Origin of the sequence: Desulforhopalus sp. IMCC35007 (assembly GCF_005116575.1) — a bacterium.
Taxonomy (GTDB): domain Bacteria; phylum Desulfobacterota; class Desulfobulbia; order Desulfobulbales; family Desulfocapsaceae; genus Desulforhopalus_A.
Map to the genome: position 1 here is coordinate 1 of NZ_SWCN01000020.1, position 105,411 is coordinate 105,411.

At 46.3% G+C, this 105,411-nt stretch carries 98 protein-coding genes; 51 read left to right on the forward strand and 47 right to left on the reverse strand.

Features of this window, described 5'->3' with window-relative positions:
* Nucleotides 1-154 precede the first annotated feature (154 nt).
* Both FCL48_RS18420 and FCL48_RS18425 read right to left on the reverse strand, forming a co-directional pair.
* The gene (locus FCL48_RS18420) at nt 155-625 is read right to left on the reverse strand and encodes a universal stress protein (RefSeq protein ID WP_136874360.1); all 471 of its coding nucleotides are present in this window, start codon (nt 623-625) and stop codon (nt 155-157) included.
* 15 nt (nt 626-640) lie between these two features.
* Nucleotides 641-1,138, reverse strand: a complete 498-nt coding sequence (locus FCL48_RS18425) for a universal stress protein (RefSeq protein WP_136874361.1) — start codon at nt 1,136-1,138, stop codon at nt 641-643.
* Nucleotides 1,139-1,953: 815 nt separating this feature from the next.
* On the opposite strand from FCL48_RS18425, the gene FCL48_RS18430 reads away from it, so the two are divergent.
* The 4 genes from FCL48_RS18430 (at nt 1,954) to FCL48_RS18445 (ending at nt 5,524) form a co-directional block, all read left to right on the forward strand.
* The gene (locus FCL48_RS18430) at nt 1,954-2,946 is read left to right on the forward strand and encodes a response regulator (protein WP_136874363.1); all 993 of its coding nucleotides are present in this window, start codon (nt 1,954-1,956) and stop codon (nt 2,944-2,946) included.
* A gap of 220 nt (nt 2,947-3,166) precedes the next feature.
* The gene (locus FCL48_RS18435; protein WP_136874365.1) at nt 3,167-3,688 is read left to right on the forward strand and encodes a hypothetical protein; all 522 of its coding nucleotides are present in this window, start codon (nt 3,167-3,169) and stop codon (nt 3,686-3,688) included.
* A 205-nt stretch (nt 3,689-3,893) separates the two neighbouring features.
* Nucleotides 3,894-5,099, forward strand: coding sequence for a cyclopropane-fatty-acyl-phospholipid synthase family protein (locus tag FCL48_RS18440; RefSeq protein ID WP_136874367.1), 1,206 nt, complete (start codon nt 3,894-3,896; stop codon nt 5,097-5,099).
* Nucleotides 5,100-5,251: 152 nt separating this feature from the next.
* On the forward strand, nt 5,252-5,524 hold the full coding sequence (locus tag FCL48_RS18445) for a GGDEF domain-containing protein (protein WP_169309278.1): 273 nt from the start codon (nt 5,252-5,254) through the stop codon (nt 5,522-5,524).
* Between the two features lie 98 nt (nt 5,525-5,622).
* On the opposite strand, the gene FCL48_RS18450 is transcribed toward FCL48_RS18445, so the two are convergent.
* From FCL48_RS18450 to FCL48_RS18495, 10 genes are all read right to left on the reverse strand, one after another.
* A complete protein-coding gene (locus FCL48_RS18450; protein ID WP_136874372.1) occupies nt 5,623-6,348 on the reverse strand; it encodes an amino acid ABC transporter ATP-binding protein in 726 nt (241 codons plus the stop codon).
* 2 nt (nt 6,349-6,350) lie between these two features.
* Nucleotides 6,351-7,019: an amino acid ABC transporter permease gene (locus FCL48_RS18455; RefSeq protein ID WP_136874374.1), complete on the reverse strand. Its 669-nt coding sequence runs from the start codon at nt 7,017-7,019 to the stop codon at nt 6,351-6,353.
* An 80-nt stretch (nt 7,020-7,099) separates the two neighbouring features.
* Nucleotides 7,100-7,837, reverse strand: a complete 738-nt coding sequence (gene glnH, locus FCL48_RS18460) for a glutamine ABC transporter substrate-binding protein GlnH (RefSeq protein ID WP_136874376.1) — start codon at nt 7,835-7,837, stop codon at nt 7,100-7,102.
* Between the two features lie 262 nt (nt 7,838-8,099).
* The gene (locus FCL48_RS18465; protein ID WP_136874378.1) at nt 8,100-9,368 is read right to left on the reverse strand and encodes a cation diffusion facilitator family transporter; all 1,269 of its coding nucleotides are present in this window, start codon (nt 9,366-9,368) and stop codon (nt 8,100-8,102) included.
* A gap of 138 nt (nt 9,369-9,506) precedes the next feature.
* A complete protein-coding gene (locus FCL48_RS18470; protein ID WP_136874380.1) occupies nt 9,507-10,415 on the reverse strand; it encodes a hypothetical protein in 909 nt (302 codons plus the stop codon).
* Between the two features lie 145 nt (nt 10,416-10,560).
* The gene (locus FCL48_RS18475; protein WP_136874381.1) at nt 10,561-11,019 is read right to left on the reverse strand and encodes a NifB/NifX family molybdenum-iron cluster-binding protein; all 459 of its coding nucleotides are present in this window, start codon (nt 11,017-11,019) and stop codon (nt 10,561-10,563) included.
* A gap of 78 nt (nt 11,020-11,097) precedes the next feature.
* Nucleotides 11,098-11,541, reverse strand: coding sequence for an Hsp20/alpha crystallin family protein (locus FCL48_RS18480; RefSeq protein WP_136874382.1), 444 nt, complete (start codon nt 11,539-11,541; stop codon nt 11,098-11,100).
* A 494-nt stretch (nt 11,542-12,035) separates the two neighbouring features.
* Entirely contained in the window at nt 12,036-15,212 is a 3,177-nt protein-coding gene (locus FCL48_RS18485; RefSeq protein ID WP_136874383.1) for a transglycosylase domain-containing protein, read from the reverse strand.
* 402 nt (nt 15,213-15,614) lie between these two features.
* The gene (locus FCL48_RS18490; RefSeq protein WP_136874385.1) at nt 15,615-17,009 is read right to left on the reverse strand and encodes a sigma-54 dependent transcriptional regulator; all 1,395 of its coding nucleotides are present in this window, start codon (nt 17,007-17,009) and stop codon (nt 15,615-15,617) included.
* Nucleotides 17,006-19,513, reverse strand: a complete 2,508-nt coding sequence (locus tag FCL48_RS18495; RefSeq protein WP_136874387.1) for a PAS domain-containing sensor histidine kinase — start codon at nt 19,511-19,513, stop codon at nt 17,006-17,008. Before FCL48_RS18495 ends, FCL48_RS18490 begins: the two co-directional genes overlap by 4 nt.
* Nucleotides 19,514-19,831: 318 nt before the next feature.
* On the opposite strand from FCL48_RS18495, the gene FCL48_RS18500 reads away from it, so the two are divergent.
* From FCL48_RS18500 to FCL48_RS18560, 13 genes are all read left to right on the forward strand, one after another.
* A complete protein-coding gene (locus tag FCL48_RS18500) occupies nt 19,832-20,239 on the forward strand; it encodes a response regulator (RefSeq protein ID WP_169309279.1) in 408 nt (135 codons plus the stop codon).
* Between the two features lie 37 nt (nt 20,240-20,276).
* Nucleotides 20,277-20,699 carry an HPP family protein gene (locus tag FCL48_RS18505; protein ID WP_136874391.1) on the forward strand — a complete coding sequence of 141 codons (423 nt, stop codon included), beginning with the start codon at nt 20,277-20,279 and terminating at the stop codon, nt 20,697-20,699.
* Between the two features lie 476 nt (nt 20,700-21,175).
* Nucleotides 21,176-21,664, forward strand: a complete 489-nt coding sequence (locus FCL48_RS18510) for a ferritin family protein (protein WP_136874393.1) — start codon at nt 21,176-21,178, stop codon at nt 21,662-21,664.
* Between the two features lie 532 nt (nt 21,665-22,196).
* Nucleotides 22,197-23,690: a F0F1 ATP synthase subunit beta gene (gene atpD / locus FCL48_RS18515; RefSeq protein WP_136874395.1), complete on the forward strand. Its 1,494-nt coding sequence runs from the start codon at nt 22,197-22,199 to the stop codon at nt 23,688-23,690.
* The gene (locus tag FCL48_RS18520) at nt 23,662-24,069 is read left to right on the forward strand and encodes a F0F1 ATP synthase subunit epsilon (RefSeq protein WP_205747758.1); all 408 of its coding nucleotides are present in this window, start codon (nt 23,662-23,664) and stop codon (nt 24,067-24,069) included. Before atpD ends, FCL48_RS18520 begins: the two co-directional genes overlap by 29 nt.
* Complete coding sequence (locus tag FCL48_RS18525; protein WP_136874397.1) at nt 24,062-24,454, forward strand: AtpZ/AtpI family protein; 393 nt, start codon at nt 24,062-24,064, stop codon at nt 24,452-24,454. Before FCL48_RS18520 ends, FCL48_RS18525 begins: the two co-directional genes overlap by 8 nt.
* Nucleotides 24,444-24,767: an ATP synthase subunit I gene (locus FCL48_RS18530; RefSeq protein WP_205747759.1), complete on the forward strand. Its 324-nt coding sequence runs from the start codon at nt 24,444-24,446 to the stop codon at nt 24,765-24,767. The genes FCL48_RS18525 and FCL48_RS18530 overlap by 11 nt, the downstream gene beginning before the upstream one ends.
* Nucleotides 24,751-25,455 carry a F0F1 ATP synthase subunit A gene (locus FCL48_RS18535; protein ID WP_136874398.1) on the forward strand — a complete coding sequence of 235 codons (705 nt, stop codon included), beginning with the start codon at nt 24,751-24,753 and terminating at the stop codon, nt 25,453-25,455. Before FCL48_RS18530 ends, FCL48_RS18535 begins: the two co-directional genes overlap by 17 nt.
* A gap of 14 nt (nt 25,456-25,469) precedes the next feature.
* Nucleotides 25,470-25,754, forward strand: coding sequence for a F0F1 ATP synthase subunit C (locus tag FCL48_RS18540; protein ID WP_136874400.1), 285 nt, complete (start codon nt 25,470-25,472; stop codon nt 25,752-25,754).
* Between the two features lie 4 nt (nt 25,755-25,758).
* Nucleotides 25,759-26,625 carry a F0F1 ATP synthase subunit delta gene (locus FCL48_RS18545; RefSeq protein WP_136874402.1) on the forward strand — a complete coding sequence of 289 codons (867 nt, stop codon included), beginning with the start codon at nt 25,759-25,761 and terminating at the stop codon, nt 26,623-26,625.
* A gap of 11 nt (nt 26,626-26,636) precedes the next feature.
* Entirely contained in the window at nt 26,637-28,262 is a 1,626-nt protein-coding gene (locus tag FCL48_RS18550; RefSeq protein WP_136874404.1) for an alternate F1F0 ATPase, F1 subunit alpha, read from the forward strand.
* Entirely contained in the window at nt 28,259-29,182 is a 924-nt protein-coding gene (locus FCL48_RS18555; protein ID WP_136874406.1) for a F0F1 ATP synthase subunit gamma, read from the forward strand. The genes FCL48_RS18550 and FCL48_RS18555 overlap by 4 nt, the downstream gene beginning before the upstream one ends.
* A gap of 88 nt (nt 29,183-29,270) precedes the next feature.
* Nucleotides 29,271-29,912, forward strand: coding sequence for a class I SAM-dependent methyltransferase (locus FCL48_RS18560; protein WP_136874408.1), 642 nt, complete (start codon nt 29,271-29,273; stop codon nt 29,910-29,912).
* Between the two features lie 29 nt (nt 29,913-29,941).
* On the opposite strand, the gene FCL48_RS18565 is transcribed toward FCL48_RS18560, so the two are convergent.
* Nucleotides 29,942-30,835 carry a GGDEF domain-containing protein gene (locus FCL48_RS18565; RefSeq protein ID WP_136874410.1) on the reverse strand — a complete coding sequence of 298 codons (894 nt, stop codon included), beginning with the start codon at nt 30,833-30,835 and terminating at the stop codon, nt 29,942-29,944.
* Nucleotides 30,836-31,024: 189 nt separating this feature from the next.
* Nucleotides 31,025-31,453 (reverse strand): universal stress protein, encoded by a 429-nt coding sequence (locus FCL48_RS18570; protein ID WP_136874412.1) that lies wholly within the window; start codon nt 31,451-31,453, stop codon nt 31,025-31,027.
* Between the two features lie 501 nt (nt 31,454-31,954).
* On the opposite strand from FCL48_RS18570, the gene FCL48_RS18575 reads away from it, so the two are divergent.
* The 4 genes from FCL48_RS18575 to orn all read left to right on the forward strand — a co-directional run bounded on the left by FCL48_RS18575 (nt 31,955) and on the right by orn (nt 40,426).
* Nucleotides 31,955-34,681: an HAD-IC family P-type ATPase gene (locus tag FCL48_RS18575; protein ID WP_136874414.1), complete on the forward strand. Its 2,727-nt coding sequence runs from the start codon at nt 31,955-31,957 to the stop codon at nt 34,679-34,681.
* A gap of 83 nt (nt 34,682-34,764) precedes the next feature.
* Nucleotides 34,765-37,182, forward strand: a complete 2,418-nt coding sequence (ppsA, locus tag FCL48_RS18580) for a phosphoenolpyruvate synthase (RefSeq protein WP_136874417.1) — start codon at nt 34,765-34,767, stop codon at nt 37,180-37,182.
* Nucleotides 37,175-39,700: an alpha-glucan family phosphorylase gene (gene glgP / locus FCL48_RS18585; protein ID WP_136874419.1), complete on the forward strand. Its 2,526-nt coding sequence runs from the start codon at nt 37,175-37,177 to the stop codon at nt 39,698-39,700. The genes ppsA and glgP overlap by 8 nt, the downstream gene beginning before the upstream one ends.
* Nucleotides 39,701-39,868: 168 nt before the next feature.
* Nucleotides 39,869-40,426, forward strand: a complete 558-nt coding sequence (orn, locus tag FCL48_RS18590) for an oligoribonuclease (RefSeq protein WP_136874421.1) — start codon at nt 39,869-39,871, stop codon at nt 40,424-40,426.
* 28 nt (nt 40,427-40,454) lie between these two features.
* On the opposite strand, the gene FCL48_RS18595 is transcribed toward orn, so the two are convergent.
* Nucleotides 40,455-42,191 (reverse strand): cache domain-containing protein, encoded by a 1,737-nt coding sequence (locus FCL48_RS18595; RefSeq protein WP_136874423.1) that lies wholly within the window; start codon nt 42,189-42,191, stop codon nt 40,455-40,457.
* A 435-nt stretch (nt 42,192-42,626) separates the two neighbouring features.
* On the opposite strand from FCL48_RS18595, the gene FCL48_RS18600 reads away from it, so the two are divergent.
* Both FCL48_RS18600 and hisC read left to right on the forward strand, forming a co-directional pair.
* Complete coding sequence (locus FCL48_RS18600; RefSeq protein WP_136874424.1) at nt 42,627-42,989, forward strand: translation initiation factor Sui1; 363 nt, start codon at nt 42,627-42,629, stop codon at nt 42,987-42,989.
* Nucleotides 42,990-43,047: 58 nt separating this feature from the next.
* Nucleotides 43,048-44,139 carry a histidinol-phosphate transaminase gene (gene hisC / locus FCL48_RS18605; RefSeq protein WP_136874425.1) on the forward strand — a complete coding sequence of 364 codons (1,092 nt, stop codon included), beginning with the start codon at nt 43,048-43,050 and terminating at the stop codon, nt 44,137-44,139.
* Nucleotides 44,140-44,439: 300 nt separating this feature from the next.
* Here the strand turns inward: hisC and FCL48_RS18610 are convergent, their stop codons facing one another.
* On the reverse strand, nt 44,440-46,539 hold the full coding sequence (locus tag FCL48_RS18610; protein ID WP_169309280.1) for a carboxy terminal-processing peptidase: 2,100 nt from the start codon (nt 46,537-46,539) through the stop codon (nt 44,440-44,442).
* A 531-nt stretch (nt 46,540-47,070) separates the two neighbouring features.
* Between FCL48_RS18610 and FCL48_RS18615 the strand changes: the two genes are divergently transcribed.
* The gene (locus tag FCL48_RS18615) at nt 47,071-48,333 is read left to right on the forward strand and encodes a mechanosensitive ion channel family protein (RefSeq protein ID WP_136874429.1); all 1,263 of its coding nucleotides are present in this window, start codon (nt 47,071-47,073) and stop codon (nt 48,331-48,333) included.
* Nucleotides 48,334-48,415: 82 nt separating this feature from the next.
* Here FCL48_RS18615 and FCL48_RS18620 read toward each other — a convergent pair whose 3' ends face one another.
* The 5 genes from FCL48_RS18620 to FCL48_RS18640 all read right to left on the reverse strand — a co-directional run bounded on the left by FCL48_RS18620 (nt 48,416) and on the right by FCL48_RS18640 (nt 53,269).
* Entirely contained in the window at nt 48,416-49,486 is a 1,071-nt protein-coding gene (locus FCL48_RS18620) for an alcohol dehydrogenase family protein (RefSeq protein WP_371418685.1), read from the reverse strand.
* Between the two features lie 169 nt (nt 49,487-49,655).
* On the reverse strand, nt 49,656-50,567 hold the full coding sequence (locus tag FCL48_RS18625; protein ID WP_136874433.1) for a glycine betaine ABC transporter substrate-binding protein: 912 nt from the start codon (nt 50,565-50,567) through the stop codon (nt 49,656-49,658).
* Between the two features lie 148 nt (nt 50,568-50,715).
* Entirely contained in the window at nt 50,716-51,450 is a 735-nt protein-coding gene (locus FCL48_RS18630; protein ID WP_136874435.1) for an ABC transporter permease, read from the reverse strand.
* Nucleotides 51,447-52,115, reverse strand: coding sequence for an ABC transporter permease (locus FCL48_RS18635; RefSeq protein WP_136874437.1), 669 nt, complete (start codon nt 52,113-52,115; stop codon nt 51,447-51,449). The genes FCL48_RS18630 and FCL48_RS18635 overlap by 4 nt, the downstream gene beginning before the upstream one ends.
* Nucleotides 52,112-53,269: an ABC transporter ATP-binding protein gene (locus tag FCL48_RS18640; protein WP_136874439.1), complete on the reverse strand. Its 1,158-nt coding sequence runs from the start codon at nt 53,267-53,269 to the stop codon at nt 52,112-52,114. Before FCL48_RS18640 ends, FCL48_RS18635 begins: the two co-directional genes overlap by 4 nt.
* A gap of 882 nt (nt 53,270-54,151) precedes the next feature.
* On the opposite strand from FCL48_RS18640, the gene FCL48_RS18645 reads away from it, so the two are divergent.
* Entirely contained in the window at nt 54,152-54,517 is a 366-nt protein-coding gene (locus FCL48_RS18645) for a hypothetical protein (RefSeq protein ID WP_136874441.1), read from the forward strand.
* A gap of 83 nt (nt 54,518-54,600) precedes the next feature.
* Here FCL48_RS18645 and FCL48_RS18650 read toward each other — a convergent pair whose 3' ends face one another.
* A complete protein-coding gene (locus FCL48_RS18650; RefSeq protein ID WP_205747760.1) occupies nt 54,601-54,951 on the reverse strand; it encodes a type II toxin-antitoxin system RelE/ParE family toxin in 351 nt (116 codons plus the stop codon).
* 311 nt (nt 54,952-55,262) lie between these two features.
* Here FCL48_RS18650 and FCL48_RS18655 point away from each other — a divergent pair, with 311 nt between their 5' ends.
* The 8 genes from FCL48_RS18655 to FCL48_RS18690 all read left to right on the forward strand — a co-directional run bounded on the left by FCL48_RS18655 (nt 55,263) and on the right by FCL48_RS18690 (nt 64,383).
* Nucleotides 55,263-55,757, forward strand: coding sequence for a DUF3592 domain-containing protein (locus FCL48_RS18655; protein ID WP_136874443.1), 495 nt, complete (start codon nt 55,263-55,265; stop codon nt 55,755-55,757).
* A 94-nt stretch (nt 55,758-55,851) separates the two neighbouring features.
* Nucleotides 55,852-56,514 (forward strand): carbonate dehydratase, encoded by a 663-nt coding sequence (gene can / locus FCL48_RS18660; RefSeq protein ID WP_136874445.1) that lies wholly within the window; start codon nt 55,852-55,854, stop codon nt 56,512-56,514.
* Between the two features lie 79 nt (nt 56,515-56,593).
* Nucleotides 56,594-59,140, forward strand: a complete 2,547-nt coding sequence (locus tag FCL48_RS18665; RefSeq protein ID WP_136874447.1) for a phosphoenolpyruvate carboxylase — start codon at nt 56,594-56,596, stop codon at nt 59,138-59,140.
* A gap of 334 nt (nt 59,141-59,474) precedes the next feature.
* Nucleotides 59,475-60,395 carry a phosphate/phosphite/phosphonate ABC transporter substrate-binding protein gene (locus tag FCL48_RS18670; protein WP_136874449.1) on the forward strand — a complete coding sequence of 307 codons (921 nt, stop codon included), beginning with the start codon at nt 59,475-59,477 and terminating at the stop codon, nt 60,393-60,395.
* A complete protein-coding gene (locus FCL48_RS18675) occupies nt 60,388-62,466 on the forward strand; it encodes a nitrogen regulation protein NR(II) (protein ID WP_205747761.1) in 2,079 nt (692 codons plus the stop codon). The genes FCL48_RS18670 and FCL48_RS18675 overlap by 8 nt, the downstream gene beginning before the upstream one ends.
* Before the next feature lie 256 nt (nt 62,467-62,722).
* Entirely contained in the window at nt 62,723-63,001 is a 279-nt protein-coding gene (locus tag FCL48_RS18680) for a hypothetical protein (RefSeq protein ID WP_136874451.1), read from the forward strand.
* A 32-nt stretch (nt 63,002-63,033) separates the two neighbouring features.
* Entirely contained in the window at nt 63,034-63,402 is a 369-nt protein-coding gene (locus FCL48_RS18685; RefSeq protein ID WP_136874453.1) for a hypothetical protein, read from the forward strand.
* Between the two features lie 276 nt (nt 63,403-63,678).
* Nucleotides 63,679-64,383: a hypothetical protein gene (locus FCL48_RS18690; protein ID WP_136874454.1), complete on the forward strand. Its 705-nt coding sequence runs from the start codon at nt 63,679-63,681 to the stop codon at nt 64,381-64,383.
* A gap of 12 nt (nt 64,384-64,395) precedes the next feature.
* Here the strand turns inward: FCL48_RS18690 and FCL48_RS25530 are convergent, their stop codons facing one another.
* Nucleotides 64,396-64,815 carry a hypothetical protein gene (locus FCL48_RS25530; protein WP_240744891.1) on the reverse strand — a complete coding sequence of 140 codons (420 nt, stop codon included), beginning with the start codon at nt 64,813-64,815 and terminating at the stop codon, nt 64,396-64,398.
* Here FCL48_RS25530 and FCL48_RS18695 point away from each other — a divergent pair.
* Entirely contained in the window at nt 64,759-65,388 is a 630-nt protein-coding gene (locus FCL48_RS18695) for an ABC transporter substrate-binding protein (protein WP_240744890.1), read from the forward strand. The genes FCL48_RS25530 and FCL48_RS18695 overlap by 57 nt on opposite strands.
* Nucleotides 65,389-65,583: 195 nt before the next feature.
* Here the strand turns inward: FCL48_RS18695 and FCL48_RS18700 are convergent, their stop codons facing one another.
* The gene (locus FCL48_RS18700; protein WP_136874458.1) at nt 65,584-67,242 is read right to left on the reverse strand and encodes a bifunctional diguanylate cyclase/phosphodiesterase; all 1,659 of its coding nucleotides are present in this window, start codon (nt 67,240-67,242) and stop codon (nt 65,584-65,586) included.
* Nucleotides 67,243-67,867: 625 nt separating this feature from the next.
* Here FCL48_RS18700 and FCL48_RS18705 point away from each other — a divergent pair.
* From FCL48_RS18705 to FCL48_RS18720, 4 genes are all read left to right on the forward strand, one after another.
* Entirely contained in the window at nt 67,868-68,260 is a 393-nt protein-coding gene (locus FCL48_RS18705) for a PaaI family thioesterase (RefSeq protein ID WP_136874460.1), read from the forward strand.
* 354 nt (nt 68,261-68,614) lie between these two features.
* Nucleotides 68,615-69,322 carry a hypothetical protein gene (locus tag FCL48_RS18710; RefSeq protein WP_136874462.1) on the forward strand — a complete coding sequence of 236 codons (708 nt, stop codon included), beginning with the start codon at nt 68,615-68,617 and terminating at the stop codon, nt 69,320-69,322.
* Nucleotides 69,323-69,375: 53 nt separating this feature from the next.
* A complete protein-coding gene (locus FCL48_RS18715; protein ID WP_136874464.1) occupies nt 69,376-70,011 on the forward strand; it encodes an RluA family pseudouridine synthase in 636 nt (211 codons plus the stop codon).
* 27 nt (nt 70,012-70,038) lie between these two features.
* Nucleotides 70,039-70,902, forward strand: coding sequence for a hypothetical protein (locus FCL48_RS18720; RefSeq protein ID WP_136874466.1), 864 nt, complete (start codon nt 70,039-70,041; stop codon nt 70,900-70,902).
* A 167-nt stretch (nt 70,903-71,069) separates the two neighbouring features.
* Here the strand turns inward: FCL48_RS18720 and FCL48_RS18725 are convergent, their stop codons facing one another.
* A complete protein-coding gene (locus FCL48_RS18725; RefSeq protein WP_136874468.1) occupies nt 71,070-71,540 on the reverse strand; it encodes a cyclic nucleotide-binding domain-containing protein in 471 nt (156 codons plus the stop codon).
* Between the two features lie 351 nt (nt 71,541-71,891).
* Here FCL48_RS18725 and FCL48_RS25950 point away from each other — a divergent pair, with 351 nt between their 5' ends.
* From FCL48_RS25950 to FCL48_RS18745, 5 genes are all read left to right on the forward strand, one after another.
* Complete coding sequence (locus tag FCL48_RS25950; protein ID WP_205747762.1) at nt 71,892-72,035, forward strand: DUF1330 domain-containing protein; 144 nt, start codon at nt 71,892-71,894, stop codon at nt 72,033-72,035.
* A complete protein-coding gene (locus FCL48_RS25250) occupies nt 72,016-72,183 on the forward strand; it encodes a DUF1330 domain-containing protein (protein WP_205747763.1) in 168 nt (55 codons plus the stop codon). Before FCL48_RS25950 ends, FCL48_RS25250 begins: the two co-directional genes overlap by 20 nt.
* A 139-nt stretch (nt 72,184-72,322) precedes the next feature.
* On the forward strand, nt 72,323-72,853 hold the full coding sequence (locus tag FCL48_RS18735; protein WP_136874470.1) for a (Fe-S)-binding protein: 531 nt from the start codon (nt 72,323-72,325) through the stop codon (nt 72,851-72,853).
* A gap of 129 nt (nt 72,854-72,982) precedes the next feature.
* Entirely contained in the window at nt 72,983-73,591 is a 609-nt protein-coding gene (locus FCL48_RS18740) for a DUF2238 domain-containing protein (protein ID WP_136874472.1), read from the forward strand.
* Nucleotides 73,592-73,659: 68 nt separating this feature from the next.
* Entirely contained in the window at nt 73,660-74,112 is a 453-nt protein-coding gene (locus tag FCL48_RS18745) for a DUF302 domain-containing protein (protein WP_136874474.1), read from the forward strand.
* Between the two features lie 118 nt (nt 74,113-74,230).
* On the opposite strand, the gene FCL48_RS25700 is transcribed toward FCL48_RS18745, so the two are convergent.
* Together FCL48_RS25700 and FCL48_RS18755 are read right to left on the reverse strand one after the other, a co-directional pair.
* Nucleotides 74,231-74,665 (reverse strand): RNA-binding protein, encoded by a 435-nt coding sequence (locus FCL48_RS25700; protein ID WP_136874476.1) that lies wholly within the window; start codon nt 74,663-74,665, stop codon nt 74,231-74,233.
* Nucleotides 74,666-74,976: 311 nt separating this feature from the next.
* A complete protein-coding gene (locus FCL48_RS18755; protein ID WP_136874478.1) occupies nt 74,977-75,408 on the reverse strand; it encodes a PaaI family thioesterase in 432 nt (143 codons plus the stop codon).
* A 372-nt stretch (nt 75,409-75,780) separates the two neighbouring features.
* Here FCL48_RS18755 and FCL48_RS18760 point away from each other — a divergent pair, with 372 nt between their 5' ends.
* Nucleotides 75,781-75,957: a MarR family transcriptional regulator gene (locus FCL48_RS18760; protein ID WP_136874480.1), complete on the forward strand. Its 177-nt coding sequence runs from the start codon at nt 75,781-75,783 to the stop codon at nt 75,955-75,957.
* Nucleotides 75,958-76,159: 202 nt separating this feature from the next.
* On the opposite strand, the gene FCL48_RS18765 is transcribed toward FCL48_RS18760, so the two are convergent.
* Genes FCL48_RS18765 through FCL48_RS18775 form a run of 3 tightly spaced genes read right to left on the reverse strand, consistent with a single transcriptional unit; the run spans nt 76,160 to nt 80,239 of the window.
* A complete protein-coding gene (locus FCL48_RS18765; RefSeq protein WP_136874482.1) occupies nt 76,160-78,874 on the reverse strand; it encodes a cyclic nucleotide-binding domain-containing protein in 2,715 nt (904 codons plus the stop codon).
* A 50-nt stretch (nt 78,875-78,924) separates the two neighbouring features.
* Complete coding sequence (locus FCL48_RS18770; RefSeq protein WP_136874484.1) at nt 78,925-79,431, reverse strand: universal stress protein; 507 nt, start codon at nt 79,429-79,431, stop codon at nt 78,925-78,927.
* A 28-nt stretch (nt 79,432-79,459) separates the two neighbouring features.
* Complete coding sequence (locus tag FCL48_RS18775; RefSeq protein WP_240744887.1) at nt 79,460-80,239, reverse strand: CBS and ACT domain-containing protein; 780 nt, start codon at nt 80,237-80,239, stop codon at nt 79,460-79,462.
* A 213-nt stretch (nt 80,240-80,452) separates the two neighbouring features.
* On the opposite strand from FCL48_RS18775, the gene FCL48_RS18780 reads away from it, so the two are divergent.
* The 4 genes from FCL48_RS18780 (at nt 80,453) to FCL48_RS18795 (ending at nt 82,867) form a co-directional block, all read left to right on the forward strand.
* Nucleotides 80,453-80,917: a response regulator transcription factor gene (locus FCL48_RS18780; protein WP_136874485.1), complete on the forward strand. Its 465-nt coding sequence runs from the start codon at nt 80,453-80,455 to the stop codon at nt 80,915-80,917.
* Nucleotides 80,918-81,025: 108 nt separating this feature from the next.
* Nucleotides 81,026-81,427 carry a response regulator gene (locus tag FCL48_RS18785; RefSeq protein ID WP_136874487.1) on the forward strand — a complete coding sequence of 134 codons (402 nt, stop codon included), beginning with the start codon at nt 81,026-81,028 and terminating at the stop codon, nt 81,425-81,427.
* Nucleotides 81,428-81,528: 101 nt separating this feature from the next.
* Nucleotides 81,529-81,786: a hypothetical protein gene (locus FCL48_RS18790; RefSeq protein ID WP_136874489.1), complete on the forward strand. Its 258-nt coding sequence runs from the start codon at nt 81,529-81,531 to the stop codon at nt 81,784-81,786.
* A 154-nt stretch (nt 81,787-81,940) separates the two neighbouring features.
* Entirely contained in the window at nt 81,941-82,867 is a 927-nt protein-coding gene (locus FCL48_RS18795; protein WP_136874491.1) for a glutaminase, read from the forward strand.
* 100 nt (nt 82,868-82,967) lie between these two features.
* Here FCL48_RS18795 and FCL48_RS18800 read toward each other — a convergent pair whose 3' ends face one another.
* From FCL48_RS18800 to FCL48_RS18840, 9 genes are all read right to left on the reverse strand, one after another.
* The gene (locus FCL48_RS18800) at nt 82,968-83,315 is read right to left on the reverse strand and encodes a DUF3024 domain-containing protein (RefSeq protein WP_136874493.1); all 348 of its coding nucleotides are present in this window, start codon (nt 83,313-83,315) and stop codon (nt 82,968-82,970) included.
* Between the two features lie 108 nt (nt 83,316-83,423).
* The gene (locus FCL48_RS18805; protein WP_136874495.1) at nt 83,424-84,845 is read right to left on the reverse strand and encodes a sigma-54 dependent transcriptional regulator; all 1,422 of its coding nucleotides are present in this window, start codon (nt 84,843-84,845) and stop codon (nt 83,424-83,426) included.
* On the reverse strand, nt 84,842-86,314 hold the full coding sequence (locus tag FCL48_RS18810) for an ATP-binding protein (protein WP_136874497.1): 1,473 nt from the start codon (nt 86,312-86,314) through the stop codon (nt 84,842-84,844). The genes FCL48_RS18805 and FCL48_RS18810 overlap by 4 nt, the downstream gene beginning before the upstream one ends.
* Before the next feature lie 187 nt (nt 86,315-86,501).
* On the reverse strand, nt 86,502-87,146 hold the full coding sequence (locus FCL48_RS18815) for a hypothetical protein (protein WP_136874499.1): 645 nt from the start codon (nt 87,144-87,146) through the stop codon (nt 86,502-86,504).
* Between the two features lie 125 nt (nt 87,147-87,271).
* A complete protein-coding gene (locus tag FCL48_RS18820; RefSeq protein WP_136874501.1) occupies nt 87,272-87,676 on the reverse strand; it encodes a response regulator in 405 nt (134 codons plus the stop codon).
* Complete coding sequence (locus tag FCL48_RS18825; RefSeq protein WP_136874503.1) at nt 87,663-89,384, reverse strand: PAS domain-containing sensor histidine kinase; 1,722 nt, start codon at nt 89,382-89,384, stop codon at nt 87,663-87,665. The genes FCL48_RS18820 and FCL48_RS18825 overlap by 14 nt, the downstream gene beginning before the upstream one ends.
* Before the next feature lie 154 nt (nt 89,385-89,538).
* Nucleotides 89,539-91,086, reverse strand: coding sequence for an SLC13 family permease (locus FCL48_RS18830; protein WP_240744888.1), 1,548 nt, complete (start codon nt 91,084-91,086; stop codon nt 89,539-89,541).
* 135 nt (nt 91,087-91,221) lie between these two features.
* Nucleotides 91,222-91,662 carry a response regulator gene (locus FCL48_RS18835; RefSeq protein WP_136874505.1) on the reverse strand — a complete coding sequence of 147 codons (441 nt, stop codon included), beginning with the start codon at nt 91,660-91,662 and terminating at the stop codon, nt 91,222-91,224.
* 30 nt (nt 91,663-91,692) lie between these two features.
* Complete coding sequence (locus tag FCL48_RS18840) at nt 91,693-92,910, reverse strand: response regulator (RefSeq protein WP_169309281.1); 1,218 nt, start codon at nt 92,908-92,910, stop codon at nt 91,693-91,695.
* Nucleotides 92,911-93,488: 578 nt separating this feature from the next.
* Here FCL48_RS18840 and FCL48_RS18845 point away from each other — a divergent pair.
* Complete coding sequence (locus tag FCL48_RS18845) at nt 93,489-93,992, forward strand: universal stress protein (RefSeq protein WP_169309282.1); 504 nt, start codon at nt 93,489-93,491, stop codon at nt 93,990-93,992.
* A 2-nt stretch (nt 93,993-93,994) separates the two neighbouring features.
* Nucleotides 93,995-94,459, forward strand: a complete 465-nt coding sequence (locus FCL48_RS18850; protein ID WP_136874511.1) for a universal stress protein — start codon at nt 93,995-93,997, stop codon at nt 94,457-94,459.
* Nucleotides 94,460-94,723: 264 nt separating this feature from the next.
* On the opposite strand, the gene FCL48_RS18855 is transcribed toward FCL48_RS18850, so the two are convergent.
* From FCL48_RS18855 to FCL48_RS18870, 4 genes are all read right to left on the reverse strand, one after another.
* Nucleotides 94,724-96,001 carry a TRAP transporter large permease gene (locus tag FCL48_RS18855; protein WP_136874512.1) on the reverse strand — a complete coding sequence of 426 codons (1,278 nt, stop codon included), beginning with the start codon at nt 95,999-96,001 and terminating at the stop codon, nt 94,724-94,726.
* Nucleotides 95,998-96,513 carry a TRAP transporter small permease gene (locus tag FCL48_RS18860; protein ID WP_205747764.1) on the reverse strand — a complete coding sequence of 172 codons (516 nt, stop codon included), beginning with the start codon at nt 96,511-96,513 and terminating at the stop codon, nt 95,998-96,000. Before FCL48_RS18860 ends, FCL48_RS18855 begins: the two co-directional genes overlap by 4 nt.
* A gap of 134 nt (nt 96,514-96,647) precedes the next feature.
* Nucleotides 96,648-97,616, reverse strand: a complete 969-nt coding sequence (locus FCL48_RS18865) for a TRAP transporter substrate-binding protein (protein WP_371418686.1) — start codon at nt 97,614-97,616, stop codon at nt 96,648-96,650.
* A 54-nt stretch (nt 97,617-97,670) separates the two neighbouring features.
* Nucleotides 97,671-98,399 (reverse strand): GntR family transcriptional regulator, encoded by a 729-nt coding sequence (locus tag FCL48_RS18870; protein WP_205747765.1) that lies wholly within the window; start codon nt 98,397-98,399, stop codon nt 97,671-97,673.
* 147 nt (nt 98,400-98,546) lie between these two features.
* Between FCL48_RS18870 and uxuA the strand changes: the two genes are divergently transcribed.
* A complete protein-coding gene (uxuA, locus tag FCL48_RS18875; RefSeq protein ID WP_136874518.1) occupies nt 98,547-99,764 on the forward strand; it encodes a mannonate dehydratase in 1,218 nt (405 codons plus the stop codon).
* Between the two features lie 64 nt (nt 99,765-99,828).
* On the opposite strand, the gene lpdA is transcribed toward uxuA, so the two are convergent.
* The 4 genes from lpdA to pdhA form a co-directional block, all read right to left on the reverse strand.
* On the reverse strand, nt 99,829-101,238 hold the full coding sequence (gene lpdA, locus FCL48_RS18880; protein WP_240744889.1) for a dihydrolipoyl dehydrogenase: 1,410 nt from the start codon (nt 101,236-101,238) through the stop codon (nt 99,829-99,831).
* A 113-nt stretch (nt 101,239-101,351) separates the two neighbouring features.
* On the reverse strand, nt 101,352-102,641 hold the full coding sequence (locus FCL48_RS18885; protein ID WP_136874522.1) for a dihydrolipoamide acetyltransferase family protein: 1,290 nt from the start codon (nt 102,639-102,641) through the stop codon (nt 101,352-101,354).
* A gap of 95 nt (nt 102,642-102,736) precedes the next feature.
* Nucleotides 102,737-103,705 (reverse strand): alpha-ketoacid dehydrogenase subunit beta, encoded by a 969-nt coding sequence (locus FCL48_RS18890; RefSeq protein WP_305791029.1) that lies wholly within the window; start codon nt 103,703-103,705, stop codon nt 102,737-102,739.
* Nucleotides 103,706-103,717: 12 nt separating this feature from the next.
* Nucleotides 103,718-104,812 carry a pyruvate dehydrogenase (acetyl-transferring) E1 component subunit alpha gene (pdhA, locus tag FCL48_RS18895; RefSeq protein WP_136874523.1) on the reverse strand — a complete coding sequence of 365 codons (1,095 nt, stop codon included), beginning with the start codon at nt 104,810-104,812 and terminating at the stop codon, nt 103,718-103,720.
* Nucleotides 104,813-105,411: the final 599 nt, after the last annotated feature.

Here is a 105,411-nt window from a genome sequence, read left to right on the forward strand (position 1 = left end):
ACAATCCTGTTGGCAGGTCATTGTTTTCTCCTTTCGGTTTGTTGTTGATAATTGGCCCCGAAAGGATAAGCTTGGCCTGCCTTTTGCCAAGCTTTATATGAATTTACAGAAGGAATGGTACACTAACCTTCAATGAGCAACAATGATGCAGCTCCTATTGGTTTATAGTCAGATTGAGACTTAAGAGAGATACCGGGCAATGCCTGAATATTTTTTCTGCAGTGGTACCAAACATATAGTCTCTGAAAGTTGATCGTCCCTTCGAATTTATCACAAGAAGATCCACCTTCTCATCCTTGACAACCATGAGGATTTCTTCAAAGGGGATACCATTACGGATAATTATATGGCTGGAAACTGATTGAGGTATCCACTGTTTAACCATTTCAGCCAGTTCAGCCTCTCGTTGTTTTCTCTCATCTCCGATATATTTTTCTGGCGAGAAGCTATCTGAACTCTCATTATCCATTGCCGCGTCTAAATACTCGACTTGACGTCTGTTAATGACATTTATAGCGAAAATCTCCGCCGGATGCAGTTGGGCAATCTCTCCTGCGTATTTTAGAACTTCCTGAGAATAGGCAGAAAAATCAATACCTACAGCAATTTTCTTAATGGTTTTCATGGCTATTCCTCCCAATTATCGATTTCTGTCAGCTGTTTCGGGCCGCGCAGTTGCCCCTCTTCTGACACAGAGGACTGGCACAGGTGAATGCCGGAAGACATTCTCCGCGGTGGAACCATGGAGTGTACCTATAAGATTACTCCTGCCTTTACTGGCAATAACAACCAGATCAACGTTCTCTTCTTCTACGGTTTCCAATATTTTTTTATAGGGGTTCCCTACTCGGAAAATGATTTTAATTTTGTCTCTGTTTGCTGGAAAATACTCTTCAAGCATCTGTTCAATTTTCAGAAGCCGCGCCACCCTGGTTGTTGTTATGTATTTTTCGACGTTATCTTCTTTTGGGACCTCGGACTTTTCAAGAGGTGTGGCCTCGATATCCTGGACATTGATTACATTTAAAATCAGAAATTCCCTCTCTACCCCTTTAGTCAAGGTAAGGGCCGATTCAATTGTCTCTTTTGAGTAGTCAGATAAATCAACTCCTATCAATACTCTTTTGATATTTTTCATATTACCCCTCCCTGTCAGCAATGTGATCGTATGAAGAGTAAAAAATGCATTCCTTACAAAGAAGCTGGCCTGTTTACCTGTACCAATGGTTAACCTGCCTAATTAAGTCATTCATTGCAATTATTACGCCATCACAGGATGATGCGAAAAGATTGAATGACTGCCCACAATGTATTTTTCCTCTCCCATGAAACCTACGAGCATAGTGCTACGAGATCCTGCAAAGAATTGATGGATAAGTTTGACGACCTTTACAACAGGAAGGACTTTACCTGAAAAGGTATGCTTGAAAAATATGGAGCAACAGCTAATATCTGAGTAATACTACATTCTGTGACAGGAAGGACGAGAATATCCGACGGTGCCATTCAAGGCAGCTAATACTCGGTTTGGCAAACAGGATTCGCCCCGAACCTTTTATCAGCCCCTTAAAGTCTATGGCAGACTGTCTGAGACTGAGGGTTCAGAGTAGAATCCTAGTTGGATACACAACCAATGGGGCAGCCGATCATGTTCAAAACATCAACACACCCCTTTACACCTGTCGCAGGTAACACGAAAACCAGAGAGCAGAGGGACCTGATCGGTATCCTGGCAAAGCGCTCCATATTTTCTGGCATTTCTGCATTAGGAAAACTGAAGGATATCTAGGAAAATAAAAATTTTTTAAAATTCGAGTTGTTTGAAGAATTTTTTGAACAGGGAGAATAATTGATATTCCGAGGATAAAACTCTGAAAACACCGATGAAGTTAGGCAAATTGCCAATTTTCAAAGTGGCCTTAAGAGATTATTAAAATCACAGAGGGTAACATCATGACGCCGAAATCTATACTGCTGGTCGATGATGAGGAAACCGTCCTGGCTTCAACAGGCTCCCTGCTTGCAAAAAACAATTTTGCAGTAACTACGGCGACAAGTGGCCAGGAAGCTATAAACCTTCTGCGTGTGCGCCCTTACGATCTGGTCATTACAGATCTGAAGATGGCCGGAGTTGATGGTATTTCAGTGCTGATACAGGCAAAGATCCTCTTTCCCCATATCAGTGTTATCATCCTGAGCGGAGACGCTAAGGTCAGCTCTGCTATAAAAGCCTTCAAACTCGGAGCAGATGATTTCCTGGAGAAGCCATTTTCCAGTGATGAGCTACTGGACAAGGCGAACGGGAGTTTTGCGAAACAGGAACTTCAAAATGAGTTGCAGGAGCAGAATGAACAGCTCAAAGCTGAGATAGCAACAAGAAAAATTGTAGAAGGTCAACTCCAAGATACACGGATACATTTAAAACAGCAGATAGAAAAACAGACAATTGAACTGAGTCATACCATGGAGGAGCTGAACCTGACTTTAGCTACATTGAGAGCTGCAAAAAAAGAACTTGATCACAAAAACCTGGACCTCAACAATATCAATACTGCACTGACGGTCATGCTGCAAAGGCGCGAACAGGAGCATGAACAGATCCACAAAGAGCTTGCCGAAAAAATAGACAAAAAAGTTATACCGCTCTTAAAAAAAGCACATAACGCATTGACCGACCAATCAAAAGATTTAATAGCCACAGCAATTGAAAATCTTATGGATATCCTCATATCCCATCCCCAGAGTAATCAACTCATGTATGCAAACCTAACCCCTCGGGAACTGCAGATTGTCTACTATATTAGAAAAGACAAAACCTCTAAACAAATGGCTGCTCTTTTAGGTCTTAAAGTGAGTACCGTTGAATTTTACAGAGAAAATATAAGAAAAAAACTGCGGATAAAAAATAAACCTAAAAAAATTCGTTACTACTCTACGATAATATAGTGTTTTAATACTGCACTTTTACATAAACTGCAGTATTGCCTACATCGACTTCCTCGCACATAATTCTAGTATCTATTTACAGTGTTTATTCCCTCAGTTTAAGACTTCGTCGAGTTCCTGCATCCTGAGGGAGACAAAAATATCGACGTGTATTTCTGATAGCCAGAGGCTGGGCAAGGGTTCATTGCCATGAGATTCTCACATTAAAATGAGGAATATTATGAGCAAGATAAAGAAACAGGCAACTGTCAGGCAGAGTGTACCTTTAACAACAAGAAGTCATAAACAGACCTGTTCCCACTGCCTGCAGCTTCCTCCCTTTCCCTTTGATGACACCATTGGACATCATAGTGGCGGTAATCAATCCCTAAAAACCCAACGAACTTCAAACCGATTCAAAACCCGCGGCATAGTTGTCTTTTCTGTCGCCGGAAAACCCGCTGTCGCCAACATCAATGACATAGCTGCCGGTGGCGTATCTTTTCTCTATTCTGATGAGATTGATATCAACAGCAGTATCCTCACTATGGACATCCTCATCTTTGACAGTCAAACCAAATTTGAATACCTTATTCCCCAGATCAATGGCCAGATGACCTCCAGAACAAGTGCCCTAGCACCGAAGTGTAATGCTCAATGCTGGAGATACGGTGTTGAATTTATCGAATTTGACAGGTCAAAGAAAACCTTATCAGCTGAAATCATTCCGCCAGAAATAAAGCCACATCCTTCAATTTTCTAAAGATGAGAAAATCGACAAGATCAGATGTACTGCACTATAAAATAGATTTTTGTATGGATGCTCTAGAAGAGGGCTTGTCAGAGAAAACTATGAAGATCAGGTTCTGTCGTATTGTTCACAAAACAACAGATTCAGCATATTTAATTATAGAGGTCATAACCCCATAACGATACGTTCAGCGTTTGCATAGAAAACGAGGTTCAACATGACTTTTTCTGGAAAGAATCGTCTTCAAAACATCCTCTGTAACGCCCTGGCACAAATTGATATCGGTAATTTCAGCGTCTCCTTTTGGGATGGAAGCGTTCGTACTTTTGGCCAGGGATCCGATTTCACCATTCATTTCCAAAATAAAGAGAGTCTCAGACGATTGCTTCTTGATCTTCCGCTCGGCTTTGGTGAGGGCTATATGAACGGAGACATTACAGTGCAGGGTGATCTCAGGCAGGTGATCAACTCCGGCCTAAAGGCAGAGCAATTACATAAAACTACTTTCAAGTCACTACTCAACAGCATCAGGCTGCAAATATCACAGAAAAACAACAAGAAAGGTGACAAGTATCATATTGCACATCATTATGATCTCGGCAACGATTTCTACAAGTTATGGCTTGACCCACAGATGGTCTACTCCTGTGCGTATTTTGAAAACGACAAGGATACACTTGAACAGGCTCAACTCCAGAAATTTGCTCTCTGTTGTCGGAAACTTCAGCTCCAACCAAACGAGCACTTACTCGATATCGGTTGCGGCTGGGGCAGCCTGCTTATTTATGCTGCCAAAAACTTTGGCGTGCAGGGCGTTGGCATAACCCTCTCACAGGAGCAACTGGACTACGGCAAAGAGCAGATACAAAAGGAAGGCGTTGAGGATAAAATCAGTTTGCTTTGCCTCGACTATCGTGATCTCCCTCAACTGCAACAAAAATTTCACAAAATTGTGTCAATTGGTATGTTCGAGCATGTCGGAAAGGCAAATATGGGAATCTTTCTCAAAAATGCACGAAGTGTCTTAAGAGAAAACGGTCTCCTGCTCCTCCACACAATAGGAAAAACGATGGAGGAACCGACCAACAACTGGATAAGAAAATTTATCTTCCCTGGGGGATATCTTCCTGATCTCGGCAGAATTTTAAAGAATGCTACTCAACTTGGTTTCAGCTTCATTGATTGTGAAAATTTGCGTGTCCATTACGCCAAAACCCTTGATAAATGGAGCCGCCGTTTTGCTGAAAATGAACAACATATTCTAACGATGTTTGATGAGCGTTTTCTCCGAATGTGGCAATTTTACCTGACTGGCTGTGCGGCTGAGTTCACCTTGGGAAATATTCACCTGTTCCAATTGTTATTCTCGTCAGGAATCAGAAATGATCTCCCTCTCACCCGAAGATGGATGCTTGAGAAGTAATCAGATGACAGCGCTCTTCAGTGTGCAGCAAAAAGCCTCTGAGAATTGAAGGTGGAAGTTTGTGAAAAAAAAACCTGAATATCGACAGCAGGTCTGTCGGGTGGTGGTGCCGCACTGGTGCCGAGCAGGCTGCTGACTATAGGGTTACTCTCTTGTTTTCTTCTGCCGGGTATGGTGGTGAAGAATTTGTTGTCATCCTGTCTGAGTGTGATATTGAACAGGCGACAGAACTTGCAGAAACAATCCGGAAATCTGTCGAAAACCATACTTTTCAAAACGGAAATCCAACAATCTCTTTTACCATCAGTGCTGGAGTGACAAGCCAGATTCCCTCGCCTGATTTCAAAGTTGAGCAACTCATAGAGCTGGCCGATAGTGCACTGTACAGGGCGAAGAGAGATGGCAGGAAAACGGTCTATCGGTAATTGAGGGGCAACAAAGACGACTCTCATTATTTCCCTATCAGAAATTAGCTAGAATCGTCTTTTCATTCCAAAAAGCTGCGGTATCAGTACATCATTTTTTACGAGACGACCCTGACAAGAAAATCTTTAAGCCGCGGATGGTCTGGATTGGTGAAAAACTCCTTAGGCGGTTTATCCACCTGAATTACACCTTCATCGATAAAGACGACTCGATCCGCAACCTCTTTGGCAAAACCCATCTCGTGGGTCACCACCACCATGGTCATCCCTTCAAGAGCAAGTTGTTTCATTACTTCAAGTACTTCACCAACAAGTTCCGGATCCAATGCCGATGTGGGTTCGTCGAACAGAATTGCCTTAGGCTGCAAGGCAAGGGCACGCGCTATGGCAACACGCTGTTTCTGCCCCCCGGAGAGCTGGTCTGGAAAGTTTGCATCTTTATCACTCAAGCCCACTTTGGCAAGAAGTGCTTGTCCTAATTCATTGGCCTTGGCTCGAGTCATGCCCCTTACTTTTATTGGCCCAAGAGTAATATTCTCAAGCACCGTCATATGAGGGAAAAGGTTAAAATGTTGAAACACCATGGTAGCCTCTGTGCGAACCATATTGATATCGGTATGCTTGTCCATAATATCAAAATCGTCTACCAGAATGGTACCGCTTGTTGGTTTTTCAAGTTTATTAATACAACGTAAAACCGTTGACTTACCAGAGCCGGAAGGGCCGATAATAACCACAACCTCGCCTTGCGATACCTGAAGGTTAATACCGCGCAACACCTCAATTTTCCCGAATGATTTATAGAGATTTTGGATTTTTATCATATTTATCTTCCCTCTATTTTCATACGTTTTTCAAGTATCTGCAGCACCTTCGCAATACTCATAGTCATGGTCAGATAAATAAGGCCGACGGCAAGGTATACCTCAAAAGCCCTGAAGTTAACCGCGACAATCTCATCACCCGTTCGCAATAACTCCCCCACACCGATGATCATCAGCAATGAGGTATCTTTGAGGCTGATAATAAATTGATTTCCCAAGGGTGGTAACATACGCCTGAATGCCTGGGGCCAGATGATATAACGCATGGTTTGTATGGCATTTAAACCAATGGAACGACCGGCTTCCATCTGCCCAGAGTCAATTGACTGCACTGCGCCACGCACAATTTCAGCGATATAGGCACCAGAATTGACGGCAATAACAATAACACCAGCCCCCATGGCCGGCAGTCTAAAACCAAATGCCATTGGCAGACCAAAATAAAGAAACATCGCCTGCACCAGCATCGGGGTACCTCGTATCGTCTCTATATAAAATCCGGCGATTTTGCGAAGGACCCATGACGGAGACAATTTCATCAGACCAAAAATAGCGCCAAGAATAAAACCAAAAAAGAGACCTCCCACGGTGAGATAGATAGTGAGCTCAGCACCTTTTAAAAGCTGAGGGATTGAGTCAACAATAACTGCCGGTTCAAAGTTAAATGCCATAATGGATATCTATATGAAAAGAAAAAGGGGCAAGAATGCCACAACACGCTTGCCCCTTAAGGAGAAGGAAATGTGTTTACTTAGCGAGGAGCAACGCCAAACCATTTCTCGTAAATCTTAGCATACTCACCACTGGCTTTTAATGTAGCTAGGGCTGCGTTGACCTTCTCAACTATCGGAGAACCTTTAGGAAATCCAATACCGTATGGTTGACCTGAATAAAGGTCACCCACGATTTCAACTTTGCCAGCACCACTCTTGCTGACGAAAGATTCAACTACAGGCTTGTCAAACATAACGGCATCAACACCACCTGTCATAAGCTCCATGAACATTGCATTATCATTTGGGAAAAGATTCAGCGTGGTGTCAGGAGATTTTTCTTTCAGAAAATCAACACTGGTGGTTCCTGTTTTGGTTGCCACGGTTTTACCAGCAAGATCTGCTAATCCTTTAATCGGACTGTCTTTTGGTACAAGGAGAAGAAGACCTGAATCATAATATCCATCGGAGAAATCAATAACCATTTTACGTTCATCGGTGATTGACATACCTGCAATACCCACATCTAACTGAGAAGATTGAAGACCTGGTACAATTCCTTTGAACGCCATTGGTTGCAACTCATAATCAAGACCCGCCTCTTTTGCAATTGCGGCCCAAAGCTCCACATCAAATCCAACGTGCTGGCCCGTTGCAGGGTCTTTAAATTCAAAAGGAGGGAAGTTAGTGTCCGTGGCAACGACAAGTTTTGCAGCCGAAGCTGAACTTACAAAAACAGTAAAAACAAGTAATGCAGCTAAAAATAAATTCCTCATAAAAAGCTCCTCTTGGTATCTGGTTTTACATACGGTTTTTCAATAGGAAAATCTGGCTATTAACAAAAAATTTTTTCCTATTGTGATTGGCCATAATCCTATCGTATGGCAAGGGAATCGTCAATTTCTTTCGCATCTTCTGACAACCATAATCACCTAGCAAATTAGTGGTCAAGTCTTTGCTTAACTCATCCCAATACATGTAAGACTCTTTTTCAACTTCGGATGCAGAACCGTCCGCAGGGGGTCTTTTGCTTTTTCGTCAATCATCATCTTTCTCCTTTAATTCCAGCAAGGATGTTTTCTTAGAGCGGTTCGTTGTAGAAATGCTTTGCTCCATCTGCTGTTGACACCCTCTTTCTCCAAGAAGTTCTAAAGCTTTTTCAGCATTCGTTTTTTTGGTCAGGAGAATTTCAACACCAGCATTACCTAAAACAAAACCCGGCCCCTTACCCGCATGATCCTGACGTGAAATCAGGATATCCAGCCCATTCTCCAGCAACCAGTTGGCAACTTTTATCCCTTTGGCCTTGTCTTCAAGCAGATATGGATTTTCCAGTATTTGTTCACGGATAATCTTATTCTCTCCGGCCACAACGCTTACAAGCAGAAAGAGTGGAGCCTCACCAAAGTGCTCGGAAAGGGTTGTTTTATCCCCAGCAAGAGCCAGACCATAGGTACATATATGCCGTTGCACCGGCTGAGAATGGATAAGCACCCGATCGACCCCCGAGATCTCCATTTTTACCCTGTTTTCAAGTTCATCAGAGACCTGATGGCTTTTTTCCAAATCATTGACCCGAAGTGTCACATCCATTTCGACAAACTTATAACGCCCGGCATTTCGAGCCCAGATTGTGTTGATTTCTGCAACACGTGGATCTGCCAGGACAATTTCACGTATCTTGCTGAGACTATCGTAATCAAGAGAGGCATCGAGTAAAACCCGGACGGAGTCAATCAATAGAACAAGAGCGGAGCGGGCAATAAAAACCACGACTATCACTGCAGCGTACCTGTCTATTGCCAAACCGACAGAACTCCCGAGAAACGCCAGTAAAATGACCAGCGAGGAAAGCATATCCGTCCAGATGTGTTTTGCATCAGCAATTAAACTCGGTGATCCGGTTGCCCTCCCCTGTTTCAGTTCATATCTGGAAAAAATAAAGGTAATGACGATTGTCAGGACTATGCCAAAAACGGACAATGGAATTTGCCGAGGTAAGGCCCTTGGTGTCTCAAAAAATACAACCTTGATGATTTCATAACCGGCAAAGAGAATCAGCAGTGAGGTCACCATAGCCACAAGGTTTTCCACCTTGTACAAACCATAGGGGAACCCACGGGCACGACGCGCTGAGATTTTTATTCCAATGAGAATAATGGTCGAGGATACAACGTCAGATAAAGAATGAATAACATCAGCAGCCACCGCAAGACTGCCTGAAATTAATGCTACAGTCGTTTTGATCCCTACCAGGAGCAGGTTGGTTACAATGGACAACCAAGCCGTTTTTTCTGAGGATTCCATGTACTCATCTCTTTTGGTTGGAACAAAAACGAATCACCGTAAAGTTGAACCGTTAAGCTGCAATGGACCATGAACCATGCACTGGCTACTTGCAATTGTTCCAGCGTTGTATTTCCAAGACATTCTACGGAGCACGTTTCAACAGTGGGCAGCTCTTGTTTCGTAGTCCTCATGCCAGCCCTGCGGTACAGGGTTTGTCTTATAAAGGCGGGCTCTCTGTGCTTCAAACAAAAGACGCTCTGTTTGCATAAAATCAGCTGCACAATAGATCTTTTTACCAACCTCGACAGACAGAGCAGTCAACCATTCCGGCCCCTGCAGGTCACGCATCAGATGATGATCGAGAATAACCGTCTCCACTTTTTCAGCCAGACGAAGACCGTTTTTCCATGCTTCCCTACGCTGATCGTTGGACAAGGCACTCAAATAGAGCGGTGGCCCAGCGGCCAGTACAATATCAGGCCTCCAGTCGATAATATGCTCAATGGTTTCTGCATCCAGCAGCTGTATGTCTGAAGCATGGACAAATACTCTATCACCCAGATCAATCCTGCACATCATAACCTGTGATACCGGACCATTCTCGCTGCCACCGTGGGGTACTCCTTTTGAGAAGACCAGTGGGCCATCCGTGCACCCTTCCGCAGCATGAAAATTCGCACCCAGAAACTCTATGATGTCAGCGGCACGTTGTTTTATATGCTTTGGCTGTGAATCTTGCGACTTACCCCAGCAGCGGGTGTTTTTACAGTGCTGGGGAAGATCACCGATTGCCAGTTGGTATGGATTAGCTTCCCGAAGAGGAATATGATCCCCATGAAAATGACTGATTACAATATCGGTGGCCTCTTTTAAGACCTCAACAATCCGTTGTCGCACCCGCACACCTGTTGCTACCTGTAGTGGATGGGGAAGCAAACCATGACGCAGATAACCAAGTGCGACTCCGGGATCGATGACGACACATCGCGTGTCTGTTGTGATAACACAGCTTAAGCCTCGAACTCCAAGAGATTCTGTACCAATGATTTCAATGACTCCAGCCATGTACTCCCCGTACCCCCTACCAACCAGTATCGCTCCAAAAGTCTGAAAAAATTAATCCTGTGGAGGCCTGGAACTCTGACTTAAAGGTTGAAGCTCTCAGGCTTTTCTCCCAGAATTTTATATAACGAGAAAATTTGACTTTTTTTCAGAAACGACCTCCACCACCCATACCACGACCTCCACCCATGCCTCGTCCACATCCTCTTCCCATACCCGCTCCCGGAGCCATACCTCCTCCCTGACGCTGCGAAGCAACTTCGGTGGAAGGCGAAGTTCCAGCAAACCCGCCTGCCTTAAACCTTTCCACAACACCTTGCACAGTATCCTCAGGTGACAGCCCCTCAAAGAACCTGAGTCCAGACACCTGCAATACATTCAAGGCATTTGGCCCCAAACGGCCGGTGAATAAGGCGTCTACACCCTTATCTATGACGAGCTGAGCGGCACCTGTTCCCGCCCCCTGCACCTGTTTTGCAGCACTGTTTTCAACAACCTCGGTGGCACCAGAATCCGTGTCAACAATCATAAAATAAGGGGTCCTGCCAAACCTGGGATCTATTTTTGCTTCAATTTCTTTTCCACTTGCCGTAATGCAAAGTTTCATTTCATCCTCCTGCCATAATCATTATAAATTCTGGACGATTTCATACAACAATGTCTCAAACCTGGGGAAGAGATGACGCTATTTAACCTTGATTTCAATTTGCTTTTTCTTGCTTTCCTCTGTTTTTGCAAGGTCTATATGCAAAACTCCTTTTTCAAAAGTCGCCTCAACCTTGTCGGTTTTCACATTAACCGGGAGCTTGACCGAGCGTTTAAAAAAGCCAGAGTAACTTTCTGAGCAATAGTAATTTTTCTCTTTTTTCTCTTCTTCTTTTTTCTTTTCACCTTGTATTGTCAGAATATCATCTGAGATAGTGACACTGACATCTTTGGCATCCATACCAGGCAATTCGGCCTTCACCAGAAGCGAGTTTTCGGTCTCTTCCATATCAATGGAAGGCCATAAGGTTCCCGCAGGCATTGCAGGTAAAGTTGCATCACCCAGGAATTGCCGCCACAAATTATCCATTTCTTTACGCAGTGAAGTAAGTTCACCGCTTGGTTTCCATCGCATGAGTTCCATAATCCATCTCCTTTGATTGAAGTTTCTCCCCAGGTTTTTTAAAAAAAAATTACCAACGCAGTAACTCTTTACCTTACAGACGCCCTGCGTTCCTTGCTCCCACTTGCAGCAGTGCCAAGATCTTCAGGATGAGCGCTGTATCACGGTAAAGCTGACGTCCCTGTCAAGGAATCTTAGTGCAGAGTTTATGCCAATTGGCAGGACTCCTCATAAAGAGCTTTTGCTGGATTTACTGCGACAGTACAAAAAAATGGAGCGGGCAAAAGTTAACATCTACAAAAATTTGCAAATGATATTTGCAAATTTTGACAACATTGCACGCTGACGGACAGGAAAATGTTACAGAGAGGAGGACGGCTATCGACAAGATATCTCTACTACCACAAGAAGCTCAACCGGCTGACAGATTTCAAATGATACCTCAATGTTGCAGGTGTCATGTGATGAGCTATGCGAGGCACAAAACAGAGAATGCAATTTTTAGGTGATAGCTTTTACTGGTTTGTACCAATACTTTGATTGATGTACGGCTGCAGAATGGGGGCCATTCCCTTGAGGACCTGGAGTGGCAGTGCTGAAGTGAAACTAAAAGCATTGGCGGATCTGCCACTGACAAAGGTTGTGAGTGTACCGAAATAATTATCACCAAGGAAGAAGACAAAGGTCGCCGTTCTGTTCAAGGCTCTCGATGAGGAGCGGTAGCCCGAAGACGTCGAGGTAACGATGCGGTTGTCGCCGGTGCCGGTCTTTCCACCCATCACAAGTGGTGTACCATCTGATTGCTGGAACACGTTCACCAGCCGTTTGGCAGTGCCCTCATTGACCACTTTACTCATGGTGGTTTTCAAAATGTCGGCAACTTCAGGTAACAAGACCTGGGTAACCTTCGGCGGTGGTTGCTCAAGTAAGGTTTCATACGGGGTGTTCTGGCCAAAAAGAACACTGGAAAAACGATAGGTGGAAAACCGTTTCCCGTCATTGAGGATAATACCGACCAACTCCGCCAGCGCCGCCGGCCGGTCCCCCGAACTCCCCAGTGCAGTAGCCAGTGATGGTACCAACTGATCAAAGGGATAACCCATGTTTTTCCAGCGCCTATGAATATCAGAAAAGGCATCAATTTCAAGGACGGTCCTGATCCGTGAATCTCTGGCATTCTTTGCCTTGGTTCGTAGCAACCAGCCATAGACATCCCGCCTCGTCTGCTCGCTTTTGGTAATGGCGTCCTTGAGCGTCGTCTCACCCGGTTGCTGCAGGTAGCCAATAAGCCACAGTTCAAGGGGGTGAAGGGATGCGAGGTAGCCAAAATCCTGAAGGCTGTAGGCGCCGGGTTTGTATTTTTCATACATATTGGCGAGCTGTTTATTACTGAGGGTGGTCGCTGGCAATTGGGCCCGGATGAAATCGATATAACTCTTTTCATCCGCCTGCGGAAAGAGATGGCGGTGAATAATGGTAAGTTTCAAGGCCGTTGGCTTAATACTGGCGAGTGCAGCCGTCAGTCGCTGTTCCGTTGTTTTTCCGGCATATTTTGTCCAGTAGCGTCTTAAAAAAACGCGACTCTCACGATCGATAAATGTGTCGAGCACCTCTTTTCGACGGGGATCATGATCGTCGAGCATCAGTTGCCGGTTATTTTCCCACTGTTTGGCCACAGTATACCTGACAATATCCTGCATAATCCGAACAAAAGGAAGATTCAGAGAATTCTGCAGTGATTCCGTCACCGTTGCATATCTGTTATTGTCTTCTTTTCTAAAATTACCAAAGACATGAATACCGCCACCGGTAAAAAAACGCTCGGTGGGGTTTGCAGAATAGGTCCGCTGCATTGATGCCTCAAGCAGCGGTTTGAGTGCAATTCCCGGCTGCCCAATCAACTGGTTGCAGACCCATAAGGTCAGGACATCCGGATTGTTGTTGATGAGTTTTACCAGTTCCCGCGGTAGCCTGTTGCTGAGCTCGCCATACAGTTCTGCGATAATTTCCAGATAGGTCGCCAGGGTGCGGAGTTTGGCTGTTGAACCGAGCTCAAGCTTACTGCCTTCATTGATATCGAAAGGCAGCGTGGTGGTGTCGGTTTGAACGCGTACCATGTTGCCCGCAGGAGTTCGTTCAAACAGTGTGAAACTGTAACTGAGTTCATCCGTCTGGTCTGGTGAAAGCAGGTACCTGCCAATCAGCCCTTTCTGCTCGGCAAAACCGGACTCCTGGATGTTTTTCAAATATTGGCTGACTTGCTCCTGCAGTTCACGGTCCAGAGTGCTTACAACGGATACATCCATTCGATCAAGGGCATACAGCGATGTTTTAAATAACGCGGCAATTCGATTGCGCACCACATTAACCCCTTTATTTTGAGGGAAATGCGGGGCGGCGGTCTGACTTTTGAAATCGCGGAAAAAGATGGGCTGGGTCTGAGCAGCCTCGCCAAGAGCACTTGCGATGATTCCTTCCTGGGTAAGAAGACGTACATAGCTGTTTGCCAACACGGCCAAATCCTTCCGCCCTTTAACCAGATAATACGACGGCCGCCTGTGGGCAATCATCAGACTGATAACCTGCTTGAGGACCCTGGCCTGCATCTCCAGATCCTGGCCCGTTGGATCACTCAAATTAAGCAGCCTGTTCATTTCGTCAAAAGTTGTGCCATACCAGACATACATCCCGTCACCGAGGCCGTTGACCTCCCCGTAATCGGGGGCGCCGGAAAGCGGTACAGAGTTAAGGTAATCAAGAATCAGCTGTTTACGATATTCCGTTGTATCCTCACCGTAGCTGTAAGCCCGCACACTGGCCGAGGCCATCTGGATCAATTTGTCGCTTGCAGAAGACGTGATACCTCCTTCTGTGTGGCGAAATTTTTCGGTCTGGGTCGCGAGGGTACTTCCACCAATGGCAGGCATATCGATATGCATCATCTCGCCAGTCCTGTAAACGACAGCCTTGGCAAACCGTCCCCATTCTACGGCCGGATTAGCCTTGGGATTGGACGTAGAGAGCAACCCTCTGTTTTCAATAAAAAGTAACGATTGAATCACAGCATTGGGAATGTCGTGAAAATCCTTGTAGACTCGGGCAGGGTTCACTATTTTATAGATCGTTTTCTGCTTTGCATCTACAATACTAAGACCCGCCTGGCTCTTTTCTTTGTATGGTATGTACAGCCCCTTCTGTGCATAGTTATAAAGATCCGGACTAAAGCGGCTCTGGTGGCTTATGGCTAAACCTTTTTGCTGTATTCTTTCAAGGATGGCTGGCATGAAAACATAACCCAGCCGCTTATCGTAGGGACCGGATGTAGGGAAAACAATGGAGTCGCTTGGCCCAGGTTCAACCTGATAGGTCAGTTTCGTGGCAAACCTGCTGATATAACGGGCCTGGAAGGTTGAAGTCAGTACTTCGAAATATATGGCAGCACCACAAGCACCGAGAACTACTGTGAAAAAGAACAGCCACAACCAGGGAATGTGTCTTTTACGGGGCGATCTTTGTTCAGGACGTGACTGCTTTTCTTTTCCCGGTTTTTTAGCCGATTGACGGGTACGTTTTGCGGCTCGCGGCTGATGAGAATGTGGCGGTTCAATAGCTATACCTGAATAGCGCTCAGATGATGGTTTGTTGGTACGATTGTTACTCCCGCTGGAATCAGGGGAAACGTTGTGAATCATATTTTCTGAACTATCGCTTTTGCGATACGGTGAAGTCACCACTCACTGATAGGAATTTATAGGTTTGTAAAACTCTTTGCGGTGAACAGTTTACACTCATTTATACTATCTTTACAAGATTATAAAGGTAATAATTCTGAACAATGATGAGATATCTGCACAGCTTAACCATGACAAGCAAAAATATCCTGAATCTGCTTAAAGATAAAAAGATATCATTGAGGCTACGAATTCCACGAGACTTTCACCGTTTACTCTGTCATTGATTTCTCATGTGAGGCCAGACGGTTGCCACAATAATAGAATTATCTTGTGAAAAAGCGTAACGGCAAATTGTATTACAACCGGCCTTAAGTTTTTTACATACCTATGAACATCCCACTTTTACTCTAGAGATTTCCTTCATGGAATACCCAGTATTCTCCGCCGGTAACGGAGTGTAGAATACTTTAACTGAAGAAGTTCTGCGGCCTTGGTTTCGTTGTCTTTTGTGAGTTTCAATGCCTCCTCGATATATTGTCTTTCTACGGATTCCATAACTGAGGGTAAGTCTATTCCCTCCTGGGACAATGCAGGAAGAGTGGAGTGTGGGAGTTGACTGTTTCTGAGTATGCTGAGGTTGTTGCCATAATCCACACCGATATCTTCTACAGTCAGTTCCGGCCCCTTTGCAACGAGCGTTGCTCTTTCAATAATATTTTTTAAATGGCGGACATTTCCACGATACTGGGTCTGTTGTAAGGCTTGCTCCGCCTCCTGGGTTATCCCGGTCAAAGATTTGCCGAACTTCCGGCCAAATTCCACCAGAAAATGTCTGGCTATGGGGAGAATATCCTCAGGCCTATTATTCAGTGATGGCACTTCAAGCCTTACGACCCCAATCCTGAAATACAGATCTTCACGAAATGAGCCGTCTTCTATCATTTTCATGAGGTCTTTGTTGGTGGCTGATACTATCCTGGTCTGCACGTGACTTTTTGTTGTTCCACCAACTTTATAGTACTCACCTGAATCGAGAAACCTCAAAAGTTTCGCCTGGGCATCTAGACTGAGATCTCCTATTTCATCGAGAAAAAGGGTGCCATCTGCAGCCTGCTCGATAAGACCTTTTTTCCCTGTCGATTTTGCCCCACTAAAAGCCCCTCTTTCGTAACCAAACAACTCACTTTCCAGAAGGTCCTTAGGGATAGCTGCACAGTTGACGGTGATAAGCGGCCCTTTAAAATTTGGGCTTCTGTAATGGATGGCGCTTGCAATAAGCTCCTTGCCTGTCCCCGATTCACCTAAGATAAGGATCGGCGTATCTGCACTTTGGGAAACATTTTCAATGTATTCCATGACATTCTGAATGACCTTGCTGTCACCAATAAAAAAAGGCAGGTTTTCCTTAAGATATTGTTCCTGCAATGCTTTCACTTCTTTTCTTAAGCGAATGCTCTCCAGGGCATTTTTTATTGTCACCTCCAGAGTATCCATCTGGATTGGTTTCACAATATAATCGTAGGCACCGAGTTTCATCGCAGAAATAACGGTCTTCAAATCCTCAAAGGCGGTTATCATAATGACCACAACATCGGGATAATCTGATTTTATAACGCGTAAAGCATCAACACCATTCATTCCCGGGAGGCCGATATCAAGCAGGACCAGATCCGGGGTTTCTTTTACCATCGATTCAAGAGCTGTTTCAGCGGTTGTAAAAGATCTGGCCTGATAATCTTTTGCGAGACCAATGGCTATCCCCTTGGCCAGAGACTGCTCATCATCAACGATGTAAATGGTATATGTTACCGTCAACTTGCCACCTCTTTCTTAACAGGAAATGCTGCCGTAAACAGTGCACCTCCCCATTTGCTGGTTGAAACATGTAAGGTTCCCTGGTGATCGCTGATAATTCTGTGGCATATACTCAGGCCGATCCCTGAACCATAATGTTTGGTGGTAAAGAAAGGATCAAATATCTTGCCACGAAGTTCTGAAGCAACACCTGATCCGGAGTCGGCAACCGTTATAACTATAGATTGCACCCCAGCTGCTGTGGTTCTTTCTCCTGTTTTTATCAGGAGTTTTTTCTCTTTTTCAGGCTCTGTCATCTCTTCGATAGCATTGGTTATCAGATTCAACATCATCTGTTCAATTAACTGACTGTCCATGTAACATTCAGGCAACTTCTCATTTAAGCTCAGCTCCAGTAACACACCACTTTTTCTCAGTGTGACTGCGGATAGATCAACCGCTCCTTTCACACACTGGTTCACGTTCATAATTTGCATTTTATGCTGACTTGGCTTGGAAAAATCCATGACCCGCTTCACAACAGTTTCTATTTTGTGGGAAGCTCTATCCATTTCCTCAATAGATTCATTAATGCTGCTCAGATGATTCATATCAAAATACTCCGCGGCACAGAGCCGCTTCAAGGTACTCAGATAGACATTAATGGTGGACAGGGGATTTCTGATTTCGTGTGCGATACCGGCAGCCACACGACCAAGAGAACCCATCTTGTCCTGAATGGTAACAAGACGTTCCAGCTCCCTGCGTTCTGTGATATCCCGGGCAAAAACGCAGTTGTACTCCCTGCCGCTAAAGGTGATATGATTGACATGAGTTTCCACAGGAATAGCTTCTCCGTTTTTACAATAGTGACAGGTTTCTACCCTCCAGTTTCCAAGATGTTTCAGTCTTTTCCAGTCTGCAAAAAATGCTTCCAGGGTGAGGCTCTGGTCGATATCCATTACCGTCATGGATAAAAGTTCATTCCTTGTGCGGCCGAGTTTTTTGCAGGTTGTTTCGTTCACATCGACAATTTTACCATTTGCATCCACCCAGTAGACCATGTCATTTGCATGATCGATGGAAAAACGAGTAACGAGCAATGCCTCCGTGGCTTTACGTTTTTCCGTTACATCCTGAGCGGTTAAGATCATCAAATCCTGATCAACCAAGGGGATTCCTTTGATAGTAACAAACCGTTGTTCACCGCTTTGGGTCGTGGAGCGAAGGTTTCTCCATACCATTTTAGGCAGATTCCTGGTTACGATGCCTTTAAGCACCTTTTTCTTTACCGCTTTTCTATATTTCGGATCCGGGTACACATTCCAAAAGAAGGAATCGAAACTGTGGATCTCTTCCTTAGGCCAGCCATGTATCCTGCTGAATTCATCATTCATGTAATACACAGCTCCACCACGAATCGCGCCGACGGCAAGGCCTATGGGCAGATTATCCAGGATTGTTTCAATAAATTCTTTCCGCTTTCTCAGTTGATCTTTATTTTCCTGAAGTACCATGTACGCCCTTTTACGGTCGTTCACCTCCCCAAGTAGACTATCATAGGCGGAGGAAAGTTGTTCCGTTCGTTCCTGCACACGCATTTCCAGCTTCTTCTGTTCTTCTAGCAAATTTGCTTCCAACCGCTTCCGTTTTGTGATATCACGATTACTTGCCCGACGGCCGAGATAATTCCCCCCCTCATCGGTTACGGTCTGACAGATATGAGATATCCAGACTTCCCGTCCCTCGCGGTTTATGATACGAAAATCTATCTGGCAGGTATCTTCCATCGTCATTTCCTGCTCATAATGACGCTGAAATTCTTCCATGTCATCTGGATGTATCATGGTTTTCAGGAGCCCAGAATTGCTCTGAAAATCTTCAATTCCATAGCCGGTAATCCGTTCGCATGAAGGCGATATATAGATGAATTTTCCTTCAGGATTTATCCAGTATTCCCAGTCGTAGATCGACTCCGCCACAATACGGAGTGTTTTTTCCCGTTGTCGCAGCTCATGAAGTGCCCGTTGACACTCGGCCAGCTCCAGCCCCTTCTGATGACCAATAATTTCAGGGTGGCCCTCGGCATAATTGTTCTCTTTCAGGCTTCCGACATCTCTCAGAGGCTTGTGACAGGTGATATCCTGCAGGGTTGTGAGCGCCCCAGTGATTGTACCATGAGCGTCTTTAAGGGGAGATGCCGTGAGGTAATACCAGCGACCTTCATGAGAAATATCAGGGAAAAATATTTCTGCCTCATATGCTCCAGTCACAAATTTTGACTGTCGTACGCCTTGAGCAAAATGACTGACGAACACCCCTAGCGGCGCCCTCTCAACAATAAGGTCTGCCAGAACCTGCTTTTCCTCTTTGTAGAAGGCCTGCCACTGTCTCTTTGTGCCGATCATTTCAGCTGCCTGAAGGCCCGTCAACTGTTCACAGGCAATGTTCCAGTGGGTGATCAAATGGTTATGATCTATTGCAAAAGTCGGGATCAAACTTACGTCAAGAAGTTGTGCAATCATCGTTTCACCTTAGACAGGTTATGCCACACAGTCACTGTACAATCTGACAATATAAACAACTGCGGAATACTGATTCTTTTTACGCTTTTTCACGTTACACCTCCACCGGCTAATCTGCAAAAAATTGTAACCATAATATGAAAGATTTTGCACTTACATGACCAGGAGCCGCAGCCAGGGTAACACCCGCCCCTGAACATGTTGATACAAGCTCGTAACAATGGGCCTTCGGCCCTGGCATAATTTCTGCAAATCTTCATGCTGAAAGATCTATTCCAAAGATTACGACAACCTCCTGGCAAGAGAGGAAGAGTATTCATGTTAACCAAAGAGAAAATCCTCCTGATCGATGGCGATGAAGGGGTCAGAAAATCGTTATCATTGTTTTTCGGGGCTCGCAACTACCACCTCCACACCGTTGAAAATGCCATGCAGGCACTCATCTCAATACAGAAACAAGCCTATGATATTATCCTGTGTGATGAGGTATTACCGGATATGGATGGTCTGGATTTTTTCAAAATCATAAACAACAGATGTCAGGAAACCATTAAAATTCTTATTTCGTTTTATGGGAATAACACAACCTTAGAAGAGGTACGCAAAAGAGGTGTCGACTGGCTGCTCACCAAACCTTTCTCCGGTGATGAGGTAGAGGCAGCCCTGCTTGTATTGATCAAATCCAAGCAGGGTAAGAACAGCCGGTCCCCAAAGGAAAAGTGCTGATGTAAGGAAGTTTTACCACCAAAACAAGGAGAGCCACATGGAAACGACGACAGCAAAATTGGATGAAATACTTGTCAGAGACATCATGACCAGAGGAGTCGTAACAGCACAATACAGCCTCAATTTACACGAGATTGCCGAGATGATGAGTGAAGATTCTCTCTCTTGTGTTGTTGTTGTGGACCAGAGCGATGAAGCGGCAGGAATTATTTCCTGCCTTGATCTCGTCAAAGCCTTTAGTGAAAAATCAACCACAGATATTGAACGTATCACCGCTGAAGAGCTCATGACGCCTCACATTGTTGAGGCCTATCCTGACATGAACCTCAAAGAAGTCGCCAACATCATGGTCAGCAAAAATGTCCACAGAGTGATCGTTCTCTCCCCCGTTGGCAGAAAGCCTGTTGGTGTTCTTTCGGACAGTGATATTGTAAAACAGATGCAACGTGTCCATTTCTAAACCGATAAAGGGAAAACTCTTGTAACAGTACCTCAAAATTGCGTTCTTTGTTTTGCCCTTTGACAAGATATTTGCAGGTAAAGAAGACTCCGGCAGAAAACTACGGCTGCATGTCTGATGCCTTGCATATCTGCCCTCTAGGCACTTGCAATATTTAGGTAGTGCCACGGTTTCTTGGTCTGGTTGGAGTCGGTTCAGTTACAGGAACAGAAAGGATGAACATATTACCTGCGTTATCAAGGGGTTGCGGTTATTATCACAGCAACCCCCATAGTACCTCATCTCCACAATCATGATACATATACAAAATTGAGGCAGGACCGAGAAATATAACACATGAAGAGAGTTATATAATGTGATATATACGGGATATCGAAGGGTAGTATGACACGAGCTTTGATTGAAATAATTTGATGAGCCAGCAGAATAATGGGCTGATCTATACATCCACACCAGAAAACTGAAGGAGAGTTATCATGAATGTGTTTGAATTTGCAATGAAAATGGAAAAAGATGGAGAGGCATTTTATCGGGAAATTGCCAAGAAAACCAATAATGCTGGCTTGCAGAAGATTTTCAACACCCTGGCGGATGAAGAAGTTGTTCACTACAATACATTTAAAAAGATTTATGAGAAATCACCTGCAAAAGCGGTCGAAAGCAATGTTCTTGATAAGGCCAAAAATATATTTATAGAAATAAAAGACGCCGGTGGTTTAGATCTTTCCTCTGAGACCCTGCAGACCGAGGCTTACGAAAAAGCGATGGAAGCTGAGAAAGAGGCCTATACCTTTTATGAGCAGAAAGCCAATGAGAGCGAGAGTCAGGAAGAAAAAGATATCCTGATGACCTTTGCCCGCGAAGAACGTCGACACTATCAGCTTCTGAAAAACGTCCTCGAGTTTGTCGGCAGACCGGATCAATGGCTGGAAGATGCTGAATATACGACGATGGAAGAGTATTAAAGATAGTATTGCCCGTCTGCAGGATAGCAATTGAACTCCCGAATCTTGATGAATCCGTCAAGATTCGGCTTCAAATTACCGACCTTTTACCCCTCACAGACCACCAAAATTCCTCCCTGCCCTATCTGCCTCCGCACTGCGACGACTTTGTTCATCCGTAAGACCGATGTAACCGTTTTAAGAGACAGAGACCATAGCCCCAAACGCAATACAGAACTCGCACACACCTTTCCCATCCATCGGTCCGGCTATTGTTCCCACTGTTTTGCCACAGCCAATCTGCAAAATCTTGTATTGCAAAGGTGCGTGTTTTTGTAAATGCAACTCCCTTATAACAAAAAATCACCCCCCATACTGCACTATCCTGCCTAAAACAAGAGCAAATCTGAACACACAATAACATCACACCACTGGCATAGTTTCTGCTCTAGTTACTGATATACAAATATCATTGATACCGTAAAAGTTGAGAAGCTCTTAAAAATTCATCTTGTCCGTACAGATGGGCTCTGACAAAAGGATAATATAGCGAATGAACCCCGTTGACAACAAGGTCAGTCATTTAAACATCGGTACCGTCGTTTCGGTACGGGGCAGTGTCGTTGACATACGTTTTGATGTCCACTTGCCGCCCATTTATTCGTTGCTTCAGGCCGGAAATGGCAAAATCCTCATTGAGGTGTTATCGCAACTCAACAGGCGCCGGGTACGTGGTATCGCCCTGACAGCAACGGAAGGCCTCGGACGTGGCATGAGAGTTGAGGATACCGGCGGATCACTGAAGGCCCCGGTGGGTAAGGGATGCCTGTCTCGCATGTTTGACGTCTTCGGTAATGTCCTTGACCGGCAGGCGCCCCTTACTGACGTGGAATGGAGAAGTGTTCATCGCTCCCCGCCACCACTTATTCGTCGATCTACCACCTCTGAAGTTTTCAGGACCGGTATTAAAATTATTGATGTCCTGGCACCACTTGAACGTGGAGGTAAGGCCGGCCTCTTTGGTGGAGCCGGTGTTGGCAAAACTGTGCTGCTCACTGAAATGATCCATAACATGATCGGACACCACGAGGGAGTCAGCCTGTTTTGCGGGATTGGCGAACGATGTCGCGAGGGTGAAGAACTCTACCGTGAGATGAAGGACGCTGGTGTTCTGAAAAATATGGTGATGATTTTTGGCCAGATGAATGAACCTCCCGGGAGTCGTTTCCGCGTCGGTCATGTGGCGCTAACCATGGCCGAATATTTCCGTGACGACCTGCACCGCGATGTCCTGCTGCTCATCGACAATATTTTTCGTTTCATCCAGGCCGGTTCAGAAGTCTCAGGACTGATGGGACAAATGCCTTCCCGCCTCGGATATCAGCCCACAATGGGAACGGAGTTGTCGCAGTTAGAAGAGCGTATCGCCAATACCGACGCGGGTGCAATCACCTCTATTCAGGCCGTATATGTTCCAGCCGATGATTTTACCGACCCAGCGGCCGTCCATACCTTTTCCCACCTTTCCGCCTCGCTGGTACTTTCCCGTAAACAGGCAAGCGAAGGATTGTACCCTGCCATTGACCCCCTGCAGTCGAGCTCAAAAATGGCCACACCTGGTATTGTTGGAGAATACCATTATGCGCTGTCCCAGGAAATCAGACGGACCCTTGCACAATACGCGCAATTGAAAGATATCATCGCCATGCTTGGACTTGAACAGCTTTCGCAGGAAGACCGCAAGATCGTTGCCCGCGCCAGACGGTTGGAGCGCTTCCTGACTCAATCTTTCTTCACCACAGAACAGTTTACCGGGCAGAAAGGCAGACTCGTTACCGTTGAAGACGCCCTTGATGGATGTGAACGTATTCTCGCCGATGAATTCAATGACTACCCCGAGAGTGCATTCTACATGATCGGTACCATTGATGAGGTAACACGCGATCGTAAATCCCAGGCTCAATCCAGTGTCAAAGGGCTGCAAAAGAGGGCAAATAAAACTCACACGGAGGGCGAAAATGTTACAGCCCAAACCTATGCATCTTAAAATTCTCCTGCCCTTTGGGATCTTTACCGAAAAGTCTGGCGTTTTGCGAATCGTTGCAGAAACCAGTATAGGCTCTGTTGGGTTCCTGCCCCAGCGGCTCGACTGCGTTGCCTCCCTTATCCCCGGGATTCTGATCTTTGAAACCCAGGAGGGTGGTGAGGAGTTTGTGGCTGTCAACGAAGGAATAATGATTAAAACCGGCACAGATGTGTTGATCTCGGTGCGCAACGCCATATCCGGAAAAGACCTTGGCGGATTACGCCAGGCGGTTGACCAGGAATTCTTGAGGGTAAATGAACAGGAACAGAATGTTCATTCAGTGCTCGCAAAACTTGAAAGCAGCTTTATTCACCGTCTTGCAAGGTTTGGTCATGACTGAAAAAAATGAGATTCAACAAAGGTCAGATAACTCAACACCATCCAGGAAATCAGAAGAACCAAGACATTCTACCAAACCGGTACATCCTCATTTTGTCCGGGAAGTAGGTGAAAGAGCTGTCCGTAAGCTCCGTGCCCGGCGGCACGAGAGCAGGACAATCTGGTTCGGTCTTGGCATGATGGGACTGATCGGTTGGTCAGTGGTTATTCCGACCTTATTTGGCACCATGCTTGGTCTCTGGCTTGACAAACATTATCCAGAAGGCAGGTCCTGGACCCTGGCTTTGCTGGTTGGAGGCCTTTGTATCGGCTGTTTTAATGCCTGGCATTGGGTTGCTAAAGAACACCAGGCCATACGGGAGGAACAGGAAGAAAATGATGAATAGCATGCTCATACCTGCTCTGGCAGCCATCGCCGGTGCAGTGCTCGGAGGAATATTCTTTGGAGGCCTGTGGTGGACGGTTCAAAAAGGAGTCTCTTCCCGACAGCCTGCACTGTTATTTATTAGCAGCTGGCTTCTGCGGACAATCATCGTCACGGCTGGATTTTATTGTATCACAAGAGGACACCTGGACCGGCTCCCGGCCTCTCTTATCGGCTTTACCCTCGCCCGTTTTGTTGTAATGCGGGGAACAGACAAACAACCGATATCTCAACACTTACCTGTACACGGGGCCAATCATGAAGCTGAGTCCTGATGAGATCATTTTCTGGCAATACGGGTTCATTAAACTCAATGCCACAATCGTATTTACCTGGGCTTTGATGTTACTTCTGACTGTCAGTGCCATAGTTATTACCCGTAACCTGGCAACGGATCACAAACGATCGCGCTGGCAAAACCTTCTGGAAATCGTTGTCACCGCTATTGAGAAGCAGATCGAAGAGGTCGGTCTCAGTCAGCCACGGAAATATCTCGGCTTTCTCGGCACCCTCTTTCTCTACGTTGGTGTCGCCAGTCTCTGCACTGTCATCCCCGGCTACAAACCACCGACCGGTTCTCTCTCGACGACTGCAGCTCTCGCTCTGTGCGTCTTTGTCGCCGTTCCTTCTTTTGGCATCAAAGAGCAAGGACCAGGTGGCTATCTCAAGTCCTATATGGAACCGACATGTATCATGCTGCCGTTCAACATCATCAGCGAACTTACCCGCACCCTCGCTCTCGCCGTCCGCCTCTTTGGCAACATCATGAGTGGCGAAATGATAATGGGAATCCTGCTCTCCATAACCCCTTATATTTTTCCCATCGTCATGACCCTTCTCGGTCTGCTTACCGGTATGGTGCAGGCATATATATTCAGCATCCTGGCGGCAGTCTATATCGCTGCGGCCACACGGGTCAAGACAACAAAACCGAAGACCCAGCTACCCGCGAACCCCCTCTGAAAAAAGGAGCCGCCATGTACGACAACCTGACAATTATTGCAATAACCTCAATTATCATCGCCGGTATCACCACCTTTATCGGCATGATTGGCCCTGCCATCGCTGAAGGAAAGGCCGTTGCTACGGCGTTAAGCTCTCTGGCCCAGCAGCCTGACGCCTCGGCAACCATCACCAGAACCCTTTTCGTCGGTCTGGCAATGATTGAATCCATGGCCATTTACTGCTTCGTGGTCTCAATGATTCTCATCTTCGCCAATCCGTTCTGGAACCACTTCATCGCCCAGACAACAGGCAGGTAAGACCATGTTAATAGACTGGTTTACCGTCATTGCACAGCTCATCAACTTTCTGGTACTCGTCGGCTTGATGAAACGCTTTCTCTTTAAACCGATTTTAAAAGCCATCGACGCAAGAGAAAAGCGGATCGCTCTGGCCCTCGCCGATGCCGATCTGAAAAAAACAGAAGCACTGCAGGAAAAAATTATCTTCGAGAACAAGAACAGCCAGTTCAACCAGCAACGGCAGCAGCTTCTTGAAACAGCGACCAGAGATGCAAACATTGAACGTCAACGGCTATTTACCGATGCCCAGCAGGCAGCAGAGGATTTCAGAGCCAGACGACAGGTGGCCTGGCTGCAGGAGCAGCAGAGTATAAAAGAAGAAATCCTCTCCCGGACACGGGAAGAAGTTTTTGCAATATCGAGAAAAGCCCTTTCCGAGCTTGCAGATACAGGTCTTGAACAACGTATGATTGATGTTTTCTCAGACCATTTGCATAGCCTCGGCAAGAAACAAAAAACAGCTCTGACCGGGTCCTTACAAAACTCGCCCGGCCAGATGCATGTGCGAAGCGCCTTTGAACTTTCTCCAGAGCAACAGAGTGCCATACAACAGACACTCACCGAAATGCTGCCATCCGGACTGAATGAAAGTAACTTGAATACGGTGAATATGGTGAGTTTCGTCGTTGATCCACAATTAATCTGCGGCATCGAGCTTACTATAGGCGGACAAAAGCTAGCCTGGAGCATTCACGATTATCTGAGCTCACTGGAAGAACGTGTCAGTGATGTCCTCCTGCAGCAGACAGCCAAAAAAAGTGACGCAGCCATGGAAAACCTCCAACCCGCATCGCCTACTGCAGAGCCGGATACAGCAGTTACTTTTTGAAGAGAACAGCAATGAACATATCCCCGGATTCACTGACAGCTATTTACAACCAGGCCTTTGCAGGGTTCAAAGAGGCGCGTGAAGGCTATCTGCCGCGACTTCTGCCACAGGAAATCGGTACAGTCATCAGTGTTTCCAATGGGATTGCCAGGGTCTCAGGCCTCCCAAATGTTGGTTCTGACGAACTGGTCATCTTTGCAGGTAAGGTCTTCGGGATAGCTTTCAACCTGGATGAGGATGAAATCGGCGTCGTTCTGCTTGGGGAATACTGGAATCTTCATGCAGGTGATGAAGTACGGCGAACCGGCAGGGTTATGGATGTCCCTGTCGGGGAAGGGTTACTGGGCCGGGTCATAAGCCCCCTCGGCCAGCCCCTTGATGGCCAGGGCCCTCTGCTGGCCAGCGGACGGTTGCCCATCGAACGACCGGCTGCCGCCATTACGAATCGTGCTCCCGTCACCGTACCGCTCGAGACCGGGCTGAAGGTGATAGATGCACTTATTCCGATTGGCCGCGGTCAGCGCGAACTGATTCTCGGAGACCGACAGACGGGGAAAACATCCATCGCCATAGACACCATTCTGAATCAACGGGGCAAGGATGTAATCTGTGTTTACTGCTCCATCGGCCAAAGGGGAGCATCAAACGCCAAGGCGGTCAACACCTTCAGGGAAAAGATGGCAATGCAATACACCGTCATCATAATCACCGAAGGCAACGAGCCGCCGGGCCTTGCCTATATTGCCCCTTACGCCGCCACCAGTGTGGCCGAATATTTCATGGAACAGGGCAAGGACGTACTGATTGTCTACGACGACCTCACCCACCATGCCCGTGCCTACCGCGAACTTTCTCTGCTTTTACGCAGGCCACCCGGTCGTGAAGCATTTCCCGGTGATATTTTTTATATTCATTCAAGGTTGCTGGAACGGGCAACCCACCTGCATTCCAGTAAAGGTGGCGGGTCACTTACAGCCCTGCCCATCATTGAGACGGAGGCACAGAATATTTCAGCCTACATTCCAACAAATCTGATATCTATCACCGATGGGCAAATATATCTCTCACCGGCCCTGTTTGAACTCGGCATCATGCCGGCCGTCGATGTCGGCAAATCCGTCTCCCGGGTTGGTGGAAAGGCGCAGCGTCCTGCATTCCACATGGTTGCCGGGGACCTCAAACTTGCCTATGCACAATTTGAAGAGCTTGAAAGCTTTGCCCGGTTCGGCGCACGACTCGATGAAGAGAGCAGGAAGGTTATAGAGCATGGCCTTCGGATTCGGGCCTGTCTCAAACAGTCAGAATTTTCGCCATGGCCAATGGTTGACCAGATCATCATATTACTTGCGCTTACGACAGGATATTTTGACCTAATCCCCCTTGAGCGGATGAAAGAGGCCCAACATGCTCTTCGCATTTCTACGCCTCGAATACCTGCAGAGATCATTGAGCGGCTTGAACAGGCTGAAACTCTCAGTGATGAGGATCGGCAGGCTATTGTCAATATTACCCACGAGATACTCACAGAGTTCGCCACCTCTTCCAATAGCAAGCTCGACGGGGTCACTGGACCTGCCGGGAGAAAACAAGACAATGCAGATGGCCTTTCCCACAAACGATTCAGAGAGCCGTCATGATTGAAAATACTTCCAGTCTACAGCACAAGATCGAAAGTGCCTCCGAGCTCCAGGCGGTCGTACGCACTATGAAGGCTATGGCTGCGGCCAACATCAGCCAGTTCGAACAATCGGTACGATCTCTCAGTGATTATTACTCTACGGTGGAACTCGGCCTGGGCGTTTGTCTGCGGGCTATACATTCAGAACTTCTGGTACACAGGGATCAACAGCCGACAGAACCGGATGTGATCCACGCCGTCGTGTTCGGCTCAGACCTTGGACTGGTTGGCAGGTTCAACGAAACCATTGCAGACTATGCGATACAAACTCTGGCGACTTTTCCAGCCCCACCTGAGATTTCAACGGTAGGGAGCCGGGTTCATACCCGCCTGGCAGATGAGGGTTTACCCCTTGGCAGTCTTTTTACGGTACCAAACTCAGTCAAAGCCATCACGCCCCTGGTTGGACAGATTCTCCTGCAGAATGCAGTGCATCAAAACGAAGGAGAGAATATCGAATTGCATCTCTTCTACAATCGGCCGATACCGGGTGCCCTGTATATTCCTGTCAGTCAGCGACTGCTGCCACTGGATATCGAATGGCAGGTCAGCCTGACCAAACATTCCTGGCCGACCAAATACCTGCCGGAAGTTGTGGAAAACAGGAACACCGGTTCTTCCTGCAGAGACAACGGTGACAGCAACGATAGCACTACCCTGCGGTCGCTGATCGGCGAATATCTTTTTGTCTCTCTTTTTCGAGCCTGCACCGAATCACTGGCAAGTGAAAACGCAAGCCGTCTTGCTGCAATGCAACGTGCAGAAAAAAATATAGACGACCTCATCGAAGAATTGAACGTACGCTACAATGGAGTGCGCCAGAGCAGTATCGACGAAGAACTGTTTGACGTGATTGCAGGCTTTGAAGCAATGAAGTGAAACAGCAGATGCTGGCAGATAGACTGAAACAACACCCCGGTACATCTATACGATTTTTCCCCGGTTCATGATCATGGAGGGCAGAAGGATGCAAGCATTACGAACTGGCCGAAGGCTGTTTTACAATATTTTTTCCCATTTTTATGATTTCTTCATAAAAACCCATTCCGGACCCCACAGGGATGAGACCCGTAGATTCCTTGTTGACTCATCACAGATACACAATACCCAGCAGGCCAGGGTTTTAGATGTCTGCTGTGGTACCGGTTCGGTTATCCTTGCCTTTGCTGAAAAGTTTGCAGGTATCCAGGCGATTGGCTACGATTTTTCCCCCGGTATGTTGCGAAAAGCAAGAGAAAAGGATGTGAATCATAGTGTGGTTCTTGTCAATGGTGACGCTGCCTCTCTTTCTTTTGCAGATGACTGCTTTGATGTTGTCTGCTGTTCCCATGCCCTCTACGAATTAAAAGGCCAGGCAAGGCGTCAGGCACTACAGGAAATGAGGCGAGTGGTAAAACCAGAAGGTCAGGTTTTGATAATGGAACACGAAGTTCCGCAAAAATTTTTGGTGAAATTGATGTTTTACATGCGGATGTTGATGATGGGTCCCACCGACTCCCGTGAGTTTATCCAACAAGGACTCTCCCCATTTGAAAAAATTTTCCTTAAGGTCAGCCTCACCCACACTCCATCGGGTAAAAGTAAACTCATCATCTGCAAGAAGACATGAACTAAAAGACATTCTCTAATACTCGTCTCCTACACCGTACCCTTACCATTTCTGCTATCTCTGTCCGACACATCTGCCGCCCCCGTCTCCCTGTGCAGGGCCTCCCAGGAAATCACCTTGTTTTTCCCTGTCTGCTTGGCATGGTACAAGGCCTGATCAGCCCTATCACAGAGTTGTTCAAGGGTGTCTTTATCCGTATATTGAGTCAGTCCGATTGAAACAGTAAAAGAAAAATGTATGACCGGACTGATACCGGATTCGATCCCCTGACGGATTCGCTCGGCGTACATAATTGCGGCATCCTCACCTGCTGCCCGCAGCAGAACAAGAAACTCCTCTCCGCCCCAACGAACAGGGATATCATAGGGACGGCATTTTTCCCTGAGGAATCTGCCCAATTCTTTCAAGACAATATCTCCTACCAGATGTCCATGGGTATCATTTATTGTCTTGAAATTATCGATATCAAGAAAAAGAAGATAGAGTGCTTCTCCCCGCCGGGTACTTCTGGCACACTCCTGATGATAGTTGTCCACAAAATAATGTCGGTTTTTCAGACCGGTAAGCAGGTCATGGGTGGAGAGATTCTCAAGGTTGCTTATGGCCTCGTTGAACCGGCTGTCTGTATCATAACGAATAGTTCCAAGGATACCGAAGATCACCCCAAACAGAAAAGGATGGGCCAGAAAAAACCACTGGGCAGGAGTGCACAATGCATCTAAAAATGACTGGTCGACTCCCCCTTTTGCCATAAAATGGATCTGTATCATTAGTGTTGCCAGGGGAACCGGCAGCCCCCATATCAGTCCAAACCAGATGTAGAAATTTTTCCGAAGATTATAACTGAAAGGCCTGCGGGCAGCCTGAAAAAACTCTGCTATCAATTGTGGAATGTATGTGGGCTTGTTCTCTGTCAGATTCATTCAGTGTCCATTCTTAAAGGGTATCTTGAGTCGTTGTATGCTCAAGTTTCTCTTTGAAGAGCTCTCACCTTCACCGTGGGTAGTACACCCTCCAGCCTGCTCCATCCCCGACCTATCCACTCCTGAGACCCATTTAAGATATTGTGGTGGTAGATGGAGGAGGCAGCCAAACGAACCCCGCAACTACATTTAGCGGACAACCAGTACCGGCAGAGTACAGTGAGCCAGTACCTTGTGGGTCACACTGCCCAACATGGCACCTTCCCAATCCCCCCTTCCCCGTGACCCCATAATAATAAGATCACATTGTTCTTCCTTTGCGACCTGGCAGATCGTGTCCCAGATTTTCAGACCTGAAACATAGAGAGCAGAGAGGTTCACCTCATTTTCCTCAAGAAATTCATAACACGGCGCAAGCACCTGATCGGCCTCTTCTTTTTGAGCTTTCTCCGCTTCAATCAAGGCCTGCCCCTTGATAAACGGAGGTATAACACCGGTAACATAGAGAAGAACAATCTCAGAATCCATAATTTCCGCAAGATTCAAGCCATTGACCATGGCACGGATAGAATTCTTCGAACCATCAACGGGAAGTAAAATCTTTTTGAAGCCAACCATGGCACGCCCTCCTTTATGGGTTTCTCTCAATCTTATCCTGAACTGCGATGCCTCTCTGTTTTACGCTCGTTTTCATCCGGTCAACGCTCGGATTCTCAGACTCCTTACAGTCTGCTGTCAGAGTGAGATTTGCACTTATTATACCAGTCGAAATATAAATGATTTTTCCCAATAGATATGGGCACCATGTAATTGAGGAAGATCTCCAGAAACTGCCCTGACATCAGGCTCCAGGTCTAATCTGCAAATTCTTGCAGTTTTCATATGAAAAATTTTGAAGTTACCGGGCCCCGGGACTGGATATGTAAGCCGCTCACCCTATAAAAACGGGATTACAACGATAGTTCGGAAGAATATTTGCTGGCGTAATTTATGCAATGAACATCGCTACAGGAGATCTTTCTAAACGGGTGAAAGAGAACATCCCCTCAAAGGGTGGCTTCCACGGCAGGAGGAGGATTTTTCTCAGCAAACCGACCATACTATGGAGCATTGTTCTCTATGAGTCAGCCAGCACAACAAACAGTCAACAGCGAAGGCGCAAGCGCATGGCACCATCGCAAGGCACAGGAAGCTGTCGCCAGTTTTCAAAGCCACCAGAGTGAGGGGTTGACCACCCCGGAGGCTGAACGCCGCCTGCAGGAGTATGGTCCCAACGCTCTGATGATGGCGGATAAAGCCTCCTGGTATATGGTCCTTGCCCGCCAGTTTGCTGATGTACTGATCGGTATTCTGCTGGTTGCAGCGGTCATTTCACTCATCCTCGGGGAGGTTGGCGATGCCCTTACCATAGTGGTGATTGTCATCCTCAACGGACTTCTGGGTTTTGTTCAGGAATGGAAGGCAGAGCGTGCCATTGAGGCACTGCAACAAATGCTGGCGCCTCATTGTAAGGTAATACGGGAGAGCCGCTACCAGACCATTGATGCCCGAGATCTGGTGTCAGGTGACATTGTTGTACTTGAAACAGGAGATCGGATCCCCGGCGATCTTCGCCTTATCAAAACGGTTAACCTGAGAGTCGATGAATCCTCCCTGACCGGTGAATCTGAATCTGTCAGTAAAGACACCTCTCCGGTTGATCCCAAAGCGGTACTTGCCGAACGTAGCTGTATGGCCTGGATGGGAACCTCTGTAACCAACGGACATGGCCACGGCCTGGTAACAGCAACCGGCATGAATACAGAATTTGGCCGAATTGCCCGTATAACCCAGGGGGTTGCAAGAGAAAACACACCTCTCCAGCAGGAACTGGCACTCCTTGGCAGACAACTGGGCATTATTGCAATCGCCGTCTCCATGATTGTGGCCCTCACCGGCTGGCTTCTTGGAAAACCACTCATCGAAATGTTTATGACCGGCATCTCGCTTGCGGTCGCCGTAGTACCGGAAGGACTGCCCGCCGTGGTAACGATTACTCTGGCTCTGGGAGTCAGTGCCATGGTACAGCGCCGTGCCCTGCTTCGGCGCCTCCAGGCAGGAGAGACCCTAGGGGCTGTAACTGTCCTCTGTACAGATAAGACAGGAACCTTGACCCAGAATCAAATGACAGTCCAACGGCTCTGGCTCTTTTCTGGGGAGATCCAGATCAGCGGCATCGGCTACTGCCCGGATGGAAGTTTTGAAAAAGCTGGAAAAAAGATTACCCCCCTTGAAAACCTTGATCTTCAACTGCTTCTGGAAACAGGAATGGTATGCAATCATGCAGAGGTAAGGCAGAATAGTCAAGGCTGGCAGGCGATCGGCGAGCCGACCGAGGCTGCTTTAATCGTTGCAGCCGGCAAAGCTGGCCTGCGACCTGAAAAATCAGGAAACATCGTCCATGAAATTTCTTTTAATTCCTCGCGCAAACGTATGACTGTCATCGAGCGGCGTGAGGATTCGTACATTGCCCATGTCAAAGGTGCTCCTGAGGTTATCCTGGAGCGCTGCAACCTTGTTTTTGAGGAAGGTGCAGTTCGTGAAATGACCGATTCCGACCGGGAAGCGGCAGATCGAGCCTATCAGGGTTTCGCCGGACAGGGCCTGCGCACCCTTGCCCTTGCCCGTCGTACCCTGCCCGGTGATACACCCACCACCGATTTTGATGATGACCTGCTGGAACGTGAACTTACCCTGCTGGGCATTGCTGGTATAATCGACCCACCCCACCTGGAAGTTCCAGAGGCCATTGCACTCAGTCACAGCGCAGGAATTCGTGGAATTATGATCACCGGTGACGCTTCAGCTACAGCCCTTGCCATCGCCAGGGCCATCGGCTGGCAGACCCAAACAGCAATTCAAGGCCATGAACTTGCAGCTATGGATGATGATACACTTCGCCTCACCCTGCAAGAGCCGGTATTGTTTGCCCGGACCACCCCGGAGGACAAACTGCGTATTGTAAAAATCCTCCAGGATCAGGGCGAGGTTGTGGGAATGACAGGTGACGGGGTCAACGACGCCCCCGCGCTGAAACAAGCGGATATTGGTATTGCCATGGGTGTGCGTGGTACAGATGTGGCCAAGGCTGCAGCTGATATGATCCTCACCGATGATAATTACGCCACAATTATCAGCGCCGTAGAAGAAGGACGTCGCCAGTATGATAACATCCAGAAATTTGTCCGTTACCTGCTCTCTTCCAACATGGGCGAAGTGCTCGCTATCTTTATCAATATTCTGCTGGCAGGGCCGCTGATCCTGTTGCCCGTCCAGATTCTCTGGGTAAATCTTGTGACAGATGGGGTCACAGCCGTTGCCCTTGGACTGGAACCTGCCGAAAAGAGGATCATGCAGCGACCTCCCCGGTCGACCAAAGAACCTCTTTTGAACCGTGAAGCCATTCTCATTATCCTGCTTATGGGTGGTTATATTGGCCTTGTGACCCTCTGGCTCTTCCACCACTACCTTATTAAAGGGGGAGAAGGGAGCACCCAGCTTGCCCAGACCATAGCCTTTGCCGGGATCATCCTGCTTGAGATGATGAACGTTTTTAACTTTCGTACCCTGCGCGCACCGCTTTCAGCAAAGGAATTCTTCTCCAACCCTTGGATTCTCAATGCCTGGATTTTGAATATCGCCCTGCTCGTATGCGCGATCTATGTCCCCTTCCTGCAGAAAGCCCTGCATACGATGCCCCTGTCTTTCACGGACTGGGGGCTCATTATTCTGGTCTCACTGCCGGTTTTTCTTTTGGCTGAGGGGTATAAAAGATTTCGCTGGAAGAGTCAAGCCACACACATGTAACGGCTGGGCTGTGAAAGCCCATCTACACTACAGTTACTCACAACATTGAGGTCATTGTATCTTGCAACCAGGAGGAAAAAAGTATGAATAACAGTCCCGTATATATTCGTTGGTTTAACGAAATTATTCTCGCTGATGTACCTGTTGTGGGCGGTAAAAATGCCTCACTCGGTGAAATGTACCGTGAGTTGACCCCGCAAGGGGTTACGGTACCAAATGGTTTTGCTACAACAGCCTCCGCCTATTGGCATCTTCTGAGGTCCAGCGGTATAGAAGACAAACTCAAGCAGGTCATGTCCGGACTTGACAAGACAAATGTAGAGGACTTGGCGGTGCGGGGCAAAAAAGCCCGCGAACTCATTGCCAATGCGGCACTTCCCGAAGATTTGTGGACAGAGATAAAAAAGGCCTACGACAAACTCTGCGAGGAATATGGACCGGGCACCCATGTTGCCGTTCGAAGTTCCGCCACGGCGGAAGACCTGCCAACGGCTTCCTTTGCCGGCCAGCAGGAGACCTACCTTAACGTCAGTGGCTATGAATCTCTGAAAACTGCCTGCAGCAACTGCTACGCCTCTCTTTTTACCGACCGGGCCATCTCCTATCGCATCGACCATGGTTTCGATCATTTCAAAGTAGCCCTTTCCATAGGTATTATGAAAATGGTCCGCTCAGATCTTGCCACCAGCGGGGTGATGTTCACTCTTGATACCGAGACAGGGTTTCGAGATGTGGTCTTTATCACCGCCTGCTACGGCCTTGGAGAAAACATTGTCCAGGGAGCGGTGAACCCGGATGAGTATTACGTGTTTAAACCGACCCTTAAAAAAGGCCACCGGGCGATCATCAGAAGAAATCTTGGCGAGAAGAAAATTAAGATGATCTATGCCAGGTCCGGGTCAGGGGCCCTTACCAAAAACATAGAGGTTTCCGAGCAGGCAAGACGAAAGTTCTGTCTCAGTGACGACGACGTCCTCAGCCTCGCGCGGCAGGCAATTGTCATTGAAGACCATTATTCAATGAAAGCCGGTAAAAATCGTCCCATGGATATTGAATGGGCAAAAAGCGGCATAAGCGGAGAGCTATTTATCATCCAGGCCAGACCTGAAACCGTCGAATCGCAAAAGACCATGGATACCTTTGAGGTATATCAACTGGATAAAAAAGGTCTGGTCCTCACGCAAGGCAAGAGCGTTGGAGAAAAGATTGCAAGCGGCAAGGCCCGCAGGATTGAAAATGTGAGCCAGCTCTCCTTGTTTCAACCGGGAGAGGTCCTTATCAGCGAGACCACCATGCCAGACTGGGAACCTGTGATGAAAAGTGCAGCCGCCATTGTAACCAACAAGGGTGGCAGAACCTGTCATGCCGCAATCGTCAGCCGCGAGCTTGGTATACCCGCTGTGGTCGGCGCCATAGATGCCACAGAGAAAATCCAGACAGGGCAGGAGATTACAGTCAGTTGCGCAGGCGGTGATGATGGAACCGTGTATGAGGGTTTACTCCCCTTCCACGTTGAGACCATAAATCTTCAGGAATCCACGCGACCGAAGACAAAAATCATGATCAATCTGGCCAACCCTGAAATGGCCTTTTCCCTCTCGAAAATCCCCAATGACGGGGTTGGCCTGGCGCGCATGGAATTTATCATCAACAGCTTTATCAAAATCCATCCCATGGCCCTCGTCCATCCTGAACAGATAACGAGTGACACAGAAAAACAGCAGATTGAGACCCTGACATTTGGTTACACCACAAAACAGGACTACTTTGTCGACAAACTTGCCGAAGGTGTCGGGACTATTGCAGCCGCCTTTTATCCCAAACCGGTGGTTGTACGAATGAGTGATTTTAAAACCAATGAATATGCGAGCCTCTTAGGAGGAAGTTATTTCGAACCAAAAGAAGAAAACCCCATGATTGGCTTTCGTGGGGCGGCCCGTTACTACGATGATAAATACCGGGAGGGTTTTGCCCTTGAGTGCCAGGCCATGCAGAGGGTTCGCGATACAATGGGATTGACAAACCTTATCATTATGATCCCTTTTTGCAGGCGGGTTGATGAAGCAGAAAAAGTACTGGCCGAGATGGCCAAACATGGCCTGATCCGAGGCAGAAATGGCCTTGAGGTTTATGTCATGTGTGAAATCCCCAATAACGTCCTGTTAATCGACGAGTTCAGCGCCCTTTTTGATGGATTTTCCATAGGCTCCAACGATCTGACTCAACTGACTCTGGGAGTTGATCGTGATTCAACCCTGGTAGCCCACGATTTTGATGAACGGGACGCAGGGGTCATGAAAATAATTGCCATGGCCATCCAGGGTGCAAAACGTAACCACCGCCACAGTGGTATTTGTGGCCAGGCTCCCAGTGACTATCCTGAGTTCGCCGAATTCCTGGTACGCCAGGGAATCGATTCCATCTCACTGATTCCCGACTCGGTCATGAAGATCACGGGTAGAATCGCCATGCTGGAAAAGGAGATCAGCCGTCATGAATAATCACAGTTATATGGTTCGACAACTGCCGAATGGTCTTGAGCTTCTGGCAGACCTGGCAACCGATCTACGCTGGACCTGGAGTCATGCAGGCGATGCCCTGTGGCAGAAATTAAGTCCGGAAACCTGGGAACAGACGGCAAACCCGTATGTCATTTTGCAAAACCTGCCTGAAAGACGGCTGGAAGAACTTGCAAATGACAGGCAATTCAAGGCGATGGTGGAACAGTTATGGGCGGATCGTGACGGTTATTACAACCAGAATGGATGGTATAAGACAGCCTACCCCGAGGCCTCCTTACATAAAATTGCCTATTTCAGCATGGAGTATGGCCTTGGCGAATCACTGCCACTGTATGCAGGTGGCCTTGGGATCCTTGCAGGCGACTACCTGAAGGCAGCGAGCGATCTCGGAGTACCGGTCGTTGGAGTTGGACTCCTGTACCAGGAAGGATATTTCCGGCAGATGCTTGATGCGAATGGCTGGCAGGAGAATGTCTATCCCTACAATGATCCTGCGACACTGCCCGTGCAACCGATGATTTCACACTCAGGATCATGGTTGCATGTAACTCTGCAGTTTCCAGGGCGTCCCGTCCGTTTTCGTGTATGGAGGGCAATCGTTGGCCGGGTGGACCTTTATCTCCTGGATAGCAACGACCCATTGAACAGCCCCAGTGATCGAGGTATCACCAGTAAACTGTACGGAGGGTCGCAGGAAATTCGCCTGTGCCAGGAGATAGCCTTAGGGCTTGGAGGGTGGCGACTTCTTGAGGCCCTGGGCATTGAGATCGATGTCTGCCATTTAAATGAAGGACACGCTGCATTTGTTACTCTGGAACGTGCCCGTCAATTCATGGAGCGACATAAGATTGACTTCTGGCAGGCGTTGTGGGCGACACGCGGTGGTAACATTTTTACTACTCATACCCCCGTTGCAGCAGGCTTTGACACCTTTCCCCTGACCTTACTTCAGAAATACTGCAGCCACTATACCCAGCAACTGGGCATTACCCCCGATACCCTGGGTGCTCTTGGAAAACTAAACCCTGCAGATCAATCCGAACCTTTTAACATGGCCTATCTGGCCAAGCGAACCTGCCAGATGACCAATGGCGTCAGCAAGCTTCATGGTGAGGTGAGTCGCCGAATATTTTCCAGTCTCTATCCACGCTGGCCCGAATGTGAGGTTCCGGTAATGCATATCACCAACGGGGTCCATGTACCGACCTGGGATTCTTCCTGGGCCGATGCTGCATGGACAAGGAGTGCCGGGAAAGAGCGCTGGCGGGATGACCCAGAGGTTCTGGCAAAGGCCATTCTCGAAAACCTGAGTGACGAATCACTGTGGACCTTCGTCGGACAGGAACGTGCAGACCTTGTCAACTACGCCCGCAAACGTATGGCCCGTCAGCTTGGTCAACGGGGCGAGGATGAGCCAACCATAGCCCAGGCGGGTAATATCCTTGATCCCAACATCCTCATTTTAGGCTTTGCCCGCCGCTTTGCCGAATACAAGCGGCCCAACCTGCTGCTCCACGACCAGGAACGACTGGTGCGCATCCTCACCAACAGTCAGTATCCTGTCCAGCTGATTGTCGCCGGCAAGGCCCATCCACAGGATGAAACCGGTAAAAATTTTATACAGCAATGGTCACAATTTGTAAGAAGACCGGAAGTCCGGCACCGGGTGGTCTTCCTCGAAGACTATGATATTACCCTGGCACAGGAAATGGTGCAGGGGGTAGATGTATGGATCAACACCCCAAGAAGACCCTGGGAGGCCTGCGGCACCAGCGGCATGAAGGTGCTCGTCAATGGTGGCTTGAATATTTCCGAACTTGATGGCTGGTGGGCAGAGGCCTATACCCCGGAAGTGGGCTGGTGTATCGGAGACGGCAGGGAGCATCCGGAACCAGGTTGGGATGGGATTGAGGCGGAAGAACTTTACAGGGTACTCGAAGAAAAAGTCATTCCTGAATTTTATAAACGGGATGCGGCAGGTATTCCTCAGGCCTGGGTCACCCGGATGCGCGCCAGCATGATGGAGCTTGCTCCATATTTCAGTACCAATCGGATGATGAAAGAATATGTAGAAAAAATGTACCTCCCTGCAGCTGCTGCATATCAACGTCGGGTAGATCAGGGTTGCCGGTTGGCCAGAGAACTACACGACTGGGATTCAAATCTTAGACAACACTGGCAGGGAATACATTGGGGAAACCTGGAAGTTCATAAAGAAAATGACGGCTGGTCCTTTGACGTTCAGGTATACCTAGGAGGAATTTCACCAGACTGCGTGAAAATACAACTTTTTGCTGACAGAACAAACGACAACAAATCGATGATAACAGAAATGGAGCGTGGAGAGAGTATCCCCGGTAGTGTCAACGGCTTTCACTACTGTGCGAAAGTTATCACTCAGCAACCGGCTAACTACTTCACACAGCGGGTTATTGCTGCCCACTCCGAGGCAGTTATTCCGGCCGAAATGAATCTTATTTACTGGTGGTCCGCATGAACCAGGTTCGAGGAGACTTGAACTTGACTAACAGCAGTCACTCCCACGTTGACAAACGGCCTGCATGCGCTAACTTTGCAATAACTACCATCAAGCCTGAGAGTTCAATACAATCTATTTGTATTATAATGAAATATATATATCACTTTCTGCAAGGAACAGATTCTTATGAAAGACAATTCTAATCTGGTGTGGATAGATCTGGAGATGACCGGCCTCGATCCTCTCACCGACGAAATTCTCGAAGTGGCGATGATCGCCACAGATGCCCAACTTGAAATCCTCGCAGAAGGCCCACTCATTGTCATCCATCAGCCAAATGAGGTGCTGGCATCAATGGATGAATGGAACACTACACACCACGGCCAATCCGGCCTGATAGAACTGTCCAGGAAAAGCAACTACGATTATAGAAAAGCAGAACTGGAATGTCTGGACTTCATGAGGCAATGGACCGATTTTCGGACATCTCCGATGTGCGGTAACTCGATCTACCACGATCGCCGCTTTCTCGCCCGCTTCATGCCTGAGCTGGAGCATTTTTTTCACCACCGCAATATCGATGTCAGTACCATAAAAGAGCTGGCAAGGCTCTGGGCCCCCGACCATGTTCATTTTCATAAAGAATGCGGGCATCGCGCGTTGGACGACATCAAAGAATCAATCGCTGAACTCAAATATTACGCCGACTGTTTTATCAAAAAAGCCGGTGCCGAACCCAAATAATCCACCTCGTCTCCTTTTCTGCAAAGTATTAACTGAAAATGGGGCACATATCTTCAAAACAGAGGTCTACTTTTTTCTCAGTAATAAGATGGATGCAGGTATCAACACTTAAGGGGTGATAACGACTTCCTCTTCCAGAAGTTATTTCATCAAAGGCCTTGGTAATTCCTAGCGATGGCCGATACGGCCGATGGGATGACATGGCCTCAACAACATCTGCCACAGTGAGAATTTTTGCCTCAAGAAGAATCTCTTTATCCGTCAAGCCTCTCGGATATCCGGTACCATCAAGGTGTTCATGGTGCTGATAAACGATCTCTGCCACGGGCCAGGGAAAATGTATATTTTTTAAAATATCATAACCTAACTCGGCGTGACAATTAATGATGGCAACCTCTTCTTTCGTCAGTTTGGTCGGCTTGGCAAGATAGTCAAAGGGCAGCGTAATTTTGCCGATATCATGAAGCAGGGCCGCAATATGGAGGCCCTCAAGCCGGTGTTCAGAAAGCCCCAGTTCCCGGCCAATGGCACATGCAAGAAGGTCCACCCGTAACTGATGCCCCGCTGTGTAGGGGTCCCTTTTTTCTGCCGTTGAGGCAAGTGATGAGACCGTTTCCTCAAGGCTTGTGTGCAGGTCATCCCTGCTTTTCTTCAGCTCCTCCATGGCAACCTTTCTCTCCGTAATATCACGGGCGATACCACGGTAGCCCAGAAAAGTCTGATGGGAGTCAAAAATGGGCACCGCATTATTCTCAAGCACCACAATCTCCCCCATCTTGCCCAGGCAGATGTTTTCCAGACCGTTGATATTTTTCTGGGCCTGAATGAGATTGAAATATGTCGTTTTAAATTTTTTTGCCTGCTCGGGAGAAACAATATCCAACAAGGTTTTATTGATGATTTCTTCCGGCAGGTAGCCCAGAAGTTTTTTTACCCTGGGACTTGAATAGGTATACCTGCCCTCAGCATCACATTCCCATATCCAGTCACTGGTTGTTTCGATCAGGTTACGGTAGCGTTCCTTGCTCTCTTCCAGGGACTTCACCAGCTTTTCCCGCTCTATAAAAATGGCTAAACGCTCACGGTCAGCCATCATTGTCTGCTGGATGGAGTAGAGAGAAAGCATGGAAACCACCAGCAGGATAGCAAGAGAAATCACTGTGAGTTTTTGCCGCATTTCAGCTATTTGGACATGAACATCATCGAGATACATGCCTGTACCGATGATCCATCCCCAGGGCTCAAAGCCTTTTATATACGAAAGCTTCGGCGATATTTTGCCAGGTTCATCCTTCCATTGCCAGTAATAATCAATGTATCCCGCTCCCTGTTGCCTGACCAGATCCACAAACTCACGAAAGAGATATTTACCGTTTTCATCCTTAAAATCAGAAAGATCCTTACCCTGCAGATCGCTGCGATATGGGTGCATGAGCATCTTCGGTGTCATGTCGTTGATCCAGAAATAGTCCTTCTTTTCAGGCCCATACCGAAGAAGATTAAGCCGAAGAATCGCTCTCTTCTGTGCTTCTTCCTTAGACAATTCACCGGAGAGTTCTCTCTCATGATAGGTCCCAAGCAGGCTCCAGGCCGTCTCCGTCAGCTCCTGGATCATCTCTTTTTTGCGGGCTTTGAAACTTTCCTCCATCTGGGGCAGGAGAACAAAAAAAATGGCTGTAACAAAAAGGAGAAGAGTAAAAAATGCTGGTAACACTATGCGACGTGAGGTCTTGTTGGACATCTCTCGAAATTTTTTTTCGTGCATGGCAAAGTCCAGAATCTGAAAAAATTGAAAATTCCCGTTGCAGGACTATCTATTTGTTGTCTCCCTGTTGTATGAGTTTTATGCAATGTTCGTGCCGCAGCCCCCCACTGCATACTCCAGCACAGCCTGGCATGGGTAACATATAGGTACAAAACCCAGTATTTTCAGCAGATGTAAAAATATGGTGACTTTAGCGCAACGGCAGAATAAAAAAGATTGCTGTCACTCCAGGTTCAAAGGTTATTCCACCTCGCCGGTGTTCTCGCTGAAAATACGGAAATAGTGTAAAGATGTTTGCCATATTGACAGAGAACCACCGGAGAAAGCCAGTAGGAAAGGGTTGCCTGAGTACGGGCGAGTACAAAAAATACACCAAAAAACTTTAAAGAGCATACGCCATCAGCCAGGGCACAGGTTACAACCAGCACAAGACCAATGAAAAAAGTTAAACCCAAAGGGGTGGTATACTCCACCGAAACAGGCAGGATCTGCCCCGGTTGCGGACATCCGCAAAAACAGTGTTGTTGCAGCAGCAGACAAGCTCCTCATCCATCCGGTGATGGGGTCGTCCGGGTTAGCCGTCAGACAAAGGGACGAAAAGGCGCTGGAGTTTCAATTATCACAGGCATTCCACTGGCCGATGCGGAGCTGAAGAAAATCGCCAAAACCCTCAAGCAAAAATGTGGCACCGGTGGAACAGTCAAAAACGGGGTTATTGAAATCCAGGGTGACCACCGGCAAATACTGGTCGAAAGCTTAGTACAATTAGGGTATAAAGCTAAACTTGCCGGTGGCTGAGCCGCGTTTTTTCATCGTGAAAATGGGTCGAAACAATCTCATCTGAAATAGGTACGAAATGAATTGCATAAAATCTCTCTTTAAAAACGGGGTCATGGAAATGGCTACCTACAGCCCTATTGAGCCACCAGATCAAATAGCACTTCGGCTCGGTTTACCTGAGTCCAGAATAATTAAGCTTGATGCCAACGAAAACCCATATGGAGTTGCCGCCGAGGTGCTTGAAGAGCTGGGAAGAGCAAAATATTTAAGCATCTATCCCGACCCGGCGCAAAAAGCAATCCGGCAGGAGATCGCAAACTATGCCGGCTGCCAGGCAAATAATATTGTGGCTGGTGCAGGCGCGGATGAATTGATAGATCTCATCTGCAGGCTGGTCCTTAACCCAGGCGACAAGGTCCTAACGTTTACTCCCACCTTCTCCTACTACAAACATGTTGTAGAGCTCAACGGCGGGGTTTTTGTTGATGTACACAGAAACGAAGACTACTCCATTGATCGTAATTCCCTCTCTGACATTGATCTGACCGATATAAAGATCGTGCTGTTATGTTCACCCAATAATCCTCCAGGCAACATGCTGGAGGAGGAAGTACTGAACTATTTTCTGGCAAAAGATATGCTCGTGGTGGTTGATGAAGCGTATTATGAATTCTCCGGCAGTAGTTTTGCTGATCGCATTAACCAACACAACAACCTGATCGTCTTACGGACCTTTTCTAAATGTTTTGGCCTGGCTGGGCTGCGCGTAGGCTATGGAATCATGGCAACTGAGGTACAGCAGGCCATCATGAAAATCAAACCGCCCTATAGTGTCAACATGGCAGCTGAGGTCGCCTTGAGGGTATGTCTCAGGAAAAAAGAGGTCTTTGCCCGCCAGGTACAGCAGATGATTGCAACCCGCGACAAGGTCATTACCGCACTGAAGGGCTGTGATGAACTCGAGGTATATCCGTCACACTCCAATTTTATCTTGTTTCGATTAAAGAGCAAAAACGCAAAAGCCCTGAAAGACTCTCTGGAAAACAAAGGTATTCTGTTACGTTACTTCAATACAACGCAGCTACAGAATCACCTTCGGGTTTCCGTTGGAACAGAAGAACAGATGGACATCTTTTTGCGGGAATTTTTTTCCCTGTTACAGGAATAAAGACCCTGTAAAAAACTAACACCCTGTTTTATGAGACCAAGGCTGGTTTGATTCTGCTTTTGGGTTTCTTACACCGGTGGCGGTTGTTCTGACCTACACCCCACTCAATGGCCTCTGCAAGCACACACATAGAAACCTCACAAATTCTAGCTGCTCCCAGAGTGGCTTCCTGTTTGTTTCAGGAAACCACTCTGTCTAAAAGCTCTAATCCCCATCAGCAAAACCTCGACTTTAAATGAACCAGAAAACGTTCATCTCAGCTGTAGCAAAGGTGGAAAGTCCCCCTGAGGCGCCTTGGCTTTAGATATCAACCAGGATATTTATTGATTCCCGTACGTATGGATCCTTTTGGAGTTCTGCCTGCCAACTGAAAGAATGATCTTTATCCAGATCTTTTCCACCTGCGCCGGACAACAGATCACTACCATACTGCCCTGCCTGGGAGCTTCGCAACTGACCACTGAGGCTCGTTTTTTCTTTACGTTCCACTTCCATTCGTTCTCGTACATCCGCCACATTCAGGGAGACTGCAGTCTGCATCCCCCGTTCCTTTGCAAGTTTTGCCTCTTTTGCAATCGCCTGAAAGTCTGGGTCCTGGCCAACCCTCTTTTCACTCATTGTTCGAACTATATCGATGTTATAGGGTACTCCAGAAAATGTCACGTAATCGGCAGGTCCGATCTGATCCCAGGCAAGAGAGTAATCGAGATACTTTTCACCTGATTGCAGATGATGAAAGAGGCTCGGCAAGACAACATCTGGCGCAAAACCTCTGTTTTGGGTAGAACCGCCGCTGATACGGTAAAATTTCTGGGTGGTCAATTTGAGCACCCCGAGATCACCGAATTCTGCTAACGCTTCCGGGCGCAGATTATTGTTTAGATTAATGATGTTCTGCACTGTCCCCTTCCCGTAGGTAAAATCGTCCCCGACGATGATAGCCCGTTTGTAATCCTGCAGCGCCGCGGCTACAACCTCGGATGCCGAGGCGGAAAACTTGTTCACCAAAACAACAAGTGGACCACTGTATTCAATATTGTCATTATCATCACTCAAGACATGGACCTGGCCACTACTGTCTTTTACCTGGACAACAGGCCCGGACTTGATGAACATTCCGGTAATATCAACAGCATCAATCAACGACCCCCCACCATCATTACGCAGATCAAGAATCATCCCTTCGGGATTGCTCTTCGTTACCTCTCTGATCGCTGTACGGGTATCATCTGTTGCATTTCTTGCATCTTCGCCGTTATTGGTCTTTTCAAAGTCACGGTAAAAGCTTGGAATCATGATATATCCGATTTTCCCGCCATCCGGTGCATCCAGCAGCGAACTTTTTACAAAGGTTTCTTCTATCTCAACCACATCTCTGGTTATCGGAATAACCTTTTTCGTGCCGTCGGGTTTTTTTACCGTTAAAAGGATCTTGGTTCCCTTGGGTCCACGGATCAGCTGCGCGGCATCATTTGGACGCATACCACTGATATCAACAGGATTCGCCCCATTTTCAGCGATCTGCAGGAGGATATCTTCGGCCTGCAGCATACCCTGTTTGGCTGCGGGCCCTCCCGGGACGAGACTCACCACTTTATTAAAGCCGTTTTCATCGCGAAGAATGGCCCCGACCCCTTCCAGGTTACCACGCATCTCAATATCAAACTGTTCTCTGAGTTCAGGAGGGAAATAATCCGTATGTGGCCCATAGGCTCTGGCAATTGCATTAAAAAAACGATCATAATGATCCTGAAGTTTCTCCTGATGCAGTCGAACAAAGAAGTCTTTGAAGATCTGACCCTCTTTTGCTGTTGCCTTGTCCCATAATTCTGCATCTGAAGATTTCACTTTTTCTGTTTTCTGGTCCTCCTCCAGCTCAAGGCGTTTATAAATTACCTGCTCTTTCATTATCTTACGCCACCGATCTTTTAATTCTGGCAGATCCTTGGCATAATCCATTTTTTCAGGGTCGGTCTCGTAGACCTCATCAATCGTCACATTAAAACTGGTGGCCATTATCTCATCTACCAGCCTTTCAACCTGGGCAATACGCTCCTGCATTATATTGTAGGCGGTTTCAGGCAAAACACTGGTACCATGCTGCAGATTAGCCCCAATATCAGGGGCAAAAGTACGTAGCACTTCTACGTCACTGCTGAGTAAAAACCTTTTCTGGTAGTCCAGTTGTTTCAGATAGAGATTAAAGACCGCTACAGAGAGGGTTTCATCCATCTTTTTATGGGTATAATGTGCTGCAGGCAGCGCATTTTCAAGCATATAGCCGATCAGTTGATTTCTCTTCTGATCCAGTTCCCAAAGATCCTCTGCACGAGCTAAACTACAGGTAAAGACAAGAAGTATAAGTACGACGGCCAACAGGCGGTGTATAATGTTTTTCATGTATCTATCCCCGTAAAAAAGGTACCGAGACTGACATCGGATGAGCTGATATTTCGTAAAATTATCCTGGTTCATTGTATTCTTTACCCTTGAGATAAGCAGCGGAGGTCGGATTGTCCGGGCTACAATCCTATTCAACGTTCTCTGTTTGCAACTTTCCATAATTTCTTCGTAATTATGAATAGTTAAACTCAGTCCGCAGCATTTGGATATTGTTAATTGTCAAAATTTATTTTTACCCAGTGCTCTATAAATAATCCTAAAATGTGCACCAAATATGATGTGACTTTTCAAAGAACAGATGGGAAAGGGAGTGAGCAGCAGTGGTCTCAACAAAAATAAGGAATTGCAGCTTTAAAAAGCTGGTGGGATGAACAAAATATGAAGGTGCAGGCGAGAAATTCTACAAAAAGCAGTCTCTATCTGTTATCAATTTTTCGGGTTAAGGTATATTGACAGTATTTTTTCCATCTTCATAAAAATATAAATAATAAAATCTTAATATTACATATACAGTAAGGATATCAACCGATGAAAAGTAATTGGCTCACTTCTTTTTTCGAAAAGCTCGATTTGTCAGCCACAACAGTCGAGCTGCTGGCGTACGTGCTTACTGTTTTGGCTGTTGGCCTCACAGCAATTCTGGCAACCCTGATTGTACGCAGAACCTTGTTACAGTTCCTTACCAACTGGATCCAGTCAAATAATTACAAATGGGATGATCCGCTGGCCGGAAATAAACTCCTCACTAAAATAAGTTGGTTTGTACCGGTAACTATCGTTTCTCTGGCAATTGATATGTTTCTTGATCCGGAGACTGCAAGCTATCTTCCTGCAAAAAGACTGATAAGCGCCTGCTTTGTCGTCGTCTCCGTTCTCAGTCTGACCGCTTTGCTCTCTTCGGCTAACGATATCCATCGAATTGTGAGAAAGAATAAAGGTTCCAGTCTTCGCGGCTACACCGATGCGGGCAAGATACTCACCTATATCCTCGGCGCTATTTTTCTTATCTCTATTTTTACAGGAAAATCTCCATGGGGTATTCTTTCGATCCTCGGCGGGCTCACCGCCGTAACGATGTTGGTTTTCAAGGATTCGATTCTCGGTTTTGTTGCTTCAGTGCAGATTAATTCAACAGACATGGTCCAGCTCGGTGACTGGGTAGAGATTCCACAATATGGTGCAGATGGGGATGTTGTTGATATGTCCATCCATACTATTCGGGTTCAGAACTGGGATAAAACCATCTCGACTATCCCCACCTATGCCCTTGTCTCCAACTCATTTAAAAATTGGCGCGGGATGTCCGAATCCGGTGGCCGACGAATAAAACGTGCCTTGAATATTGATATTCATTCGATCCGGTTTTGTGACGAACAGTTGCTGGACAAATTTTCCAGGATGCCACTGATAGAAGATTACATAAAAAACAAGCAGCAAGAGATTATTGAATATAACCAGAAGAATAACTGCGATCAGAACTCCGGCATCAGCGGCCGCCATCAGACCAACGTCGGAGTGTTTCGAGCCTATATTATCGCCTACCTGAGAAATAATCCCAATCTCCATCAAGACATGACTTTTCTGGTCAGGCAGCTTGCCCCGACCGAGAACGGTCTGCCCATAGAAATCTATGTGTTTTCAAAAGATCAGGCATGGGCTAACTACGAAGCTATACAGGCGGATATCTTTGATCACCTGCTGGCTGCTGTCCCCGAATTTGACTTACGGATTTTCCAAAATCCTACTGGTTACGATTTCCGCTGTCTCAGCCAGACGCGGCCATCAGACTGATGGCCAGATTTTGCCGTTTCTCCACCATTTTTTCAGGCGGGCCTTGGAGGCATTTGCGGTAAACTGGGGATAGAGGCCCCTGTTATGGCTCTGGTGGAATCAACACAAAATTACCAACATGCTTTTTCAGGAGAAATTCGCGTTGTGCATCCGCTATGCGTTCGAGTGGAAATGCCTTAGCAACAAGAGGCCAAAACTCGTCACGCTCAATGTAAGAAATAAGGTTTGGGAAAACCGGTTCATCCCATGCCGTGCAGCCGATCAACTTCAGATCCTTCAGATAAAAGGTGCGCATGTCAAGCGTCACAAGTGGTCCTCCAATCGCCCCGGATGACACATAACGTCCTCCCCGTTTTAACGCCAGCAACATAGGGCCGAAACCTGGCCCTGCGACGTTATCGATAACGACATCAACAGAATTTTCACCAAGGCTTGCAACGACATCATCATGACGGTCGATAACACGGTCCGCCCCAAGGGAAAGGACCTGATCCATCTTCGCCTTCGCCGCAATCGCGGTAACAGTGGCGCCCCGCCGTTTTGCCAGCTGTACAACCGCTGAACCGACACCACCAGATGCCCCTGCGACCAAGACATGTTCTCCCTGGCGCACCCCGCCACGATGAACCATATTTTCAGAGGTACCATACGCACAGGGAATAACTCCAAGCTCGGCATCACTCCAGTCACAGTCGACCGCGAACACCTCTCCAGCCGGAACCTTGACAAACTGGGCAAAGGCTCCGTCAAAATCAGATCCCATCCAGATATTTTCCATCGAACCAAACCCCGATGCCCGCATGCAGGCCCGCACGAGTACACGTGAGCCAATGCTACCTGTATCACCACCCTTGGCAACGGCCACAATTCGACCACAACAATCTGTTCCCTGGATGAACGGGAAAGGTGTTGTCTCGTTCCACCCTCCGTCATTTTTTTCTATTAACGGCTGTTCTTCTGCCGTTGCAGCTTCTGCGGTTGCTTTCGTCACCGAGGAAGAGTACCAGCCAATGCGCGTATTTATTTCCGTGTTGTTTACTCCTGCAGCAAGTACCTGCAATAAAACCTCACCCGGCTCTAAGGTCGGAAGTCTTACCACACGACACTGAAGTTTGGAGTATCCTCCATTGCCTGCGGTGACAACAGCCTTCATTACTTCCCCACCAACTTCTGGATCAAATCGATCCTGCTGAGGGGTTGTATCCCAGGTATTTTCCATACTGATCACCCTTTCATCACTGATTCCCGCACAAAAAAAGTAAAAATTCTCAACAAAAAAAGGGAGCAAAAGCTCCCCTTATAGACGGAACCACTTACCAATGCTATTGAATCAGATCTTTACTCTTCAGCCAGTCCATGGCCACATCGTGAACGGGCTTGTGATCTACGTCTACGGCCATATTGAGCTGCTGCATCTCTTCAGTTGTCAGGTTATCGGCAAGGGGTTTTAATATGGTCACAATCTCCGGATACATATCAAGGACTTCCTTTCTGACAACCGGTACAGGATTGTATACGGGGAAGAAGGATTTGTCGTCATCCAGGTTCACAAAACCAAAAGCCGCGATTCTACCATCGGTTGCAAAACCCATTGCAGAATTGACCAGTCCTTCCTTCAGTGCCTGGTAGGTGAGTCCAACAGACATTTTTTTGACCTGCTTGGGAGGAAGCTTGAAATTGTACATCTCCATTATGCCCTTAAACCCATCAGGCCTCTCCCAGAACTCCGAATCAAGAGCAAAGATCAGTTTGTCAGGATTGTCAGTGACGTAAACCCCTAGATCAGAAATACTTTTGATTCCGAGTTCTTCTGCTTCCGCCTTGTTCATCATCAGGGTATAGGTGTTATTGAACTTGACAGGATCGAGCCAGACAAGCCCCTTTTCGGCGTCGGCTTTTTTGACCCACTCATAAACCTTTTCAGGAACGGTCATTGTTGCTGTATCTTTCTGCTCGTAATACAGGGTGTATGCGGTGCCCGTATATTCATAATAAAGATCGAACTGAGCATTCTCCAGCGATTTTCTGGCGATAACCGAACCAACCCCTGTCTTGAGTGTGACATTAAATCCTGCCTGCCCAAGAAGAATACTGGCCAGCTCAGGAAGGAGAAGCTGTTCGGTATAGTTTTTACCACCTACGATGAGGTTTTTTTCACTCGCAAAAACGCTGCCGGGTAGAAATACGGCCAAAATAAGTGACGATAGAAGAACACATTTACATAGCTTTTTCATGTCATACCTCCTTTTAGGCTCCCTGGTCTGTACCAGAGAGCGCTAAGGTTTACGGGTGTAAACAAAACACTTTACATGAATTATTCAATTCCCTGTTAATATTCATTTTTCCTCGATCCATCATCAAAAAAAACAGAATCCTTACAGCTTATCTGTTTGAAAGACGCAGCCCCTTTGAGATCAAGACCAGTCCCAGTAACTCGGACAGAAAATCGCCAAAAAGTGCAAGGAGTGTCACTGGAATAGCACCAGCCAGCAGTTTGTCTGTCTGCATAAGGCTTATTCCTGTAAAGATGAGGTCTCCCAAACCTCCAGCCCCAATGACATAGGCAAGCGCAGCTGTACCGATATTAATGATCAGGGCAACCCGGAATCCCGTGAGGATAACCTCCATGGCATTTGGTATCTCCACTTCCAGGAGAATCTTCATCGGAGTCATTCCCATACCTTTTCCGGCGTCTATGAGTTCAGGCGGGACCGCTGTGATACCTGCCAGAGTATTTCTTGCAATGGGAAGTATGGAGTAGATAGTCAGCGCAAAGACTGCAGGCTTAAAACCGATCCCCAGAAAACTCATGGCCAGTGCCAAAACAGCAAGAGAAGGGATAGTTTGCCCCAGTCCAATGATATACATGCAGATCCCGGCGTACTTGCGAAACCGAGCCCTGGTAAGCACAATACCTGCGGTTATTCCAATGATCGTGGCAATCAACATACTCAGACCCACTATGTACACATGCTGGATGAGTAATTCTAAGATAACGGGATACTCGTATGGATCAGAGAGCAATTCGATAAGACCCGTTCGTTCAAACGTTACACCAGCAATCAGTATGATAACCGCAATGACAAGTCTGTATAATTTTGTAAGTAGTCTCTTCATCGCGAAAGCTTCCTTTGCACCTTGATGCCTTCTGGGGTTGCAACCCTTTCCAGCAGGGCCATCCCGCCGTCTACGACTATCGCCAGAAGAGAAACAAGTATAGCACCGCTCATTATCATCTCGGGATATACGCGGGCTATCCCCTGCTGGATATACACTCCCAGGCCTCCTGCTCCGATGTAGGTGGCAATAGCTGCAACGCCAATATTCATAACAGCGGCCGTTCTCAATCCCGCAATAATAAGCGGGATGGCCAGCGGAATTTCCAGTTCTCTCAAAAGTTTCCACTTACTCATGCCCATGCCCCTTGCTGCATCGACCAGAGCGGGAGGGACATTCTTTATGGCAGTGTAGGTGTTTCTGATGATGGGAAGCTGACTGTAGAGAACCAGGGCTATAATAGCGGGTACTTTTCCAAGACCCATATCAACCATCGAAAGAATGGGGAGCATCAAACCAAAAAGGGCGAGTGAGGGAATGGTCATAAGGATGTTGGCACCATTGAGGACCCGGGAAGCGAACTGTTCGTGCTTTGTGATGACGATACCTAAAACCACCCCGATTGGTGTTGCTATCAGGAGTGCTATTCCCACAATCCAGATATGCTCCCAGGAGAGGTACAGAACCTCGTTGAGATTATCCATTATGAACTGCAGGGTACTCATGACGCTACCTCGGTTTCAACAGGTTCAACATTTTCTGTTTCGTCTGCGTAACTGGCTTTTACTGCTTTTTGTATGTCGTTGTAGGTTACCGTCCCTGCAAAATTTTTGTCGTCGTCCACAACGCAAAACGTTGGGGTACTGTACATAAGCATAGAGGAGAGGACATCCCGGAGTGGTGTTTTTTCCCTTAAGAAAACGGGATATGGTTCCACCGCATCCCGAACCGGACCGTCTTCATACTTGAGAGACTTCTGGGTAACAAAGCCAATCGGTTTGTTGTGTTCAAGCACGATGCCGTAGCGAGAATCCTTTGTGTTCAGAAAATGTAAGGCCTCCGCAGAACGGTCGCCGCCCTGGATGATGTTTTTGGGTGTTCGGTTGATAATATCACTGACCCTCATCAGTCCAAGGACTTTCAGGGCCCTGTCAGCACCTACGAAATCAGAGACAAATTTGTTTTTGGGTTGCGTCAGAATGACCTCGGGAGTGTCGTACTGCACCAGACGTCCCTTTTCAAAGATGGCAATACGATCTCCCATCTTTATCGCTTCATGTATATCGTGAGAGACAAAAGCCACCGTCTTTTTCAGCTTTGTCTGCAGCTTCAGGAATTCATCCTGAATTTCTTCTCTGTTTATGGGATCTATCGCACCAAATGGCTCATCCATCAGCAGAATATTAGGGTCTGCGGCGAGTCCTCGAGCAACGCCTACCCGCTGTTGCTGGCCACCGGAAAGTTCTGCCGGATAACGGTCCCGATACAGCTCAGGATCCAGATTGGTCATTTCAAGCAGTTCATCAACCCGCTTGCTGATACGTTCCTCATCCCAGTGGAGAAGTTTTGGTACAACGGCAATATTTTCTGCTATGGTTTTATTTGGAAAGAGGCCGATAGCCTGAATAACATATCCCAGGCGCTGCCTGAGCTGGACAACATCAATATCCATGATATTCTGATCTTCTATGGTGATCACCCCTCGAGTGAGTGTCTCCAGCCTGTTGGTAAGACGAAGGGTCGTCGTTTTGCCGCAACCCGAGGGACCGAGAAACACCACAACCTCACCTTTGGGAATAGTGAAGCTTACATTGTCCAGGGCGGTAACGGTATTCAGTCCCTTACCGTATACCTTCGTTACAGATTCGTACGTTATCATTACATCCTCTACGTTCTCTGAGCTGCTTATCTTTAGTTCAGGGGCCAAGGATAGCTCTTATCTCGCCCCTGCAGGTGCACAATTAATCAGCCACGGGACCTTCCCGGTATTACCGGGCGATCGAGCAGCTGACTTGTGCATTTCACCTTTGATATACTTGCAGGTAGCCACAAATAAAGGCTATGACATTGTATTTTTACCTACTTTTGTCCCTGACGGACATGTCAGCAGGTATATATTTAACACTCGAGCGACCAAACATAACACCTGCGAGAAACTCTCGATGGAGGTTTGGTAAATCTTACTTTTTAAAAGTATTACGCTCAGTTGGGCTGGTTTCTATCTCTGTCTGCAAGGATTAAAATCTCATTCAGATAGAGAAAAAGCCATCTTCTAGGATTTCTTTGAATGATATAGATACATCACATGACTCAAGGTGCTAAGTTTACTTAATTAATTATTTTTTTTAAAATTTTCAAATAAGTACACGACACACATTTGCAGCTCCTCCTGTCAAGAGAGCAACAAATGACAATTCCAAGAGAATTTGAAAGTAAATAAAACTAACACCTTTGAGATTTATACGCAAGATATCGTTTAAAATGACATTCTTGCAGCCGCTGTAAAGGAGCTTCTTTACACTGGTCATTGTAAAAAACTTCCACGCTTGAAAATGGACAACGACAGGCGCATATTAAAGTGCGGATGAATGCTATCTTCCTACCAGGTAAGAGCCAGCAAATCGTACAACGGAGACTTTGTGATTATCATGCTCAGGAACATGATAATTCGAACAGTGGGCTATGAGCTGATGACGTGCTTTCCGCTCTACGGATATGGACGTTGAAAGATGAAACTATGCAAAAGGGAAGGTTTTACAGCATGATTGATTATTTAAGTGCGTTTTCAAGAAAAGTCATCTGGTTAAAACCTTTGGTTTTCTGTACTACCGTTGCTGCAATTGTTCTGTTTGCCTATCTGGTGCTCAGTGGAAACAGTGCAGATACAGAGGTTTATATCATACCATCTATCGTTGGCTTGTTGTGGTCACTCATCTGTTTAATTTTGCTCTTTGCCTTCCCCCATGTACCACCACAACCTGAGAGTCAACAGCGTTTTTACAGTCGCCTGAAAATCAGGCTGGCCAGGGGCTGTTATTACATATTCGCATTACTTTTTATCGTGCTGAGCACATCTGCAGTCCTCCTTACATTCAAGTTACTCAATGTCTGGCGAACAGACTTTTAAACCCGAATGATCACCTGCGACAACAGCAGTGGCAGTATCCCCTGCCCTGTCTGTTCCTCCGTTTCTCAGCCAGCAAAGAGTTGTTAGAACTCCCTGAACTTCTTCATATCTTTTTTGTGGTAAAGATCAAAAAAGATGACGCTGTTGTCCGGCAGCTCGTCACAGCCATCGCATTTTTGTTCCAGACGCTTATTCTCTTTTCGACAGAGATGACACCAGTAATAGATCAGGCGGTAATCTTTCCGGCCCACGTACTTTTTAAAGCGTCCATTATAAAGCCCTCGCATCTTACCGTCTGAATTACCGGGATCCACCAACAGGCGATCAATGACTTTACTTATACGAGTATGACCGACGGGGTCTACCACCTCGACCTGATCGAGCTTCCTTAGAAAATGTGGCATCGGCTGATAGACAAAAGTTGTAGTATTCATAGCTCAGGCATGTTGATTAAATCTGTCTTGACCTTCAGACAACTGGTATTTATCGATTATCTATAAGTAGTTACCAGATAAGAGCAGATGATTCTACGGGAAAAATATTGTACATTGCGTGTATTGGTTACACAGACCGTGCTATTTACTCGACATGGTGCCATATGTTACGCTTGTATATATAATGCCCAGGCAAATCAGCAACTACATCCCCCGGCAAGACTCGACCTGCCAGCGTGAATACCACAACCGGCTGACATTGCCTAAGCTATCCACACTGGCGGTCAATACCACAATTATGAACATTCGAAATGATCACCTACGCTGAGGAAATGTTGCAGCTTGCCCTCCATGGGCAAAAACAGGGTATATGGTTCTGGGCTGCCGTGTACATATCTATTGTCTGCAGCTACTCATTGATATTTCAAGTACGAACAAGATACTGGCCTCATGTTCAAGGGGAGCTGGTGCAGGCTAAGGTAGAAAAATTTGGTCCCACTGATCCGGTTCTTTCAGCTCAGGATTATGCTTCTTCAGCCTTATATACCTACACCGTGCAGGGAACGATCTATACCGGAACCAGAATTTCCCCCTGGCTGTTTATCGCAAGTCACAATGCAAGGTTTGTTTTAGAAAAGCAGATGTCTTCTATTGAAAGATTTCCGGGTGGGGCTGTTAACGTCTATTATAATCCTGGCAATCCCAGGAAAAGTTATCTTATAATTGCAGGAAAGGCAGGGATTGCTATCACGCTGCTTGTTTGTGTTCTACCAATGGTGTTGTTTTATCTTGAGTATCATCTGTAGATCTCATACTCCGCAACGGACTCACTCCGGATTCTCCCATGCGCCGGTAAGAGTATTGGAACCATAACCACCACAATGAGATAACGATTAGACTATGCGGACATTAAAAAAAATATTTGACCAGAACAAAGAATGGGCAAAAAATGTAATCTCGGCTGATCCTGATTTTTTCAAAAAGCTCTCAGAACAGCAAAACCCTGAATATCTCTGGATTGGTTGCTCGGACAGTCGTGTACCGGCAAATCAAATCAGCGGTATGCTTCCAGGGGAGGTATTCGTTCATCGAAATATTGCAAATATTGTGTCCCATACCGATTTGAATTGTCTTTCAGTTATTCAATACGGTGTGGAAGTCCTTAAAATAAAGCATATTATCGTTTGCGGACACTATGGTTGCGGTGGCGTTAAAGCGGCCTGGGAAGACAAAGAGAACGGCTTGATTGACAACTGGTTAAGAAATATCCAGGATGTTCAACGCTTTCATCAAACCGAGCTTGATTGCTTCCACACGGAAAAAGAAAAACTTGACCGTCTATGCGAGCTCAATGTTATCGAACAGGTTGTGAATGTATGCCGGACAACAATTGTCCAGGGAGCATGGAAACTCAATCAGGAACTGGCAATCCATGGTTGGATGTACAATGTAGAAGACGGGATATTAAAAGACCTGGACATTTGCATCACAAATAAAGCTGAAATTCCTGACAAGCTTTTACCAGGTATGTGCTGTTCTTTAGCTTGTGACAGTGCCCTTTGAAAGAAGTCTGTGTACAAAGCACCTTCTCGGTAATGGAGAAACTTGCCCCTCCCCTTTTTACAAAAGGATGGAACCACCCATGAAAAAATCCCCCAGAGAAATAGAGTATAACCAATCAGTAACCAATAAATTTAATATTTATAACAGCCTGTTTCTGAGCCTGCCGTTTCAGAAGATCACCAATATCGGCATTCTTATCCCTCTGCTCAATCATGAGTGCAGAAAGGGACTTGAATCGGGAAAAGAGCCACTTGAAATACTGGATACATTTTTCAAGGTCCACACAAGTTTTGTCTCAGAGAAAGAAAAAATCGATTTCATGTTTCGGGTCATCCAGTTTGTTGAACGGCAGGTGGTCCTCTTTGACAGCGCTGAAGATGCCGCCTTTGCACAATTGCTCAAAGATGGCGACCATATGTCTTTCCCGACTTGCATTGAAATTGCGGATATAAAAGACATCACACCTTTTCTCATTGAGAAAATGTCTGATTTCAGTGTCCGAATCGTCTTCACCGCCCATCCAACCCAGTTCTACCCGCGTTCAGTTCTGGATATCATTGAAAAATTACGGGTTCTCGTACGTGAAAATAAAATAGATGAAATTGACCTGACCCTGCAGCAGTTGGGGTTAACATCGATTATGAATGTGAGAAAACCGACTCCACTCGATGAAGCCAAAAACATCATCTACTTCCTGCGCAGTGTCTATTATGACGCTGTAGGGGATTTATATGCCCGGGTCAAAAACCATTTACCGACCAGTGATTTTGACAATCCCGAGCTCATCCAGCTTGGCTTCTGGCCCGGCGGGGACCGGGACGGCAATCCTTTTGTCACTGCAGATATTACTGCACAGGTAGCCGATGAACTGCGTATGACATTGATGAAATGTTACTATCATGAAGTGAAAGGTCTGGCCCAGAAACTGACATTCAGAGAGGTGGAAGATCATATTGCCACCTTGAAAGGACAGCTCTATGTAACCATGTTCGATCCTTTGCAAACGCTGTCAGCAGAAGAGATCCTTGATCAACTGAACAGGGTTAAAGACTTATTACGGGATAATTTCAACGGAGTATACCTCAAAGACCTTGAGAGCTTTATCGATAAGGTAAAAATTTTCAAAACACATTTTGCAACCCTGGATATACGCCAGAATCATGGAGAGCATGAAAATGTCATCACCGCGATTCTGAAACATGAAAAGCGCATCAGGAACAATCTGGACGAGCTGTCAGAACAAGATTTGATTGCAATTCTTGTCCATGAAAATTTCGAGGTCCGTGCAGACCAGTTCACAGATGAGCTCGTCAAGGATACCATAGCAACCATCAAACAGATAATGTCCATACAGACAAAAAATGGAGAAGCTGGATGTAACCGTTATATCATCAGCAATTCCGAAGATATTTTTTCTGTACTCTTTGTTTTTGCCCTGCTCAGATGGTGTGGCTGGAAAGATGGAAAGATCCCCGTGGACATCGTTCCTTTGTTTGAGTCAATGGACGGCATGAAGCACGCCGAAGCTATCATGCAGAACCTCTTTGATATTCCTCAGTACAGATCCCATGTCCGTTCCCGCAGAGACAGGCAAAATATCATGCTGGGATTTTCTGATGGAACAAAGGATGGCGGCTACCTCCAGGCCAACTGGTCTATCTTCAAAACCAAAGAGGTGTTGTCTGCTGTGTGCGACCACAACGGGATCAAGGTTATCTTTTTTGATGGCAGGGGTGGACCTCCTGCCCGTGGTGGCGGCAAAACCCACCGGTTTTATGCCTCCCAGAGCCGGAGAATTGCCAACCATGCCATTCAATTGACCATCCAGGGTCAGACGATCACCAGCCAGTACGGCACCCGAGCCCATTTCATCCATAACTGTGAACAATTATTGACCGCCGGACTGTCACACGGATTATCCGGTGAAGAGGTCGATATCTATAAAAAATCACGAGAGATTATAGAAAGACTGGCGAACCTGAGCTACGAAAAGTATGTGGAGCTCAAAAATCACAAACAGTTTCTCCCCTATCTCGAGAACAAAAGTACCTTAAAATATTACGGTATGGCAAATATCGGCTCCAGGCCGGCCAAAAGAGGACAAACTGCAAAACTTACCCTGCAGGATTTGCGGGCAATTTCCTTTGTGGGCTCATGGAGCCAGCTCAAACAGAATGTACCTGGCTATTTTGGTATTGGAACGGCCCTGAAGGTCGTGACCGATGATATCGGCATAGAAATATTGCAGGAATTATACAGCCAGGTGCCATTCTTCAAGGCCCTGATCCTCAACAGCATGATGTCCATGTCAAAGTGCTATTTTGAGTTAACCTCATATATAAAAAGAGATGAGGAATATAAAGACTTCTGGAATATACTCTATGAAGAATTTGAACTGTCAAAACAGATGGTGCTTCTCGTTTCCCAAAACAGCTATCTAATGGAAGAGGAACCAATATCCCACAGTTCAATCAAAATCAGGGAAAATATTGTCCTGCCCCTGCTCACAATCCAGCAGTATGCCTTTCAGAAGATTGAACAAAAATCTGAACATCTGCAGTCTTATGAAAAAATAATTCACCGCTCCTTGTACGGCAATATTAATGCGAGCAGAAACTCCGCGTAATCTCTGACCAATTTAGCTCGAATCAGTCCCGCGCACCTGTCCAGCATCTCCAACCTTCCTGCCCATCCGAGCCATAAGCTTGGGAGGGCCAGGGAGGTGTTTTTCATCTGCAGAGAATAGACAACCGTTTTCTCAGAAATGAATTGTTATGCCAGCAACATATTGGTATACATACCTTACTCGTTGAATTCAGGAGTCTTTTTCATGTCACAACGTGGTATTTTTCTGCTCATTCATCTGGTGTGACAAAAGAAAACAACCCCAGTTGAGACAAATTCCATCGGGGAATACTCTTCTGGAAAAACAGGGTTTTAAAAGGCACTGGCCGCCGCATATGCCTGGAATCAAGACACTCTTCTTACTGCTTCTACCCGCTCTTTTCCTCTTTGCCTGTACGGAGACTGAGGAGCCGATCGAGGTTTCCCTGGATAAACGTCAGGAAATCACCTTCAGGCAGCAGGCCCCCGCAATAACCTATGCGTACCTGCCACAGTACTCCAACACAGAGTCATTTCAACGGCACCATCGATTAGTGGCATACCTCTCTGAGCAAACCGGCCTCCCCATCCGCCAGGTATTTCCGGACACCTTTGACAATTATATCAGTATGGTAGGCCAGGGTAAGATTGATATATCATTTTCCAACCCATTTATTTACGTCAAACTGGCCAACCGCTATGGCGTTAAAGCCATGGCAAGAATCATCGAGTCTGATGGACGTGCAGAGTTCCGCGGCCAGATCATCGCCCGCAGAGATAATACAGCAATTCAATCCATTGAAGATTGTCGTGGCAAATCATGGGTCGCCGTTGATCCTTCATCGGCCGGAGGCTATCTGTTCCCCCTTGGTCTTTTTAGTGATCACCAGATTCCGTTAAAGGATTTCAGAGAAGTGGCCTTTGCCGGTGGGAGACAGGAAAATGTTATTTTAGGTGTATATGCCGGACTCCACGACATCGGTACCATACGCGAAGGCGCCCTGAACGTTGTAAAAGACAAAATCAACATCGACCAGATAAAAGTGGTTGCCAGTTCAAGCTGGTATCCGGGCTGGGTCTACGCCTACAGCCCAAGGCTTTCCCAGGAGGTCGCAGACAAAATAAGGAATGCCATGCTCGCACTCGATTACAAAAACAATCCGCAGCACCGACAGATTCTTGATGCCGCAAAATTCATCGGCTTTGTGCCCTCAGACGACCGGGATTTTGATCGAATCCGGGAGTTGAGCAAAAAAGTGGGGCTGGATCTTGATTAATACGCTGTCGAGATTTTTTCATCGCCTGAGGTTTAAGACCAAGCTTATCCTGGGGATGACCTTTATGCTCGTCTTCTGCGGCCTGGGAGTTGGACTCATTCTGTCGGCCATGTCGTCAAATGCCCTCCTGGAAGAAGGCAGAAAAAGAGGTATGGCCCTCACATCGAGTCTGGCCTTTCAGCTGACAGAACCCATTCTGGCCCTGGATTTTCTGCACATGAAAAACCTCATCGATAATGTCCACAATCAGTATGATGATATTATCTATATTTTTCTCACCGACGATAACTCCAATATTCTCTCCCACACCTTTTCTGGAGGGTTTCCGACAGATCTTCTGAACGTCAATGTTGATAACCTGAAACCCCAGCCAATTCTTCTCTCCACCGAACAGGGGCTGGTGTACGACTTTAATGTCCAGGTACATCTGGGAGAGAAAAATCTGGGATTCGCCAGGTTGGGATTATCGAGAAAGAAAATAGATACCCAGATCAACCGCCAACGTTTGACCAGCCTTTTAAGCACCATGGGAGTCGTTGGTTTAGGGATCATTCTTGCGCTTTGGTTTGCCCGTACCGTAACCCTTCGCCTTGACCGTCTGCGAAAATCTGTAGGAGAAATTATTCGCGGCAACCTCAATGTTCAGGCAGGATTTCCACTGGAAAAATATTGTTGGCAAATCATGCAATGCAACCACACAGATTGCCCGGCCTACGGCGATGTCCAAAGGCGCTGCTGGTATCTTGCGGGAACCATGTGCCCCAATTGCGGTGATAAACAATATCCTTTCAAGATGGAAAACTGTCGGCAATGCCCAGTCTTTAAGCATAACTTTGGTGACGAACTCCAGGACCTTGCCGAGGCCTTTGATGCAATGGCGGTGACCGTCAAAAACGACATCGAAGAGCTCACCGAACGGGAAAAAACCATCGCCCGGCAGGAGGGCCTGCTGAAAAGCATTATGAATGGTACTCCCGACTTCGTCACCCTGCAGGACACGAATCTCAAGTATACCTTTGCCGGTAAAGCCTTTTGCAATTATTTCAATATGGATGAAAAAGAGATCATCGGTAAAACAGATTGGGACATTTTCACCCAGCAACAGGCCCAGATTAACACTGATGAGAACAAGCAGATCCTTGCAACAGGGGTGCCCCTGGCCAAACAGATCACCTTCAAACGAGCCAACGAACAGAAGTGGTTTCATGTGGTCAAGGTCCCTGTTTATGATCAGGACGGAAGTATTATGGGTCTTCTTCTCACTTCCAGGGATATTTCCATGATCAAAAAATTCCAGGAACAACTTATCCAATCCCAGAAGATGGAAGATCTTGGCCGCCTTGCCGGAGGCGTTGCCCACGAAATTAATACCCCTTTGGGCATTATTTTAGGCTACTCCCAGCTGATGATGGACGACATTGAAGATGAAGAGCTCCTTGAGGGCATGAGAATCATCGAGAAGCAGACCAAGGTCTGCCGGAAAATTGTCGCAGACCTTCTTGGTTTTTCCAGAAGCTCCGTGGAAGTCGTTGGAACCATAGATATCAATAAATCTGTCCAGGAAGTCATCAGACTGGTTGAACATGCATTTTTTATGAACCGGATAAAAATCATCTCAACCTTAGATACAAACATCCCACTTCTACCGGGCGACCAGGAAAGGCTCAAACAGGTATGGCTGAACCTGATGAATAACGCAGCAGACGTGATTGAGCAGGATGGGGTAATACAGGTTCAGACCAGACTGGTAGCAAGTGAACAAAAGATTATTGTCAGCGTTGCAGACAGCGGCAAGGGCATTGCACAACAACATCTGAACATCATTTTTGATCCATTCTTTACGACCAAACAGGTCGGCAAGGGTACGGGGCTGGGTCTCTCCGTCTCGTTTGGAATTATCAAAGACCACGGGGGTAAAATCTCAGCCCTTAGTCCAGTACCTGAAGATTATCTCACCAAGGAATTACTGGCCTGTGACAATGCAGGTCCCGGAGCCGTTTTTGTCGTCGAACTCCCTCTCAGCATAGACGACACGACCAAAGAGACGGATAAAACAGACGGGGCGCATTAGATATCTTGACTTTTTTAGTCAGAATATATTGAAAAGATATCGACTTTAGAGAGGCAAGGTTCAAAGGCATTGATAGAGACAAATCGAACAATGAGATGGTAGCTGGCTTCCAGATAACACCACAACAACACAGGTTAACCAGGTAGAAGTGGCCTTCCCATGGCAATTATGACTTGCCAAGACAGGCTGAAATATTGAGATAGCTGGAAAACTAGACAATCACTGTTGTGTTTAAAAAATAAAATGTGGAGGAATTGTGAAGCAACAGTTTAGAGATTTAAAAACTTTAATTGATGATTTTGCTGCTCCACATGCAACACAGAATGGAACACAACACGAAAGAGCGAAAGCGGAGTTGGCGGCCAAATTATCTAGCGAAATTTGCGAATCTCTTGAAAATCTTAAATTGTCAATGAAAGAGAGTGCTGAATCAAACGACAAACTAAGCAAAAGAGTATTTGGGCTTAACATAGTTTTAGCCATTGCAACATCCGTTGGAGCCATTGCTACTTTGATGATGGCATTCAAAAGCTGATTTAAATAGACTTAAAAACAGGCTCTTTTACGATGATTGAAAATAGAGACATTCCCCACCGGGAAGCCTTTGAGAAATTCAAAGTATCTCATGTAAGATTCTTGGCAGAATCTCGTACTGACGAGGTTGGTCCAGCCGCAAGAGCTTGGCTTTCAGAATTACGAGACAATCGTGAAGAAGAAGCTGCATCTAGAAGAGATGCCCGTGAAGAACGAACACTAGCAATTTCGGAAAGAGCCTTATCTATCTCTAAAGAAGCCAATCGAATTGCCTCTGGGGATCTAGCTGAGGCTCGCAAACAAGCGCGCTGGGCCAAATGGGCCGCTATTATTGCCACAGTTGCTGCAATTACTGCCGCAAGAGAAAGTATTATCGAAACAATTTCGCTCTTGATGAAATAAAAAAGGTTACACAACAAGTCGTTGCTGCGGGACCAAAAACAGCACGGCCCACAGAACTCTCCACGTTGCTTGCAGTTCTCCATAGTAAAAATATCTATGTACCTGGAAAAGCTGGTTGGATGTATGTTGACTTTAAAACTACCCAAAAGGGTCTAGAGCAGAACGGAACCTTTCTTAAGAATCGGATCGGAAAAATCCAGCACAGTGTTTTTGCCACATAAAAATCTTAAAAAAAACGGGATAACCAGTGAATTTCACATTCACCTCTAGAAAAAAATGAAAGAAATATTCACATTCGCAGCGCAAATTTTTCGCGACAATTTTCAATATGTTGCCTTACTTTCCGTTCCATTCATACTACTTGCATTTCCTTCATATTTTATTACTCAGCCAGCTGAAAACAGGATCGGATATATTTCGGTTATTGGACTGATTGTATATCTCATTGGTTTTGCCGCGTATATGTCTTCGTTGGTTTTCTTCATGTCTCAGGCATACCAAGAAAAGCTACAGTCGATCAAATCAAATCTTATTAATGGGCTGGTCTATACGCCTCCTTTAATGGTCACATTGCTTGTCGCCAATTCTCCATTAATAGCTGGTTTTGCCACCATGTTCACTCCAACACCTCTCCAGTTTCTCACGTTGCCATTACTCGTTCTTGGTATATACGTTTCATTACGATCAACATTTGCCCCCTTTCACCTTATCTTAGAAGGTCAGAAACCAGTAGACGCAATAAAAAGCAGTTTCAGCAGTACAAAAGGACAAGTATCAAAAATTGTTACAGTGGTACTGATGTTTTATATTGCTACAACTCTCGTAGAGGTTGCATCGACTTCCAACGCAAATTTTGAACTCTTCAATATCTTGATGTTTTTCATAGGAGTTGCTGTGACCCTGTTAATGACCGCCTTCGAGCAAATTGTTGTTTTTAAGATGTACATAAGCAGCTTTGACAACAAATGGGAACAGGTGTGACATATTCACATTCTACGGAAATACCGGAACCGGTCCGGACCAAGTCAACATAGCCATATTGAAGCTTGCCGAGGTTGAACGTGAAGGTACTCCAATGGAGATAAACCGACCATCCTGCAGGGGCACCCAACCAAGAAGAGGACCGTTGGAATAGTTTTCATAAGGTGTTTCTTCTGGACATATCGATAAACTCAGCCTGAGAGAGAAGGAGGTCTTTAATTGAAAAGATTGGTAGCGAGAATCTGCACGATTAGCGTGTTTGTATTGTTTGCTTACCTTACTCCAGCCTCTTGTGAGGAAGAACCCTTCTTTATTGCAGACGATATAGATTCGGCCCCCTATATTTTTGGAAAACCGGGTAAAAGACCTGCCGGAATTTTTTACGACATTTGCGAAATTGCCTTCAGGCGCATGGGCATTGCTCTGAAACACGAAGTATTTCCTTGGAAAAGAGCTCAGATGGTTGTGGAAACGAAACAGGCTGACGCGCTGATTACTACCCCCACACCCTCCCGGCTTCAATATCTGGTGCCGAGCCGGGAACCGGTATTGGTAATGAAATATAAAATATTTACCCAGCGGGACAATCCGAACATTGAAAAAATCAAATCGATTCGAGCTTTGTCAGATCTCAAGGGATTGAAAATAATTGACTATATCGGTGACGGATGGGCAGAAAAGCATCTTGCCGAATATGGCGTTGAATGGGCACCAAATCTCACTTCGGTGTGTAAAATGATAGCCTTACATAGAGGGGATGTGTTTTTGCAGGATGAAACCATGGTGTCGTATACAATAAAAAATATAAGAAAAAAAGATGGGGAATCTGGCCTGATCTACGACAATGTCATTGCGTTTGACGCGCCCATCCCTGACGTCAGCTTTCATCTTCTTATTCGAAAAGATTCGCAATACCTGAAAATCATTCCAACCTTCGACGACACAATCAGATCAATGCGCGAAGATGGTGAAATAGACAGAATAATTGATAAATGGATACATTAGGACTCCTGAAACAAAGAGGACAAATGTATTGCAATCGGTATTGCAATCGGACTCGGGCTTGAAGGAAAATCGGCTTAAAGCGGAGGGCAAGTCGGGGTCAGGCTGTACGTCTTGACGTTTCTTTGTGCATCACACTATCGCCTGTGTACTTTTAAATAGTGCTTGGAGACAAGAACAATCACGAACACAGACGACCTATCCATTCGAATAATTAGGGGGGCCCGTTATAGTACCTGCTTCCCAGTGGTCGAGCCATTTTTCAAAGGCCTCTGCATCGAAGGGTTCACCAATCCAAAAGCCCTGCTGTATATCACATGCCAGGATTTTTAAGTGGTCAAAGGTTTTTTTATCTTCTACACCCTCAGCAACAACTTTTAACCCCAAATTGTGCGCCAGTTGAATAATAGCATTGACTATGGCTGCATTATCCCTGCTTTTTTGCAGGTCCGTAACAAATGATTTGTCAATTTTCAGTTCACTTACGGGTAATTTTTTAAGATACGCAAGGGAAGAGTATCCGGTTCCAAAATCATCAATTGAGAAATTAACCCCCATGTTATGCAGTCTATTCAAAATGTCGAGAGAACGTGAGGGATCAACCATAATCGATGTCTCGGTAATCTCCATTATCAGCGACTCTGCCGGAAAATTGTTTGAAGCCAGGAGACCCGTGACGATGTCTGGAAAACCTGGGTCTGAAAGACAAACAGAAGAGATATTAACCGCTATTCCAAAAGCATAGTTTTTTTGGTGCCAAACGGCACACTGTCGCAGAGCCTCTTTTAAAATCCACAAGGTAAGATCATTGATCAGTCCTGTACGCTCTGCGAGTGGAACAAACTCATCTGGCAGCAAAAAACCGTGGGATGGATGGTTCCACCTGACCAGAGCCTCCACAGAACAGAGTATTTTGGAATCACTAAAGACCTTGGGGTGATAGTGGAGCACCAATTCATCGTTTGTAATGGCATTCCTTAATTCCCCCATCAGGGTCAAGCGCCGCGGGTTATGACTATCAAATTCGGGAGAATAAACCGCAAAGCCCATTTTATCATGTTTAGCAATGTACATCGCAACATCAGCCCTCTGGACCAGTGTATCAGCATCTTTGCCATGATCTGGAAAAATTGCAGCTCCAATACTCACCTGCACATCCAGGGTGAGATTATCTAAAACAAATGGTGTTGAAAGTGATTTGTGAATGGTGGTACAAAAGTTTTCTACATCCGATCTGGACTTCAGGCGAGAGAGTATAAATCCAAATTCATCCCCACCGATCCTGGCAAGAGTGTCCCCCTCCATCAAAGCCCCTGATAAGCGTAAAGCAACCTGCTTAATAAGCCTGTCCCCATTGAAATGGCCAAGAGTATCATTGACTTCCTTAAACCGGTCAATATCTAACAGCAAGATGCCAAATACAGGGACTTTTTGTTGGGATAAAAAGGTTGCCTGTTGCAAACGATCTATAAAAAGAACTCTGTTGGGCAGGTCCGTAAGAGCGTCATGGGTTGCTTCATGGGCCGCTTTGACCTCGATATCCTTGGTATACGCCCGAAGATCATTGGTCTGGTCCAGTATCATCGAACTGGCTTCAAAGGACATAATGGAACTTACATATTGGCCCCAGAATGCAAAGATAAAAGGCATACTATCAAGAACCCAGAGCACAACATTATTTTTTTGAGCGGTGATAATAGCAGCCAGGCTCACCTCTCCTGTGATGAAATATCCCGACATGATTGTAGCTATGACGATTGCGATCATAGCAATACCCGCACCCACTACAGAATGTCTGGATGCTTTCTGTTTTAATAAAGAGGCATTTTCCTGAAGAGCATGAAACGTCGTACCCATAAGTACCTATCTCCAAAAACATATTCCGAGTATCAGCCGAATTATCTATTTTTAAAAAAAAGCATCTTCCTCTGTAACAGACAGAGACGTAGCCCGTTGGAGTCAATCCACTCAAACAACATCCCAACAACACATGGATAGGTCACGAGCAAACATAGAATTATTACAATGAAAAAGCTAGGGAAGTTTGGCTACGCTTTGATAGAGTTGGTGGGTAACTCTAAAAACAATTGGTGTCTGATACAGTTGAAGCTTGGTGAGAAGAGCTTCTCAATCGATATGCGGAATCACCAGAGTCCGGTTGGTAACCGGATATCAAACGAAAAGGTGTCATCTTTCTACAATATAGATCCTTGTTTTTAGATATAATTTCCATTATCTACATTCAGAGGAAAAGTGGCGGCAGGAAAGAAGATAATTGAACCGGGATAGTAGTAGCGGCGTTATTGTCTGATACTACCAACACAACCACCCCTGAGGTGATGAGGTCTTTGTAGATGTCAGGGCATCTTCTCTACTCTGCAACGATCCGTTAGGGAAAGAAGCACACGGAACCCCTTCCCTCTGCGACGTCGAGGTGTTTGGGCTCTCCTTCAGCAAAAACAACACAACCATGGCAGAAGATATGAACGATACATTTGAGCAGATAAGCGTCATCGGTTTTATGAAGCACAATGGTGGTATGGAGTTCAGAACCATTTCTGAAACTGAGTATCAATTCAAGACGAAAGTTCAGGACATCCATCTCAATCCCGGAGGCATTACCCATGGCGGCTTCATCATGAGTCTTATGGATTCTGGAATGGGTACTGCTGCCCATCGCGTGCTTGCAAAAAATGCGAGGGCGGCAACTATTTCTTTTGATGTGAAATTTATCTCCGCCTCAAGAACGGGGGATGTACTGCTGGGAACAGCCAAGGTGCTGAGAAAAACACGTTCTCTGGTCTTCATGCAGGGCGAATTGCGATCTGGTAATCAGCTCATTGCAACAGCTGAAGGGATCTGGAAGGTGCTCTGAGCCATCTGCCCCTCTTTTTGTTGCCTTGCAGATGCCTGTCAATATTTTGAGCGTAAAACCTTGGTTGATTTCGCAGCAGCGTAGGAAAAAGATATTTTCCATCGATCCTCACAAAGGCAAACCTCGAATTGCCTAATATACAGCTAACACTTCTCTGTAATAACAAATATTTACGCTTGATCCGAGCCTGCTCTCTTGCGCTGTAGATAAGAAAAATTCTTTGGACAACTGTAAAAGGATACATACTATCGACAAGTGGTTGTACAGATATGGTTTTTGCAACAGTTCTTAAGCAGAGCTAAAAAAGCATCACCATCGGCTTTCCGTAGCTATTATCCTCTAAAGGAGATTGTAATGAACAAAGAGTTTACTGTAAGTGTTGTATCTTTTGTGAAAATATCTGAGATTGAAAACTCATGGAAAACAGAAGATTATAAAGCACTATTATCGATGATGGATATGGATGAGGACGATCTTGGTGGAATGACTGACGCTGAAGTTAAAGAAATGTGCTTGATGTCATTTAACGATTTTGAACATCATGAATCCGCTAAATTTTTGTTAAAACATATTTTTGACGATGAGGTTACCGATGGCAAAATAGATCAACTGAGTCATCAGATGGTGGAAGGTAAACTTTGGGAAGAACACGCGGACTCGGCCTATCACCATAAACTTTTTAATGCCTATCAACTTTTGCGAAAAGCGTACAACGGTGTGTTCAAAGAGCCAACCGGAGTGAAATTTACCATTAAAATCACTGCAGACAAAAAGGACTCATTTGAAATCTTTGAACCATCACTCCACGCTGTAATTGTCAGACTGCTCTCAAATGGATTAAATGAGACAGCAATCTTAAACCGTCTTTATGAAGAGCAGCTCAGTGGAGACAGTTTTCCGGATGCAGAAAATATACTCTGGATATTAGAAGAGATTTCCATAACAGAAGAAGAACGCCAGTATCAGATTACAAGTTCTGATCTTTGGTTTGCAGAACTCGAAGAAGGTATGGAGTTTAGTGCAAAAGCCCATGCTGATGTTGAGGAAGAAGATGAAGATTGACAGAAACAACAGAGTTGAACGGCTTGTTTCTGGATGTCCCTGGTAAATAGTTAATGAAAGAAATGTACATCCTTCACGACGAACCCGAGTTTGTCGTGGTGGTAAAATCAAGCGGCCTCCTCTCGGTTCCCGGCAGGGGGCCGGAAAACCTCGATAGTGTCAGTGAGCGGATAAAAGCACTGTATCCGGGCTGCATTGACCAGCCCTCAGTGCATCGCCTTGATATGGATACCTCGGGGCTGCTGGTGGTTGCCCGAACCAGAGAGGCACATCGCAACATCTCGATTCAGTTTCAGGAAAGCAAGGTAACGAAGCGCTATATTGCCATTCTTGACGGCGAACTGGACGGTGAGGAGGGTGTCATTGAACTTCCTTTCCGCCTTGATATCGACAACAGGCCCCATCAAATTTATGATCCGGTCCACGGCAAGGTGGGAATCACCCACTGGAAAAAACTCCTCGTGAAAGATGGCAAAACCCGAATTGAGTTTAAACCCGTAACCGGAAGAACGCATCAGTTGCGGGTTCACGCCGCTTCCGAATACGGCCTCGGGATTCCCATTGTCGGCGATCCACTCTACGGTACGGGTACGAGGCCGGGAATGCTGCAACTTCACGCCTGTTCCATCTCCTTTGCTCACCCAAAGACCGGTGAAATCTGCGAGTTTCACTCAGACCCTCTGTTCTAAAGAACCTTGCCAGCTCCATTTACCACCTTGAATACTTTAACCGACAGAGATCACCTGGTCATAACTGGCTCCAAAGACGCGACCTGCTACGGATATTGTGCAGCCTGTAATAAAGTCCACTCTCTGAGCGCAGGAAACAGCCGCAGGTACGCCCTGGAATTAATGGCAGAACTTGAGAAGAACAGACGGATTGATTTCATCAACCCGGATCCAGAACCAATATTTTCCACAGACTGCCTCTGGAAAGACAGGGGTGGACAGATGTTCGGGGTTCTGGAAGGTATCGACAAGAATGGGAATATTGTATTGCTACGTGCTTTTTCCGGACAGTTTAACACCTGCTGGCAGGTAGAGGGATGGGTTCCTCCAACCTTTGACCTTGAAGGATACAACCAACTTCTCCCCAACATTGATTCGTCAATCCAGCAATTGACAGGTGAGATAGAGCACTGCCAGCAAATAGCAAGTCAATGTCAAATACGATTTGAAGAAGCTATGGGTTCTGGAAGTCTTAAGGCTCAGAAGGATTGCCGCAGACAGATGAAAGAGGCGTTGAAAGCCCTTGCACTGGCAAAGAAAAAACGGAGATCATATTCCCGGTCAAGGATGACAGCCTTTCATGACCTGTATCAACTCCACAATTTCAGAGGCGAGCAGCGCTCCATCCGGGAGGTTTTTAATGAAAACCGGGGTATCCCGACTGGATCCGGTGACTGTTGCGCCCCAAAACTCCTGCAGGCGGCCGCTCGAATGAAGTTGACTCCTGTTGGACTCTCTGAATTCTACTTTGGCAAGGAAAACAAATCTTTCACAAGACACCACAAAAAATTCTATCCCTGCTGTACAAACAAATGTCAGCCCATTCTCGGCTACATGCTTTGCGGCCTATAACTCTACACTTGCAGCTCGTATAAAAAGCAGAGGCCGAACATGTTTTTGTCGGCCCCGTCCCCTGCCCTGCTCCTTACTGTTCAAACCTCAGCCTCAGTTCTTCGCGCTGTCATGAGGCAACAATATCTGCCTGCTCAGAGAGCAGTTTACCGGATTTTCAATCAGGATTATCGTTGCTCGATGGCGTCGGCAAAGAGATTTGAGGTACGGCGTATCGTTGCACAGAGAATGGTGGCAATTTTACGTATCAGCTTGACACCACATCGTGGAGACTGCTCGACCAGCGTATCAAAGCTCTTTCTCGAGAGGATAAAGAGCGTTGAAGGTGCGGTGGCAATCGCAGAGGCAGAGCGTGCCTCATGGTCTATCAGTGACATTTCGCCAAGTGTCGCACCGCTCGTAAGTGCTGCTATGGCAACGGGTTGATCGTATTCGTTGAGTTTTCGCACTTCGATCTGTCCGTCAATAACTATAGCAAAGAAATCCCCGTCATCCCCCTCATTGAAGAGAACTTCATCCTCAACCAGGGAATGGATCTTTGCATGTTTCACCAGGATATCAATCTCATCATCTGATAAACCGTTAAAAAGCTCTATTTGTCGAATATTCTGCCGAATGGTTGAAGAAATTGTCGCCATGGGGGGCCTCCGTTGATCTGCCTGTATGTGGTGGTTCTTTTTTTCTAAATATTATCAATTAAAAAAACCTACCGTCAATTGCCTGTCTCCCACAAGCATATGGCAGATTTGTCCGTAAAGTCAAATCCACCCGCGTATGAATCATCCGAGGTAGGGCCTGAAATATAATCCACAAATCGAAAACAATACACTCAGCCGACTGCGCCTTACCATACAACGCCGTGAATATGAGAGAGATTCAACTTGCCAATATTATGTACGCAATTAATTTGTCTACAGTTGTATTTCTCACCCATCACCACAACCACCTTAACTTACAAGTCGTAGCTGAAAATACGTGGAGAACAGCCAATGAGCGCCTACCTTATTGTAGACACGAAGATCAACAATGCAGAGGTGTATGAAGAGTATAAAAAACGTGCAAGACCTATCGTCGAAAAACACGGAGGGATATATCGAGTCCGGGGGCGGGGCCATGGACATCAGGCAAGCTGAGCTCTGGTCGCCCACCCGCATCGTCATTATTGAATTTCCCGATAGCAAAAGTGCCCGGAACTTTATAGATTCGGAAGAATATGCTCCCATAAAAGCCATGCGTCTGAACAATGCCGAATGTACACTCTTTATCGTAGAAGGAGAATAACCTGTCATTTCAGCAGAGCCTGCACGCTTCCTGCTGAGGCGACAGCCAACGAATGGACTCAACCTCACACAGTACATCTTTAGCCGGCCCATAGATCTGAAACAGGAATTGGTCACACACAAATCAAGAAAGGAACAGGATGCTGATAAAAAATTACACAATAGAACTGAGCAGGCCCGGATGTAACGCAAGCTTTCAATCCCTCAATTGCATTGGACATCTTGACGTGGATATCAGCGAAGCTATTCCCCTGATCAATGCTGTACTTGGAGGGGCAAGTATCACGAAATCACCTCCTTCCGTCACCTTTAAAGTTCATGGAAGGCTGATCACTGTCTATTCGGACAAGATATCCATTAATGCACTCTCAGACGCCGATGAAGCCAAAAAGGTCCTGGAGTGGGTGAAAAATGAAATTAATGATGCCTGGGAAAAACGTCAGGAAATAACCCCGGAGTACGAGGTGCCGCAAAAACCTGAATTAATGAAGATCCTCAAATTATTGCCAAAAACCAACTGCAGGGAATGTGGCCAGCCAACCTGTCTTGTATTTTCAACTCTGGTGACTCAAGGGGTTAAAGGTGCTGAGGATTGTCCTGGGTTGGCTGGGGAAAACAAACAGCTACTGGTCAGTTATCTCAGTCAGTTCCAGTTCAGTGATTTCTCATAAGTAGCCCGCAGGGGAGCAGGTAAAACAGTCAGTTCCATAATGATCACCACACAACAGGTGTAACCTTACCCCGTATTGATACCACACCGGGGGTCTTAACATCAATTGCAGTCAAATCTTGACGATTCTATGAAATACATCTGGCTTGGAATATTTTTTCTTGTTTTGATCTGGTCGGCAATTCAACCCGCTGACTACTTCACCTGGTTTTTAGAGGTAATACCTGCATTAGCGGGTCTTGTGGCACTCACCCTTACCTACCAAAGGTTCCAGTTTACCCGCCTTGCCTATACGCTCATCCTCATGCACTGCATCATTTTAATGATTGGCGGACATTACACCTACGCCAACGTCCCTTTGTTTGATTGGCTCAAAGACGTTTTTGATCTACAACGAAATAACTATGACAAGGTTGGCCACTTTGCTCAAGGTTTTATCCCGGCGATTGTCGCCAGAGAAATCCTGGTTCGAAAAAATATCATCAACGGAAAACACTGGCTCAGCTTTTTGGTTGTCTGTTTTTGTCTCGGTTTCAGTGCCTTCTATGAGCTTATCGAATGGTGGGTAGCAATCTCTACAGGAGAATCGGCCGAGGCCTTTCTGGGAACACAGGGATATGTCTGGGACACCCAGTCTGATATGGGCCTGGCGCTGTTGGGCTCAATATGTGGCTTGCTCTTTTTAAGCGGATTTCATGATAGAGAAATTGAGAAAATTGAGCCGAAAACGGCTCATTAAAGGTGGCCTTGTCACTATCTGCTGACGGGTGCTGCTCATGTGCAAATATTTTTCAAAAAGGAGAACAGATGAAAAAAACACTTTTCACCATACTGTTGATAGTATCCGTTGCAATCTCTGCAAATGCTGCAGATGGAGTAATCAATGTCGAAAGTTCGTACAATGTAAAAGATACAGCAGATAGAATGGAAAATGTCCTGAAAGAAAAAGGAATGACTGTATTTAATCGAATAAAGCATTCCGAAGGCGCCAGTAAGGTTGGCATTGAACTGCGGGACACTGAATTAATACTCTTTGGCAACCCCAAGGTGGGATCCCCTCTCATGAAATGTGAACAAAGCGTTGCCATTGATCTGCCCCAGAAAGCACTCATCTGGGAAGATGCAGAGGCCAAGGTCTGGATTTCCTATAACGACCCAAGATATTTAGAAAAACGACACAATATCAGCGGTTGCGAAGAGGTGTTGGTAAAGGTTGAAAAGGCGCTGGCGGGTATTGCGAAAACAGCGGCGATGAAATAAAACTGGTCCAAACAATCAACCAGCCAAAACCGGAGGTTTTGGCTGGTGTTCTGTCAAACACAGCAAAGATCAGATCAAGAGGTTGAAAGAAGAGAACCCTTAAACCTTTCCTTCCGGTCTATCTGTCACCACCGCGACCGCCCCGGCTATTCCCTCCGCCAGAGCCGAAACCACCTTTTCCGCCACCGGAACCACCACGACCACCACCATGAGAGCCCTTGTTGCCTGGTCCTCTAAAACCGCCACCTCCACCGGCGCCAAAGCCTCCTTTTCCGCCACCAGACCCACCTCTTCGCTCATCACGGTTTTTTACCTGAGGCTTGGCTTCATTGACAGTAATCGTCCGTCCCTTGAAATCCTTGCCGTGTAATTCGGCTATTGCGGCCTTCGCAGTCTCATTATTGGACATTTCAACAAAACCAAATCCCTTGGACTTGCCACTGATTTTGTCCATGATGATAGTGGCAGACTCCACTTCACCAAATTTGCCAAAAGCCTGTCGCAGATCGTCCTCTTTAACATCATAGGACATGTTTCCAATATAAATCTTCATTTGCTGCTCCTTCTGGTGCCTTCAAAATTATACCCATCATTTTAAACTATAATTTTGCAGAGGCTCTTAGCCCCCCGAGGAGGGCATTAATAAAAGTCCCGTTTATCGGGACATCGGTATAATTTGCTACCGCCGAATTCATGGCAGCCAAGGTCGATTTGATATAGGGTCAATTCCTGTTAATGTCAATGAAGATAAAGTCGTTTAAAGTTCTCCGCCCCGTATCGACGGTCTCTGAAAACCTTCCATACAGAGATGTCAAGTGTCAGGGAGGCCTGCCAATGACACGGATCCTACCTTTTACGAGACCATTAATCATTGGGCCAGAGTATCATCTGAGTACAGCGAAAGAGAGCAATCTTCTTTCCGGATTCGTCTGAACTGACCTCCGCATCCCAAACCTGAGTTGAGCGACCTTTATGGACCAGCCTGGCGATACACGTCACACCACCAACCAAGGCTGTGCCGATAAAATTGGTTTTCAATTCAACAGTTGTAAATCCAAGAGCGCCTGCAGGAAGATTGTTAACCGTCGCATAACCGCAAGCGGTATCTGCAAGTGCAACAACAGATGCCGCATGTAAAAATCCGTTTGGTGCGCAGAGATTTTTTGTAACCGTCATGCGTGCTTCAAGTTCTGCCGGTGCAACGGAGATAACCTCAATCCCTAAAAAACCCGGTAAACAATGTTCTCCAAGTGTATTCCACCCTTCTATATCTTTTGGCGCGATCAACTGGTTCATCGTGAGAAATTCCTTTTGGTAAATAGCTTGAAAATCAGGCCGTCTCCCTCAACACCTTAATCCCGTTTACACACTCTACTTTTATGCTGCCAATCACCCGCAAAACCTTGGTTGCCACGTGCTGAGTTACCTGGGCCATAAATACCTTCAAAATTTTGCAGGTATGTACTGCAAATTTTTGCAGATATTTTGAGTATCAGAACTCTCATTTATCTGTGGGGTTGTTCCTGCCAACAAAAAAAGAAACCTCGCCATAGTGAAATTATAAAAAACAGTAATATATTGAGTCCTGTTAATATGCCTTTACGGCAGAGGCTCCTGCTTCCCAGGTTCCTGAAAAAGTTTACAAAAATAGTAAAAAGGAGATTTTACATGGATATTACCGAAAAAGTTTTACAAATTATGCGTGATGAGGGTCAGCCTCTTAACGCAGGAAAAATTACCGAACTCGGTGGATTGGATCGTAAAGAAGTCGATAAAGCAATGGCAAAACTCAAAAAAGAAGAAAAAATAGTTTCTCCAAAGCGTTGCTATTGGCAACCCGCGTAAGTCAGTTTCGGCAGTATCGATACATCCTTCTCCTGTGGGCCTCTTGGTTCACAGGAGAACTTCAGCCAACCACGTTTCAACACATCCCTCCATCTCCAAAGCCTTCCAGACAAAACAGAAAATGTAAGGTTTAGGTACCAGGTAAAATCTGAACTTCGTCCGGATATTCATCAACCATCGGCTGTAGGCAGCCACCCGCACCTTAAACAAAGGGGAGATAGGCCACAGCCAGAAGCGACAAAACAACGGCTGGAAGGAAAATCGATTTGCGTGAAGAGTTACCGGCTGCAAAGAGTTGCCTGACTATCCTTTGCGTCGCATACAATGAGGCAAGTAATCCACCGACGACCGTAATCAACTGCAGGACAAAGGTCGCATCTTCCGTTAACAATCTCACCGGCTGTGAGGTGTAGGCAATGGAAAAAAGATCGAAGATATTTTCCCGCAGCAACCACAAGCCACCCACAAATATTTCCAGATGTGCCGCCAGAAAGGCGCCCAGCACCAGAGGAATCATACCGTACCCCATGGTGGCAGCGGTTTTATTCCAGTTCGTTTCAGTGCGTTGCGAAATAATACGGGTATACAGGGCATAGGCGCCTAAAAACAACAGGATAGTAAAAAAGAAGAAGACCATATTGGCAAAAGGCAGGCTGTAGGGAAAACCGAGATCATGAAAGCGGCCCGCCAGAAAATCAATAAACCCCGGATACTTCTGATTAATCGTAAAAGGGTAAAAGATGGCCGCAAGACTGACAACCAGAAAGCTGTCCTCAAGCCTTGGTGACTGCTGATTCCACAACTCCTGAGGGGCCAGACGGAGATTGAGGTGGATGGAATTCAAAGAACAGTTTTTGATACATTGGCCACATAAAATACAATCACGGTTATTGTCCACGAGAAAGGGATGCCGAAACATGGGACAACCTGCGGTGTTGCCATCTCCGCTATAACAGAGATGATCGGTACACCTGTTGGTGCAGACATGGGTATTGGCCCGCAGTTCCAGGATGGATGGCATGGCGAAAAGAGCGTTTATTGCACCCAATGGACAGATATAGCGGCACCAGACTCTTCGCTTATAGAGCATACTCACAAGAAGAGCCCCGGTCATAATCGTAAAAATTATCCAGCCGGTAAGCCTCGACGATTGATAGACATTCCAGGTTATTTCTATACAGAATAAGACAATACAAAGACAGGCCATTATCCAACCGGAGTATTTTTTGATCCAGACAGGCGTCTTCCGCTCCGGTTTTATAACGGCTTGAGCCATCCAACCCGGTACCGACAGTCCACAGACACTGCACCAGGTTCTCGCCAGAAAAAAGAAGGAAAATATCATGAGCGGCCACCCCACGATCCAGCTGAGCGTGACACCTATATTTTTTTCCGGATTTGTCGGCCCAAAAAAGAGAACAGCCAGAACCACAACAAAAAAAATGCCCACAATAACCCGTGGCAATACCGGGAACAAAGGGCTTGAAAAAAAACTTCGTACTGCTTTAAAACGGAGGAGATTGAATTCCCACTTCCCTTCCGTTTTTGGCATTCCGAGGGGAATCTGATTGTTCAGGGGTTCATTGGTCCTGCCAAGGATGACCGCCCGACGCATGACACTGGCCATTTCCGTCAGATTTCCCGGCCAGTCATAGTTCATGAACATCCCCATCGTTTCGGCATCTACCTCAGTGATGGTTTTTCCATACTGGGAACTAAAACGTTTGAGGTAATACTCAACCAGACGTGGAATATCCCGGCGATGCTCTCTCAGCGGTGCCATGTGGAACTGGTTATTTTCGACCAGCTTGTAGAGCCCAGGTTCCAGCCAATTATGGCCATCCTTTTTACCTGCGACATCATGGCTTACTAAAATGATCCTGGTGCGTTGTTGAGCGCCCCCCGCCAAACTGCTGCCATTGCGATTAATATCAGTGCAAGCATTACTGGTGGTATTTCCGGTGGCATCGCAGCCATCCTCATGCATCAGGAATTGAGCAAGTTTATTCTGCAGATCCGGCGTCATCTCTTCAGCATTATAGAATACGACGGTCCCGCCCTGTGTTCTCTTTAAAAGCCCCAGCTGATCTATCTGCGAGAATTCACTGGCCTCAAATGCAGCCCCAAAAAGATCCAGGTCAAGCTGTTCAGGCTCCAGGTCACGGAGGTCCAGTTCAACATAGGCGCCATTTGCATGGTCACTGCTTCTGTGTATTTCATAGGCGATCATGCCCCTGCCTGAGCCACTTTCACCGGTCAGAAGAACTGGAGCAAGACTGCCTTTAAAGGTATTGGCGGCCTTTACCAGCAGTCCCTGAAGGGTCGAGGGGGAAATTCGTTCCTCTTTCGTCTCTGCGGAAGATTGATTCTCCCGTGTTGGACGTCCTGTCCTGCTACGAAAAAAAGCAGGGTCAAGATTGTCTTCAGTGATCACTCGGGTATTGTAGGCCATTGTCAGACCGGCCACATGGTCCTGAAAAGAAACGCGCAGACGCTGGGCAAGAGCGGTGAGGATTCGGTGCCCGATTATCTCATTTTTCAGGAGTAAGCTCGTAAAGCTTTCGGCATCAAAACACAGAAGGACGAGAGCCGTCAGCGCCCTGGCATTGGCACTGTGGCAGTCATGGGTAATGAGGGATGTCTCTCCAAAATGCCCTCCCGGACGAATATGCCCGACAAAAGCCTCTGTACCGTTATTTAACGGCAGGATCAGTTCAACCTCTCCACTTGCAACAAGGTAAAAATAACTGGGCCTTTCGCCCTGCCTGTAGATGTACTCCCCCTGGTCAACAATCTTCCGCGAGGCTGCAGCAAGAATACGGCGAAGATCTCCAGCGTCCACATCTTTAAAAAGAAGCGACCGGTACAGGCTCTCAAGATCTTCATTTTCCAGGTCTGCAACCATGTTTTGATTCATGTTAGACAAGCTCTACAGGGCAGCATGAAAAAACAGTTTTTTCTCCTCAATCAACTCACTATTACACCATGATACCGTGTATGTCGTTGAAATTTTTTTCTTACCCTGACACTGACCACCGGAACAGGAGAGTGCCTGAAGACTTTTTCCGCGGCACTGCCGAAAAGTATCCCTTCCAGATTCCCCCGCCCCTTATTTGCCATGACAACGTAATCAACATCTTCAGAATCAATAGTTTTTAGAATACACTCAAAAGGCACCCCGGTATCGGTCTTAAAAGACATCAAGGCTTTATCCTCAAAAAATTCTGTTTTCACCAGCTCTTTGAATTGGAGGCTTCTCTCTTTTTGTATCTGCCTGATACGCTCCTCCAATGCTACCGGTTCTGATAGATATACGTTCACCATATCATAATATTTAAATACCTGATCATTTATAACGTTATAGACAATGATTTCACCCTCAAGCCCTTTGGCCAATTTGACGGCGTGCTGCAGGGTGATGAGAGAATATTCTGAAAAATCAACACAGGCCATAATTTTGATTTTTTTGTCCATACACTTCTCCTTACCTGTCGTCTGAGTCTTAATAAATATTCCTCACCCCTCTGGACAGATCCGCTGCATAAAAAAGCTCTCCAGAATGATAGAACTTGGTCCGTAAATTTTCAAATTTTTCAGGGCTAAGATTTAACGTGTGGATAAACACCTCACGAAAGCGTGGTTCCGTTTCATCAAAGGATGTCATAATACTAGAGAGTCGCCCTCCGCTTTTTTGTATGATTTTCGTTACATTCTGGACAATCCCCGGCTTGTCGAGCAACCTGAAAGCAAAGACCTGTCCATCATTTTTAATACCTGTAAAACAAACATAGCACCTGAAAATATCTCCTTTACTGATCACCCCTGCAATTCGTCCGTCGTACCCGAGTACCGGCAGGCCCGAAATTGAATGTTGCAACATTTTTTCAGCGGCCTCAGTGACCAGCCTGTCTATAGGAATGGTGACAACCGGACTGGACATCACCGTGGTGATCCGGATATCGTCCAGGACTCTGGTTACCTCACTGTTGTCCATTAAGAGAACATCGGGGGGCGAGGCATTTTTAACATCACCGTCCGTGACAATACCGACAAGCTCGTCGTCTTTTAGTATTGGTAACATTGAGATAATTCGGGTCGCAAAAAGCCTTGCCGCATCGTTTAAGCTCGCCTCATGATGAAGTGTCGTTATATGTTTGCTCATCCACTGACTTATCAGCATAACACCACCTCCCTTCTCAATTGAGGGTGCACCATAATGAGTTGCGCCCAGGTCATTTTCTCCGTCAGGTAAAACAACCGTCTCAATGACCCGACAAATCATTATCTTCTCCATAAAACAACAAGCATAGTCTATGCCACTCCCTCCTCAACGGAGCAATAATGAGCAACGAACCCATCGGCCCGACCACTCTCCGGCGTTTAATTTTTCGTAGTTCTGCCTGCAGAAGAAGATGTCGTAACAACTGGAACACAATGTGCAAAACAAGAGAAAAATAAAGACACCGGCATACCTCTGAGGAAAAGGTCCAACGACATGAATCCAAAGGCACTCATCGTAGATGATGAAAAAATTATCCGGAATTTATTGGAGGCAATAGTTCTGAATCTGGGGTTTGAGGTAACCACGGCAAACGATGCAAGCAACGCTGAAAAGGCCTTACAGTCACAAGGCTTCGACCTCGTCATCACCGATCTGGAAATGGGCAAAACCACGGGTTTTGAGGTGATCAAAATTGCAAAAAGCATCAACAAGAACACCATAGTAATAATGGCGACAGGCTGTCTCGATGAGAGTTCCCGACACCATGCCCTTGGTCTTGGCGCCAGTGATTATCTCCTCAAGCCCTTTTCAGTCACCGATCTGGAAAAACGGATCAACAAACAATTTGCGGTTATGAAAAGAACTCCAAAGAGCATTTGGAGGAAAAAATCGAGGGTCAGGTGTCAGGATGTTTTACAAAGTGTAAAGCAATCTGTTTGCAGACAGGACTATCTGTAGCTCCTGTCGGGGCAAAAATGATCCTCTACACTTCACATGAAGCTGAAACAGCGGTTCTGCAATACAGAACATTGATCAACCTGAAATAGAAAAAAACCGGTGCCGGATATGTATACACAATCAACCTGCCGTATCATCGTAACTGATACCAATCACCATGTCAGAGATTTCATAAGACGGGAACTGGAAAAAGAAGGCTACACCGTTGCAAGCATCAGCAATCCGATAGAGGCTTACAACAGCATCTCCGATACAACATCTCTGGATATCCTCATCCTTGATCCGGACCTCATCTCCCCCTACGGTCAATCCTTTTTTACCCAGTTTCTGGAGAGAAATCTGTCAACACATATAATTATCCATACCTTTGACAAATTTCTTTCTATTCCAAGAACCGATGAAAAAATCCATATCGTCGAAAAAACCGCGTCAAGTATCGGCCCGCTCAAAGAAATAATAGAGGAGTGTACACGCTCACTCACTGCACTGAAACAACAAATCCATTTGTAGAAAGGTTCCGGTAACTTCCCTTTCGGAAAGCCATTCCCAGTAGATTAAAGCCCTTGAAACCTGTCAATACCTCTAAGACCTGAGATGACAGCATAAAAGGCATGTTGAAATTTAAGAAACTCATTAAAAGACATATAGAGCTTTTCCATGTCAATCAACAGTCAGGGGATGAAAACAAAAGGCTGAGTGACGACTTCTCCGAAATCAAAGTCCTTCGGGGTATATTGCCCCTTTGCTCGTTTTGTAAAAAGATCCGAGATAATGAAGGTTACTGGGAACAGGTTGATGTATATATCAACAAACATTCTGAAGCGGACATCAGCCACAGTCTTTGCCCGACATGGGTAAAGAAACATTAGCCAAAGGTGTACGAACACCTTGAACAGGATAAAAAAGAGGACTAATCTCAACAAGGAATTCGTCCAAGATAAAGAGCACACTGAAGATCACTGAAGATATAACTGTTTGTTCAGACCTTCTCACATCCACAATTTGACATGACACACATATTAGATGATAAATGATATAGATTACACAAAGATTTTTTCTGAAATTGTTACTGAATTCAAAGACAACGATGACTGTGGCAAGGTTGCCACATACATTCCGGAACTGGGTAAGGTTGATCCCAACAAATTAGGTATTCACCTTACAACGGTTGAAAAACATCACTCTTCTTTTGGTGATTGGAACGAAAAATTTTCCATTCAAAGTATTGCTAAAGTATTGTCTTTGACCTTGGCCTTAAAGATCATGGGAAATGATGTGTGGGATCGTGTAGGCGTTGAACCATCCGGTACTGCTTTTAACTCTCTCGTGCAGTTAGAATACGAAAGAGGTATCCCGCGAAATCCATTCATTAATGCAGGTGCCATTGTTATCTGCGATATTTTGGTCAGTTGCCTGGACAATCCAAAACTGGAATTACTGGAATTTATCAGAAAATCATCAGGTATCAGGGAAATTGATTTTTGTTTAAAAATTGCTCAATCAGAAAAGGTTACGGGCTTTAGAAACTATGCCCTCGCTCATTTAATGAAGGATTTTTGCAATATTCACAATGAGGTGGAACTTGTTTTGGATTTGTACTTCCATCTCTGCTCGATTAAAATGACCTGCAAAGAACTGGCTCAAGCCTTCTTGTTCCTTGCATCATACGGCGTAAATCCAATAACAAACGAAACTGTCATCAGCCCTGGACGAACCAAACGTATAAATTCAATCATGCTGATGTGTGGCTTTTATGACGAAGCAGGCGAGTTCGCTTTTAGAGCAGGGTTACCCGGCAAGAGCGGAGTTGGCGGGGGAATCGTTGCAATTCATCCCGGAAAATACTGTATTGCTGTCTGGAGCCCTAAACTCAACACCAATGGGAACTCTTACAAAGGGATGAGGGTACTTGAAGCAATAACCACAAAAACAGAATCCTCCATATTTTGATCAAAAGAGGACTTGAACCTCCACAGTAGAGTGTGAAAACCCTCTTTTGAGAGAGCTTTGAAAAAATCTAATCAAACCTGCTTAAAAGCGCTTGATTTGATTATCCCCAGAAACAGCCGTGGGGGTCTCTGCCTATCTCCGCCAGCACTTTCTCAAGCGATGTGGACTCAGCAAGGGGTTGATAACTATGCCATTTCAGATCAGCTCTCATCCAATAAAGCTTCCACATTTTTTTTGTTTTCACAAAAGTGGCCTTGGCAACCGGTTCTTCTATAATATTCTCTGGCTTATCCCATTGAGGCCTGATTGAAAATATTTCAACACTCTGATTTTTCATACGAAAAGAAAAATCAAGCTTTGTCCGGACATGGGGCTCTGGTCGCCGGCTCTCTAAAAATTTTGCTACAAGCTTCTCTGTTCTTTTTATCTCAAATTCGCTCAGTGCCATCGGTCTCATCCTTTCTTACGATATTTTGGACTTGTCCAATCTCTACAATAGATCTCTACAGTTTGCGCCATTTACGGTTAAAATAAACCAATCTCGGGTATCAATAATTCATTGATACCTGGGGCTAATATTATATTTTTCAATCTTCGCGTGTAAGGTTGGCCGGGAGATACCCAGTACCTTTGCCGCGTTGGACCTGTTACCATTGGTCATTACAAGGGCCTCCTGAACAAGGAGCTCCGTCACAAGATCGAGGCAGGATTCAAAAAAATTCTCACTCTTATTCTCCCTTAAGGCTTCACGAATCCAACCCCGTATCAAATCATTTTCCTCTGCAGCCTTATCTTCCACGAGGTTTTGCAGTGACCGGCTGTGAAAAGTTATATCTTCAGCCAGAAGAGGTGCACCTCTGTTAAAAATCAGGGCCTTTTTCAGGGTGTTTGATAACTCTCTGATATTACCGGGCCAATCATAGCTTTTAATTTTTTCAATGGCCTCTTTAGATACACCGGGATTGACAATGGACATCTCTCTTGCAAGACGTGCCAGTAGGTATTGAGACAACGGCACAATATCGTCAATTCGCTTCCGCAGTGGCGGCATGGTTATGGTCACCACCCTCAACCGGTAATAGAGGTCTTCCCTGAAGGTTCCTTTGGAGACAGCCTCTTCAAGGTCACGGTTTGTGGCGGCAATGATCCTGACATCGACATCTATGGGTTCTTTACCACCCAGTCTTTCAATACTGTTCTCCTGAAGAAGACGCAACAGCTTGGACTGTATAGTCAGCGGCATATCCCCTATTTCATCGAGAAATACAGTTCCTCCCTTGGCCTGCTCAACCTTACCGACCTTTCTATGCACCGCTCCGGTAAAACTGCCCTTTTCGTAGCCAAACAATTCACTCTCTAAAAGTGTATCCGGAATCGCCACGCAGTTTATCACCACCAGAGGCTTATCAGCGCGGAGTGAATGGTTATAAATTGCCCTGGATGCGAGTTCTTTTCCGGTCCCTGACTCGCCCCTGATAAGGACAGTCGCATCGGTTGAGGAAACCCGGCCAATGGCCTTGTACACCTCAAGCATCTCCAGGCTGCTGCCCACAAGCGCTTCATGCTCGTACAATATCCCGCCATCAGGATTAACATCCACAGGTGAGGACATGCAGCGACCTGCGGCCACCGCTTTAGCAACAAGCAAAAGCATCTCAGGCACATCAAAAGGCTTGTAAATATAGTCGTAGGCACCTTTTTGGATCGCGCCAATTGCCGTTTCAGTCGTACCGTAGGCGGTAACGATAATCACCGGCAGTTTGGGGAAATGATCATGAATAGCTTCGAAGACTTCAATCCCCGTCATATCGGGCAGACGAATATCGAGGATAACCAGATCGGGCTTCTGGCTCTTGACCTTGCTGATACCCTCCTGACCGCTGAAGGCCATTTCAGTTTTATAGCCGTCCTGACTGAGAATCTTGCTAAAACTCAGGCATAGCTGCTGATCATCATCAATTATGAGTATAGAGCTCATGACACATCCCCGTTAATCGGTATTTTCAGTATAAACTCAGCGCCCTGATCGATGGAGGATTCAATAATAAGTCTGCCGTTATGCTCCTTCATGATCCTGTTGACAATACTCAAACCAAGCCCCGAACCGCTTTCCTTGGTTGTGAAAAATGGAGAGGTAATCTTGTAACGGATCGATTCAGGCACCCCGGGCCCTGTATCTCTCACTTTCAGAACAGCAACTTCTCCAAGGTCCGTATCCTCCTCCCGAGACTCTGAAATATAGACACGGCCACCCGGCTGCATGGCTTCGCAGGAATTCGTCACAAGGTTTACCAGTGCCTCCTTGATCCGGTCCGAATCAACGCACACCTTTGGCAGATCAATACCGGGTTCATAGATAAGGTCAACGTCGTATTCCTTTAACCTGTATTCGAGGAGGATGATCACGGACTGGATTAATTCTGCCAGATTACATTCGCGAAGCTTGAGTTTTGGCGACCTGGCAAATTCCAGAAAATTCTGCACAATCTTATCTATCCTGGCTATTTCATCAGAGATGACGTTGAGGTCCTCATTCTGCACATCATCGAGATTCAGCGTCCGGCTCAAAGAAAACATTCTCATTTTTATTGAGGTGAAAGGATTGCGGATGGTATGGGCAACCCCTGCAGCAAGCTCTCCCACCATGGCCATACGTTCGGCCTGCATCAGATGTTTACGACTCTTTGTCAGCTCATCATGGGTCTGATCAAAATCACGCATCATCCCCTGCAAAGACTGCTTCAACGATTCCACCTCATCTCGATTACTGTCTTTTGGGGAACTTCCCGCCTCAATTGCCAGCAAACGGATGGGCCCGAGAATATGTTGGTAGAGAAAAAAGAGAAAGATACAGGAAAGACTAATGAAAACAACAACGGCTCCGGTTACGACAGCCCGTAATTTTACGGCCTGCCGGGTATTTTTATCTTTTATTTTTTCAATAATATCCCATTGTCGTTGACTAAAGGCCCGGCACTGTTCAAGTAAAGCAAAAAAAACGTGCCGCTGCTTTTCGTGAAGGCTGGAAATGTTTCCGTGGATACTATGGCTTTTATAGTTCTCGATGGCATAGTCTTTCGCCTTGACATAAACCGCATACTTTTCGGCGATAATGTTCAGATCTTCCTTTTGCTCAGAACTTAAATCAAAGGAAAGTGCCTTATCGAGATTCTGTTGAAAAATCTGGCGATACTGGCCAAGGGATTGGAGCCATTTGCTGTCACCATCCACCAGATAATAGGTCAAAAGTCCTTTTTGATTCGCCAGTCCAAGCTCCATATCTCCGGCGATTTTATGCAACACCAGCTCTTTATTGACCATGGTGGCAAAGGCATGATCAATCTGATAGGTGTACCAGAGCATACACACACCGCCACCCATAACAATAGCTGCCATGGCGATAAAGATTCCAAGAATTCGAGCTCTAAGACTTAAATGGGACACCATTCTTCTTCCCCTACCTCGGCAAATAGTAACACAAGCGGATATAATCCCCGTTGACCAGATATTATATTGTATTTTCAAATAAAAACTGACTTGTCAATACAAATTAATTCCGACACATTATTCCTGCCTGTTGTTAACCATTGGTATCATTTTGTATGACTCAAACTTAGAGATAGGACAAGCCTGATCAGCCGATGACCGCCGGAAAGGTGAGGAATAAACGATTTTTTTCGCATTTCCATGATGCCCCCAGCTGCTCTGCCAGCAGTTTTTGTTCGGTATCCGGATACGAGCTGGATGACAGGTCTGCATTTTCATGAAGGGTGAAACTCATACTTATCGTTGTCCCCTCGTTTATCGCTTCAATGGTAATCTCACTATTTTCCTGGGCCGTCTTAAAAAGTGTCAGCAAAGATAAATATACAAGTGATTCAAGAGAAATGAGATATGTCGTCAAGGCAACACCCGGCGGACAGATCAAAGTCGTTGTCAACTTTTTCATGTCAGCCTGACGGCCGGTCAATGCCACGACCAGTTGGAGAAGGTCGTCAAGGCTGCCATGGGCCAGACTGGTATCGGCGCTATGGGCGAAGCGGTTGAGATTTTTCATGATGATGTTGGCCCTGTCCACCTGCTTGGCAATGGTTTTAGTAACAGTATAAACCCTTTCAACGGCAACCCCACCGTCCTCTTCTGCCATCTGGGCGAAGTCCTCTAAAAGGCCCGCATTCTCGTTAATAATAGACAGGGTGTTTTTGATTTCATGGGAGATTGATGCAGAAATTTTAGCAAAGACCAGCACGCAGGCCCTATCGGTATTCATTTGTTCCATTATCAGCTACTCCAAATATATGAGCCGCACATACCCGGTAAAAGGTATCCCGTCGTTGAGATAGTTCATCAGGGAAAGTCCCGCCTGAACATCCATGTTCATTTCACAGTTTTTTTCGATTTGCCTCATTTCTCTGGAGCATTTTCATGGGCCATCTGAAATGCTTTTTCAATTTTTTTAATCAACTGCCCAAGATCCACAGGTTTCATCACATAATCAAAAGCGCCAAGCTCTTTACCCATTTCCCCCGCTTCCAGCGAACCATGACCCGTGAGAATGATGACGACCAGATCCGGACAGGTCTTTTTCAGAGTGGCAAGCACCTCCAGGCCGTCAAGATCGGGCATCTTTAAATCGAGCAGAAGTACATCCGGTGGATCAATTTCTATCGCCTCAAGTGCCTGTTTGCCAGAGTTTACCATGCTTGCCGTATAATTTCTCAGATTCAACCGTGAAACTATGGTGGAGGCAAACTCAACCTCGTCATCGGCGATCAGCACCTTTAGTTTTCCGCTTTCAGTTTTGGTCATGATCTTCACTCTTTATGGGTAAAGTTATTGTAAATGCAGTTCCCTGGCCAACATGGGATCGAACAGTTATATCGCCTCCAAGTTTTTTTACAAGTCCGTAGGTAATGGATAAGCCAAGGCCCGTCCCCTTGCCTGTCTCTTTGGTGGTAAAAAACGGCTCGAAAATATGTGGCAGTATATCAGTGGGTATACCTGAGCCGTTATCCTGAATAACTACCCGAACTTCCCCCGCCACGAGGTGGGTCATAATCGTCACCAGACCTTCTTTGCTCATTGAGTCAATGGCATTGTTGGTGATATTTAAAAATATCTGCTGTAGTTGCAGATGATCACTGAGAATAGGCGGTAGGTCCTCTTGTAATTTAAGCTCCAGACGAATACGGCTGTGGAGCATGGAGTTTTCCAGGAACTGCATAACCTCTTTTATGACCTCATTGACCTGCACGTTTTCATACTGCACGTTCGAACGGCGGGCAAAGCCCAGCAGACGATGGGTAATAGCCTTACATCTATCAACGCTCTGATCAATAACCTTCAGACAACCACTAATGGTTTCCTTGTGCTCAAAATCCGGTGAGAGAAGCATCAGGTCCTCTGCAAGACCCGTCTTCTGGTTGATAATCGCCAACGGATTGTTGATTTCATGCCCCACTCCTGCCGCCAGTCGACCGATCGAAGCCAGTTTATCGGTATGTTCAGCTTCCTGCAACATAGATACCTGTAATTCATCGGCTTTACGAATAAGGTTTGTCAGCATAGTCACCAGACCATATACGATGAGGAGGTTCAACACCAGACAGGCAACAACGATGACCAGCAATTTACTGCGGAAAGTCGTCCATTCCTCATGATGGATATAACGTTTTTCAACGAGCACCACCGACCAGGGCGTGTCCTTTATTTTATCCATTCCATAAAATAAATTTTCTCCTCCGGCTGATATTCCCTGCTGAATTCCAGGCTTGATATCTTCCACCAGCTGGGAAAGGTTTTGACCGAAATTCTCTGAGGTCGTCTGAAGATACCCTTCATCATCCACCAGGAAAAGATCATCTGAGGCATTGGTTTTTATCGTATTTACAAACCGTTGCAGGGTAACCGCATCAATTGTGGCCCGCAACACCCAATGCTTTTTAGTTACCGGATTCTGGTTGGCCACGGCTATTGCAAAGTGCGGGACAAGGCGGTACCCCGAATAGACCCGGCTGATATAGACACCCCTTGCAATAACCTCTTTAAACCATTCCTCTTTTGAATAATCCGCTCCTTTAAGATCATAGGGCCCCCAGTAGCTTTGCTGTATACCATCCTGATCAATGACACCTATATCTGCAAAAAATTCATACTGCCGTTTTATCCGGTCAAAGAGTAATTCTAAATTATTATCAGTTGTAAGCTCTACGTAACGGTTTTTACTGGCGACAAAGATCACTATGGATTTAAGGCTGTCAATCAGAGCTGCAATGGATCTGCTGGAACCAACAAGCCTCGACTCCAGCTGCCCCCGCTCTTCCTTTTGTAACAGTTCTTTGTAGTTATAGTAACCAAGCCCTGCCGTGGTGAGCACCGGCCCTATGGAAATTGCGATCATTATGAAAAAGAGAAGCAGGCGAACCTGGCTGTAGCTTCTTGGGTGAAGCTCGAAATTATCTACATCTTTGAAAGCATAGGGAACAATTTTATGAATAAAGGCAGAGAGTGGTTTCATGGTATCAGCTATTCATATGTAGTAAAAATAAAGGGGTCTCATGGCACCCCTTTCTATTGCAAGCAGCAAGGGATGCCTCATTTTAAAGCGCCGGTTGACGGTCCGTTGTAGCGCCCCCGTCAACCGGTTTTCATCCTTTACCCTCAGAATAGAATCAGCCTCCTGCAGGTATTGTAACCGTCATACCCATTAATGGCCAGATTACAGTGATTGCGAGCCAGACGACAAACATTAGCAGAATACTTGCTGGAATCCCGTAGAGAAAAAACTGACCGGGAGTAAACTGCTTAGAACTGTAGGCAATTGCGTTAGGTGCAGCACCTACGAGCAGCAGAAAAGGCATACCAGCGGTAAGCAGCGAAGCAAAAAGAATAACTTCACCTGCAACGCCAAGATATGGTGCAATGACCAGTGCCACCGGCAAGGAAATTGCGATTGCCGCAACGTTCATGATGAAGTTGGTCATAATCATTACAAAAAACGCCATTCCCAGAATAAATACCACTCCTGAAGAGTCCTTAAACAGCTGCAGCCAGTTAATGGCCAGCCACTTGGCGGCGCCTGTGTCCCAAAGGCAGAAACCAATGGACATCGCACCTGAAAACAACAGGATTATATTCCAGGGTATCTCTTCCAGATCTTTGATATTGAGGATGTTTAAAATAAAAAATGAGATAGTGGAAACAAGCAGGATTCCAGTCTTATCAAGTCCTTCAAGGGCCGGAACGAAGTTTTTCAGGGCAATAATGAGAATCACCGAAAATACAATCAGGACAACGAGTATTTCATCCGTGGACCAGCGTCCCAGTCCTTCGTACATGCTCTTGGCCCGCTCCTTAAGACCTTCGATGCGGGCTTTTTCAGGTTTGCAGACCAGCATAAAAAACGCCCAGAGCATAAAGACCATCAACCAACCGATGGGAAACATATACAGGGTCAACTGGAAAAAAGAGATATCAACATGCATGATATCCTTATAAAAACCAAGGGCTACGGCACCCCGTGCAGCACCCAGCAGGGTGATAATACTTCCCGCACCAGCCACATAGGCCATTCCGATAAACAGGCCTCTACCAAAACGGGTCGGCTCCTCATCTTCAGAATACAACGCATGAATTGCCATCAGCAGAGGAAACATGGTGGCGGCCACAGCGGTATGGGCCATAAGATGGGTGAGCAGTGCCGTCATTACAAAACAGCCAAGGTAGATCATACTTGTCCGTTCACCGATGATGGAGAGCATCTTGTATGCAAGGCGCTTGGTTAAACCGGTTTTGGTAAAGACCATACCTATAACCAGAGAACCGAAAATGAACAGTACCGAAGGGTCCATAAAATCTTTGAAGGCAACCTTCGGATCTCTGATCAGAAACAGGGCCTGAAGGGTACCGATTGCCAGGCTGGTAACCCCGATGGGAACAACTTCAAAGACCCACCATATCGCGGCAAGACCAAAAACTGCAAGGGCACCTTTTGCCTGCCGGCTCAGCTCGAAACTGACCCCAAGAGGGTCAATTGCAGCGGCCCAGGGAGGAGAAAAATATATCCCTGTAAAAACTCCAAGACCGAGCAAAATAAAGAACACACGTTTCCAGTCAAACAGAAATATTCGTGGGCGAGCCACGCTCTCTGCAGGCTTAAGAATTTTATTTTCAACAATATCTTTTGTCAGGGACATTTGGGTCACCATTTCAATGTTCATCTACTCATTCTGACAGAAAAACAAAATTTTCCATCATCTGCAAATACCTGCAGTTCCTTTGTCGTTTAAAACAGCTCAAGTAAAAGCCAAGAGACCTGGCATGCCTGCTATTTATGTGATTCCTTTAATTGGGAATCACCAGGCTTTGGTTTTAAGAATCTGCTCTATCTCCTCCATGGACTTCTTCTGCAAAACGAGTATTCTTTTGGTTTTCAGCTCATTTATTTTTTCGAGCAGGTCTTTCATGTCCACAGGCTTTTCAAGAAAGTCCTCCGCACCGAGTTTCATCGCCTCAGTCGTGGCCTTGACCGTCCCCTGACCACTCAGCATGATAATTTCAGCATCGGGATTGTTTTCTTTGATCCGCTTTAAGGTCTCCAGGCCATCCATACCCGGCATGGCAAGATCTATTACAATGGCGTCAAAGGTTTGTTTCTCCGCAAGGCCGACCGCCTCTTCCCCCCGGGTTGCCGCAGAGACCTTAAGACCACGCATCTCCAGTCGCTGAGACAAGGTCTTGATAAAGTCCTCTTCATCGTCGACAAGTAGCACTTTGGCGTGTAGATTTTTGTCCATATTGGTTGTGCTCCTCAACAAAATTTTTCTTTAAGATGCATGGACAACGGCGTGAACTTTGTCGTTGGCTGCTTTGATTGTAGCTGACAGTTCCTCTATATTTACCGGCTTATTCAAATAAGCGAAGGCCCCGAGTTCCAGACAATCCTCTCTGTCTTTTGCCGTTCCATGTCCTGTGAGAATTATCACCTCAACTTCAGGCGCGATCTCCTTGGTTTTGCGCAGAACTTCCACTCCATACATTCCTGGCATCTTTAAATCGAGAACCATAACATCCGGACGATCTTCCGCTATTAACTCCAGGGCCTGCTGGCCGTCAAAAACCCCATAGGTTCCGACGTCACGGCTGTTCAATCTCTGGGAAACGGTTTGCACAAATTCCCGTTCATCGTCAACAAAAAGGACCTTCGAGGGAAGCTCGAACTTTTGCTGGCGATACACGGACTCGACATAACTTTTACACCTCTCTATACTTACCCCGGTAACACCAGATACCTGTTCGACCAATTCTGTAACCTCATTTTTCAGGCGGGAGAAACCGAGGACACTATTATCGATAATCAGCGTGACATGGCCCGCTTTTACCCTGGAATCCATTTTGTGACCGTTTGCAAGTAACAGATGTTCTATTTCCGCCTGCATCTTCATGTCCTTTACCGCGCTCTGGGATTCAGGTGTTCGCAAAACAGATGTTTTATGAAAACTACTCAGAATTTCTTTGGTGATCTGTCGATGATTTTTGTCTTCCACCGGAATAACCAGATCATATAGAGAGCTGTCATATGCCTCTTTTTTAAAAAGGAAATCGGTCCAGTAAAATGCACTCACATCGTGATGTCTGATATTCTTTTTCGCCTCTCCCCTATTCACCCCTTGAGTAATAGCCCGCTCGATTCTTCCTTCTTTTTGATCGACAACCAGAACCCTCAATACCTCTGTTACCGGCGGAGGAATAAGGGAAGTTAAAAAACCATGAAATAGATATTCAACAGGTGATGCGAGTTTATCGGCCAGGATCTGTTTGAACATATTTATAGATTTTTCTTTTTCCAGCGTGAACTGGTTGAAAACCGAAGTCTTACTGTACATTATCTTCTTCAACCGCTCGGGATTTACCGAAAAACGTTCGGCCGTCTCACCAAAAAGATTATTATCGGTGTATACGGTAAGCGACAGAGTCTTCGATAATTCACCTATGATTCCTGAATCGAGAGTCGCGGAACACGGGAACAATGCGAGTGATGACATTTTTACTCCTCCTGTATTAAACAGTGATACTACAATCAGTAAATTATACAAAACGCCTAAAGTCTTTTGACTACAATTAGCAGTTTTCATGCCATGGACACATTTAGTTATCAATCTACTTCGTACGGTTCACAAATTCATTACCCCCCTATGTTTATTTAGTTTTACTCAATAATATCAAATTATTAGTAAAGAAAACGGTCACTATTTCAAAGACCAGCCAAAAGACAGGCGCTACAGTAAAACTCAAGACGGTGTCAGCTCTCTTTACAGATTGGAAAGATGCTTGACATATATCCTTTAAAACAACTCCAGGATCCGTCTGGATTCCATGGTGGAGATCTCTTTTAGTTTTTCGCTCTTTGAATGTGCAAGGCTGGCAACTCCTTTATACTCTTTTCTTGAGGTGAACCTCATAGTCATTGCAGTTACTAACGAATGGCACTGTAATTGCAAAAACATACACTGAAAGAGATGTTTCGAAGCTATGAAGGATAAAAAGGAGCATGAGGCGTGAGAAGACCTCTGTTCCAGTTAGTTGCAGATCTCTGCAAACACCATGGCAAATGGGGGCTGAAATGAAAGAGATTAAAAAGGTGATGGCTTGTGTAGATCTCTCAGACTATACAGTTCAGACGGTGGAACATGCGCTGACGCTGGTAAAAGACTTAGATGCAGAAATACTACTCTTTAACGTCATCGACAGTTCAGAGCTTGATGTTATGAGGAGTGCAAGCCCATACCTCCCAGGAGGCATCAGTGTCGAAAGTTATATTGAGCAGGCAAAGGTTGACCGCCGACAAAAAGTTCAACAGATGTTTACTGAAAACTTTCCTGACAACACAACGAAAACAAGCATCAAGATCGACGTCGGCATGCCCTACGAAGCGATACTGAAGGCTGTGGAGTCTGAAAACATTGACACCGTAGTTATTGCCAATAAAGGAAAGAGTAATCTTCTGGGCACGCTGCATGGCTCTACCGGAGAAAAGGTTTTCCGCCATTCACCTGTACCGGTGCTTAGCGCGAGAAACCGGGAACGGTTTATCAGGAACCAGAAGAACCGCAACAAGGAGGCATAACAATGACAAATATAAAACGAGTTGTTGTCGGTTTGGATTTTTCTATATTCTCCTCAAGGGTTCTTGAATACGCAGCCTCGATTGCAAAGAGAAATAGGGCAGAGCTGATCGTCGTATGCGTCATAGACCAAAAGGAAATAGATTACATCAAGACCATCTGTGAACATGAAGATCCAGCAATAATTACGCTCGAAAAATTTATCGATGACGAGAGTAGAAAACGTACTCACAGTGCAGAGACTCTAACCCGTGAACTGGTGCCAAAACAGGTGCCGGTACGGATTATTATTATGCTTGGCGTTCCTTATGAGGAAATTCTAAAGGTGGTAGATACAGAAAACGCTGATCTTGTTGTCATGAGCTCGAAGGGACGAACAAATTTCCATGACTATATGTTTGGCACAACCTCGGAGAAAATTTTCAGGCATTGTCCGGTCTCCGTTTTAAGTCTTAACCTCAGAAAATAGAAGTGAAAAGAGCAAAGAAAATACGGGCAACTCCTGGATTCACAGGCCCATTGGAGCAATAAGTAGATTATTGCCAGATGAGATGGCCCAGAATATAGACCAGAAACCCTGCAGTATCCTCCGGTCCAGCTTTTATTTTTTCCAAGGAGAGCTGGGCCGTGACAGAATCAGAGTAGTCCAGCCACATGGAAAGCTGATATCACCTCAGCTCAAGGCCCCCCGGTTATCATTGGCCAGGGGAGTTATTCATACAGCCCAAATTCCTTATTGTTGTAATAAACCAGGGAGCCAGGTAGATATTTCCGGAATATAAGAAACCAGAAATAACACGATGATATTAGTAATCAGGTAAGGGAAAATCGCCTTTATTACCGCACTCAGGGGCAATTCTGCTATATTTGCACAGACAAAAAGACAGACCCCTACCGGAGGCGTTGTCAGACCTATCATCAGGTTGAGTACGGCAAAGGTCGCAAAATGCAGAGGATCTATACCTACACTCTGGGCAAGAGTGAGCAGCGGCACAAATAAAATGATCAGGGCGGCAATGGTCTCCATGAACATACCCACAAACAACAACAGGATGTTGATCAGCAGGATGATCAGATATTTGTTCTGGGTAATGCTCAAAACACCTTTGGCGATGGTCTGGGGAATTTGTTCCGACACCAGAATCCAGCCAAAGACATTGGCAAAGCCAACCAGCACAAGGATGGCAGCTGAAGATACGGCACTGTCAACCAGGATCTTTGGTATTAATTTGACCGGCAGCTCCCGATAGAAAAAAACACCGACGATCACCGCGTAAATGCAGGCAATAACGGCGGTTTCTGTAGGCGTCATTAACCCGCTGATCATACCACCTATTATCAGACCAGACATTGCCAGTGCCCAGAAGGCACCAAGGAAAGAACGGCCAACTGCCCTGAAGCCCATCCACTTCTGCCTGGGGAATTTTCTTCTGCTGGCAATAATATAGGTCGTCACCAGCATGGCCCCACCGAGGAGGAAACCGGGGACAGCTCCTGCTATAAACATCCTGCCAACGGAAAGCCCAGACAAGGCTCCAACGATGATCATTGGTACGCTTGGCGGAATAATCGGTCCGACAGTCGATGAAGCAGCGGTCACTGCTGCGGAAAAATCAGCAGGATATCCTGCTTTCTTCATTCCGGGAATCATCACTCCACCTATTGAGGCTGCATCTGCCACAGCGGTTCCGGAGATACCGCCAAAGAGCATGGAAGCAGCCACATTGGTCAGTCCCAGTCCTCCACGCACCCAGCCGACCAGACTGTTGGCAAAACGGATGATACGTTCCGTGATACCACCGTTATTCATCAAATTTCCAGCCAGGATAAACCCAGGAATACAAAGGAGTACAAACACGTCGATTCCCGCATACATCTTCTGGGGCATCACCACAAGCGGGATACCCGCTGCAACGAGATAGCAAAAAGAAGAGACACCCAGAGTAACGGCCACTGGCAGACCAATTACCAGCCCCCCCACAAATACACCAAACAGGATAGCAAGATTCATAATACCTTCAACTCCTCTGTTTTGCTGGCAGGTGAAAGGTCCAGCAACAGTGAACCGATGCGAGAAAGGGCGAAAAGCAAGAGAAAGCCCAGTAAACAGAGGACACTGGCATGAACATAATTCATCTGCCAGCCCAAAGCAGGAGACGTCTGTAATGCCCCTATCTTTGTAAAACGCCATGCCGGTTCAAGGAGGGCTACGCTGAGCGCGGCAATAATGATGGCCGATAATAATTTCAGCAACCAGGGGATTCGACCGGGTAACGAATCGCAGACAATATCGACATTGACCAGGTCACCTGTCAGATAAGAGACCCCGACACCGAAAGCCGTCATATACAGGAGGGCAAAGCGGGTCAGTTCTTCCGTCCAGACAGGGGAGTCAAACAGGCCGCTGCGACCAAGCACCTGAATGGTAACGGTTATGATCAGAATACTAAAGGCAAGTCCCACCAGAATTCTGGCAAGTCTTGTCAACCCGGAATTAAAGGCTGTGAAAAACTGTTTCAACATGTATCTCTGTCCTTATCTTGCTGGTTAAAAAAGCCTTCAGAGGTAACGTGAGTACTTTTCTTATAAACTTTATAAAAACAACGGGCTATGAGCGGACTCAGAGTAGCCTCGATCACATAGCCCGGTAACACCTGTTACTGGTTGAAGAGATTTTCAACTATCGGACGAATTTCAGGTTTGACATTTGCAAGAACCGCATCTTTGGCTTTCTCGGCAAAGGCCTTGCCATCAACCTCAACAAAGGTCATGCCTTTTTCGGTAAGCTCTCCCACGAGTTGTTGCTCATCAGCAATAAACAATTCGCGCTCGTATTTCTGTGCCCGTGCAGCAGCCTCCATCACGGCTTTCTGGTCATCCGCTGAAAGTTTTGCCCAGGTCAACTCGGAAAGAGTCAGGTAGATCCAGGATCGCACATGCTCAGTTTTATTGATATACTTTTGTACCTCGAAAAAGCTTGCCGACTTGATCAGGGCGAGTGGATTTTCCTGTGCATCAATAGTACCGTTCTGCAAAGAGGTGAAGACTTCGGAAAATGCCATGGGTGTCGGTTTGGCCCCAAGAGATTTCCAGACATCAACAAACAGTGGAACATTGGGTACACGCAATTTAAGACCGTCAAGGTCAGCGGGGGATGTGATAGGACGATTACTCGTCAGATTTCTCGGTCCACGGGCAAAATAGGCGATAGGACGAATTTTTGCTTTTTCTATGATCTGTGCCTTGATCTGCTCGCCAATCTCACCTGATGCCACAGCATCCATATGCTCAATGGACTTATAGGCGTATGGAACAGCCAGTAAAGCCGCCATGGGCGCCCAGTTCTGCAGACTCTCTCCGGTTATTGTCATATCAACGGTTCCAAGCTGCATACCGTTTACCAGGTCCATTTCTTTGCCCAGGGACTCATTGGGGAAGACCTGAACTTCAATCTTTCCATTGGTCAGGGACTTCAGTTCATCGGCGAACTTCAGAGCAGCCTTATTCCAGATATTATCCTCGTTGGCAAGGTGACCAAGTTTAAGGGTCATGTCCGCTGCTGCGGCTGGTGAAACGATGATTGCACTCATTGCAAGGGTAAGCAGAGTTTTTCCAAACCTATTCATCATTGTCATACTACCTCCTTAACATCTTTTTGGATTATTAATGAGAAACGACCTCTAGCCGGTCGTTTCCAGGTTAACAATATCTGGCACTCCATACTCAGAAAAAAGTTCGGGCTGCCTGGCAACAATGAGAGGGAGATCACGAAGAACCTCCCGCATATGTTCGCGGATGGCCAAATCTGCAGCAACTTTATCCTTTTTTTCTATGGCATCGACAATCGCTTCATGTTGATTGACGAGTCGCTCGATTGGTTTAATTGTGCTACTGAGATGACGGACCCGATCGAGATGGGCTTTCATGTTGGAAATGACTTTCCAGGCAATAGGTTTTCCTGCAAATTCCGCAAGTAAGCGATGAAACTGTTCATCGCACTCCATAAATTGATCAATTTCAAGAGGAAGAAGTTCTCTCTGCATCTTAAGCAAAGACCGTAATTTTGACACCAGCAGCGGATTGCTTTGTTCCACCAGATATTGAACAATGTCAGCTTCGATGGCTTCACGGATGAAACGGGCGTCGCTGACAGCATCGATTCGAATCCTGGTGATAAAGGTTCCCCGTTGCGGCCGGACCTCGACCAGGCCCTCGTTGCGCAATTTGATAAAGGCTTCCCGAACCGGCTGACGACTGATGTTAAAGGTTCCTGAGATCTCCGTCTCGGAGATCCTGGTCCCGGGAAGAAGATTTCCGTGGATAATCTGTCCGCGCAAAATTTTATACACTTGCGGCCCAACAGATTCGCCCTGCTTTAACAAAGGATTTTTATATGTATTTATTACCACTTGACGCTCCCCCTGATGCAATATAAAAGTAACTACCATACTAGTCAACACGTATTACCGATACGACAAACAACACAAACTATAATCCAGGTAATTCCAGGCGGTATCTGACCTGAATATCAACTCCGCCCTTGTAAAGAGGTTACTATGAAACAGACATGGAGATGGTTTGGACCATCAGATAAGACATCCATCGACGATATCCTGCAGGCCGGGGTTGAATCTATAGTATCAGCACTCCATCACATCCCCCCTGGGGCGCCCTGGTCAAAAGACGAGATCGCACGGCGACAACAGGAAATTGGCAGAAAAAACGATGGCTCTCCTTCTGGACTTCAATGGGAGGTTGTTGAAAGTCTACCGGTTTCTGAAGATATAAAAAAACAATCAGGAGACTGGCTTGAACATATAGACAATTATAAGGTCAGCCTTAAAAATCTTGCGGAACAGGGTATAGAAGTGATCTGCTACAACTTCATGCCGGTGCTCGACTGGACCCGTACGGATCTTAAATGGAAGATGCCCCACGGTGGCACTACAATGCGCTTTGATCTCGTTGATTTTGCGGCTTTTGACCTCTTTATCCTCAAACGCGAAGGGGCGAAAACAGAGTATCCGCAAAAGCTCACAGCAAAGGCTAGACAACGCTTTGAACAGTTCAATCCTGAGCAGTGCAGACAGATCGTGGATAATATTGCCTGCGGTCTTCCTGGAGACACAGACAAGCTCACGCTAGAAGACGTGCGGCGTCATCTAGCGGAGTACAACCATATAAGTCCAGAGCAACTGTTTAAACATTTCACCCATTTCCTCCAGGAGGTTGCACCAACTGCCCAGGAGCTTGGTCTGCGGCTCTGCTGCCATCCTGATGACCCACCGTTCCCACTGCTCGGTCTTCCTCGTATAGCATCGACGGAAGCGCACTACAATGCACTGTTACAGGCCGTTGATATTCCCGCCAATGGGGTGGCCCTCTGCGCCGGATCACTCGGGGCCAGAAGCGACAATGACCTGCCCGGCATGATTGACCGCCTCGGTGACCGCATCCATTTTGTCCATTTGCGCAATGTAAAAAGAGAAAGCGATGGGATTCCGACATCTTTTCACGAAGACGAGCATCTCAGTGGGGATACGGATATGGTGGCTCTGGTTCAAGCCATCCTGCGGCAGGAAAAAAAACGCCGCGCGGCTGGGCGCAGAGACTGCAGTATTCCAATCCGACCCGACCACGGCATGGATATATTAGACGATCTCAGTCGCCTGGGACAACCGGGCTATCCAACCATCGGACGGGTAAAAGCCCTCGCTGAATTACGTGGTCTTATCACCGCGTTGTCGCACCCTAGTTTGGCGGCTAAAATCTGAGTTGAGTTATGGCTCTGAATAGATAGAAATAGTTGCGATACTCTTTCCAAGTGCAATTCTTCCATCAAGGAGTTTTTATGAGGGGGTTATTCAGAAACATTGCTGCCGCTCCACATAAGGTCTCTGAAAATGTTGGATGCGGATGGAGGCTGAGCGCCAGATCCTCAACCGTAGCTCCCATTTCTATTGCCAGGACAGCCTCGGCTATAAGAGATTCAACGTCTGCTCCGCAGATCCCCACCCCAAGAATCCGTCCATTTCCCGGGTCAGCCAGGACCTTGGTCAGGCCGTCTGTAACCGCTGTGATATGTGCTCTTCCGGAATACTTCCAGGGGAATATCTCTATATTAACCGGTGTATTTTCAAGCCTTGCCTGACGTTCAGTCAGGCCACACCAACCAATCTGCGGACTGGTATAGACCACTGTGGGAATAGCCCGGAGATCATAGGCTGCTGGCTGCCCTGCAATCACTTCCGCTGCCACCCTTCCCTGGTAGGTCGCATTAGCCGCCAACATCATCCTTCCTGTCACATCTCCTACCGCAAAAATGTTTTTTTCAGCGGATCGCTGTTGTTCATCTACGATTATAAAGCCCCTTGCATCAAGTTCAACGGAGGTATTCTCAAGGCCAAGGCCTGCTGTGACAGGTTCTCTTCTTGTTGCAATCAAAACCTTATCAAAGCGGTGTTTTTCTTCACCGTGTGTGGTTTCGAAGGTTGCTACAACACCCTCTTCCACTTCTTCAAGGCATGTTATACGTGTGGCGGTGTAAATTTTTTCAAATGACTCAGAGAGTCTGCGAGATAGAGGTTCGACCACGTCTTCATCTGCGTCCGGCAAAAGCTGAACGCCCATCTCCGCAAGGGTAATCCGGCATCCCAGAGCCGCATAGATAGTTGCCAACTCAAGCCCCTCATAACCGCCCCCAATTATAAGCATCTTTTCGGGAATTGCTGAGAGTTCCAGGGCTTCGGAGCAATACAATATCCGCTTTTTTGTAAAAGACTCCGTTCCTGGAAATAATACCTGGCTTGAACCGGTTGCAATAACAGCATTTTTAAAACGCATCCGGCTGAGCGAAGCCCCTTCAAGACGCACCGTCCTGCTGTCTTCAAAGTGGGCCATCCCTGCAACCAGTTCTACGCCATGCCTCTCACAGAGATTTACTAGACCTTTAGCCAAACCATCAACAACAGTACTCTGCCAGGCCCGCATCGCGGAAAGGTCAATTTCAGGTTCACCAAAATGCAGGCCCATCACACTTGCTTTTTTCGACTCACCCAAAATTTCTGTCAGATAAAGATATAATTTTGAAGGGATGCAACCCTCATGGAGACATGCGCCACCAGGCAAGGGTCGCGGGTCTATCATGGCAACATCAAGACCAAGATCCGCTGCACGAAAGGCAGCTGCGTAGCCACCGGGCCCACTGCCGATAACGACAAGATCGACCGTCATTTCCATATCACCCATGACCATATCTGCTCCTTTCCTGCCCTACTCCTGAGATTCTGAAATGACAATACCCGCATGTTTTCCCAGGTAAAAACACCTCAAAATATTCTGCATAGGAATGAGTTTTCACTCTAAATCATCGTAATAAGTAATTCGTCCGGATCCTGCAGGGCCCTTATGATTACCTGCATAAAGCGAATGGCCTCCGCACCATCGGCCACCCTGTGATCAAAACAGAAGACCAAAGGCATCAATAACCGGGGCTGGATCTGATGATTGCCTTCAGCATCTGTCACAACGGCGGGCTGCATCCTGCCCTGGCCAAGACCAAGGATGGCAATTTCAGGATGATTTATAATTGCGGAGAAGTGACTGCCCCCAATGGCACCGGCATTGGTTATGGTGAAAGACCCTCCAATGAGCTCTTCTCTGGTGAGCTTTCGGCTGCGGGCACGCTGTATTTTATCGTGTAATTCTATAGAAAGTTCTTTTATCGACTTTCGATCAACATCTTGTATAACAGGGACCATCAGGCCATGCTCAGTATCAACGGCGATTCCTATATTAAAATATTTTTTGACGACAATCTCCTGATGGTCAAGATCTAAGGTTGCGTTGAAATAGGGAAAGTTTTTTAAGGCAGTGGCAACCGCCTTTAAGGCAAAGACAGTCATGGTCAGCCGTCCACCGGCTTTTTCTACATCTTTTTTATGTCGCTGCCTGAAATCTTCCAGACGGCTGATATCAACGGTGTCCTGGCAATTCACATGGGGGATCTGTGACCAGGAATAGGCCATGCGTCGGGCTGTTTCTCTTCGTATTGAGCGAAACGGCAGCCTTTCTAGTGGTCCAAACTCATCTCTATTTGTACGATCGCCAGAAACTGATGTGATCGATGAAGGTACAGGATCATAGATTATATCGGCTTCGAGCTGCCTGACATCTGAGGTGGTTGTACTCTCAGCAGCTTTTCGTACATCTTCAGCGGTTACCAGTCCACTGGGGCCCGTCGGCAAGACCTGATACAGGTCAACCTTCAACTCCCTTGCAAGCCGGCGGGTAGAGGGCGCTGCCGGCACAGGACGTCTTTTATCCTTGCTCTGGTACTGGGACGTCTGGTCAACGGTCCCTTTCGGGGTGGTCGATTCGGCATCTTCCCCTGTTGAAACCGAAGATGCACTATCTGCCGTGTCAAAGATGAGAAGAATTTCCCCCACATTTACCATATCCCCATTTTTGACCAAAACTTCACTTACTACCCCCGTTGTAGGGGAAGGGATTTCGACCGCGGCCTTGTCAGTTTCAACCTCAAGAATCGGATCTCCCTCGGTAACAGACTGCCCAGAGGTGACAAAGACCTCAAGAATTTCCGCCTCATGAACCCCTTCACCAAGATCTGGAAGACAAAATGATTTGGTCATACCTGCTCCAATAAAAATTTATCTCACACTGAAATTCACATATAAATACAACGGCTCGACTCTATGACTCAGAAGGTATAGCCCTTTTCGCTCTGCTAAACAACCATGGTCGCACGGGCCGCCTCCATAATACGCTTAACGTCAGGAAGATATGCTTTTTCTCTACTAAAGTAAGGGATAACAACATCATACCCTGCAACCCGCTGGATTGGTGCCTCAAGATAATAAAAGGCCCCTTCCATCAACCGGCTCACAACCTCAGCACCAACACCAAAGCTTCTCGGGGCTTCATGTACGATCACCCCCCTGCCTGTTTTTCGAAGAGATTCAACCATAAGAGTGTCATCAAGAGGGGAAATAGTCAGCAGATCAATAACTTCGGCCGCAATGTTTTCCTTCTCTAACTCTGCTGCAGCTTCAAGTGCGTAGCGCAGCATAGCCCCATATGCTATTATGGTGAGATCTTCCCCCGGCCTGACGACTCGGGACACACCTATTTCAATGGTTTCTTCAGCCTCTGGCACCTCTTCACGAAAAGCCCGGTACAATGCCTTTGATTCATAAAAGATAACCGGATCCGGGTCACGCATTGCACTAATCAGAAGTGCTCGGGCGTTTCTCGGCCCGGAAGGGATCACCATCTTCAGCCCCGGAGTATGGGCCCAATAGGCTTCGCGACTCTCTGAGTGGTGCTCAAGTGCCCGGACCCCACCACCGTACGGTGCCCTCATTACCATTGGACAGGTAAGCCTGCCCTGGGTCCGCCAGCGCATACGTGCGGCGTGGTTTTCAAGCTGATGAAAACTCTGGTAGGCAAAACCTGAAAACTGTATCTCACACACAGGCTTTAGCCCGTAGGCGGCCATACCGACTGACATACCAATTATGGCCGATTCGGCAAGTGGAGTATCCACCACCCGCTCTCCACCAAAATCTCCAAACAACCCATCTGTTACTCTGAACACACCTCCATCAGGGCCGACATCCTGGCCAAGTACTATAATAGAATCATCTTTAGTCATCTCCTGATGAAGAGCCAGGTTCAAGGCCTCTACCATTGTCATTTTAGCCACGGTTCACCCCCCTTCCTCTACTTCAAGGCGACGCTTCAACTCCTGTTTCTGCAGTTGAATATGAGATGGCAACACTTGATAAAGATGACTGAACATATCCAGCGGATCACCAAGTTTTTTCATCTGCTCTTCAGCATTACCTACAGCCGTTTGTATTTTCTCCAGAACCTCAGCTTCCAAGTCTTTCTGTAAAGAACTGGTTAACACCTTTTTATTGTGCAGATATTTTTCAAATCGGCTTATAGGGTCCTTCTTTCTCCAGATCTCGACTTCATCATCCTTGCGGTAACGCTTAGGGTCATCTGCGGTAGTATGCATCATCACCCTGTAAGTGACACACTCAATAAGCGTTGGCCCGCCACCAGAGCGTGCTCGTTGCACTGCCTCCTGTGCGGCGACATAGACGGCCAGAACATCATTACCATCGACTTGGATGCCAGGCATACCATACGCAAGCGCTTTCTGGGCTATCGTTTCGCTTCTTGTCTGCTGTCTTAGCGGGATAGATATCGCCCATTGGTTGTTCTGACAGACAAAAATGACTGGGGTTTGATAGACGGCTGCGCAGTTCAGCCCTTCATGAAAGTCACCCTCAGATGTTGCCCCGTCACCGAAATAACACATGACAACCTCGTCAGTTTTTCGGTATTTGGCAGCAAAACCAATTCCCGTAGCATGAATCACCTGCGTACTCACAGGTATTGCTAAAGGCATATCGTTCTGATTGGGCTCAAGTTTCGTACCCTCGTTATAACCATTATAATAAAGCAGGACAGACTCGAGAGATCTGCCTCTCACGATTTCGGCAGAAGTTTCTCTAAAGGAAGGCACAAACCAGTCGCTCGGTTTAAGCTGGAAAACCGATCCAATCTGGGCTGCTTCTTGACCTTTGACAGGCGGAAAAGTTCCTATCCGCCCCTGTCTTTGCAAATCGAGCATACGTTCGTCAAAACGACGCCCCAGCAACATGGCCTTATACAGATTCAGGTACTGTTCTTCTGAAATTTCTGGTTCGAGCGAACTATCGACTTCACCGCTTTCATCCAATATGGACAAATAATCTACGGTATTGGGAATAGAGATTTGAATACGTGGCATTTGAGGCTCCTTTTTGAGGAACAACATGAAAGTAGATATCAAGATCAGCAACACATTTTGACAGATTATCTACTACAATTACCATTGTAAACTTGATGGACTACAGAACACGTATAGCTATTTACACATTTACGTATCTTATTAGAAGTATAGCCATCTTTGATCAATTATTCCAAAGTAAAACGTAAAACGGGGAGACACATCATTGTTACATTGCCCCATATATTAATGCAGATCATTTAGCATTTCCCCCTTCGGAGCAACAAAGACTATAGACCAAGAAGAACATCGAATATCTTCTTCTATTTTTTCTATTTCATATTTAACCAAAGAACAGCGACATAGAAATGAGAATGGTAGATACTAAGAAGAACGGCGGCAAAAAAGATAGCGGTGAGGTGATTTTATTGTTGACCTAATGCGAGTGATCAGCTATTTTGCCGCTCCTTCGTGAGCAACAGGGAAACGCAACCAGCCTGAACGGCTTGAGAGTTTAAAACTGTTTCTCACAAATGAAAATAAGATAAACTTTTTATTGACATAAGGTTTTAAGTTTATTAGAGTTAGCCGCTCGCCGCGACATAAAGCGCGGGACACTT

Excerpts from the sequence above, each read along its gene's own strand:
- FCL48_RS18710 (WP_136874462.1), top strand. The coding sequence starts at position 68,615 with ATGAACAAAGAGTTTACTGTAAGTGTTGTATCTTTTGTGAAAATATCT.
- FCL48_RS18525 (WP_136874397.1), top strand. The coding sequence starts at position 24,062 with ATGACTGAAAAAAATGAGATTCAACAAAGGTCAGATAACTCAACACCA.
- FCL48_RS18725 (WP_136874468.1), bottom strand. The coding sequence starts at position 71,540 with ATGGCGACAATTTCTTCAACCATTCGGCAGAATATTCGACAAATAGAG.
- FCL48_RS18760 (WP_136874480.1), top strand. The coding sequence starts at position 75,781 with ATGGATATTACCGAAAAAGTTTTACAAATTATGCGTGATGAGGGTCAG.
- FCL48_RS18480 (WP_136874382.1), bottom strand. The coding sequence starts at position 11,541 with ATGGAACTCATGCGATGGAAACCAAGCGGTGAACTTACTTCACTGCGT.
- FCL48_RS18575 (WP_136874414.1), top strand. The coding sequence starts at position 31,955 with ATGAGTCAGCCAGCACAACAAACAGTCAACAGCGAAGGCGCAAGCGCA.
- FCL48_RS18665 (WP_136874447.1), top strand. The coding sequence starts at position 56,594 with ATGAAAAAATCCCCCAGAGAAATAGAGTATAACCAATCAGTAACCAAT.
- FCL48_RS18510 (WP_136874393.1), top strand. The coding sequence starts at position 21,176 with ATGAATGTGTTTGAATTTGCAATGAAAATGGAAAAAGATGGAGAGGCA.
- FCL48_RS18595 (WP_136874423.1), bottom strand. The coding sequence starts at position 42,191 with ATGCACGAAAAAAAATTTCGAGAGATGTCCAACAAGACCTCACGTCGC.
- FCL48_RS18505 (WP_136874391.1), top strand. The coding sequence starts at position 20,277 with ATGGAAACGACGACAGCAAAATTGGATGAAATACTTGTCAGAGACATC.
- FCL48_RS18735 (WP_136874470.1), top strand. The coding sequence starts at position 72,323 with ATGCTGATAAAAAATTACACAATAGAACTGAGCAGGCCCGGATGTAAC.
- pdhA (WP_136874523.1), bottom strand. The coding sequence starts at position 104,812 with ATGCCACGTATTCAAATCTCTATTCCCAATACCGTAGATTATTTGTCC.
- FCL48_RS18495 (WP_136874387.1), bottom strand. The coding sequence starts at position 19,513 with ATGATTGCACAACTTCTTGACGTAAGTTTGATCCCGACTTTTGCAATA.
- FCL48_RS18790 (WP_136874489.1), top strand. The coding sequence starts at position 81,529 with ATGTTGAAATTTAAGAAACTCATTAAAAGACATATAGAGCTTTTCCAT.
- FCL48_RS18565 (WP_136874410.1), bottom strand. The coding sequence starts at position 30,835 with ATGAATCTGACAGAGAACAAGCCCACATACATTCCACAATTGATAGCA.
- FCL48_RS18555 (WP_136874406.1), top strand. The coding sequence starts at position 28,259 with ATGATTGAAAATACTTCCAGTCTACAGCACAAGATCGAAAGTGCCTCC.
- FCL48_RS18800 (WP_136874493.1), bottom strand. The coding sequence starts at position 83,315 with ATGGCACTGAGCGAATTTGAGATAAAAAGAACAGAGAAGCTTGTAGCA.
- FCL48_RS18785 (WP_136874487.1), top strand. The coding sequence starts at position 81,026 with ATGTATACACAATCAACCTGCCGTATCATCGTAACTGATACCAATCAC.
- FCL48_RS18620 (WP_371418685.1), bottom strand. The coding sequence starts at position 49,486 with ATGAAGGCTGTTGTCACCGCAGGCAATGGAGGATACTCCAAACTTCAG.
- FCL48_RS18655 (WP_136874443.1), top strand. The coding sequence starts at position 55,263 with ATGATCACCTACGCTGAGGAAATGTTGCAGCTTGCCCTCCATGGGCAA.
- FCL48_RS18435 (WP_136874365.1), top strand. The coding sequence starts at position 3,167 with ATGAGCAAGATAAAGAAACAGGCAACTGTCAGGCAGAGTGTACCTTTA.
- FCL48_RS18645 (WP_136874441.1), top strand. The coding sequence starts at position 54,152 with ATGATTGATTATTTAAGTGCGTTTTCAAGAAAAGTCATCTGGTTAAAA.
- atpD (WP_136874395.1), top strand. The coding sequence starts at position 22,197 with ATGAACCCCGTTGACAACAAGGTCAGTCATTTAAACATCGGTACCGTC.
- FCL48_RS18860 (WP_205747764.1), bottom strand. The coding sequence starts at position 96,513 with ATGTTGAAACAGTTTTTCACAGCCTTTAATTCCGGGTTGACAAGACTT.
- FCL48_RS18795 (WP_136874491.1), top strand. The coding sequence starts at position 81,941 with ATGATAAATGATATAGATTACACAAAGATTTTTTCTGAAATTGTTACT.
- orn (WP_136874421.1), top strand. The coding sequence starts at position 39,869 with ATGAAAGACAATTCTAATCTGGTGTGGATAGATCTGGAGATGACCGGC.
- FCL48_RS18805 (WP_136874495.1), bottom strand. The coding sequence starts at position 84,845 with ATGAGCTCTATACTCATAATTGATGATGATCAGCAGCTATGCCTGAGT.
- FCL48_RS18855 (WP_136874512.1), bottom strand. The coding sequence starts at position 96,001 with ATGAATCTTGCTATCCTGTTTGGTGTATTTGTGGGGGGGCTGGTAATT.
- FCL48_RS18570 (WP_136874412.1), bottom strand. The coding sequence starts at position 31,453 with ATGGTTGGCTTCAAAAAGATTTTACTTCCCGTTGATGGTTCGAAGAAT.
- FCL48_RS18840 (WP_169309281.1), bottom strand. The coding sequence starts at position 92,910 with ATGTCATCACTCGCATTGTTCCCGTGTTCCGCGACTCTCGATTCAGGA.
- FCL48_RS18520 (WP_205747758.1), top strand. The coding sequence starts at position 23,662 with ATGTTACAGCCCAAACCTATGCATCTTAAAATTCTCCTGCCCTTTGGG.
- FCL48_RS18550 (WP_136874404.1), top strand. The coding sequence starts at position 26,637 with ATGAACATATCCCCGGATTCACTGACAGCTATTTACAACCAGGCCTTT.
- FCL48_RS18820 (WP_136874501.1), bottom strand. The coding sequence starts at position 87,676 with ATGACCAAAACTGAAAGCGGAAAACTAAAGGTGCTGATCGCCGATGAC.
- FCL48_RS25250 (WP_205747763.1), top strand. The coding sequence starts at position 72,016 with ATGGACATCAGGCAAGCTGAGCTCTGGTCGCCCACCCGCATCGTCATT.
- FCL48_RS18740 (WP_136874472.1), top strand. The coding sequence starts at position 72,983 with ATGAAATACATCTGGCTTGGAATATTTTTTCTTGTTTTGATCTGGTCG.
- FCL48_RS18690 (WP_136874454.1), top strand. The coding sequence starts at position 63,679 with ATGAAAGAAATATTCACATTCGCAGCGCAAATTTTTCGCGACAATTTT.
- FCL48_RS18770 (WP_136874484.1), bottom strand. The coding sequence starts at position 79,431 with ATGGACAAAAAAATCAAAATTATGGCCTGTGTTGATTTTTCAGAATAT.
- FCL48_RS18885 (WP_136874522.1), bottom strand. The coding sequence starts at position 102,641 with ATGACCAAATCATTTTGTCTTCCAGATCTTGGTGAAGGGGTTCATGAG.
- FCL48_RS18850 (WP_136874511.1), top strand. The coding sequence starts at position 93,995 with ATGACAAATATAAAACGAGTTGTTGTCGGTTTGGATTTTTCTATATTC.
- FCL48_RS18845 (WP_169309282.1), top strand. The coding sequence starts at position 93,489 with ATGAAAGAGATTAAAAAGGTGATGGCTTGTGTAGATCTCTCAGACTAT.
- lpdA (WP_240744889.1), bottom strand. The coding sequence starts at position 101,238 with ATGGGTGATATGGAAATGACGGTCGATCTTGTCGTTATCGGCAGTGGG.
- FCL48_RS18535 (WP_136874398.1), top strand. The coding sequence starts at position 24,751 with ATGAAGCTGAGTCCTGATGAGATCATTTTCTGGCAATACGGGTTCATT.
- FCL48_RS18865 (WP_371418686.1), bottom strand. The coding sequence starts at position 97,616 with ATGAATAGGTTTGGAAAAACTCTGCTTACCCTTGCAATGAGTGCAATC.
- FCL48_RS18425 (WP_136874361.1), bottom strand. The coding sequence starts at position 1,138 with ATGAAAAATATCAAAAGAGTATTGATAGGAGTTGATTTATCTGACTAC.
- FCL48_RS18600 (WP_136874424.1), top strand. The coding sequence starts at position 42,627 with ATGAAAAAAGTTAAACCCAAAGGGGTGGTATACTCCACCGAAACAGGC.
- FCL48_RS18825 (WP_136874503.1), bottom strand. The coding sequence starts at position 89,384 with ATGAAACCACTCTCTGCCTTTATTCATAAAATTGTTCCCTATGCTTTC.
- FCL48_RS18610 (WP_169309280.1), bottom strand. The coding sequence starts at position 46,539 with ATGAAAAACATTATACACCGCCTGTTGGCCGTCGTACTTATACTTCTT.
- FCL48_RS18670 (WP_136874449.1), top strand. The coding sequence starts at position 59,475 with ATGCCTGGAATCAAGACACTCTTCTTACTGCTTCTACCCGCTCTTTTC.
- FCL48_RS18765 (WP_136874482.1), bottom strand. The coding sequence starts at position 78,874 with ATGAATCAAAACATGGTTGCAGACCTGGAAAATGAAGATCTTGAGAGC.
- FCL48_RS18465 (WP_136874378.1), bottom strand. The coding sequence starts at position 9,368 with ATGGAATCCTCAGAAAAAACGGCTTGGTTGTCCATTGTAACCAACCTG.
- FCL48_RS18745 (WP_136874474.1), top strand. The coding sequence starts at position 73,660 with ATGAAAAAAACACTTTTCACCATACTGTTGATAGTATCCGTTGCAATC.
- FCL48_RS18635 (WP_136874437.1), bottom strand. The coding sequence starts at position 52,115 with ATGAGTACCCTGCAGTTCATAATGGATAATCTCAACGAGGTTCTGTAC.
- FCL48_RS18615 (WP_136874429.1), top strand. The coding sequence starts at position 47,071 with ATGAAAAGTAATTGGCTCACTTCTTTTTTCGAAAAGCTCGATTTGTCA.
- uxuA (WP_136874518.1), top strand. The coding sequence starts at position 98,547 with ATGAAACAGACATGGAGATGGTTTGGACCATCAGATAAGACATCCATC.
- FCL48_RS18640 (WP_136874439.1), bottom strand. The coding sequence starts at position 53,269 with ATGATAACGTACGAATCTGTAACGAAGGTATACGGTAAGGGACTGAAT.
- glnH (WP_136874376.1), bottom strand. The coding sequence starts at position 7,837 with ATGAGGAATTTATTTTTAGCTGCATTACTTGTTTTTACTGTTTTTGTA.
- FCL48_RS18430 (WP_136874363.1), top strand. The coding sequence starts at position 1,954 with ATGACGCCGAAATCTATACTGCTGGTCGATGATGAGGAAACCGTCCTG.
- FCL48_RS18890 (WP_305791029.1), bottom strand. The coding sequence starts at position 103,705 with ATGACAATGGTAGAGGCCTTGAACCTGGCTCTTCATCAGGAGATGACT.
- FCL48_RS18530 (WP_205747759.1), top strand. The coding sequence starts at position 24,444 with ATGATGAATAGCATGCTCATACCTGCTCTGGCAGCCATCGCCGGTGCA.
- FCL48_RS18455 (WP_136874374.1), bottom strand. The coding sequence starts at position 7,019 with ATGGCATTTAACTTTGAACCGGCAGTTATTGTTGACTCAATCCCTCAG.
- FCL48_RS18485 (WP_136874383.1), bottom strand. The coding sequence starts at position 15,212 with ATGATTCACAACGTTTCCCCTGATTCCAGCGGGAGTAACAATCGTACC.
- FCL48_RS18440 (WP_136874367.1), top strand. The coding sequence starts at position 3,894 with ATGACTTTTTCTGGAAAGAATCGTCTTCAAAACATCCTCTGTAACGCC.
- FCL48_RS18685 (WP_136874453.1), top strand. The coding sequence starts at position 63,034 with ATGATTGAAAATAGAGACATTCCCCACCGGGAAGCCTTTGAGAAATTC.
- FCL48_RS18780 (WP_136874485.1), top strand. The coding sequence starts at position 80,453 with ATGAATCCAAAGGCACTCATCGTAGATGATGAAAAAATTATCCGGAAT.
- FCL48_RS18835 (WP_136874505.1), bottom strand. The coding sequence starts at position 91,662 with ATGGACAAAAATCTACACGCCAAAGTGCTACTTGTCGACGATGAAGAG.
- FCL48_RS18830 (WP_240744888.1), bottom strand. The coding sequence starts at position 91,086 with ATGAACATTGAAATGGTGACCCAAATGTCCCTGACAAAAGATATTGTT.
- FCL48_RS18775 (WP_240744887.1), bottom strand. The coding sequence starts at position 80,239 with ATGATTTGTCGGGTCATTGAGACGGTTGTTTTACCTGACGGAGAAAAT.
- FCL48_RS18500 (WP_169309279.1), top strand. The coding sequence starts at position 19,832 with ATGTTAACCAAAGAGAAAATCCTCCTGATCGATGGCGATGAAGGGGTC.
- glgP (WP_136874419.1), top strand. The coding sequence starts at position 37,175 with ATGAATAATCACAGTTATATGGTTCGACAACTGCCGAATGGTCTTGAG.
- FCL48_RS18475 (WP_136874381.1), bottom strand. The coding sequence starts at position 11,019 with ATGAAACTTTGCATTACGGCAAGTGGAAAAGAAATTGAAGCAAAAATA.
- FCL48_RS18470 (WP_136874380.1), bottom strand. The coding sequence starts at position 10,415 with ATGGCTGGAGTCATTGAAATCATTGGTACAGAATCTCTTGGAGTTCGA.
- can (WP_136874445.1), top strand. The coding sequence starts at position 55,852 with ATGCGGACATTAAAAAAAATATTTGACCAGAACAAAGAATGGGCAAAA.
- FCL48_RS18815 (WP_136874499.1), bottom strand. The coding sequence starts at position 87,146 with ATGGAACAAATGAATACCGATAGGGCCTGCGTGCTGGTCTTTGCTAAA.
- FCL48_RS18560 (WP_136874408.1), top strand. The coding sequence starts at position 29,271 with ATGCAAGCATTACGAACTGGCCGAAGGCTGTTTTACAATATTTTTTCC.
- FCL48_RS18630 (WP_136874435.1), bottom strand. The coding sequence starts at position 51,450 with ATGAAGAGACTACTTACAAAATTATACAGACTTGTCATTGCGGTTATC.
- ppsA (WP_136874417.1), top strand. The coding sequence starts at position 34,765 with ATGAATAACAGTCCCGTATATATTCGTTGGTTTAACGAAATTATTCTC.
- FCL48_RS18545 (WP_136874402.1), top strand. The coding sequence starts at position 25,759 with ATGTTAATAGACTGGTTTACCGTCATTGCACAGCTCATCAACTTTCTG.
- FCL48_RS18450 (WP_136874372.1), bottom strand. The coding sequence starts at position 6,348 with ATGATAAAAATCCAAAATCTCTATAAATCATTCGGGAAAATTGAGGTG.
- FCL48_RS18705 (WP_136874460.1), top strand. The coding sequence starts at position 67,868 with ATGAACGATACATTTGAGCAGATAAGCGTCATCGGTTTTATGAAGCAC.
- FCL48_RS18420 (WP_136874360.1), bottom strand. The coding sequence starts at position 625 with ATGAAAACCATTAAGAAAATTGCTGTAGGTATTGATTTTTCTGCCTAT.
- FCL48_RS18715 (WP_136874464.1), top strand. The coding sequence starts at position 69,376 with ATGAAAGAAATGTACATCCTTCACGACGAACCCGAGTTTGTCGTGGTG.
- FCL48_RS18625 (WP_136874433.1), bottom strand. The coding sequence starts at position 50,567 with ATGAAAAAGCTATGTAAATGTGTTCTTCTATCGTCACTTATTTTGGCC.
- FCL48_RS18700 (WP_136874458.1), bottom strand. The coding sequence starts at position 67,242 with ATGGGTACGACGTTTCATGCTCTTCAGGAAAATGCCTCTTTATTAAAA.
- FCL48_RS18810 (WP_136874497.1), bottom strand. The coding sequence starts at position 86,314 with ATGGTGTCCCATTTAAGTCTTAGAGCTCGAATTCTTGGAATCTTTATC.
- FCL48_RS18540 (WP_136874400.1), top strand. The coding sequence starts at position 25,470 with ATGTACGACAACCTGACAATTATTGCAATAACCTCAATTATCATCGCC.
- FCL48_RS25950 (WP_205747762.1), top strand. The coding sequence starts at position 71,892 with ATGAGCGCCTACCTTATTGTAGACACGAAGATCAACAATGCAGAGGTG.
- FCL48_RS18755 (WP_136874478.1), bottom strand. The coding sequence starts at position 75,408 with ATGAACCAGTTGATCGCGCCAAAAGATATAGAAGGGTGGAATACACTT.
- FCL48_RS18650 (WP_205747760.1), bottom strand. The coding sequence starts at position 54,951 with ATGAATACTACAACTTTTGTCTATCAGCCGATGCCACATTTTCTAAGG.
- FCL48_RS25700 (WP_136874476.1), bottom strand. The coding sequence starts at position 74,665 with ATGAAGATTTATATTGGAAACATGTCCTATGATGTTAAAGAGGACGAT.
- hisC (WP_136874425.1), top strand. The coding sequence starts at position 43,048 with ATGAATTGCATAAAATCTCTCTTTAAAAACGGGGTCATGGAAATGGCT.